This window comes from Streptomyces sp. NPDC058678, assembly GCF_042714835.1.
Classification (GTDB): domain Bacteria; phylum Actinomycetota; class Actinomycetes; order Streptomycetales; family Streptomycetaceae; genus Streptomyces.
Window position 1 is genome coordinate 56,052 of the sequence record NZ_JBHXSG010000010.1, and the last position, 112,451, is coordinate 168,502.

The window sequence follows — 112,451 nt, forward strand, 5'->3', positions numbered from 1 at the left end:
CCGTGTGTGCGGCAGTTGGGCCCCCTTGGAGGAACGTTCATGGTTGCTGCTCCGGTTCTGGAGGAGCTGCGCGAGGTCTGCCAGCCGCAGGCCAAGCTGGCGAGCCGCAACGGCGAGCACTGGGCGGGCCGGCTGTACATGCGGCGCCTCTCGCTGCGGTTCACCCGGCAGCTGGTGCGCACGCCGGTCACCCCCGACCAGCTGACCTGGACGATGGTGGTGTGCGGGGTCGCGTCCGGGGCCGCGCTGATGATCCCGGGCCTGACGGGAGCTGTCCTGGCCGTCATCCTGATGCAGTTGTTCCTGCTCTTCGACTGCGTGGACGGCGAAGTCGCCCGCTGGAAGGGCCAGAACAGCGCGTCCGGCATCTACGTCGACCGGCTCGGCGCCTACCTGGCCGACGCGGCCCTGCTGGCGGGCGCGGGCTACCGGGCCGCCGAGTCCGGTGTCGGCGGATGGCTGTCGATCGGCATCGCCACCGCCCTGGGCGTCGTGCTGCTGAAGGCCTCCACCGACCTCGTGGACGTGGCACGCGCCCGGCGCGGGCTGGGGGTCGTCGACGACGAGTCGACCCGGCCGCGCTCCCAGGGCGTGGCGACGGTGCGCCGCCTCGCCGCCGCCTTCAAGATCCACCGCGTGACCAACGGCATCGAGGCGTCTCTGGTCCTGCTCGTCGCGGCCGTCGCCGACCAGATGACCGGCGGTATCGAGCCGACCCGCTGGGCGCTGGGCGCGCTCGCCGTGATCACGTGGGTGATGGTTCCGGCCCACCTGCTGTCGATCCTGTCGTCGTCGCGGCTGCGCTGAGGCAGCCGTACCGGGGATTTCCGCGGGAACCGGTACGCGCAGGTCTTCGCGCCCTACCGTGAAAGGCATGGACGCAGAAGAGGACGAGCGCCTGGCCGCCATCACCCCGGAGATCTCCCGCCTCTCCATCGACCTCCTGCGCAGGGCGGCCGGCACCTACCCCGCGGAACGCCTCGCCAAAGAGGCCCTGGAGTACGCCGACGAGATCTTCGACCAGTACGGCACCGACGGCCTCCGCCTCCTCGTCATGAGCCTCACCGGCTGGGCGGCCGTCCAGCTGGAGGTCAACGCCCACGAGTCGGGGCGGTCTTTGCAGTCCCTCCTGGACGACATGATGCTCACCTGGCTGGAGACGGAGACGGAGACGGAGACGGAACCGCGGCCGGGGGCGGACGACGAGGATGAAGACGAGGATGAGGCGAAGTAGGAGGAGGGTGGGGCGCTCGTCCGGTTCGGCTCACGGGCGTTCGAACACCGCGTAGTCGGCGAAGCTCCTCCGGTAGCGGGTGTGCCGGGTCTCCTGGGTGTGCCTGCGTTGCCACTCCTCCACCTCGCCGGGGTCCTGGCGGGGCCCGGACGCCGCGCCGCAGTCGGTCTCGTCGCCCGAGACGCAGTGCGCCTCGTACTCCGGCTGCGCCGACGCGTCCTGCACGATCGTGTAGGGCACGTACCGGAAGAGCCGGCGCCCGGCCGTTGCCCCGCCGTGTTCACGGCGTCGGTGCTGCCGCAGCAGCACGTTCGCGTCCGTCTCCGCACTGCCGTCGAACGCGGCCCGAGCCTCCTCCCGCCGGGTCGCCAGCTCTTCGCACGTCGCGCAACCGGGGAGCGGGACGGGGGGCCGATCCACATCGGCCTCCAGCAGAGGCGTGGTCGCGAACCCCTCCCTGGAGCGGTCGTTGGCCGCCCGTACGCCCGCGCTCAGCCGTTCCTCCCTGGTCGCCGCCCGGATCCGCGCCGGGTCCGCCTGCCACTCCCGCCCGCCGCCGACCGGACGCAGCATCGCGTACGGGCCCGTCCTGTCCTGGTACTCGCCCACCTTGCGCGTCCGCGGGTCGTAGACGAGCGTTCCCGGTTCCCACCGCTCAGACATGTGCAACTCCCGACACCTTCCGTAACTCTGGGTGTATCGAGCGTCACTCAGGGGAACGGTCCGCATCAACGCCTGGCGCGTGCCAGTGGTCCACTGTCACGGAGGGGGAGGCAGCCGTGAGCCGACGCAACGCCGATGCGGGATCCGGGCTCAGCACGAGTACGGCCGCCGTGTTCGGCGAGGTCCTCAAGCACTTCCGCGAGGCGGCGCTGCTCACGCAGGAAGGGCTGGCCCGGGAGATCCCCTGCGACCGGTCGCATGTGGCGCGGGTCGAGGCGGGGACGCGGGTCCCGCAGGACACGTTCGCGAAGAAGTGCGACGAACTGCTGGGCACGGGCGGGGTGTTGCTGCGGTTGTGGGGGCGGATCGACTGGTATCCGCAGGTGGAGCATCCGGACTGGTTCCGGCGCCGGGCTGAGATGGATGCGGTGGCCATAGGGCTGAGGGAGTATCAAGAGCGCGTCGTTCCGGGCCTGTTGCAGACGGAGGACTACGCGCGGGCCCTGTTTCGCGCCTCGTGAGCGGCGAGGAGTTGGAGGAACGTGTCCGGGCCCGGCTGAGCCGTCAGCGGCGCTTCCTGGCCGACGGCGGGCCGTTCTACGCTGCCGTTCTCGATGAGAGTTGTCTGCGCAACGTGGTGGGCGGCGCGGCCATCATGCGGGACCAGTGCGCGCACCTGCTCGACGTCGGTCGGCATCCCAATATCCACATCCAGGTTGCTCCGGCCGACCGCATCGGGCTCTTCCGGCCCAGCGGCTCCATGTCACTGATCAGGCTGCCCGACGGGCACGAGTGGGTCTACTCGGAATCGCTGGATCGTGGCCATTTCAGCGACGATCCAGCCGTCTATGCGCGACACAGCCAGACCTATGATGTGCTCAGGGCGGACTCTCCGTCAGCCCTCGAGTCCACCGCTTTGATCAGCGACGTGATGGAGAGGTACCAGCATCATGAACAGCCACGATCTCAGCGCGGCGACCTGGGTGAAGAGCAGCCACAGCGACGCCAACGGCGGCAACTGCATCGAAGTAGCCCCCGAGTTCTCTACCGTCGTCCCCGTCCGCGACAGCAAGACCCCTGACGGCCCCGTCCTGCTCGTCAGCCACGCCGCCTGGTCCGCGTTCACGTCCGCTCTGCGCTGACCGGCGGGGCCGGTCGTCAGAGCCGGAATTTCATGCCGCGCCAGGTCCATCCGGCACCGAGGACCGCGTTCCGCAGGGGGGTCTTCATCTCCGAGGGGTCGAATCGGAAGACCTCCTTCCTGTGTCGTCGGCCGTCGGGGCCACGCTCGAACTCCCAGAACCGGGTCACCGCGGTCACCTGCCCGCGGCCGTACTCCCGTTCCCGCCTGTCCCACTTCTCGTCGATGCTCCGCACCTCGTGGTCGGCGTGGATCAGACGCATCCGGGTTCGCAGCGTCACGCGCAGCCTGGGGACCTCCCACACCGCCACCAGGTCGGCACGTTCGGAGGGGAGGGCCTTGCGGACGACGTACGGAACGTCCGGGCTGTCGACCGCGAGCAGCGCGGCCTCGACCTGCGGGCCGGGAAGGGGCCCGACCCCACTGTCGGGATGGTGGGCGGTGCTGGTCAGCTTGCCGAAGAGGCCCATCGGGTCAACCTAGGGGGGAGTACCGGCACCTACAAGCCGCATTCTCCTAGGCCCCGACCTTCAGCAGCAGCTTCCCCGTGCTGGCCCGCGTGCCCATCAGCCGGTGTGCCTCCGCCGCCTCCGCCAGCGCGAACTCCGCCGTCACCGGCAGGGACACCGTGCCGTCGGCCACCGTGGTGAAGGCACGTTCGGCCAGGGCCCGCAGCTGTGCCGGGGCCGTCTTCGCCAGCGTCAGGATGGAGAAGCCGCCCACCGAGACGCCGTACGGATACAGCTCCGGCTGGCCCACCTGCCACGGCTCGGCCGAGCTCGCGTTGCCGAAGGAGACCAGTCGGCCGAAGACGGCGAGGGAGGCCAGGCTGCCGTGGAACGTCTCGCCGCCCACCGGGTCCAGGGCCAGGTCGACGCCCCGGCCGCCGGTCGCCTCCCGTACCGCCTTCTCGAAGTCGCCGACGAAGACCTCGTCGTAGCCGTGGTCGCGGGCGTAGGCCGCCTTCGGCTCGGTCGACACCACGCCGTACACCGCCCCGGCGCCCGCCGCCTTCGCCAACTGTCCGACCACGGTGCCGATTCCGCCTGCCGCGCCCTGCACCAGGACGCTCTCGCCGGGCTGCAGCCGGCCCACCGTGTGGACGAGGGCGTACGCCGTCGGCAGCACCGTGGGGAGGGTCGCGGCCGTGCGCAGGTCCATGCCCTTCGGCAGTGGGAAGACCGTCGCCGCCTGCGCCACGGCCACTTCCGCGTAGGCGCCGCCGTCCGTCAGGGCGGTCACCTCCTGGCCCACGGAGAGCCCGGCGACTCCCTCGCCGAGCGACCGCACCCGCCCGGAGACCTCCAGGCCGGGGCGGAAGGGGAGGGCGGGCACCCGGTAGCCGTCCGAACGGGCCTTCAGGTCCGCGAAGTTCACCCCCGCGTACGCCACGTCGATGCTCACCCGGCCGGGGCCCGGCTCGGGCACCGCCGCCTCCACCGTCTTCAGGACCTCGGGGCCGCCGTACTCCTGGATCTCGATCGCGCGCATGCCGGACTCCCCGCTCGACTGTTCAATCAAAAGCGAACACTCGTGAGTGTATGGTTTCTATCGAACACTCGGCAAGCCGTCAGTCGTCAGCCAGGAGGCAGGGCAGCGTGGCCACCACCAGCCATCGGGCCGCCCCCGAACACACCCACCCGGACGACGTCCCGGTCCTCACCGCGCTGGCCGCGCTCGCCGATCCCGTACGCATCGCCCTGGTGAGGGAGCTGGCCGGGTCGGACGAGTGGTCGCGCAGTTGCGGCAGCTTCGACGTACCCGTCGGCAAGGCGGCCCTCAGCCATCACTTCTCGGTGCTGCGCGCGGCCGGGCTCGTGGAGCAGCGGGACGTGGGGCCCAGGCGGGTCAACAGGCTGCGGCGGGAGGAGTTCGAGGCCCGGTTCCCGGGGCTGCTGGAACTCGTCCTGCGCGATAACGCCTGAACCCGGCAACGGGCGCCGGTCAGCGCGCCGCCCGCCGCAGTACCGCGTACAGCCCCGCGCTCACCGCGAACCCGACCAGGCACGTGATGTCACCGAAGGACGGCCACCGCTCCGGCACCCACCCCACGTACTTCTCCTGGTTGGAGAAGACCGGCACCGACACCGCGATGCCGACCAACAGGGCGGTTATTCCCGGCCAGTTGGCGAAGGTCCGGTCGCCGAGCCGGGCCGACAGCCGCTCGACCGGCGTCCGCGCCTGCAGCCACCGCTCCACCAGCACGACCCCGAGCCACGGCCCCACCCAGTAGGCGATCACCAGCAGGAACGCCTCGTACGCGTGCCCCGCGTCCGCGAGTGACGCCCACGCCGCCGCCGTACCGGCGACACCGCACAGGACGACGATGGCGCTGCGGCCCAGCCACGGGGGGAGCTTGAGGCCCAGGGAGGTGATGGACATGGCGGAGGAGTAGACGTTCAGGGCGTTCGCGGAGACCGCGCCGAGGATGATGGCGAGCAGGGCGAGGTCGCCGAGCCAGCCCGGGAGGTGGCCCGTGAAGGCGGCCGTGGGGGTGGCGCCCTCGGAGGCGACGATCGTCGCCGACGCCGCGCCGATCACCGACACCACCGCGACCGAGACGAACAGGCCGACGGCCGGGTAGAGGGCGGTCTTGAAGCGGTTCGCCGTACGGGGGAGATAGCGGGAGTAGTCCGAGGCGCCCGGGTTCCAGCCGGCCGTGTAGCCCCAGGCCGCGCTGAAGGCGAGGAGGAAGCCGCCGATGCCGCCACCGGCGCTCGCGCCGCCCAGGTCGGCCTCCTTGAAGGTCCAGACGCCGGCGAGCAGGAACACCACCGCCAGTGCCGGGAAGGCGTACTTCTCGAAGGCGTGGACGAAGTTGTGGCCGATGAAGCCGATCACGATCTCGGCGACCACCACCAGCAACAGGGAGGGCAGCGGACGCAGGCCCGTCAGCGTGTTCAGCGCGAAAGCGGCGCTCACACTGTTCACGGCGAACCAACCGACGCCCGCGACAAGTGCGTTCACACCCGCCGGCAGCAGATTGCCCCGGAACCCGAAGGAGAAGCGGCCGACCGCCATCTGCGGGACGCCGAAGCGCGGGCCGTCCAGGGACAGGATCCCGTGGGTCAGCGACCCCAGCGCCGTGCCCAGCAGCAGCGCCGCCGTGGCCTGCCAGAAGTTCAGCCCGAAGAAGAGCACCGAGATCACGCCGATGTACACGGTCGCGAACTCGATGTTCGGGGACGCCCACGTCCACAGCAACTGGAGCGGGCTGCCGTGGCGTTCGGCGTCTGGGATCGGTTCCGAGCCCGCCGTCTCGACGGCGATGACCCTGTCACCGTATTCGGGGGTGAGCGCGGTGCCGGTGGAGTCGGCGGGAGCAGTCGTCATGCGAGGTAAGTGTCCGGCTCCCGCCTGCCGCCGCCCAGGGGCGCATTGTCCGCTTCGGGCGGCTCACCGGCGTACACCTTGTCAGGTGCCGGTGTCACGCGGTGGCGGCCCTGGTGGCGTCAGGCGGTGGGGTCGTCGCCGCCGTCCTTCTTGTCCTGGTCCTTCTTGTCCTCGTCGTCGGGGGACTTCTCGTCCTTGAGGGACTTGAGGAACTCGGGATTGTCGTCGGGCGCCACCCACTGCTGCCTGCCGCCCCGGCTCCACGGCGAACCGGCGGAGCCCGCGGAGCCGGCCGCGCCGGCCGGGTGCCGGTTCTTGCCCGCGATGAGCCACGAGATGGAGCCGGCGAGCGGGAACACCAGGACGAGGATGGCCCAGAGCGGCTTGGGCATGTAGCGGACGTCCTGGTCCTTCGTGCTGATGCAGTCGATGAACGCGTACACGCTCAGCGCCAGTGGCACGAGGAACATCAGTACCCGGAGCATGGGGGCCTTCCAGTGGAACAGTCGTCGGGGCCGCGGGGACGGACCCCAGGTACCGGGCCAGGGTAGCGGCTCGGGGATACTTGACCCCATGGCTTACGACGATCTTCGTTCCCTGCTCAGGGCCCTGGAGCGCGAGGGTGACCTCAAGCGCGTCAAGGTCGAGGTGGACCCGTATCTGGAGGTAGGGGAGATCGTCGACCGGGTGCAGAAGTCCGGCGGCCCGGCGCTGCTCTTCGAGAACGTGAAGGGCTCCGCGATGCCCCTCGCGATGAACGTCTTCGGGACCGACCGGCGGCTGCTGAAGGCCCTGGGGCTGAAGTCGTACGGCGAGATCTCGGAGAAGATCGGCGGGCTGCTGCGGCCCGAGCTGCCGCACGGCTTCGTGGGCGTGCGGGAGGCCTTCGGGAAGCTCGGCGCGATGACGCACGTACCGCCGAAGAAGGTGAAGTCGGGGGACGCGCCCGTCCAGGAGGTCGTGCTCCAGGGTGACGACGTCGACCTCGACCAGCTGCCCGCCCTCTTCACCTGGCCGCAGGACGGCGGCTCCTTCTTCAACCTGGGGCTCACCCACACCAGGGACCCGGAGAGCGGGATCCGGAACCTGGGCCTGTACCGGCTCCAGCGCCACGACAAGCGCACCATCGGCATGCACTGGCAGATCCACAAGGACAGCCGGAACCACTACCAGGTCGCGGCGCGGCGGGGCGAGCGGCTGCCGGTCGCGATCGCCTTCGGGTGTCCGCCCGCCGTGACGTACGCCTCCACCGCGCCCCTCCCCGGTGACATCGACGAGTACCTCTTCGCCGGGTTCATCGCGGGCAAGCGGATCGAGATGGTCGACTGCAAGACGGTGCCGCTCCAGGTGCCGGCGCAGGCGGAGGTCGTGATCGAGGGCTGGCTGGAGCCGGGGGAGATGCTCCCGGAGGGTCCCTTCGGCGACCACACCGGCTTCTACACCCCGCAGGAGCCCTTCCCCGCACTGAAGATCGACTGCGTGACGATGCGGAAGCGTCCGCTGTTGCAGTCGATCGTCGTAGGCCGGCCTCCGACGGAGGACGGACCCCTGGGCCGTGCGACGGAGCGGTTCTTCCTCCCGCTGCTGAAGATCATCGTGCCGGACATCGTGGACTACCACCTGCCCGAGGCCGGCGGCTTCCACAACTGCGCGATCGTGTCGATCGACAAGAAGTACCCGAAGCACGCGCAGAAGGTGATGCACGCCGTCTGGGGGGCACACATGATGTCCCTGACCAAGCTGATCGTGGTCGTCGACTCCGACTGCGACGTCCACGATCTGCACGAGGTCGCGTGGCGGGCCCTCGGCAACACGGACTACGCCCGCGACCTCTCGGTCGTCGAAGGCCCCGTCGACCATCTCGACCACGCCTCCTACCAGCAGTTCTGGGGCGGCAAGGCGGGCATCGACGCGACGAAGAAGTGGCCCGAGGAGGGCTACACGCGCGACGGCGGCTGGCCCGACATGGTGCTGTCCGACCCCGAGACGGCGGCGACCGTCGACCGTCGCTGGAAGGAGTACGGGCTGTGAGTTCAGCTTCCGCGGCGCTTCCACAGCCGGGGCGCACGAAGGCCTTCCTGCGCCTCGTCATGATCGAGCACTCCGTCTTCGCACTGCCCTTCGCCTACATCGCCGCCCTGACCGCGATGTTCCAGTTGGACAGGAACATCCACTGGGGCCGTCTCCTCCTCGTCACCGTCTGCATGGTGGGCCTGCGGACCTTCGCGATGGCCGTCAACCGGATCATCGACCGGGAGATCGACGCCCGTAACCCCCGGACCGCGCAGCGCGAGCTGGTCACGGGCGCGATGTCGGTGAAGCACGCCTGGACGGGTGCGCTGGTCGCACTGGTGGTCTTCCTCGGCTCGGCGGCCCTGCTGAACCCCCTGTGCCTGGCGCTGGCCCCCATCGCGGTGATCCCGATGGTCGTCTACCCCTACGGCAAGCGCTTCACGAACTTCCCGCAGGCCATCCTCGGTCTCGCCCAGGCGATGGGCCCGGTCGGCGGCTGGCTGGCGATCAGCGGCGAGTGGTCCTGGGACGCGGTGATCCTCGGTCTCGCCGTCGGCATCTGGATCGGCGGCTTCGACCTGATCTACGCCTGCCAGGACGTCGACACCGACCGCGAGATAGGCGTCATGTCCGTCCCGGCCCGCTTCGGCATCCCGGCCGCGGTGTGGGGCGCGCGGGTCTGCCACGCCGCCACGACGGCGTTGTTCGTCTGGTACGCCCTCGCGACCGACGCGGGTGCCTTCTTCTGGCTGGGCCTGATGATCGTCGCGAGCGCGTTCGTCTACGAGCACTCGATCGTGCGACCCCACGACCTGTCCCGTCTGAACAGGGCGTTCTTCAGCGTCAACGGGTTCATCGGGATTGCCCTCTTCGTGTGTGCGCTGATGGATCTGCTGGTGCGCGGGCTCACGGTGTAGGGGCGGCCTCACGGTGCAGAGGCGGCCTGACGTACGAGGGCCTCACGGACGAGGGCGGCCTCACAGTGTCAGTGGGGCTCATCGTGCAAGCGGGGCCTCACCGGGTCAGGACAGGGGCGGTCCCGGCCCGGCTGCGGAACACGAACGCCGCCGCCACGCCCGACACGAGCCCGATCAGGTGCCCCTGCCAGCTGACGCCGGTCTGCGTCGGGGCGAGGCCCGCGAGGATCGCGCCGCCCCAGACCGCGCCGACCAGCAGGCCGACCAGGACCCCGAGCGGCTGGCGCTCGACGAAGCCGCTGACCATCAGGAAGCCGAAGAGGCCGAAGATCAGCCCGGAGGCGCCCGCCGTGTTGCTGTGCGCCGGGGATATCAGCCACACGCCCAGGCCGTCCGCGACGATGACCAGCGCGCACACCGCCGCGAAGCGGCGCAGCCCGCCCAGCGCCGCCAGGAAGCCGAGGACCAGCAGCGGCACGCTGTTCGCGGCCACATGGGCGAAGCCGAAGTGCAGGAAGGCGGCGGGGACGATGTCGACCAGCTCGGCGGGAACGCGCGGGATGATCCCGAAGTCGTCCAGCGCATGCCCCGTGGCCACGTCCACCACTTCGAGGAGCCACAGCAGCGCGACCCAGCCCACCATCAGCTTGGCCGCTGCCTTCGCACGGTCGCCGCGCGACCACTCGAGTTCCGTACCGGACATGGCAACCCCCACAGCTCGCTCGTCCCTCATGGGGAACGCCCCGGCACCCTTGGCCGGTTCCCACCCTGCGACGCCGGATAGGCTCGGGGTTGTGAACCCAGTCAAGCCAGGAGAGACGCCGCGTACGCCTTGGATCGTAGGGGTGTCCGGCGCCTCCGGCACCCCTTATGCCGCTGCCGTGCTGCGCGCACTGCTCGCCGCCGGCGAGAGCGTCGACCTGGTCGTGTCACGGGCCTCCCGGCTGACCCTCCTCGACGAGACCGGGATCTCCTTCCGGGACGCCCACTGGCAGGACGACCTGCGGGAATGGCTGTGCAGGGGCGCCGACGGGAAGCCGGGGACCTTCGAGGCCGACATCGACGGCGTACGGCACTGGAGTGCCGGTGACCTGGCGGCGGGGCCGTCCTCGGGGTCGTACCCCTCGAAGGGGATGCTGATCGTGCCGGCCTCCACCGCGTGTGTCGCCGGAGTCGCGCTGGGCCTGTCCAAGGACCTGCTGCAGCGGGCCGCGAGCGTCACCCTCAAGGAGCGGCGGACGCTGGTCGTCGCCGTACGCGAGACCCCGCTGAACGGGCAGACCCTGCGCCACCTGGTCACGCTCGACGACGCGGGCGCGAGTGTCGTACCGGCCTCGCCCGCCTTCTACGCGGGCGCGACCCACATCCAGGATCTGGTGGACTTCGTCGCCGGACGGGTCCTCGACGCGGCGGGTGTCCGGCACGGGCTGTACCGCCGGTGGGCGGGCGAGTTGGGGAGCTCCCGGGCCGAACGGCCCGAACCGCCCGAGTAAGTACCCGCGGTAGCAGCGGTAGCAGTAGCAGCACGCACCACCAGCCCCAGGAACACTCCAGACCTCTCAGTCTCTTCATCGGAAGGCTTCAATCGCATGGACGCGGTGGACAGGCAGCTCATCCAGGCCCTGAGGGAGAACGGCCGGGCCTCCTACGCGGAGCTGGGACGCCTCGTCGGTCTGTCGGGACCCAGCGTCACCGACCGCATCAACCGGCTGGAGGCGGCCGGCGTCATCACCGGCTACCGGGCCACCGTGGACGCCGCCTCGCTCGGCCTCGGCGTCATCGCCCTGATCGGCATCTCGCTCTCCGACGCCGCCGACCACGAGGACGTGGCCCGCCGGCTGAAGGACCTCTCCGAGATCGAGGACTGCTGGTTCATCGCGGGCGACGACTCGTTCATGCTCAAGGTGCGGGCGACCGACGTCGACGGGCTGGAGAAGATCATCCGGCGGCTCAGCGGGACCAAGGGCGTGTCCCGCACCCGTACCACGATCGTGCTCTCCACCAAGTGGGAGAACCGGGTGGGTGAGCTGCCCGAGGAGGAGTGACCGGCTGGGCGTACGGTTGAGAAGGTTTGTCACCGAGGAGAGGCAGAAGCATGGACGTCGGGCTCAAGCGCGAGCTGGAGGACAAGGTCCGGGCCGGTGAGCGGCTGACCCGCGAGGACGGCGTCGCGCTCTACGAGTCGGACGACCTGGCCTGGCTGGGCGGTCTCGCGCACGAGGTGCGGACGCGGAAGAACGGCGATGTCGTCCACTTCAACGTCAACCGCCACCTCAACATGACCAACGTGTGCACGGCGTCCTGCGCCTACTGCTCCTTCCAGCGCAAGCCGGGCGAGAAGGACGCGTACACGATGCGCATCGAGGAGGCCGTCAAGCTCGCCAAGGCGATGGAGGGCGAGAACCTCACCGAGCTGCACATCGTCAACGGCCTGCACCCGAACCTCCCGTGGCGCTACTACCCGCGCTCCCTGCGCGAGCTGAAGGCCGCCCTTCCGCACGTGTCGCTCAAGGCCTTCACCGCCACCGAGATCCACCACTTCGAGACCATCTCGGGCCTGACCGCCTCCGAGATCCTCGACGAGCTCATCGACGCCGGACTGGAGTCCCTCACCGGCGGTGGCGCCGAGATCTTCGACTGGGAGGTCCGCCAGCACATCGTGGACCACCGGACGCACTGGGAGGACTGGTCGCGGATCCACCGGCTCGCGCACGAGAAGGGTCTCAAGACCCCGGCCACCATGCTCTACGGCCACATCGAGGAGCCCCGCCACCGCGTCGACCACGTGCTGCGCCTGCGTGAGCTGCAGGACGAGACCGGCGGCTTCCAGGTCTTCATCCCGCTGCGCTACCAGCACGACTTCGTGGACGTGAAGGACGGCAAGGTCCGTAACCGCCTCCAGGCGCGTACGCAGATGGCGACCGGCGCGGAGGCGCTGAAGACCTTCGCGGTCTCCCGGCTGCTCTTCGACAACGTTCCGCACGTCAAGGTCTTCTGGGTCATGCACGGCGTCCAGACCGCGCAGCTCGCGCTCCAGCACGGCGCCGACGACATGGACGGCTCGGTCGTCGAGTACAAGATCACGCACGACGCGGACAACTACGGCACGCCGAACAAGCTGACCCGCGAGGACCTGCTGGACCTCATCCGGGACGCCGGTTTCCGGCCCGTCGAGCGGAACACGCGGTACGAGATCATCCGCGAGTACGACGGCCCCGACCCGGCGCGTCGCGAGTCGCCGCAGCCGATGCGCGTGTGAGGCGTTCCGGGCGCGGTACTCGGCGGGCGTGAGTCCCCGTACGGCCGCGCCCGAAGACGCGTACACCGCCGAACCCTTCGTCCCGGACAGCGGCGGCCTCCCGGCCCTGCGCCGCGCCGCCGGCGAGTGCCGGGGCTGCCCCCTGCACCGGGACGCCACGCAGACCGTGTTCGGGGCGGGAGCGGCCGACGCGCGCGTGATGCTCGTGGGGGAGCAGCCCGGGGACCAGGAGGACCGGCAGGGGAAGCCCTTCGTCGGGCCGGCCGGGAAGCTGTTGGACCGTGCGTTGGCGGAGGCGGGCATCGATCCCGGCGAGGCGTACGTCACCAACGCCGTGAAGCACTTCAAGTTCACGCAGGCGGAACCCCGTAAGCGCCGGATCCACAAGGCGCCGTCCCTGCGGGAGATGACCGCGTGCGGGCCGTGGCTCGCCGCCGAGCTGGCGGTCGTGGAACCCGAGTTGATCGTGGTGCTCGGGGCCACCGCGGGCAAGGCACTGCTCGGCTCGTCGTTCCGGGTCACGCAGGTGCGCGGGACGGTCCTGGAGGAGGAGATCCACGGGCATGCCGAGCGGCTGGTGCCGACCGTGCACCCCTCGTCGGTGCTGCGGGCGGACGACCGGGAGGCCGCCTATCGAGGGCTGGTCTCCGACCTGCGGGTGGCGACCCACGCCCTCGGGTGAGCGCGCAGGTGAAGGCCCGCGCCCCGGAGACGGGCGCGCGACCGGCCGAACCTAAGCTCGTTGACCATGGAACTCACCTTCCGGCTCGACCCCGACCCCACCCCCGCGTTCCTCGACGAGCTGACCCGGCTGTGGACGGCCGTCAACAACGCGGGCGGAGCGGTCGGCTTCGTCGGCGAGACGGCGTACGAGGAGGTACGTCCAGAAATCGACCGGTACGCGGAGTCGCTCGCGGCCGGACGCCACCGCCTGGTCGCCGGGCTCGACCCCGACGGACGGCCGCGGGCCACCGCCTTCCTCGGCCTCAACGCGCACCGCCTGCAGGGTCACTACGGCTGGCTGACCACGGTCATGGTCGACCCCTCCCTCCAGCGCGGCGGTCACGGCCGCGCCCTGCTCGCGGCGGCAGAGGAACACGCCCGCGCCCTCGGCTTGGAGGCGCTCAAGCTGACCTGCCGGGGCGGAACGGGCCTGGAGGACTTCTACGCCTCCCTCGGCTACAAGGAGGTGGGCCGGGTGCCGGGAGGGCTACGGGTCGCCGCGGACGACTACCGGGACGACATCATGATGTGGCTGGTCCTGAACTGACGCCGTCCCGTCGTCGCAGGCCCCCTGCAAGATCGCGTCCCGGGCGTGCTTCACTGGATGGTGCCTTCGGGAAAGCCCTCAGAGGGGGGACCCCCAGTCGGAACGGAAGAGTGGATTGAGATGCTCCGCTACACACTGATGCGCCTCGGGATCCTGGTGGGCTGCCTCGTGGTCGTCTGGGGCCTGGTCTACTCCGGTGTCGTCCCGCGCGGCCTCGGCGAGTCCAACGGCATGTGGATCATCCTGCTCTCCCTCGTGCTCTCCGCCCCGATCAGCTTCGTCGTGCTGCGCAAGGAGCGGGACCGGGCCTCGCTCCAGGTCGTCCAGCGGGTGGACCGGATGAAGTCCAACCTGGAGGCGAACCGCAGCCAGGAGGACGTCGCCGACGACGCCGCGCGCACGCAGGGCAAGGCCTCCCAGGCGTCGTAGGGGGCTCTTCACGCCCGCACCCAATTAGTCTTTCCGGCATGGGTGCCGTGAAGAGCAAGCGGATGCCGCGTGCCGTCCGTGAGCAGCAGATGCTGGACGCCGCCGTGCGGACCTTCGGGCAGCGCGGGTACATGTCCGCCTCGATGGACGAGATCGCCGAACTCGCGGGCGTGTCCAAGCCGTTGGTCTACCTGTACCTGAACTCGAAGGAAGACCTCTTCGCCGCCTGCATCCGCCGCGAGGCCCAGGCCCTCACCGCGGCCGTCCGGGCCGGCGTCGATCCCGAATTGCCCGCCGACCGCCAACTCTGGGACGGTCTGCGGGCGTTCTTCACGCACACCGCGCGGCACCCGGACGCCTGGTCGGTCCTGCATCTCCAGGCCCGTACCCACGGGGAGCGGTTCGCCGCCGAGGTCGCCGCGATGCGCGAGGAGATCGTCGCCTTCGTGACCCACCTGATCGTCGTCGCCGCCCGCGAGGCCCACCGCGACCCCGATCTCCCCGAGCGCGAGGTGGCCGGCCTCGCCGAGGCCCTGGTCGGAGCGGCCGAGTCACTCGCAGCCTGGGCCAACGCCACGCCCGGTGTCAGCGCCAGACAGGCGGCGGCGACCCTGATGAACTTCGCGTGGGCGGGGCTGGGGAACCTGATGGCCGGGCAGCCGTGGTCACCGTCGGAGCCGGTTCACGAGGCGATCGGGTAGACCCCGCCGCTCACATGCACCCGGTCTCCGCCGCGCAGCTCGAACCGCTCGCCGTCGGCGGCGTACGTCACCGTGCCCGGCAGCAGCACCGGTGCCCTGAACTCCGCCCGGACCTGGGCCGCTTGCGATGCGCCGTGCGCGGCCAGGCAGCGGGCCACGGTCCACATGCCGTGCGCGATGGCCCGGGGGAAGCCGAAGAGACGGGCGGTGAGCGGGTGGAGATGGATGGGGTTGCGGTCGCCGGATGCGGCGCCGTACCGGCGTCCGATGTCCCCGGCCAGCCGCCACTCGGCGACAGCGGGAAGCGGCACGCGTGCCTGCTCGTCGGTCGCCCGTGTCTGCCCGCCGGTCGCCCGTGTCTGCCCACCGGTCGCCCGTGCCTGCCCGCCGGTCTCCGCGGTACGGCCGTCCGTGCGGTGCCGGGCGAGATACCTGCTCCTCGACTCCCACATGAGGTCCCCGTCCGCCCGTACCTCGGTGACGACGACCGCCTCCGTGCCGCGCCGGTGCGGCGCCAACCCCTCGACCCCCACGGTGAGTTCGTACTCTCCGGTGGCCGCGAGCGCCTTGTGCCGGGTGATCTCGATCGACGTGTGGACGAGCCCGAGCAGCGGCAGCGGGAAGTCCCGCCCGCTCATCAACTTCATCGCGAGCGGAAAGCCCAGCACGTGCGGATACGTCACCGGCAGCGCGTCGTCCCCGGTGGCGAAGCCGCACACCCGCTCGTACGCCGCCAGCCGCGCGAGGTCGACGCGCAGGCCGGGCAGGACCAGCCGGGTGCGGGAGAAGTCCGCGTCCGGGCGGGGGCGTTTGAAAGGGGAGAGCAGGGCGCCGCGGGTGAGGAGGGGCACGAGGGCGGGGGACCGGGTGAGGACGAGAGACATCACGCCCCCAGCAGGCTCTGGCCGCAGACCCGCACGACCTGTCCGTTGACCGCGCCGGAGGCGGGGTGGGCCAGCCAGGCGGTGGTCTCGGCGACGTCGGCGGGCGCTCCACCCTGGGCGAGGGAGTTCATCCGGCGGCCCGCCTCGCGGATGAACAGGGGGACGGCCGCGGTCATCTTCGTCTCGATGAACCCGGGCGCCACCGCGTTGACCGTCACCCCGTGTTCGGCGAGCGCGCGCGGCGCGAGGGACCGGACGAGCCCGACGATCCCCGCCTTGCTCGCGCCGTAGTTCGTCTGCCCCGCGTTGCCCGCGATGCCGGCGATCGATGCCGTCGCCACGATCCGGCCGCCCTGCTTCAGGGTCCCCGCCGCCAGCAGCGCGTCCGTCGTCCGCAGCACGCTCGCCAGGTTCACCTCCAGCACCGAACCCCAGCGCTCCGCAGGCATGTTGACCAGTCGCCGGTCGCGCGTGATGCCCGCGTTGTGGATGAGCACGTCCAGCCCGGCGGGCAGCGCTGCCGCGATCCGCTCGCCCGCGTCGGCGGCCGTGATGTCGAGGGCGAGGGCGGTGCCGCCGAGCCGTTCGGCGACCTTGTGAGCCTCTTCCTCCGCTGCCGGTACGTCGAGTACGACGACCCGCGCCCCGTCTCTCGCCAGCGTCTCGGCGACCGCCTCGCCGATCCCGCGCGCGCCGCCGGTGACCAGGGCGGTGCGCCCGGCGAGGGGGCGGTCCGGGTCGGCGGGGGCGGTGACCGGGCGGGCGTCGACCTCGATCACCTGGCCGCTGACGTAGGCCGACCCGGGGGAGAGGAGGAAGCGCAGGGTGGACTCGGCGGCGGCCGCGTCGGTCAGCCGTACGAGGTTGACGGTTCTGCCTCGGCCGATCTCCTTGCCGAGCGAGCGGGTGAGGCCCTCCAGGGCCTGCTGGGCGGCGGCCTGGTGATGGTCGGCGGGGGCCGGCGGGGCGCCGAGCACGACGACGCGCCCGCTGGCGGCGACCGACCGGACGACGGGGTGCAAGGCGGCGTGCACGTCGCCGAGCCCGGCGACATCGTGCACGCCGGTGGCGTCGAGGAGGACGGCGGCGGGACGATCCGAGGCATGGGTCGACGGGAGCCCCGTACCGGCGAGGTCGAGGTCGGACTTGCCGGCTGTGAGGTGGAGCAGGTCGCCTTCGAGGGAGGGGTGCCCGGGGGTCCAGCGACGGAGTGCGGCCGGTTGCGGCAGCCCCAGCCGACGGGTCAGGAAACGGCCGGGCGCGGTGCCGGTGAAGCTCAGGTAGCGGTCGGCCATGGCCGTCTCCCCACGCGAATCTTTGCTTACTCTGGAGTAAGGTTACCGAAGGTAAGCCTACGTCACGGGTGAGGAGCTGGTCGAGATGAGCCCCCTGAAGCCGCTGGTGGCCCGCCGCGTGGCGGTCGTCGCCGGCGCCCGCGTCCCCTTCGCCCGCTCCGACGGTCCCTACGCCACCGCCTCCAACCAGGAGATGCTGACGGCGGCGCTCGACGGTCTCGTGGAGCGGCACGAGTTGGAGGCGCCGGGCGCGGTGGGCGAGCTCGTCGCCGGGGCCGTCCTCAAGCACAGCCGCGACTTCAACCTCGCCCGCGAGACGGTCCTCGGCTCGGAACTGGACGCGCGGACACCGGCGTACGACATCCAGCAGGCATGCGGCACCGGCCTGCAGGCCGTCATCGCCGCCGCCAACAAGATCGCCCTCGGGCAGACGGAGTCGGCGATCGCGGGCGGCGCGGACACGGCGAGCGACGCACCGCTGGGCGTCAACGACGACCTGCGGCGACTGCTGCTGGCGGTGCGGCGGGCGAAGTCGCCCGGGAGCCGGGCGAAGGCGCTCGCGCGGCTGCGCCCCGGCCACCTGGTCCCCGAGATCCCGCGCAACGCCGAGCCGCGCACCGGCCTGTCGATGGGCGAGCACGCGGCCGTCACCGCCCGCGCCTGGGCCATCCCGCGCGATGCCCAGGACGAACTCGCGGCGACGAGCCACCAACGGCTCGCGGCGGCCTACGAAAGCGGCTTCTTCGAGGACCTGGTCGTCCCGTTCCGGGGCCTGTCCCGCGACCAGAACCTGCGCCCCGGCTCCACGGTGGAGAAACTGGCCTCCCTGAAGCCGGTGTTCGGCCTCGACGCCCCCGACCCGACGATGACGGCGGGCAACTCGACGCCCCTGACGGACGGCGCGGCGGTCGTCCTCCTGGCGAGCGAGGAGTGGGCCGAGGCGCGCGGCCTGGAACCGCTGGCGTATCTGACCGCGTACGAGACGGCGGCCGTGGACTTCGTGGCAGGGGACGTGGCGGGCGGCGAGGACGGCCTGCTGATGGCCCCCGCGTACGCCGTCCCACGCATGCTGGAGCGGGCTGGCCTGGGAATGGAGGACTTCGAACTCCTCGAAGTCCACGAGGCTTTCGCCTCCCAGGTACTGGCGACGCTGGCCGCGTGGGAGAAGCGCGGCCTGGCACCGGTGGACCGCGCCCGGCTGAACGTCGCCGGGTCGTCGCTCGCGACCGGGCACCCCTTCGCGGCGACGGGCGCGCGGATCGTGGCGACGCTGGCGAAACTGCTGGCCGAGCGGGGTGGGGACGGTGGATCGGGGCGGGGCCTGATCTCCGTGTGCGCGGCGGGCGGGCAGGGAGTGACGGCGGTGCTGGAGCGTACCTGAGGGTCACTCACATAACCTCCGAGGTTGCACATCCCCGGCTCCGGACCACCCCCGAACCCGCACGAACCTTCCACGCGCACGCCGTACGATCACCGTCTTAACCCGCGGTAACCCGTCAGCCGCGCACCGCTGGTGAACGCCCCGGTACGTCCCGTACGTACCACATGCAACAGAGCGGAACACTGTTGCACGCCCCTGGAGCTGCCCCATGTCCCTCGCCTACCCGTCCGGTCACGACTACGACGGTGCGCCCGTGCTCGTGGAACCGGAGATCCGGCGGCTGGACGGAGAGGTCCGGGAGGTGTCCGTCCCGCCGATCGTCCCGCCGGTCACGTACGGATCGCTCGCCGACCTGCCCTTCGACAACGCGAACGCGGCGCCGGAGGACCCGGTGCTCAGCCGCCGTACGGAGGAGGGCGGTTGGGCTGACCTGACGTCGGCCGAGTTCGCCGGGGAGGTCCTCGCCCTCGCGAAGGGGATGATCGCGGAAGGACTCGTGCCGGGCGACCGGGTCGCCATCATGGCGCGTACGACGTACGAGTGGACGCTCCTCGACTTCGCCGCCTGGGCCGCCGGCCTCGTCACCGTCCCGATCTACCCGACCTCCTCCGTCTTCCAGACCCGCTGGATCCTCCAGGACTCGGGCGCGGTGGCCCTGGTGACGGAGACGGTCGCGCAGGCCTCGGCACTGGGCCCCGAACTCAGTCACCTCCCCGACCTGCGCCACATGTGGATCCTGGAGAAGAGCCACCTGGAGCGCCTGGCCGAGCTCGGGCAGGAGGTCCCCGACCAGGAAATCGCCGTACGACGAGGGGTGTTGGGCCCCGACACGCTCGCCACCGTCGTCTACACCTCGGGCACCACCGGACGCCCCAAGGGCTGTGCCCTCACGCACGGCAACTTCCTGGCCGAGGTCGACAACGCCATCGAACTCCTGCACCCCGTCTTCAAGTCGAAGACGGCCGGCGAACTCTCCACGCTCCTCTTCCTGCCCATGTCGCACGTCTTCGGCCGCATGGTGGCCGTCGCCTGCGTCCGCGCCCGGGTCCGCCTCGGCCACGCGCCGAGCCTGAAGGCGGAGGACCTGCTCGCCGACCTCGGCAGCTTCAAACCGACGTTCCTGCTGGTCATCCCGTACATGCTGGAAAAGGTCTTCAACAACGCGCGCGCCAAGGCGGAGAGCGGCGGCCGGGTCACTCTCTTCGACCGCGCGACAAGCGTGGCCGGCCGCTACGCCGAGGCGGTCGAGGCCCGCAAGGCCGGTACCGGCAGCGGCCCCGGCCCCGCCCTCAAAGCGGCCCGCGCCTTCTACGACCCCCTCGTCTACCGCCGCATCCGCAACGCCATGGGCGGCCGCATCCGCCACATCATCTCCGGCGGCTCCCCCCTCGGCCGCCCCATCGCGGCCTTCTTCGCGGGCGCGGGCATGGAGATCTACGAGGGCTACGGCCTCACCGAGTCGACCGGCGCCGCCACCGTCACACCGCCCCTCAGACCCCGCCTCGGCACCGTCGGCTGGCCCCTGCCCGGCACCAAGGTCCGCATCGCCGCGGACGGTGAGATCCTCCTCAGCGGCGGCCAGGTCTTCCGCGGCTACTGGGACCCGCACGGCAGCGGCCTGATCCCCTCGTCCCCCGACGGCTGGTTCCCGACGGGCGACATCGGCCGCCTGGACGACGAGGGCTACCTGACGATCACCGGCCGGAAGAAGGAGATCCTGATCACGGCGGGAGGAAAGAACGTGGCCCCGGCGCCGCTCGAGAACTGGCTCCGTTCCCACCCCCTGATCTCCCAGTGCATGGTCCTCGGCGACACCCGGCCGTACATCTCCGCCCTCATCACCCTCGACATGGACGGCGTCAGCCACTGGCGCCGGATGAACGGCAAGCACTCCGTCCCGCCGGAACTCCTCGTGAACGACGACGAGTTGAGAACGGTCCTCCAGCGCGCGGTCGACGAGGCCAACAAGATGGTCTCCCGCCCGGAGTCGATCCGCCGTTTCACGATCCTGCCGAGGGACTTCTCGGAGCAGGCCGGCCACCTGACCCCGTCGATGAAACTGCGCAGGGAAGCGGTCATGAAGGACTTCGCGCAGGAGGTGGAGGGGCTGTACGAGCGGTGAGAGGGCGTCGCGCCCCAAGTCTGTTTCAGGACAAGGGAGTTGCTCCAGCCGCACACCTCTTGACTTCCCAAGGCCCTCGCGCGACATTCCCGTCCTCCCACCTCTTTCATTCGTTCCCGGCGGGCTGGAGTGGCCATGACCACGAGCGCGGACCCTGAGAGACGACACACGGGACCGACCGGACGCCCGTCCCGAAGACACCTGCTCGCAGGCGCCGCGGGTGCCGGCCTCGCCGTCGCGGCCGGGACCCGGCAGGGCGCCCGTGCGGCCGACCTGCCTCTCCTCGGTACGTACGACGTCGTCGTCATCGGGTCCGGCGCCGCCGGGATGACCGCCGCGCTCGCGGCCGCCAAGCGGGGGCTCAGCTGTGTGGTGGTCGAGAAGGCGGACACCTTCGGGGGCTCGGCCGCCCGCTCCGGTGCCGGGATCTGGATCCCCAACAACCCGGTGATCCTCGCCGCCGGCGTTCCCGACACCCCCGCCAAGGCCGCCGCCTACCTGGCCGCCGTCGTCGGGGCCGACGTCCCCGCCGAGCGGCAGCGCGCCTTCCTCGCCCACGGGCCCGCCATGCTCTCCTTCGTCATGGCCAACAGCCCGCTGCGGTTCCGCTGGATGGAGGGGTACAGCGACTACTACCCCGAGCTCCCCGGCGGCCTCCCGAACGGCCGCTCCATCGAGCCCGACCAGCTCGACGGCAACCTCCTCGGCGCCGAACTCGCCCGCCTCAACCCGCCGTACCTGCAGGTCCCGGCCGGCCTGGTGGTCTTCAGCGCCGACTACAAGTGGCTCGCCCTGACCGCGGTGAGCGCGAAGGGCGTCGCCGTCGCCGCCGAGTGCCTGGCCCGGGGCACGAAGGCCGCCGCACTGGGGCAGAAGCCGCTCACCATGGGCCAGTCGCTGGCGGCGGGGCTGCGCCTCGGACTCCGGACCGCCGGGGTGCCGGTCCGGCTCGGCACCCCGCTCACCGAGCTCCTCGTCGAGGGCGGGGCGGTGACCGGCGCCGTGGTCGCCCCGGGCGGCGTCCCGGGGTTGATCCGCGCCCGGCGCGGGGTCGTCGTCGGCTCCGGCGGGTTCGAGCACAACGCGGCGATGCGGGCGCAGTACCAGCAGCAGCCGATCGGCACGGACTGGACCGTCGGCGCCAAGGAGAACACCGGGGACGGAATCCGGGCGGGCCGGAACATAGGCGCCGACCTCGCGCTCATGGACGACGCCTGGTGGGGCCCGGCCATCCCGCTCCCCGGCCAGCCGTACTTCTGCCTCGCCGAACGCACCCTCCCCGGCGGCCTGATGGTCAACGCGGCCGGGCGTCGGTTCGTCAACGAGGCCGCGCCCTACAGCGACGTCGTCCACACCATGTACGAGCGGAACCCGACCGACCCCGACATCCCGGCCTGGCTGATCACCGACCAGAACTACCGCAACCGCTACCTCTTCAAGGACGTGGCGCCGACCTTCCCGTTCCCGGACGACTGGTACACCTCCGGCGCGGCCCACAAGGCCTGGACCCTGGACGCCCTCGCCACCGCCATCGGCGTCCCCGCGGCCGCCCTCCGCGCCACCGTCGACCGCTTCAACTCCCTCGCGGTGAAGGGCGACGACACCGACTTCGGGCGCGGCGACAGCGCCTACGACCACTACTACACGGACCCCGCCGTCCTCCCCGACTCCTGCCTCGCGCCCCTGTGGCTCCCCCCGTACCACGCCTTCCGGATCGTCCCCGGCGACCTCGGCACCAAGGGCGGCCTGCGCACCGACGCCCGGGCCCGCGTCCTGCGCCCCGACGGCTCGGTCATCCCCGGCCTGTACGCCGCCGGGAACGCCAGCGCCGCCGTGATGGGCCGCAGCTACGCGGGCGCGGGCTCGACGATCGGTCCGGCGATGACCTTCGGGTACGTCGCGGCACTGGACCTCGCGGGCGCGCTTTAGGGCCGGCCCGGCGGATCATGCCGCAGACGCGGGGCCCGGCGCCGCCCCGCGGTGTCGTCGCTCGACGCACCCGGCCCCGCTCACGTGCGTCGATGTGGAGCCGCCGATTTCCTGCGGCCTGATCCGCCGGCCGGCCTAGCCGGCGGCCCGCGGCGGCTTCCGGGCGATCAGGGACGCCTGCGGGGTCGGCTCCCCGAGCGCTTCGTCCGGCTCGCGCACCGTCCGCGAGACGAGGGCGAAGCCGGCCGCCGACAGCAGTTCGGCGATGGCCTCCGGCCGCCTGCGCTGGAAGCCCAGCGACACCCGGTGGCCGAAGGGACGGTCGTGGTGCCGGGTCTCGTCGCCGACCTGGAAGGCGACGAGCAGGTGGCCGCCGGGTGCCAGCACGCGGTGGAACTCGGCGAAGAGGCCGGGCAGCCGGTCCACCGGGGTGTGGATGGACGAGTACCAGGACACGACCCCCGCGAGCGCCCCGTCGGCGAGCCCCAGCTCGAGCATCGAGCCCTGCTCGAAACGCAGGCCGGGGTTCTCCCGGCGGGCGATCGCCAGCATCGACTCCGACAGGTCGAGCCCGAACACGGACAGGCCGAGCGAGGCGAGGTGCGCGGTCACGCCCCCGGGCCCGCATCCCAGGTCCGCCACCTCACCGCCGGGTCCGACGAGTTCGGCGAACCCGGCGAGCACGGCCCGGTCCAACGGCGTCTTCGCGAGCACGTCCCGGAAGCGGGTGTGGTAGTCCTCGGCCACGGTGTCGTAGAAGGTGCGGGTGGTGGTCAGGAAATCGGCGTCGGTCATGGGCGGAGACCCTAGTGGCGGCCACTGACAGTCGACTGGCTGTGATGCGGCACAGCTGAGCTGGGTGGGCAAAGGCAGGAGCCCCGTCGCCTTGCGGCGCGGGGCTCCTTGGGTACTGCTGTCGATTCCGGATCAGAGCTTTGGGCTCATGAACTCAGACAGGGGTGACGTTCTCCGCCTGCGGGCCCTTCGGGCCCTGGGTCACGTCGAAGGAAACCTGCTGGTTCTCCTCCAGCGAGCGGAAGCCGCTCGCGTTGATCGCGGAGTAGTGGACGAAGACGTCGGGGCCGCCGCCTTCTTGGGCGATGAAGCCAAAGCCCTTTTCGGCGTTGAACCACTTCACGGTTCCGGTAGCCATAAGCCCTCCTTGGGCCCAAAGGGTTGCCCTGCTCCAGAACCCTGCAAGTGTGAAAACAAAAATGCCGCACAACTGCATACGTCTGAAAACGACTAGAGCCCGCGGTCACATGCTCCGCAGGCTCTGTACTGCAAGGGAAACCAAACTGCAACTTGCGGCGAGCCTAGCATGCAGGCAGCCGAATGCAATAGAGGTCAAGATCACGTCACCCGGACGTTGGAAGGGTCCGTGTCGGGGTTGACAGGAAGGGGTGAAGTGGGGTGTAGGCCACGTCCGAGCCGCACCCGGGCCCTGCACGCTACCCCATGGGGTCTAGTCTCGCGATGTGGACATTTCTCGCACCCGGCCGCGCGTCGGCCACATCCAGTTCCTCAACTGCCTGCCCCTGTACTGGGGGCTCGCGAGAACCGGCACGCTCCTCGACTTCGAGCTGACCAAGGACACCCCGGAGAAGCTCAGCGAGCAGCTGGTGCGGGGAGACCTCGACATCGGGCCCATCACGCTGGTCGAGTTCCTGAAGAACGCGGACGACCTGGTCGCCTTCCCGGACATCGCGGTGGGCTGCGACGGGCCGGTGATGTCCTGCGTGATCGTCTCGAAGGTCCCGCTCGACGAGCTGGACGGCGCCCGGGTCGCGCTCGGCTCGACCTCGCGCACCTCCGTACGCCTGGCCCAGCTCCTCCTGTCGGACCGTTACGGCGTACGGCCCGACTACTACACCTGCCCGCCCGACCTCAGCCTGATGATGCAGGAGGCCGAGGCGGCCGTACTCATCGGAGACGCGGCACTGCGGGCGAACCTGCTCGACGGGCCGAAGTACGGGCTCGAGGTGCACGACCTCGGTGCGCTGTGGAAGGAGTGGACGGGGCTGCCGTTCGTCTTCGCGGTGTGGGCGGCCCGCCGGGACTACCTGGAGCGCGAGCCGGCCATCACCCGCAAGGTGCACCAGGCCTTCCTCGCCTCCCGCAACCTCTCCCTGGAGGAGGTCGGCAAGGTCGCCGAGCAGGCGGCCCGCTGGGAGTCCTTCGACGAAGAGGTCCTGGAGCGCTACTTCACGACCCTCGACTTCCGCTTCGGCGGCCCGCAGCTCTCGGCGGTCGCCGAGTTCGCCCGCCGGGTGGGGCCGACGACCGGTTTCCCCGCGGATGTGAGGGTCGCTCTGCTGCAGCCCTGAGCCCCGGCGGACTTCAGGACTACGCTGCTCAGGACGTGAGGCGTACGGGGGAGGAGTGACGCCATGCAGCCGCTCGGAGTCGACGAACCCACGGTCGTGGGGCCCTACCGGCTGCTCGGCCGGCTCGGCTCCGGCGGTATGGGCCGGGTCTACCTCGGCCGCAGCGCCGGGGGCCGCACGGTCGCGGTGAAGATCGTGCACCCGCACTTCGCCCTGGACGAGGAGTTCCGCGCCCGCTTCCGCCGCGAGGTCGACGCGGCGCGCCGGGTCGGCGGCGCCTGGACCGCGCCGGTCCTGGACGCGGACCCGCAGGCCGCGGTGCCGTGGGTGGCGACCGCCTACGCGGCGGGCCCGTCGTTGTCGGCGGCGGTCGCGGACGGGGGCGCGCTGCCCGCGCATTCGGTACGGGCGCTGGGAGCGGGGCTCGCGGAAGCGCTCACGGCGGTGCACGAACTGGGGCTGGTGCACCGCGACGTGAAGCCGTCGAACGTGCTGCTCACGCTGGACGGCCCACTGCTGATCGACTTCGGTATCGCGCGGGCCACGGACGGTACGGCCTCCCTGACGTCCAGCGGCGTCTCGATCGGCTCGCCCGGATACATGTCGCCCGAGCAGATCCTGGGCAACGGGGCGACCGGAGCGGCGGACGTCTTCTCGCTGGGCGCGGTGCTGGCGTACGCGGCGACCGGGGAGGCGCCCTTCCGCGGCGACTCCTCGGCGGCCCTGCTCTACCGGGTGGTCCACGAGCCGCCCGAACTCGACTCCCTCGACGGCGACCTGCGGCCGCTGGTGGAGGCCTGCCTGGCCAAGGAGCCGAAGGAGCGGCCGACCCCCGCGGAAGTGGCCCGGAAGCTGGCACCGGAGGGCGCTGCGCGACTGGTCGCGGGCGGGTGGCTGCCGGGGGCGCTGGTGGAGCAGGTCAGCCGGGGGGCCGTACGGCTGCTGAACCTGGAGACGGCACAGGAGGTGACGTCCGGGCCGGTGGAGTTCAGCAGGACCTCACAGGCGGCGCCGGTGCTCGGGGAGTTCGGGCCGCCACCGGTCATGAGTCCGGCTCCGGCTGCGGCTCCGGCTGCGGCTGCGGAGAGGACGCCCGCGTCCGTCCCCGGCCCCCGGGACTCGCGCGAGCCCGAGCCGCAGGACGCGGCACCCTCCGACCGTGGTCCCGGCAAGCTCTCCGTCTCCCTTTCCGCTACGGCGGCCCCGGTGGGCACCGGCCGAGGGCGCCGGCTCAGCTGCACGGTGGCTCTCGCTGTCGCGGGGGCGCTGGCGGCGGTGACCGTCGGATCGGTGCTGGTGTTCGACCTGTTGCCGGACAACAACAGCCCCAGTGCCGCGGGGGACTCCGACAGCGGCTCCCACTCCTCGGCGCCGAGCGCGAGCGCCGACAGCGACGAGGTGGCGGTGCCGGTCCGTTACGTCGGTACCTGGGAGGGGCAGGCCGCCGCACTCGACGGCGCGCTTCCCATGGGGACCTTCCGGCTGACCGTCGAGAAGGCCGACGTGGGCGAGAAGCTGGGCACCCTGCGGCACACCGATGTGCTCGGCGGTGTCTGCGACGACGTACTGACCCTGAAGAGGGTGACGAACAGGCAGATCGTGGCGACCGCCGTCGGTGCCGAGTCGAACCGGGGCGTGTGCAGCCAGGCCGCCCACACGGTCCGGATCTCGCCGGTCGGCGACGACCTGCGGTACGACTCGGACAGCGAGGAGTCGGGGCGGCCGCAGGCACGGTTGTCGAAGGTCGAGCGAGGATGACGGGTCTGTCCGGTCTGCCTGATCCGTCCCTTCTGTTGATCGCCTTCGCCGCCGTGTGGGGCGCGGTGACGGGAGCGCTGGTGCCCCGCGCCGCCTACCGGTTCTCGGTGCCCGCGGAGGAGCCCTGGCGGGAGCGGTGTCCCGGGGGGCATCCGATCCGGGGGTGGCTCGGGCGGGCGCGGTGCGGGGAGTGCGCGGGCGGGGCCGTGGCGGCGGGCGACGGGACGGTCGTGACGAAGAGGTCCGCGCAGGGCACGTACGGCCCCCGCGCCCCCGTCCTCGCTCTCGTCACCGCCCTCCTCTGTGCCGGCCTCGCCGCCGCCACCGACACCCGGCCCGAGCTCGCCGTCTGGCTGCTGCTCGCGCCCGTGGGGGTGCTGTTGGCCGTCGTCGACTTCCGGGTGCAGCGACTGCCCGACGTGCTGACGCTGCCGCTGGCCGGCGCGGCGCTGGTGCTGCTCGGGCTGGTCGCGCTGGTGCCCGAGCACGCCGGGAACTGGCCGCACGCCGCGCTGGGCGCGCTCGCGCTCGGCGCCGGTTACCTCGTGCTGTGGCTGGTCAACCCCGGTGGCATGGGCTTCGGCGATGTGAAGCTCGCGCTCGGAACGGGGGCCGTGCTCGGGTGGTACGGCTGGGGGACCGTGCTGCTCGGCACCTTCGCCGGGTTCCTGTCGGGGGCGCTGTACGGCGGTGCGCTCGTGGTGGCGCGGCGGGCCGGGCGCCGGACGGCCATCCCGTTCGGGCCGTTCCTGATCGCGGGCGCGTACCTCGGGCTGCTGATGGGTGCGTACGCGGCCTGAAGTCCCCGGCGGAAATGGGCTGGCGTAGGCTGGTTCGGACCGTCCTCACCCCTTACGAAAGGGACGCCCCCGGTGACCGAGAAGGCCGACCTTCAGTCCGTCCTCGACCGTGCCGCCGAAGGTGGGCGCATCACCCCCGAGGAGGCGCTCCTCCTCTACCGCGACGCCCCGCTGCACGCGCTGGGCGCCGCCGCCGACACCGTACGGCGGCGTAGGTACGCGGGGACCGAGCACATCGCGACGTACATCATCGAGCGCAACATCAACTACACGAACGTGTGCGTCACGGCGTGCAAGTTCTGCGCCTTCTACGCGGCCCCCAAGGACGCGGCCAAGGGCTGGACCCGCGACCTGGACGACATCCTGCGGCGGTGCGCGGAGACCGTCGAGCTCGGCGGGACGCAGATCATGTTCCAGGGCGGTCACCACCCGGACTACGGCGTCGAGTACTACGAGGAGCACTTCTCCGCCATCAAGCAGGCCTTCCCGCAGCTGGTCATCCACAGCCTGGGGGCGAGCGAGGTCGAGCACATGGCGCGGATCTCCAAGGTGAGTGTGGAGGAGGCCATCACGCGGATCCACGCGGCCGGTCTCGACTCCTTCGCCGGCGCCGGTGCCGAGCTGCTGCCCGAGCGTCCGCGCAAGGCGATCGCCCCGCTGAAGGAGTCAGGCGAGCGCTGGCTGGAGATCATGGAGACCGCGCACGGGCTGGGCGTGGAGTCCACCTCCACGATGCTGATGGGAACCGGCGAGACCAACGCCGAGCGCATCGAGCACCTGCGGATGATCCGTGACGTACAGGACCGGACGGGCGGCTTCCGCGCCTTCATCCCGTACACCTACCAGCCCGAGAACAACCACCTGAAGGGCCGCACGCAGGCCACGCTCTTCGAGTACCTGCGGATGATCGCCATCGCACGGCTGTTCATGGACAACATCGCCCACATCCAGGGCTCGTGGCTGACCACCGGCAAGGAGGTCGGCCAACTGTCGCTGCACTACGGGGCCGACGACCTCGGCTCGATCATGCTGGAGGAGAACGTCGTCTCCTCCGCCGGCGCCAAGCACCGCTCCAACCGGATGGAGATCATCGACCTGATCCGCAAGGCGGGGCGGGTCCCGGCCCAGCGGGCGACGACGTACGAGCACCTCGTCGTCCACGACGACCCGGCGAACGACCCCGTCGACGAGCGCGTGATGTCCCACATCTCCTCCACGGCGATCGCGGGCGGCACGGCTCATCCGGAGCTGAAGCTGCTGGCGTCCAACTAGGGCCCCAGTGCTGACGATCCACACCGCCGATCTCCTGGTCTTCGGGGACCGGCGGCCCTCCGTGCCGGACGGCGCGGTGCTGGTGGACGGCCGCGTGATCGCGGCCGTCGGCCCGTACGAGGAACTGGCCGCCGCTCGTCCGACCGCCCGGGTGCGGCGCTGGCCGGGGCTGCTCACGCCGGGACTGCTGAATCCGTACGGGCCCGAGCTGCTGGAGCTGGCCTACCATCCCGATCCGCGCGAGGCCGACGAGCTGGGCGTCGAGCCGCTGACCGGGGACGCGCTCGCGGCGCTCGTCGAGACCGGCGCCCTGACCGACGCCCGCCGTGGGGCGAGCGCGCGGCGCGGGGTGCAGCGCATGCTCGCGCACGGGACCGTCGCGGTGGCGGGGGACCTGTGGCGGCCCGCGGTGGTCGACGCCGTGCACCGGGCGGGGGTGAGCGTCGAGCAGCGCTTCGCGCCACCGGCGGGTCCGCCTTCGCTCGACCCGCTGGCCGGGCGGAAACTCGCCGAGGCGATCCTCACGCCGTTGTCACCGCTCGCCGGGGCGGACGCGACCTTCGCCGTCTTCGACGTCCCGGACGAGGCCGCGCTCACCGAACGCGGAGCCGTCACCTGCGTGGCGACGGTCGTCGGCGGACGCCTGGTGCACCGGCGCAGATAGCGCCCGCTCAGCCCGCTCGGCCCGCGAACGCCCTGGCGAACGCCCCCGAGCTCTGCTCCACCCCACTGCAGTCGGTCAACGCGTCGTTCCGCTCGGCGTTGTCGTCCTCGCACTGCTGGTCCCGGAACGTCGACCACATCGACACCCAGGCGATCTCCTTCTCCTCCGCGAACGACCGCACCTGGGCGGCGTCGGAGAGCGTGAACGTCTCGTTGGGCACGTCGTTGACGCCGATCATCGACGTCAGCGCCATGCCCTGCCAGGCGGCCGCGTCCGCGAGTCCGAACACGTCCTTGAGCTGGCCGTGGGCGGCCCTCGCGGAGGTGAGTGCGTAGTCGCCCATGTCACCCCCGTACGACTCGCCGTAGTTCATCGTCATGAGGTTGACGGTGGAGACCTGTACGTCGTGCTCGTTGGCCGACCGCAGGAGGGCGAGGCTGTCGTCGTCGAGGCCGGACGGCATGACCGGGAGCGTGAAGGAGACCTGGAGGTCGGTGCGTTCCTCCTGCAACGCCGCGATCGCCTCGGAGCGCAGGGCGACCGAGTCGGCGTCGGTGAGTTCGTCGCCCTCGATGTCGAAGTCGGCCTGGGCCGAGCCGGCCGCGTCCAGCGCCTTGCCGTACGCCTCGGCCAGTTCGGACGCGCTGTCGCAGGTCGCCGCCAGTTCCTTGCCGGAGGCGCCGCCGAACGAGACGCGGACCGTGGCGCCGTCCTTCTTGAGCTGCGATGTCCGGGACTTCACCGCCGCGTCGCCGATGGCGTCCGTCCCGTTCCACTTCGGCGTGCAGTCGCTGCCGCCGGAGATCACGAAGGCCAGGTTGTACGTCGCCGGGGAACCCACCGAGTCGTTGCCGGAGGCGGTCGTGGCGCTCACGTAGGGGGCGTACGCGGTGCTCGACCCGGCCTCCTCGGTGGCGGAGGCAGTGGGGGACGCGCCCGACCGTTCCGGTGCGGCGGGCGCCGCGTCCGAGGTGTCGTCGGATCCCGCGGAGCACCCCGCGGTGGCCAGGGCAAACAGGCAGGTGAGCCCGGCCGCCGGCTTCAGCAAACTCCGCATTGAGTGGGCTCCCGCTCTCGTGACTTCTGTCTCAGGACGGAAACAAGGCGCGTTTCCGGAGTGGAAATGTCTCACACGGAGCTGAGCTTCGGGCGGACACGGAACCGCACAGGCGCTTCACGGGCAGAGATGGTCAAAGGGTGCTTGACGGACACGTAATTCGGGCATTCAACTCCTTTCTTTCCGGTCTGAGTTGCGCAGCCGTTCCGGGAATCTCTCAGGGAAAGGACAGGTTTCCGGGTCTCTCATGGTTCTCTCACAAGCAAGTCCGAGTTTAGAACACATAAAGGCCTCCTAATGTCCGGGGAATGCATTCCGAGCCTGCCATCGATAACCGCGCCGCTGTCGCACCTGCCGCCGCTGTGCGCGGTCGCCGCCGCAAACGCGGCAACGGGTCCGAAGAGGGTCCCGTGTTCGTTGACAACTCCGGACGCCGGTCCAAGCTGCTGCGCCGGATCGGCCTCCTGGTCGGTGTCGTCTGCTTCGGGTACGCCGTCGTACTGGGCATGGCCTTCATGGGCATCGGCACCTCGATCAACCCGTCCTCGCTGGTGCCCTTCGGCGGAGGAGGCGGCGGCGCCGGGCCGGGCGGCCAGGGCGGCAACGGCCCCGCCGGTTACGCCCCGCAGGGCGGCCTCGGCAACGGCGTTCAGCCCGGCGGCACGCCGTCCGCGCCGCCCACGAGCACGGCCACCGCCACGGCCACCCCCACCACCACGAACTGACCGGGACGCAGCCATGACTTCGACGACGCCCTCACGCGGCCGCCGGCGTGCCCCCTCCCGCATCGAACGGGCGGCGGGCAAGGCCGCGGCGCTGCAGAAACCGCGGGTCATCCTCGCCCTGCTGCTCCTGCTCGCACTGACCAGCATCATGCTGCTCGACGGCTATCTGCGCGCCGAGGTCGGCGGCGACCAGCGCGTGCGCGACGGGGCCAGCGCCAGCAAGGTGCCGGACAAGATCCTCAACGGCGGGCCCATCGTCAGCTTCCGGGGTGGACAGGCCACCACGCTGTCCGTGCCGGACAAGACGATCGCGCTCACCTTCGACGACGGCCCGAACCCGGCGTACACGCCCCGGGTCCTGGAGATCCTGGAGAAGTACGACATCCCCGCCACGTTCTTCGTGGTCGGCTCGATGGTCTCGCGCTACCCCGGCATCGTGAAGGACATGGTCGAGCAGGGCAACGAGGTGGGGATCCACACCTTCACCCACGTCGACCTCTCCTACCAGAGCGACGCCCGCATCCGGCGCGAGATGGAGCAGACGCAGCTGGCGCTCGCGGGCGCGGCCGGCATCACGACCACGCTGTTCCGGGCGCCGTACTCCTCGGAGACGGACGCCATCGACAACTACAGCTGGCCCGTCTACAAGGCGCTCGGCGCGGACGGCTACACCAGCGTCTTCGTCGACACCGACAGCGACGACTGGAAGAAGCCGGGCGTCTCGAAGATCGTCAAGTGGGCCACGCCATCGGGGACGGACGGGGCGTCGGTGCTGATGCACGACGCGGGCGGCGAGCGCGAACAGACGATCAAGGCGCTGCCGACGTACATCGAGAAGATGCAGGCGAAGGGGTACACCTTCACCACCATCAGCGGTGTCATGGAACAGCAGAACGGGGGCGCCGCGGGGGCCGCCGGGACTCCGGCCGCGTCGAGGGCTTCGGAGGCTTCGGGGACTGCGGGCGCTTCGGAGGCGGCCGGTTCCGAGCAGCCCGGCGGGGTGCCGAACGGGCAGACGGAGGGCCAGGCCGGACCCCGGGGCTCGGCCGCGGACCGGCTCCAGGCCGCCCACCGCGAGGCCACCGGCGCGACCCTCTACGAGGGCAAGGCCCTCATCGTGGCGGTCGCCGTCGCCGAGTGGACCGTGCCGACGCTGTCCGTCGGACTGGTCGTCGTGGGCGTGGCCGTCATCGGCCGCTTCGGCATGATGCTGATCCTGGCCCGCAGCCACTACCGGCAGCGCAACAAACGCCGCTTCAGCTGGGGAGCGCCGGTCACCCGCCCGGTGAGCGTGATCGTCCCGGCGTACAACGAGAAGGAGTGCATCGCCAACACCCTCGAGTCGCTGGCGCAGAGCACCCATCCCATCGAGGTCATCGTCGTGGACGACGGCTCGACGGACGGCACCTCCGAGATCGCGCGCAGCGCGGCCGAGTCGCTCGGCATGAGCAACGTCCGGGTCATCCGCCAGGAGAACGCGGGCAAACCGGCCGCCCTCAACAACGGTGTGCGCAGCGCCAGTCACGACATCGTCGTGATGATGGACGGCGACACGGTCTTCGAGGCCGACACCGTACGACAGCTCGTGCAGCCGTTCGCCGACCCCGAGGTGGGCGCGGTCGCCGGCAACGCCAAGGTCGGCAACCGCGACACGGTCATCGGCGCCTGGCAGCACATCGAGTACGTGATGGGCTTCAACCTCGACCGCCGCATGTACGACCTGCTGCGCTGCATGCCGACCATCCCCGGCGCCATCGGCGCCTTCCGCCGCGAGGCGGTCCTCCAGGTCGGCGGCATGAGCGAGGACACCCTCGCCGAGGACACCGACATCACCATCGCCATGCACCGCGAGGGCTGGCGGGTCGTCTACCAGGAGCACGCACGCGCCTGGACCGAGGCACCGGGTTCCCTGAAGCAGCTGTGGTCGCAGCGCTACCGCTGGTCCTACGGCACGATGCAGGCGCTCTGGAAGCACCGCAAGTCCCTCACCGACAAGGGCCCCTCGGGCCGCTTCGGCCGGGTCGGCATGCCGCTGGTGGTCATCTTCCAGATCGTCACGCCGGTCTTCGCCCCGCTCATCGACGTGTTCACCGTCTACTCGATGATCTTCGTCGACTTCCAGGCGGCGCTGCTGGCCTGGTTCGCGGTGCTGGGCGTCCAGCTGTTCTGCGCGGGGTACGCCTTCCGCCTCGACCGCGAGAAGTGCCGCTACCTGCTGATGATGCCGCTGCAACAGCTGGCCTACCGCCAGATGATGTACCTCGTCCTCATCCACTCCTGCATCACCGCCCTCACCGGTGGCCGCCTGCGCTGGCAGAAGCTGAAGCGGACCGGTGAGGTCGGGACCCCGGCGGGGGCGAGCTGATGGGCGCGCACAGCAAGGGCGCGGTGCGGGCGGTTCCGGTCGCGGACACGGCCCCGCTGCCGCGGGTCGATTCCGCCGCCCGGCCGGGGGCGGCCGGCCGCGACCGCTACTTCGACACCCTGCGGGCCGTCGCCCTGATCCGCGTCGTCACCTACCACACCTTCGGATTGGCCTGGTGCGGTCTGGTCTTCCCCTCCATGGGGATCATGTTCGGTCTGGCCGGCACGCTGATGGCGAAGTCCCTGGAGCGCCCCGCGTTCCAGGTGGTGAGGAGCCGGCTGCGCCGCCTCCTGCCCCCGTTCTGGTTCTGGGGCCTCTTCGTGGTCGTCGCGATGCTGGTCCACGGCTGGATGCCGGGATGGCAGATCGTCTACTGGATCGTCCCGCTCGGCGACCCGCCGGGCAACGAGTGGGGTGTACAGGCCTGGGAGATCCTCTGGTACCTGCGCACGTACCTGTGGTTCGTCCTGCTCTCCCCGCTCCTGCTGAAGGTCTTCCGGCTCGCCCCCGTCCCGGTGCTGCTGCTGTCCCTGTGCCCGATCCTGGTCCTGACCTTCGGGTGGGCCGGTCCGGACAACCGGTTCGGCAGCGCGCTGTGGGACCTGTCGACGTACCTCTTCTGCTGGATCCTCGGCTTCGCCCACCGCGACGGCGTACTGCAGCGGATGAAGCCGGCCGTGGTCGTCGCCCTGTCGCTCGCCGCGCTGGGGTACGGCGGCTGGTACGCCCTCGGCCACCAGGCCGAGTTCGGCACGTACGACCTCGACGAGATCCCCCTCGCGCAGGCCTTCTGGTCGGCCGGTTTCGTGCTGCTCCTGATGTGGGCCAAGGCCCGCTTCCGGATCGACTTCGCCGGGCTGACCCGCCTCCGGCGGCTGGACAGGGTCGTGACCGTCTTCAACGCGCGCGCGGTGACGATCTATCTCTGGCACGAGATCGCGCTGATCCTGGCGGTCCCGCTGATCGACCAGTTCTGGAAGGTGCCGGCGTTCGAGACGTACCTGCCGCTGGAGAGCCAGTGGTTCATGTTCGGCGTCGGCTGGGTCCTGATCGCGGGGTTCGTCCTGTTGTGCGGATGGGTGGAGGACGTGGCGGCGAGGAAGAAGGCGCGACTGCTCCCCTGAGCGGGCGCGGGGGGACGTACTGCAACAATGGCCCCGTGACCCGCGCTTCCCTGAACAAGCAGCCGCACGAAGTCGCCTCGATGTTCGACGACGTGGCGGAACGGTACGACCTGACGAACGACGTGCTCTCGCTCGGCCAGGACCGGGTGTGGCGCAGAGAGGTCGCCAAGGCCGTCGACGCCCGGCCCGCGCAGAAGGTCCTGGACCTGGCCGCCGGCACGGCCACGTCCTCGCTGCCCTTCGCCCGCACGGGCGCGTACGTCGTCCCCTGCGACTTCTCCCTCGGCATGCTCCAGGTCGGCAAGCGCAAGCACACCTGGCTGCCGTTCACCGCGGGCGACGCGACGAAGCTGCCCTTCAAGGACGACACCTTCGACGCCGTCACCATCTCCTTCGGGCTGCGCAACGTGCAGGACACCGACTCGGCCCTGCGCGAGATGTACCGGGTGACCAAGCCCGGCGGCCGGGTCGTGATCTGCGAGTTCTCGCACCCGACCTGGGCGCCCTTCCGCACCGTGTACACCGAGTACCTGATGCGTGCCCTGCCGCCGGTCGCGCGCGCGGTGTCGTCCAACCCGGACGCCTACGTCTACCTCGCCGAGTCCATCCGCGCCTGGCCCGACCAGCCCGCGCTGGCCGAGCGCCTGCAGAAGGCCGGCTGGTCGAAGGTGGCCTGGCGGAACCTGAGCGGTGGGATCGTGGCGCTGCACCGGGGCTTCAAGGCGAGCGCTCAGTAGGGCGAGCTGAACCCGGCCACGGCGAAGGGATCTCCCGGCTCGTCCAGTTCGCGCTGCATACCGCCGCCGCCCGGGCGCGGTATGCGGGGCTCGTGCACGCCCGCGCCGCCGCCGCCCTCGCCCTCGCCGAAGTCGAACCACACGGTGACCACGGCCCCGCGCGGCACCGCGACGCCGGGTGGTGGGTATTGCCGTACGACGTACTCCACGACCGTGCGACGGAAGTCGGGCCGGTCGGGAGCGGCGAGGAGAACGCCGTCCGTCTCGGCCGCCTCGCGCGCGTCGACGGCCATCAGGCCGACCAGCTTCGGCACCCGCACCTCGGGCGAATTGGGTGTTATACGCACAGATGTCACCCCCAGCGGTACTGGCAGGGTAACCCGGCCGCGTACCGCCCGGAAGCGCGAAGTGGCATTCTGTGACAGTCGGTTACTGTCCGTTATCAGCGACCGTCTCCAGGTCGAGCCGGTAGCAGTGCCCTTCCCGCTCCGACGTCGGCGTCCGGAACACCTCGGCGAGGCGCATGCCCAGCCGCCGGGTGACCGCGACGGACCGGAGGTTGCGTGCGTCGACCATGGCGACCACGCTCGGCACTCCCGCCGCACGCAGCCGCTCCAGCGTCATCCGCGCGGCCGCGGTGGCGTATCCCCGGCCCCACTGCTCGCGCCCGAGCCGCCAGCCGATCTCGATCTCGCCCGTCGGCCCCCAGGTCCGCTCCCACGGCTGGGCGCCCGTGAAGCCGATGACCTGCCCGGACTCGTCGAGCATGGTCCACAGGCAGTACCCGCGCTCGGCGTCGTGCCGGCGCTGGCGGGCGGTGAGCTCCTCGTAGACGGACAGCTCCGCGGGCTTGCCGCCGTGGAACTCCATGACGTCCGGGTGGGCGAAGGTCCGGTGCCAGGCCACGGCGTCCTCGTCGGTGGGGACACGCAGCCGTACTACGGGGAGAGCTCGGTTCACTGGGCAGCCCTTCAGCCGGGTGATCAATTCTGCTGAATAGACTGCCCATGTCCAGTGCCCGTCGGCACGCAGATTCCGAACTTGGGGAGATCCCGCCGTGACCGAGCCCCTCTCCGAAAACACCGCCGATGTGATCGTCGTCGGCGCGGGGCCAGCCGGCTCCACCACCGCCTACCACCTCGCCAAGGCCGGGCTCGACGTACTCCTGCTGGAGAAGACCGAGTTCCCGCGCGAGAAGGTCTGCGGCGACGGACTCACCCCGCGCGCCACCAAGCAGCTCGTCGCCATGGGCATCGACATCTCGGAGGAGGCCGGCTGGCTGCGCAACAAGGGCCTGCGCATCATCGGCGGCGGCGTCCGCCTCCAGCTCGACTGGCCGGATCTCGCCTCCTTCCCGGACTACGGCCTCGTCCGCAAGCGCGACGACTTCGACGAGCAGCTCGCGCGCCAGGCGCAGAAGGCGGGCGCGCGGCTGTACGAACGCTGCAACGTGGGCGCGCCCATCCTCGACGACCGCACCGGCCGCATCACCGGCGTGCACGCCAAGCTCGGTGACACCGGGGAGAAGCGGGAGGTCACCTTCCATGCGCCGCTCGTCGTCGCCGCCGACGGCAACTCGACCCGGCTCTCGCTGGCGATGGGCCTGCACCGCCGCGAGGACCGCCCGATGGGCGTCGCGGTCCGTACGTACTTCACCTCGCCGCGCCACGAGGACGACTACCTGGAGTCCTGGCTGGAACTGTGGGACCGGCGCGGGGCCGAAGACCGGCTGCTGCCCGGCTACGGCTGGATCTTCGGCATGGGCGACGGCACCTCGAACGTCGGCCTCGGCGTCCTCAACACCTCGGAGTCCTTCAAGGAACTCGACTGGCGCGAGGTCCTGAAGGCCTGGTGCGCGTCGATGCCGGAGGACTGGGGCTACACGCCGGACAACATGACCGGCCCCATCCGCGGTGCCGCGCTCCCCATGGCCTTCAACCGCCAACCGCACTACACCAAGGGGCTGCTCCTGGTCGGCGACGCCGGCGGCCTGGTCAACCCCTTCAACGGCGAGGGCATCGCCTACGCCATGGAGTCCGGCCAGATCGCCGCCGACGTCATCGTCCAGGCGCAGGCCCGCTCGACTCCCGCGGGGCGCGAACTGGCCCTGCAGCGCTACCCGCGGATCCTCAAGGACACCTACGGCGGCTACTACACGCTGGGCCGCGCCTTCGTGAAGCTCATCGGCAACCCGAAGGTCATGAAGATCGCGGCCCAGCGCGGCCTGACGCACCCGCTGCTCATGAAGTTCACGCTGAAGATGCTCGCGAACCTCACCGACCCGACGGGCGGCGACGCCATGGACCGCATCATCAACGGTCTGAGCAAGGTGGCGCCGAAGGCGTGACGAGGGCGTGACGAGGGCCTGCCGAGGGTTTACCCGCCGGTGGGCAGAGCGCTGAGGCGGGGTGCGACTACCCGCCGAGCGCCTCGATGTTGGCGGCCCGGCGGGCGAAGACCTCGTCGCGCCGGTCCGCCACCTGCCGCAGCGCGTCCTTCCGCTCCCGCTCGGTCAGCCGGTCGAGATACACGTGCCCGTTCACATGGTCGGTCTCGTGCGCCAGGCAGCGGGCGAAGTACCCCGTGCCCTCGATGGCGAGCGGCTCGCCGCCCTTGTCGAGCCCGCGCACGACGGCCAGGTCCGGACGCGGTACGTCCATCACGGCGCCGGGCACCGACAGGCACCCCTCGTTCTCGTCGAGCAGCCGGCGTCCGGCCGGGTCGAGCGGCTCCAGCACCGGGTTGACGATGTGCCCGACATGCCGGACACCGTCGTCGTCCGGGCAGTCGTAGACGAACAGCCGCAGATCGACGCCGACCTGGTTCGCGGCAAGTCCCGCGCCGTCGGCGACGTACATCGTCAGGAACATGTCGGCGATGAGCGCGGCGAGATCGGGACCGAACTCGGTCACGTCCCGGCACGGCTTGTGCAGAACCTCCTCACCCACCTCGGTGATACGCCGGACCGACCCGCGCCGGGCCTCGGGAGAGAGCGGGGGGTACGAGTCGACGGGCTTCCCCTGGACGAAAACGCTGGGCATGACTGTGCTCCTGTCTTGTGCGGAAGCACATGACATCAGAACAGGCACAGCGGCCCCAGGAGCAGACCGGCCGGACCGGCCAGACCGGCTCGGCGTCGCCTTCGCGCTCGGAGGCACCTGAGACGCGTCGACGAGGTGGGCTTCGAGCCGGAAGGGGCCGCTGCCCCCGAGCGGCTGCGGCCCCTTCCGTACGGTCGTGCGTCAGAGCACCCGCACCGCTCCGGTGGGCGGGTCGTAGGACATCGGCTTCTCGGCGACGCCCGTGGACGGGTTCTGCGCGCCGACGAACATGCCGTCGCCGACGTAGACCGCCACGTGGTATGCGCTGCCCGCGCTGCCCCAGTACAGGATGTCGCCCGGCTGCAGGTTGTCGAGCGAGACCTGGGTGCCGGCGGTCGACTGGTCCTGCGAGACGCGCGGCAGGCTGACGCCGATCTGGTTGAAGGCGGCCTGGACGAGGCCGGAGCAGTCCCACGAGTTGGGGCCGGTGCCGCCGGAGACGTAGGCGTCGCCGACCTGCGCCTTGACGAAGGCGATGACCGCGGCGGCCGAACCGGTGGCCGTGGACGTGCTGGTGGACGTGCTGGCGCTCGCCGAGGCGGACAGGGTGGCCCGCTCGGTGGTGCGGGACGCGCGCTCGGCAGCGGCCTTGCGAGCGGCCTCCTCGGCGGCCTTCTTCTTGGCCTCGGCCTTCTTCTTCGCCTCCGCGAGGTCCGCCTTGGCCTGCTTCGCGGCCTTTGCGGCGGCCGCGTCACGCTCGGCCTGCAGCTGGTAGTTCGCCGCCGCCTGCTGCGTGGCGTCGGCGGACTCGGCGACCTGCGTGGCCAGGTCGGCCGTCAGGGTGGGCAGTTCGAGCGTCTGCGTCACCGGTTCGGCAGCGTTCGCCGAACCTGACGCCCCGGCCACTGCCAGGGTGCTGAGAACGCCACCGGCAACTCCGGCCCGCATCGCGATTTTCGACGCGCTGCGGCGGGGTTTCCGGTGGCTGCGTATGTGAGCGGTGTGGGACATGAGAACAACCGGTATCAGGGGCTCCTCCATACCTTCAAGAAACGTGTGGTGCGCCACAGTTGTTCAATCGACCCCCTGAACACCTGGCGTGGGGTTCTTTATTGACGCCGTAACGGACATTGCGGGCGTGGGTCATCAAGCCCGTGATCACGCTCTTTCGCTGTTACGTCCGAATTGCCCGCCACCTACCACTGGTTGGGACAGGTGGCCAACCCCGCTTCTCGGGTGCTTCTCATGGATGTGGTGGAGGTCACGCAACGGTTACGAGTGTGGGTGCGTCCGGTGTGCGGAATCCGTCGGCCCGGACTCGTGAATGTGTGCACGTGTCCACATCGCGCATCGCGGCTCCCCCTGATGTGTGAACGCGGTCCTCTACCAAGGTGCATCGTCCAGCACCAATTTGCATGCAAGGGAAGTCTCTTGATATTGAGACTCACCGTTCGACCTGCGCCGACGAGCGGAAATGTCACCTCTCGTGATCACTCGGACGCTTCTCGTACGAAGATCGACGCTCATCCGACTTCATGATCCTTCATCAGGTGGTGGAGATCACAAAGCTTGTGCAATACCCCGTGTCGCAGATCACAGAGCGGCAGGCATAGGATGCGAGGCAGTTGGGCTTGTGACCTGCTTCACATGTTCGCGATCTTCGCCGGGATGAGCGTGGCTCGTGGGACCTGTGGGGCACAGCGAGCCTGATGTGCCATCGCCAGCAGTCAGTGCCGACTGAGAGGAGCGAGGAGCGGTGAACGCGTATGCGCCCATCCTCGTACTGGGAGCCCTCGGGGCAGGCTTTGCGATCTTCTCCGTGGTCATGGCCACGCTGATCGGTCCGAAGCGGTACAACCGCGCCAAGCTCGAGGCCTACGAGTGCGGAATCGAGCCGACCCCCACGCCGGCCGGCGGCGGGCGCTTCCCCATCAAGTACTACCTGACGGCGATGCTCTTCATCGTCTTCGACATCGAGATCGTCTTCCTCTACCCCTGGGCCGTCACCTTCGACGCCCTGGGTGTTTTCGGGCTCGTGGAGATGCTGCTCTTCGTGCTCACCGTCTTTGTCGCGTACGCGTACGTATGGCGGCGCGGCGGCCTGGAATGGGACTGAGGGGCCTTTAGACATGGGACTCGAAGAAAAGCTGCCGAGCGGCTTCCTGCTGACCACCGTCGAGCAGGCCGCGGGCTGGGTGCGCAAGTCGTCCGTCTTCCCTGCCACCTTCGGCCTCGCCTGCTGTGCCATCGAGATGATGACCACCGGCGCCGGCCGTTACGACCTGGCGCGCTTCGGCATGGAGGTCTTCCGCGGCTCGCCGCGCCAGGCCGACCTGATGATCGTCGCCGGCCGGGTCAGCCAGAAGATGGCGCCGGTGCTCCGGCAGGTCTACGACCAGATGCCGAACCCGAAGTGGGTGATCTCCATGGGGGTCTGCGCCTCCTCGGGCGGCATGTTCAACAACTACGCCATCGTCCAGGGCGTCGACCACATCGTCCCGGTCGACATCTATCTGCCCGGCTGCCCGCCACGGCCCGAGATGCTGATGGACGCCATCCTCAAGCTCCACCAGAAGATCCAGTCCTCCAAGCTCGGCGTGAACGCCGAGGAGGCGGCCCGTGAGGCGGAGGAAGCGGCGCTCAAGGCCCTGCCGACGATCGAGATGAAGGGGCTGCTGCGGTGAGCGACGCGAACGGCACCAACGGGGCGTCGAACGGGGTGAACCCCGAAAAGGACCTCGGCGCCTCCAACCTCCCCGGTCGGCGCGGCGAGGGCGGCGAGGAGATCCGCGTCCAGCGCGGCATGTTCGGCGCCAACAACGGCGGCGACACCTCCGGCTACGGCGGCCTGGTCCGCTCGGTCCGGCTCCCGGGCCCGGCCGGCCGCCCCTACGGCGGCTGGTTCGACGAGGTCGCCGACGAACTCGAGGGCGCGCTGGAGGAGCAGGGTCTCCTCCCCGGCAACGCGATCGAGAAGACGGTCGTCGACCGCGGCGAACTCACCTTCCACATCGAACGCGAGCACCTGCTGCGTGTCGCCGGCACCCTGCGCGACGACCCGGCCCTTCGCTTCGAACTGTGCACCGGCGTGAGCGGGGTCCACTACCCGCACGACAAGGGCCGCGAGCTGCACGCCGTCTACCACCTGCGCTCGATCACCCACAACCGGCTGATCCGCCTCGAAGTCAGCGCTCCGGACACCGACCGGCACATCCCGTCACTGGTCTCCGTCTATCCGACCAACGACTGGCACGAGCGTGAGACCTACGACTTCTTCGGCATCGTCTTCGACGGTCACCCGGCCCTGACGCGGATCATGATGCCGGACGACTGGCAGGGCCACCCGCAGCGCAAGGACTACCCCCTCGGCGGCATCCCCGTCGAGTACAAGGGCGCCCAGATCCCGGCTCCGGACCAGCGGAGGTCGTACTCGTGAGCACTTCGCATGCCTCCCCCCGGGAGACCACCGAGGGCACCGTATACACGGTCACCGGCGGCGACTGGGACGAGGTCGTCCAGTCCGCGGCCCGCGCCGACGACGAGCGCATCGTCGTCAACATGGGCCCCCAGCACCCCTCCACGCACGGTGTGCTCCGCCTCATCCTGGAGATCGACGGCGAGACGGTCACCGAGGCCCGCTGCGGCATCGGCTACCTCCACACCGGCATCGAGAAGAACACCGAGTTCCGCACGTGGACGCAGGGCACCACGTTCGTGACGCGCATGGACTACCTGACGAGCTTCTTCAACGAGACCGCCTACTGTCTCGCCGTCGAGAGGCTCCTCGGCATCGAGGACCAGATCCCCGACCGCGCCACCCTCATCCGGGTGCTCCTGATGGAGCTGAACCGGCTGTCCTCGCACCTGGTGTGCATCGCCACCGGCGGCATGGAACTCGGCGCCACCACGATCATGATCTACGGATTCCGTGATCGTGAAATGATTCTCGACATCTACGAGCTCATCACGGGCCTCCGGATGAACCACGCGTACATCCGCCCCGGCGGACTCGCCCAGGACCTGCCGCCCGGCGCGGTGGACCACATCCGCGAGTTCGTGAAGAAGATGAAGAAGAACCTCCCGGAGTACGACAAGCTCGCCACCGGGAACCCCATCTTCAAGGCCCGTATGCAGGACGTCGGCTATCTCGACCTGGCCGGCTGCATGGCCCTCGGCGCCACCGGCCCGATCCTGCGCTCCACCGGCCTGCCGCACGACCTGCGCAAGGCGCAGCCGTACTGCGGTTACGAGACGTTCGACTTCGACATCCCCACCGCCGACACCTGCGACTCCTACGGCCGCTTCCTGATCCGGCTGGAGGAGATGCGCCAGTCCCTCAGGATCGTCGAGCAGTGCCTGGACCGGCTGCAGCCCGGCCCGGTCATGGTCGCCGACAAGAAGATCGCCTGGCCCGCCCAGCTCGCCCTGGGACCGGACGGCCTCGGCAACTCCCTCGACCACATCAAGAAGATCATGGGCACCTCCATGGAGGCCCTGATCCACCACTTCAAGCTGGTCACCGAGGGCTTCCGGGTCCCGCCGGGACAGGCGTACGCGGCCGTCGAGTCGCCCAAGGGCGAGCTCGGGGTGCACGCCGTTTCCGACGGAGGCACCCGCCCCTACCGGGTCCACTTCCGGGACCCGTCCTTCACCAACCTGCAGGCCATGGCGGCGATGTGCGAGGGCGGCCAGGTCGCCGACGTCATCGTCGCCGTCGCGTCCATCGACCCCGTGATGGGAGGCGTCGACCGGTGACCACCTCTTCTTCGGAGCGGGGCGTCAGCCTGGGCATGCCCGAGCTGCCCGCGCCCGCGTACCCGGACGACGTCCGAGCAAGGCTGGAGACGGACGCGCGCGAGATCATCGCCCGCTACCCGGACTCCCGGTCCGCTCTCCTGCCGTTGCTGCATCTCGTGCAGTCGGAGGAGGGCCATGTCACGCGCACCGGGATGAAGTTCTGCGCGGACGTGCTGAACCTGACCACGGCCGAGGTCACCGCGGTCGCGACCTTCTACAGCATGTACCGGCGCCGGCCGAGCGGTGACTACCAGGTCGGCGTCTGCACCAACACGCTGTGCGCGGTGATGGGCGGCGACGCGATCTTCGAGTCCCTCCAGGAGCACCTGGGCGTCGGCAACGGCGGGACCACCGAGGACGGCAAGGTCACCCTGGAGCACATCGAGTGCAACGCGGCCTGCGACTTCGCGCCCGTCGTGATGGTCAACTGGGAGTTCTTCGACAACCAGACCCCGGCGAGCGCCAAGCGCCTCGTCGACGACCTGATCGAGGGGCGACCGGTCGAGCCCACGCGCGGGGCGCCGCTGTGCACCTTCAAGGAGACCGCCCGGATCCTGGCCGGCTTCCCCGACGAGCGGCCCGGGGCCGTCGAGGCGAGCGGCGGAGCGGGACCCGCTTCGCTGGTGGGCCTTCGCCTGGCAAGGGGAGAGGCCGCACCCGCGCGCGTGGTCCATCCGCGCGACGGCGGACCGCACGACGAGCCGCAGGACAAGGCGGTGCACCAGCCGTCACCGACGGAGCACTTGAGCTCGCACGACGCGCCGCAGGACACGTCGGCCTCCGACCCGGCCCACCCGGCAGGGCCTACCGCCGAGGAGGGGGAGTGATGACCTTGGCACCCGAGATCAAAGACACCAGCCCCGAGAAGCTGCTCGCACCCGTGCTGTCGGCCTTCTGGGACGAGGACAAGTCCTGGTCGCTGGACGTCTACCGAAGGCACGATGGGTACGAGGGACTTCGCAAGGCGCTGGCCATGTCGCCGGACGACCTGATCGCGTACGTCAAGGACTCCGGTCTGCGCGGCCGCGGCGGTGCGGGATTCCCCACGGGAATGAAATGGCAGTTCATTCCCCAGGGAGATGGAAAGCCGCACTATCTAGTTGTCAACGCCGACGAGTCGGAGCCGGGAACCTGCAAGGACATCCCGCTCCTCTTCGCGAACCCGCACAGCCTCATCGAGGGCATTGTCATCGCGTGTTACGCCATCAGGTCTTCGCATGCCTTCATCTATCTGCGTGGTGAAGTCGTCCCTGTATTGCGGCGGTTGCACGAGGCCGTGCGTGAGGCCTACGCGGCGGGCTACCTGGGCGAGAACATCCTGGGCAGCGGGCTCGACCTCCAACTCACCGTGCACGCGGGCGCCGGCGCGTACATCTGCGGTGAGGAGACCGCACTGCTCGACTCGCTCGAAGGCCGCCGGGGTCAACCGCGGCTCCGTCCCCCTTTCCCTGCTGTCGCGGGCCTCTATGCGTGCCCGACTGTTGTGAACAACGTCGAGTCGATCGCCTCGGTTCCCGCGATTCTGAACAGGGGCAAGGAATGGTTCAGGTCGATGGGCAGCGAGAAGTCTCCGGGCTTCACGCTCTACTCGCTCAGCGGCCATGTCACCAGTCCCGGTCAGTACGAGGCCCCGCTCGGCATCACCCTCCGTCAGCTCCTCGAGATGAGCGGCGGCATGCGGGCCGGGCACCGGCTCAAGTTCTGGACGCCCGGCGGGTCCTCGACGCCGATGTTCACCGAGGAACACCTCGACGTCCCTCTTGACTACGAAGGAGTGGGCGCCGCGGGTTCCATGCTCGGCACAAAAGCCCTGCAGTGCTTCGACGAGACGACCTGCGTCGTGCGAGCCGTGACCCGCTGGACCGAGTTCTACGCCCACGAGTCCTGTGGCAAGTGCACGCCGTGCCGCGAAGGCACGTACTGGCTCGTGCAGTTGCTGCGTGACATCGAGGCCGGCAAGGGCGTCATGTCCGACCTCGACAAGCTGAACGACATCGCCGACAACATCAACGGCAAGTCCTTCTGCGCCCTCGGCGACGGCGCCGCCTCGCCGATCTTCTCCTCGCTCAAGTACTTCCGCGAGGAGTACGAGCAGCACATCACGGGCCGCGGCTGCCCCTTCGACCCGGCCAAGTCGACGGCCTGGGCCGACCGCACGGAGGTGAACGCATGACTGTGACCACCAACGCTCCCGCAGGTGGGGGAGAGGCGGCGGTCCCGCCGGAGGACCTCGTGTCGCTGACGATCGACGGCGTGGAGATCAGCGTGCCCAAGGGCACCCTGGTCATCCGGGCCGCCGAGCAGCTCGGCATCGAGATCCCCCGGTTCTGCGACCACCCGCTCCTCGACCCGGCCGGCGCCTGCCGCCAGTGCATCGTCGAGGTCGAGGGCCAGCGCAAGCCCATGGCGTCCTGCACCATCACCTGCACCGACGGGATGGTGGTGAAGACGCACCTCACCTCGCCGGTCGCGGAGAAGGCACAGCACGGTGTGATGGAGCTGCTCCTCATCAACCATCCGCTGGACTGCCCGGTCTGCGACAAGGGCGGCGAGTGCCCCCTGCAGAACCAGGCCATGTCGCACGGCCAGGCCGAGTCCCGCTTCGAGGGAAAGAAGCGGACCTACGAGAAGCCCGTGCCGATCTCCACCCAGGTGCTGCTCGACCGCGAGCGCTGCGTGCTGTGCGCCCGCTGCACCCGGTTCTCCAACCAGGTCGCGGGCGACCCGATGATCGAGCTGATCGAGCGCGGCGCGCTCCAGCAGGTCGGCACCGGTGAGGGCGACCCCTTCGAGTCCTACTTCTCCGGCAACACCATCCAGATCTGCCCCGTCGGCGCGCTGACCTCGGCGGCGTACCGATTCCGCTCCCGCCCCTTCGACCTCGTCTCCTCGCCGTCGGTCTGCGAGCACTGCTCCGGCGGCTGCGCGACACGCACCGACCACCGGCGCGGCAAGGTCATGAGGCGGCTCGCGGCCGACGACCCCGAGGTCAACGAGGAGTGGATCTGCGACAAGGGCCGGTTCGCGTTCCGGTACGCGCAGCAGCGGGACCGGCTCCAGCACCCGCTGGTGCGCAACGCCGAGGGTGACCTCGTCCCGGCCTCCTGGCCGGAGGCGCTGCAGATCGCCGCTCAGGGGCTGCTCGCCTCACGGGGCCGGACCGGTGTCCTGACCGGCGGCCGGCTCACCATCGAGGACGCCTACGCGTACAGCAAGTTCGCGCGCGTGGCGCTCGACACCAACGACATCGACTTCCGCGCGCGCGTGCACAGCGGCGAGGAGGCCGACTTCCTGGCCGCCCGGGTCGCCGGACGCGGACGGGACCTCGACGGTACGGGCGTCACCTACACCGCTCTGGAGAAGGCGCCCGCCGTTCTGCTGGTCGGGTTCGAGGCCGAGGAGGAGGCGCCCGGCGTCTTCCTCCGGCTGCGCAAGGCCTGGCGCAAGCACGGGCAGAAGGTGTTCTCCCTCGCCACGCACGCGACGCGCGGCCTGGAGAAGGCGGGCGGCACGCTGCTGCCCGCCGCTCCCGGCACCGAGACCGAGTGGCTGGACGCGCTCGCGAGCGGGGCCGGCCTGGAGGACGACGGTGCGAGGGCCTCGGAGGCGCTGCGCACCGAGGGCGCGGTGATCGCCGTGGGCGAGCGGCTGGCCGCCGTGGCGGGCGGACTGACCGCCGCCGTACGGGCCGCCTCCGCGACCGGTGCCCAGCTGGTGTGGATCCCGCGCCGGTCCGGCGAGCGCGGTGCCCTCGAGGCGGGCGCGCTGCCCACGCTGCTGCCGGGCGGGCGTCCGGCCACCGACCCGCGCGCGCGGGACGAGGTCGCCGCGGCCTGGGGCCTGGCCGAACTCCCGCACCGCTACGGGCGCGACACCGGCCAGATCGTCGAGGCCGCCGCGGGCGGTGAGCTCCAGGCGCTGGTGGTCGCGGGCGTCGAGGTCGCCGATCTGCCCGCCCCGGCCCGCGCGCGTGAGGCGCTGCGCGAGGTCGGCTTCCTGGTGTCGCTGGAACTGCGGCCCAGCGAGGTCACCGAACTCGCGGACGTGGTCCTGCCGGTGGCGGCGGTCGCCGAGAAGGCCGGCACGTTCCTCAACTGGGAGGGCCGGGTCCGTTTCTTCGAGGCCGCGCTCAAGCCCGACCACATGACCCGGCGCCTCGCGCCCACCGACGCGCGCGTGCTGCAGATGCTGGCCGACGCCATGGACGTACACCTGGGTCTGCCGGACCTGCGAACGGTGCGCGCGGAGCTGGACCGGCTCGGGGCCTGGGACGGCCCCCGGGCCACCGAACCCTTGGAGACCGCCGCGCAGTTGCCGCGGCCTGCCGCCGGGGAGGCCGTACTGGCCGGCCACCGGCTGCTGCTCGACCAGGGCGTCCTCCAGGAGGGCGACGAGGCGCTCGCCGGGACGCGGCACGCGGTCCACGCGCGTGTGTCGCCCGCCACGGCCGCCGAGGCGGGTGTGAAGGACGGCGATCTGCTCGCGGTGACCGGAACCGCCGGGACGGCCGCATTCCCGCTCCGCGTCGCCGAGATGCCCGACCGGGTGGTCTGGCTCCCGCTGAACTCCTCGGGCGGCGGCGTCGCCTCCGACACCGGGGCGCTGCCCGGCTCACTCGTCCGCATCGGTCCGGCGAAGCTCGCCGCCGAAGCCCCCCAGGAGGTGGAGGCATGAGCCCGTACCTCGCCGCTGAAGACCTCTCGATGTTCGGCACCGACCCCTGGTGGCTGGTCGTCGTCAAGGCGGTGTTCTGCTTCGCCTTCCTGATGCTGACCGTGCTGTTCTCCATCGTGTGGGAGCGCAAGGTCGTCGCCTGGATGCAGCTGCGCATCGGCCCCAACCGGCACGGCCCCTGGGGCATGCTCCAGTCGCTCGCCGACGGCATGAAGCTGATGCTCAAGGAAGACGTCATCGTCAAGCGCGCGGACAAGGTGGTCTACGTCCTCGCGCCGATCGTCGCGGCCATCCCGGCCTTCATGGCGATCGCGGTGATCCCCTTCGGCCCGGCCGGCAACGAGGTCTCGATCTTCGGGCACCGCACCGCGATGCAGCTCACCGACCTGCCGATCGCGATGCTCTACATCCTCGCGGTCGCCTCGGTCGGCATCTACGGCATCGTCCTCGCGGGCTGGAGCTCCGGATCCACCTACCCGCTCCTCGGCGGCCTGCGTTCCTGCGCGCAGATGATCTCGTACGAGATCGCCATGGGTGCCGCGTTCGCCTCGGTGTTCCTCTACTCGGGCTCGATGTCGACGTCGACGATCGTCGAGCAGCAGCAGGACCGCTGGTACATCGTCCTGCTGCCGGTCTCCTTCCTGATCTACATCGTGACGATGGTGGGCGAGACCAACCGCGCCCCCTTCGACATGCCGGAGTCCGAGGGCGACCTGGTGGGCGGCTTCAACACCGAGTACTCGTCGATCAAGTTCGCGATGTTCATGCTCGCCGAATACGTGAACATGGTGACGGTCTCGGCCGTGTCGGTGACGCTCTTCCTTGGCGGCTGGCGGGCCCCGTGGCCGGTCAGCACCTTCTGGGAGGGCGCGAACCACGGCTGGTGGCCGATGCTCTGGTTCGTGATCAAGGTGCAGTTGCTGCTGTTCTTCTTCATCTGGCTGCGCGGCACGCTCCCCCGCGTCCGCTACGACCAGCTGATGAAGCTCGGCTGGAAGGTCCTCATCCCGGTCTCGCTGGTCTGGCTGATGCTCGTGGCCACCGTGCGGACCCTCAGGAACGAGAACTACGACTTCGCCGACATCGCCCTCTACATCGGCGGCGGCGTCCTCGTCCTGCTGCTGCTCTCCTTCGTCGTCGACATGTTCCGCGAGAAGGCGAAGGAGGCCGAGCGGCAAGTCGAGGAACCCGTCGGCTTCGACCCGATGGCGGGCGGGTTCCCCGTACCTCCGCTGCCGGGGCAGGAACTTCTGCCGGTGCCGCGGCGCCGCTCGCACCGCGAGCGGGAGTTGATTGTCAGTGGTGGACCGGATACTGCGAGTGACGGATCTTCGGATGGAAAGGAGGCGTCCGATGGCTGAGGAGCCGAAGGAGACCAAACCCGGTTTCCAGAACCCCGTGGCCGGCTTCGGTGTGACCTTCAAGGCCATGTTCAAGAAGCGGCTGACCGAGCAGTACCCGGAGCAGCAGAAGACCACTGCCCCCCGGTTCCACGGACGGCACCAGCTCAACCGCCATCCGGACGGACTGGAGAAGTGCGTCGGCTGCGAACTGTGCGCCTGGGCCTGTCCCGCCGACGCCATCTATGTGGAGGGCGCCGACAACACGGACGAGGAGCGCTACTCGCCGGGCGAGCGGTACGGCCGCGTCTACCAGATCAACTACGCCCGCTGCATCCTGTGCGGTCTGTGCATCGAGGCGTGCCCCACGCGCGCGCTCACGATGACGAACGAGTTCGAGCTCGCCGACTCCAGCCGCGCCAACCTCATCTACACCAAGGAGCAGCTGCTCGCCGGCCTGGAAGAGGGCATGGTCGACAGCCCGCACTCCATCTTCCCGGGGACGGAGGAGCAGGACTACTACCGGGGATTGGTGACGGAGGCCGCGCCCGGCACGGTGCAGCAGGTCGCCGTCTCCAAGGGAGAGGTTCCGCAGGCCGCCGCGTCGACCGGCGAGGACGAGCCGACGTCGGAGAAGGTGATCGGCCGATGAGCGCGCAACTCGCCGCCTACTCCACCTCCACGGGTGAGGCCTTCCAGTTCTGGGTCCTCGGGACCGTCGCCGTGATCGGCGCCCTGTGCACCGTCTTCATGAAGCGGGCCGTGCACAGCGCGCTCTGTCTCGCCGGAACCATGATCATCCTGGCGGTGTTCTACCTCGCCAACGGGGCCTACTTCCTGGGCGTCGTGCAGATCGTCGTCTACACCGGCGCGATCATGATGCTGTTCCTGTTCGTGGTGATGCTCGTCGGCGTCACCGCGGCGGACTCCCTGAAGGAGACCATCAAGGGCCAGCGCTGGCTGGCCCTGATGTGCGGGCTCGGCTTCGGGGTCCTGCTGTTCGCGGGCATCGGGAACGCCTCTCTGAACGAGTTCAACGGCCTCGCGCAGGCGAACGCGGGCGGCAACGTGGAGGGCCTGGCGGCCCTCATCTTCACGAAGTACGTCTTCGCCTTCGAGATCACCGGCGCCCTGCTGATCACGGCCGCCGTCGGCGCCATGGTGCTCACCCACCGCGAGCGCACCGAACGGGCCAAGACCCAGCGCGAGCTGTCCGAGGAGCGCGTCCGCGAGGGCAAGCACCTGCCGCCGCTGCCGGCGCCCGGTGTGTACGCCCGGCACAACGCCGTGGACATCGCGGGCCTGCTGCCCGACGGCACCCCGTCCGACCTCACCGTCAGCAAGACGCTGCGGGAACGCGGGCAGATCCGTGACGTCTCGCAGGAGGCGCTGAACGACCTGCGGGCCCTGGAACAGCGCGCCGAGGAGCGCCTGGAGCGCACCGCGGTCGAGTCGGCCAACCGCAAGCGGGCCGAGGAGGCGTCCAAGTGAACCCCGTCAACTACCTCTATCTCGCCGCCCTGTTGTTCACGATCGGCGCCACCGGCGTGCTGATCAGGCGCAACGCGATCGTCGTCTTCATGTGCGTCGAGTTGATGCTCAACGCCTGCAACCTCGCGTTCGTCGCCTTCTCCCGGATGCACGGCAATCTCGACGGCCAGATCATCGCCTTCTTCACGATGGTCGTCGCCGCCGCGGAGGTCGTGGTCGGGCTCGCGATCATCGTGTCGCTGTTCCGTTCCCGCCACTCGGCCTCGGTCGACGACGCCAGCCTGATGAAGCTGTAAGGGGTCGCTGAATCGTGGAGAACCTGATTGCGCTGCTCATCGCGGCGCCCCTGCTCGGAGCGGCGGTCCTGCTGTGCGGCGGCCGGCGACTGGACGCCGTCGGTCACTGGATCGGCACGGCCCTGGCCGCCGCGTCCTTCGTGTTCGGTGCGATCCTCTTCGTCGACCTGCTCGGCAAGGACGCCGACCACCGGACACTGACCCAGCACCTGTTCAGCTGGGTGCCGGTCGAGGGTTTCCAGGCGGACGTCGCCTTCCAGCTCGACCAGTTGTCGATGACGTTCGTCCTGTTGATCACCGGTGTCGGCTCGCTGATCCACCTGTACTCGGTCGGGTACATGGAGCACGACGAGCGGCGCCGCCGCTTCTTCGGCTACCTGAACCTGTTCCTCGCGGCGATGCTGCTGCTCGTCCTCGCCGACAACTACCTCCTGCTGTACGTCGGCTGGGAGGGCGTCGGTCTGGCGTCGTACCTGCTGATCGGCTTCTGGCAGCACAAGCCCAGCGCCGCCACCGCCGCGAAGAAGGCATTCCTGGTCAACCGCGTCGGTGACGTGGGCCTGTCGATCGCGATCATGCTGATGTTCACGACCTTCGGGACCTTCGCCTTCGGCCCGGTGCTCGGTACCCACGAGGAGCCCGGGCTCGTCGGTGACACCTCCGAGGCCACGCTCACCGGCATCGCCCTGATGCTGCTGCTCGCCGCCTGCGGCAAGTCCGCCCAGGTGCCGCTGCAGTCCTGGCTCGGGGACGCCATGGAGGGCCCGACCCCGGTCTCGGCCCTCATCCACGCCGCGACGATGGTGACCGCCGGCGTCTACCTGATCGTCCGCTCCGGGGCCATCTTCAACGCGGCGCCCGACGCGCAGCTGGTGGTCACCATCGTCGGTGCCGTCACGCTCCTGTTCGGCGCGATCGTCGGTTGCGCGAAGGACGACATCAAGAAGGCGCTGGCCGGCTCGACCATGTCGCAGATCGGCTACATGATCCTCGCCGCGGGCCTCGGCCCGATCGGCTACGTCTTCGCGATCATGCACCTGGTGACGCACGGCTTCTTCAAGGCCGGGCTGTTCCTCGGCGCCGGTTCGGTCATGCACGGCATGAACGACGAGGTCGACATGAGGAAGTACGGCGGCCTCAGGAAGTACATGCCGGTCACCTTCGTCACGTTCGGCCTCGGCTACCTCGCCATCATCGGCTTCCCGGGCCTGTCCGGCTTCTTCTCCAAGGACAAGATCATCGAAGCGGCCTTCGCCAAGGGCGGCACCGAGGGCTGGATCCTCGGCGGTTGTGCCCTGCTGGGCGCGGCCATCACGGCGTACTACATGACGCGCGTGATGCTGATGACGTTCTTCGGAGAAGAACGCTGGCGTCACGGCAAGACGGCGTCCCCGGCCGAGCCGAGCGTGGAGCCCGCCGCCGAGCACCGCGGCGAGCACGCGGAACCGCACCCGCACGAGTCGCCCAGGTCCATGACGATCCCCATGATCGTGCTGGCCTTCGGATCGGTGTTCGCGGGTGGCTTCTTCAGCATCGGTGACCGCTTCCTGCACTGGCTGGAGCCCGTCACCGGCCACGACCACGGACACTCGCCGGTCAGCGCGCTGACGGTCACCCTCGCCACGATGGTGGTGCTGGTCGTCGGCGTGGCGATCGCCTGGGCCCAGTACGGGCGCCGCCCGGTCCCGGTCCTCGCCCCGCGCGGGTCGCTGCTCACCCGGGCCGCCCGGCGCGACCTGCTTCAGGACGACTTCAACCACGTGGTCCTCGTGCGCGGCGGCGAGCACCTCACGCGCTCCCTGGTGTACGTCGACCACACCATGGTCGACGGCGTCGTCAACGGCACGGCGGCCTCGGTCGGCGGCCTCTCCGGACGGATGCGCAAGCTCCAGAACGGCTTCGCGCGGTCGTACGCGGTCTCGATGTTCGGCGGTGCGGCGCTCCTCGTCGCCGCGACCCTGCTGATGAGGGCGGTCTGATACCGATGTCCTTTCCCCTGCTGACAGCGACGGCGCTGCTACCGGCGATCGGGGCGATCGCCACGGCCGCCGTGCCCGCCGCACGGCGCACCGCCGCCAAGTGGCTGGCACTGTTCGTCTCGCTCGCCACACTCGCCCTCGCGATCACGGTCCTGGTGCGCTTCGACCCGGACGGCGACCGCTACCAACTCACCGAGTCCCACGCCTGGATCGCGGACTTCGGGGTCAGATACGAGCTGGGCGTGGACGGCATCGCGGTGGCGCTGATCGCGCTGACGGCGCTGCTGATGCCGTTCATCATCCTCGCGGGCTGGCACGACGCCGACCCGCTGGAGACCGGCAACAAGCGGTGGCGGCCCACTCAGGGCTTCTTCGCCCTGATCCTGGCCGTCGAGGCGATGGTGATCATCTCCTTCGAGGCCACCGACGTCTTCCTCTTCTACATCTTCTTCGAAGCCATGCTGATCCCGATGTACTTCCTCATCGGTGGCTTCGGAGACCGTGCCCACGCCGGCTCCGACGAGCACGCGGCGACCCAACGCTCGTACGCCGCAGTGAAGTTCCTCCTCTACAACCTGGTCGGCGGTCTGATCATGCTGGCCGCGGTGATCGGCCTGTACGTGGTCGCCGGGAACTTCAGCCTCCAGGAGATCGCCGAGGCGCGCGCCAACGGCTCGCTGGACATGGCGACCAACACCGAACGCTGGCTGTTCCTGGGCTTCTTCTTCGCCTTCGCGGTGAAGGCGCCCCTGTGGCCGCTGCACACCTGGCTGCCCAACGCGATGGGGGAGGCCACCGCCCCGGTCGCCGTCCTCATCACCGCGGTCGTCGACAAGGTCGGCACCTTCGCGATGCTCCGCTTCTGCCTCCAGCTGTTCCCGGAGGCGTCGAAGTGGGCGACGCCCGTCATCCTCGTCCTCGCCGTGATCAGCATCATCTACGGGGCGCTGCTCGCCGTCGGCCAGCGGGACATCAAGCGGCTGGTGGCGTACGCGTCGATCTCGCACTTCGGCTTCATCATCATGGGCATCTTCGCGATGACCAGTCAGGGCCAGTCGGGCGCGACGCTCTACATGGTCAACCACGGCATCTCGACCGCCGCGCTGATGCTGGTGGCCGGCTTCCTGATCTCGCGGCGCGGCTCGCGGCTCATCGCCGACTACGGCGGGGTGCAGAAGGTCGCTCCGGTGCTCGCCGGCACCTTCCTGATCGGCGGCCTGGCGACCCTGTCACTGCCGGGGCTCGCGCCGTTCGTGAGTGAGTTCCTCGTCCTGGTCGGCACGTTCGCGCGCTACCCGGTGATCGGGATCATCGCCACCTTCGGCATCGTGCTCGCCGCGCTCTACACCCTCGTCCTCTACCAGAGGACGATGACGGGCCCGGTGAAGCCCGAGGTCGCGGCGATGCCGGACCTCAGGGTGCGGGAGCTCGTGGTGGTCGCCCCGCTGGTCGTACTGCTGATCTTCCTTGGCGTCTATCCGAAGCCCCTCACCGACATCGTGAACCCGGCGGTCAAGCAGACCATGTCCGACGTGGACAAGAAGGACCCCCAGCCCGAGGTGGAGGCGGCCAAGTGAGCGCAACAGCCGTCCACAGCCTGTGGACAACCGCGGCCGAACCGATCACCAAGATCGACGCGCCGACGTTCGAATACGGACAACTGTCGCCCACCCTGATCGTCGTCGGCGCGGCGATCGTCGGGGTGCTGGTCGAGGCCTTCGTCCCGCGCAAGTCCCGCTACTACGCCCAGATGTTCGTGTCCGTCGTCGCGCTGGTCGCCGCCTTCGCCGCGGTCGTCGCGCTCGCCGCCGACGGATACGGCACGACCAAGGCGCGCATCGCGGCCATGGGCGCGATCGCCGTCGACGGACCGGCCCTCTTCCTTCAGGGCACGATCCTGCTGGCGGCCCTGGTCGGCCTGTTCACCTTCGCCGAGCGGCGGCTCGATCCTGAGGCGCACGGCAACCGCGTCGACTCCTTCGCGGCGCAGGCCGCCTCGGTGCCGGGCAGCGACAGTGAGAAGGCCGCGGTGAAGGCCGGGTTCACCACCACCGAGGTGTTCCCGCTGCTGCTGTTCGCCGTCGCCGGCATGCTGATCTTCCCGTCGGCCAACGACCTGCTGACGCTCTTCGTGGCCCTGGAAGTCTTCTCGCTCCCGCTGTACCTGCTGTGTGCCCTGGCCCGCCGCAAGCGGCTCCTGTCGCAGGAAGCCGCGGTCAAGTACTTCCTGCTCGGCGCGTTCGCCTCCGCGTTCACGCTGTTCGGCATCGCGCTGCTGTACGGCTACGCGGGCTCGATGTCGTACGCCACGATCGCGCAGGTCGTCGACGGCCAGATCCAGACCGTCAACCCGGCGCTCGCGGACACCATGGGCAACGACGCGCTGCTGCTCATCGGCGCCGCGATGCTCGTCATGGGCCTGCTGTTCAAGGTCGGCGCGGTGCCGTTCCACATGTGGACGCCCGACGTCTACCAGGGCGCGCCCACGCCGGTGACCGGGTTCATGGCCGCGGCGACCAAGGTGGCGGCCTTCGGCGCGCTGCTCCGGGTCCTGTACGTCATCCTGCCCGGACTGCGCTGGGACTGGCGGCCGGTCATGTGGGGCGTCGCGATCGTCACCATGCTCGGCGGTGCGATCGTCGCGATCACGCAGACCGACATCAAGCGCCTGCTGGCCTACTCGTCCATCGCGCACGCCGGATTCATCCTCGCGGGTGTCATCGCGACCACGCCGGACGGGGTGTCCTCGGTCCTCTTCTACCTGGCCGCGTACTCGTTCGTGACGATCGGCGCGTTCGCGGTGGTCACCCTCGTGCGGGACGCGGGCGGAGAGGCGACCCACCTGTCCAAGTGGGCCGGGCTCGGGCGCAGGTCACCTCTGGTGGCGGCCGTGTTCGCGGTGTTCCTGCTGGCCTTCGCGGGCATCCCGCTCACCTCCGGGTTCGCCGGGAAGTTCGCCGTGTTCAAGGCGGCAGCGGAGGGCGGCGCGGCCCCGCTGGTCGTGGTCGGTGTGATCTCGTCCGCGATCGCGGCCTTCTTCTACATCCGCGTCATCGTGCTGATGTTCTTCAGCGAGCCGCAGCCCGACGGCCCGACCGTGGCGGTGCCGTCGCTGTTGACGACGACCACGATCGGGTTCGGCGTGGCGGTCACACTGGTGCTCGGTGTGGCCCCGCAGTACTTCCTGGACCTGGCGAACCAGGCGGGAGTGTTCGTGCGCTGACCGCGCCAGGTGCCCTGACCTGCGGTGTTCGGGCGGTGGGCCCCGGTTTCCCTCGTGGGAGCCGGGGCCTGTGCTCGTTCGGTGCGGTCAGGTGGCCGTGGAGAAGGAGGGCTTCCCCGTCCCGCCCGCGCAGCTTGTCCCGGCCGTCGTGGGCGCGGTGTGACGCAGGCCATTGGGCTGAGTACGGAGTGTTGCCGAACCGGCCTGTGGATAACTCCGGGGGTGTCAGTCCGGACCCCTATCGTGGAGGCAGTGGTCGAGGGACGACGTACGGGGGACACGGCTATGGGCGGGACGGGCGGGATCACCGAGATGGCAGGGACGATCGATAGCGAGGCGCTGGCCACGCTGCACCGTGTCTTCGGGTACGAGGCCTTCCGCGGCGAGCAGGAAGAGGTCATCGAGCACGTGGTGGCCGGCGGAGACGCCGTCGTCCTCATGCCGACCGGCGGCGGCAAGTCGCTGTGTTACCAGATCCCGGCGCTGGTCAGACCCGGTACGGGCATCGTGGTCTCGCCACTCATCGCGCTGATGCAGGACCAGGTGGACGCGCTGCGGGCGCTCGGCGTGCGCGCCGGGTTCATGAACTCCACGCAGGACTTCGACGAGCGGCGGGTGGTGGAGGCCGAGTACCTGGCAGGCGAGCTTGACCTGCTGTATCTGGCGCCGGAGCGGCTGCGACTGGAATCGACCCTGGACCTGCTCTCGCGTGGCAAGATCGCGGTCTTCGCCATCGACGAGGCGCACTGTGTGTCCCAATGGGGCCACGACTTCCGCCCCGACTATCTGTCCCTGTCACTGCTCGGCGAGCGCTGGCCGGACGTCCCGCGGATCGCGCTCACGGCGACAGCAACGGACGCGACGCACCAGGAGATCACCCAGCGGCTGGGCATGCCGACGGCCCGCCACTTCGTGGCGAGCTTCGACCGGCCCAACATCCAGTACCGGATCGTGCCCAAGGCCGACCCCAAGAAGCAGCTGCTGGGCTTCCTGCGCGAGGAGCACGCGGGTGACGCGGGCATCGTGTACTGCCTGTCGCGCCGGTCGGTGGACACGACGGCGGAGTTCCTGTCCCGCAACGGCATCGAGGCGGTGCCGTACCACGCCGGTCTGGACGCGGGCACCCGCGCCGCCCACCAGTCCCGCTTCCTCCGGGAGGACGGCCTGATCGTGGTCGCGACCATCGCCTTCGGCATGGGCATCGACAAGCCGGACGTCCGCTTCGTCGCCCACCTCGACCTGCCCAAGTCGGTCGAGGGCTACTACCAGGAGACGGGCCGCGCCGGCCGCGACGGACTGCCGTCCACGGCCTGGATGGCGTACGGCCTCAACGACGTCATACAGCAGCGCAAGATGATCCAGTCGAGCGAGGGCGACGAGGCGTTCCGGCGCCGGGCCGCCGCCCACCTGGACTCGATGCTGGCGCTGTGCGAGACGGCCCAGTGCCGGCGCGGGCAGCTCCTCGCCTACTTCGGCCAGGACCCCGCCCCGGTGGGGTGCGGCAACTGCGACACCTGCCTCACCCCGCCGGAGACCTGGGACGGCACGGTCGCGGCCCAGAAGGTGCTGTCCACCGTGGTGCGGCTGCAGCGCGAGCGTGGGCAGAAGTTCGGCGCGGTGCAGATCGTCGACATCCTGATGGGCAAGCGCTCGGCCAAGGTCATCCAGTTCGACCACGACCAGCTGTCCGTGTTCGGCATCGGCGAGGACCTCTCCGAGGCCGAATGGCGGGGCGTCGTACGGCAGTTGCTGGCGCAGGGGCTGCTCGCGGTCGAGGGGGACTACGGCACCTTGGTGCTGACCGAGGCGAGCGGGTCGGTGCTGCGGCGGGAGCGGGAGGTGCCGCTGCGGAAGGAGCCGAAGAAGGCGGTGACCGCGCGGTCGGCATCGGGCTCCGGGCGGGGAGAGCGCAAGGCCAAGGCCGCGGTGGCCGAGCTGCCCGAGGCACTGCTGCCGGCGTTCGAGGCGCTGCGGGCGTGGCGGGCCGAACAGGCCCGCGAGCAGGGAGTTCCGGCGTACGTCATCTTCCATGACGCGACGCTCCGAGAGATCGTGACGGTCTGGCCCACGTCCGTGGAACAGCTCGGCGGGGTCGGCGGGGTCGGCGAGAAGAAGCTCGTCACCTATGGGGAGGGCGTGATCGGGGTGCTCGCCGGCCTGGACGGGTCTCCCGCAGGCGCGGCGCCGGGCCCGGAGCAGGAGGCGGACCCGGGCGCGGACCACTGGCCCGAGATGGAAGCGGAGCCGGAACCGGACGACTGGATATAGACGGCTGGACATAGGGGACGGCTGGAGGCAGGGGGAGTCCGGCAGGGTCACAGGGCTCGTGCCGCGTACGCCCTGACGTCCGCGTCGGAGTCGGACGTCGCTGTGGACAGGGCCGCGCGGGCGTCCTCGGTGCCCGCATGCCGGGTCAGCGCCAGGACCGCCGCCTTGCGGACGTCGGCGTTGGGGTCCGCGAGGGCCTTGGCCAGGGTGGGGACGGCCACGTCGGGAGCCGCGGCGGACAGCGCGCCGGCCGCGCCCGCCCGGACCTGCCACGCGGGATCGGACAACGCGGCCGTGGCCCGCTCGGCCAGCGGTGCGGGGCAGCCGGTCGTGCCGAGCGCGCCGTAGGCAGCCGCGCGCACCAGGGCGTCGGGGTCGTCGACGAGGTCGGTGAGGGCGGTCTGGACGGGATCGGGTTCGGGACCGACGGAGGCCGGACCCGCCGGGGCCAGGCGTCCCGCGGACACCGTGGCCAGGCCCTTGGCGATCGTGACACGGACCTCGCGGGACGGGTCCGCGGTCGCGGCTCGGGCGAGTTCCTCCGCGGCGTCGACCGACACCAGCGCACGCACCGCCTCGATGCGGACGGCGACGTCGGAGTCCGTCAAGGAGCCCGCGAACAGTTCGGCGTCGCCCAGAAGCAGGGCACGCAGGACGTCCAGTGCAGCGGCGCGAACGACCGGGTCGGGTTCGGCCAGGGCCGCGACCAGGCCGTCGCGCAGGGCCGGTTCGGGAGGCAGGGTCTCGACCAGTTCGCGCATCGAGGCTGCCGCGGCGGCGCGCACCTGCGCGGCGGGGTCGCGGAGCGCTTCGGCGAGGGCGGGGCCCGTTCCCGGCGGCAGCGCCTCCGTCAGCACGGCGACGGCCTCGCGTCGGACGGCGGGCGCAGGGTCGGTCAAGTACCGGCGCAGGGCGTCGAGTTCGGGCTGCTCCTCGGCGAGGGTGACGAGCTCCACGAGGCGGGCCGAGGACTGCTCGTGGGCAGGGCGGGAGGTCGGGGCCTCCCGGACACTCCTCCCGGCCGGCTCGGCTCCTTCGGCCCCGGCCGCCACCGGCGCCACCTGTCGTGCCCCGGCGGTCGCCACCTGTTCGGGGTGGACCTCGCCGAGGTGGCGGGAGGGACCGCCGGTCGGGGTGAACTCCTCGATCGGCACCAGATAGGGAGCCACGGGACGAGCCGTGAACTCCATCGCACCAGAGGGGGACTTGTGCAGATCGAGGTGGTGGAACCAGGACGCGTCGTCGCGACGAGGGTGGTCGAGACGGTCGTGGTAGAGACCCCAGCGGGACTCCGTGCGCGCCAGGGAGGCGCGGGCGGCCATCTCCGCGCAGTCACGGATGAAGGTGACCTCGGCGCAACGCATCAGCTCGTGCGGGGTGCGGGCGCCCATCTCGGCGATGTCGGCGCGCATCCGCTCGAACGCCTCCAGGGCCAGGGAGAGCCGGGCGCCGGACTTCGGAGGGGCCACGTAGTCGTTCACGAAGCGGCGCAGCTTGTACTCGACCTGGGGCTGCGGCGGGCCGTCCGGATTGCGCAGCGGGCGGTAGACCAGCTCGTGGGCGTCGCGCAGTTGGTCGGCAGGCAGTTCGCCCTCGTACGGCCGGTGGCGGGCCGCGTCCGCGCCCGCCAGGTCACCGAATACGAACGCGCCGATCATGTAGTTGTGCGGGACGCAGGCCAGGTCGCCGGCGGCGTACAGGCGGGGGACGGTCGTACGGGCGTGGTCGTCGACGCGTACGCCGGAGGCCGAGTGGCCGCCGCACAGGCCGATCTCGGAGATGTGCATCTCGACGTCGTGGGTGCGGTAGTCGTGACCGCGGCCGGAGTGGAAGGTGCCGCGGGTCGGGCGCTCCGTCGAGTGGAGGATCGACTCCAGGGCCGCGACCGACTCCTCCGGGAGGTGGCTCAGCTTCAGGTACACCGGGCCCCGGTCGGAGGCGACCTCCGCCGCGAACTCCGCCATCATCTGGCCGGACCAGTAGTCGGAGTCGACGAAGCGTTCGCCGTGCCGGTTGACCTGGTAGCCGCCGAAGGGGTTGGCGACGTAGGCGCAGGCCGGGCCGTTGTAGTCCTTGATCAGCGGGTTGATCTGGAAGCACTCGATGCCGGTGAGCTCGGCGCCCGCGTGATACGCCATCGCGTAGCCGTCGCCCGCGTTGGTGGGGTTCTCGTACGTGCCGTACAGGTAGCCGGAGGCGGGCAGGCCGAGGCGGCCGCAGGGGCCGGTGGCGAGGATCACCGCGCCGGCGCGGACGGTGACGAACCGTCCGGTGCGGGTGTTGAAGCCGGCCGCGCCCACGGCGCGCCCCTCGGCCGTCAGTACGCGCACCGGCATCACCCGGTTCTCGATGCGGATCCTCTCCCGCATCTCACGCCGCCGCAGCTGCCGGTAGAGGACCTTCTTGACGTCCTTGCCCTCCGGCATCGGCAGCACATAGGAGCCGGAGCGGTGGACCTGGCGGACCGCGTAGTCGCCGTGCTCGTCCTTCTCGAACTTCACGCCGTACGACTCCAGGCGCTGGACCATGGCGAAACCGCGGGTGGCGGTCTGGCGGACGGTGGACTGGTCGACGATGCCGTCGTTGGCACGGGTGATCTCGGCGACGTAGTCGTCGGGTTCGGCGCGGCCGGGGACGACCGCGTTGTTGACGCCGTCCATGCCCATCGCGAGGGCACCGGAGTGACGGACGTGGGCCTTCTCCAGGAGCAGTACGTTCGCGCCGTGCTCGGCTGCGGTCAGGGCCGCCATGGTGCCGGCGGTGCCGCCGCCGATGACGAGGACGTCACAGGTCAGTTCGTCGGCGTCGCCGAGAGCGGGGATCGCCAGGGGGCCGGCGGCAGGGTTGCCGGCAGGGCTGTTCGTGGCTCCGGCCGTGGGGGTGTCCGGGGTGCCGTCCGGGGTGGTGTCCACGAGGGTGCCTTTCACGTACTGAGGGAGGTGAGGACGTCGCGCCGCAGCGCCCCGCGCGCCGGGTCGTCGTGCGCGGCGCGGTCGCGAGGGCGGGGTACGTCGCGTACGGCGGTCAGCCGGCCGGAGCCGAGGAGGGCGACGCGGTCGCCGAGGAACAGGGCCTCGTCCACGTCGTGGGTGACGAAGACGACGGTCGCGCCCGTGCCGCGCAGCACCTCCACCAGCAGGTCCTGCATGCCGGCGCGGGTCTGGGCGTCGAGGGCGCCGAAGGGTTCGTCCATGAGGACGGCACGCGGGCGTGCGGCCAGGGCGCGGGCCAGCTGCGCGCGTTGGCGTTGGCCTCCGGAGACGCGGTGCGGCAACTGGCGGGCCCGGTCGGCGAGTCCGACGCGGTCGAGCCAGGCGTCCGCCTGCTCCCCGCGCTGCCTGCGCGGCAACCCCTGGATGGCGAGGGGCAGTTCGACGTTGGCGCGCAGGGTGCGCCAGGGGAGGAGGGCGTCCTCCTGGAAGACCAGGGCGCGGTCGGCGGCGGGGCCCACCAGCGGGTGGTCGTCCTGGCTGATCTCCCCGGCGAGCGGGGGCAGCAGGCCGGCCAAGGTCCGCAGGAGCGTCGACTTGCCGCAGCCGGAGGGGCCGACGACGGTGAGGATCTCGCCGGGTGCGACCTCCAGGTCGACGTCGGCCAGCGCGGAGGCGTCGGGGCGACCGAGCGTGGCGCTCCGGAGGGTGAAGCGGATGCCGCGGACGGACGAGGGGGCGTCGACTTGCGCGCCGTGGGCGGGTGCGGCGACCCGCGTGCCGGTGGGCTGGGCGCGAGGCCCGACGGCGGTCGAGGGTGTGCTCGTCTCCTCGCTGGGCGAGGCTGTTCCCGGTGCGGTGCCTGTCGAGGGTGTGTCGGCTTCCGGGCCTGTCGAGGAGGCGCCGGACTGGGTACCGGTCCGAGGTGCGCTCGTCTCCTCACGGGGCGAGGGCCTACGAGGCTCCGTTACGGACGAGGACACGGCGGCCTTCGCCTCTGGCGAGGAGGCGTCGGTCTCCACGCCGGGCGGTGGCGCGCTCGTCTCAGGACCGGTGAGCAGGCGGTCGCGCGGGTGGGGCTTGGACGTCTCAGACGAGGTGCTCATCGCGCGCCTCCTCGGGGTCGGGCGCGGTGGGTGCGGTCAGCGCGGTCGGCGTGGTGGAGAGGCGGGTCCCGGGCCGGGGGCCGGGGACGTACGACGTGCGGGGCAGCCAGCGGGTGAGGCGGCGGCCGAGCAGCTCGACGGCGGTGGAGGTGAGCCAGCCGAGGATGCCGATGGTGGCCATGCCGACGAACACGCCCGGGTAGTCGACGACCGTGTAGTCCTGCCAGGTGCGGTAGCCGACGCCGTACTGGCCGGAGATCATCTCGGCGGAGATGACGCAGATCCACGAGACGCCGATGCCGACCGACAGGCCGCCGAAGATGCCGGGCAGCGCGCCCGGCAGCACGACCGAGCCGAGGATCCGCCACCGGCCGCCGCCCATGGTGAGCACCGCTTCCTCCCACACCGGGACCAGGGCGCGTACCGCGTGCCGGGTGGAGACCAGGACCGGGAAGAAGGCGGCGGTGCAGGTGATGAAGACGATGCCCTGTTCGTTGGAGGGGAAGAGGAGGATCGCGACGGGCACGAGGGCGATGGCCGGCACCGGGCGGATCACTTCCAGCACCGGGCCGAGCAGGTCCGCGGCGAGACGGGAGCGCGCCACGAGCACGCCCGCCGCCACGCCCAGGACGGCGGCGAGCAGGAAGCCGGTGAGGATGCGGGTGAGGCTGTCGGTGAGGTCGGTCCAGTAGTCGGGTCCGGACAGCCGGCCGGCGAAGGCGCGGGCCACGTCGGTGACGGTGGGGAACTGCGAGAAGCGCAGCCACAGGTCGATGTCCAGGCTGGTCAGCAGCTGCCAGAGACCGAGGGCGGCGGCCAGCGAGCCTATCCGCAGCGCGAGCCGGCCCGCCCGCCTCGGATAGCGGTAGGACGCGGTCCGAATCATGACGCCCGGGCCAGTGCGTCGGCGTACGGGATGACGCGGGCGCCGCCGTGGTCGGCGACGTACGCCTTCGCGGTCGCCGGTGCGACGAAGGGGAGGAGCTGGTCGCCGTCGGTCACCCAGACGGCCTGGTCGGCGAACCACAGGGTGCCGGTGGTGGCGTCGGGGACGTAGGCGGCGCGGATGTCGGCCTGGTGCTGGGCGACGTACCCCAGCAGCTCGGCGGGGGACTTGAAGGTCCGGGTCTGTGCCGAGTCCTTGGGCCAGACCTCGCTCGCGGCCGGGGCGGGGGTGGCGGCGAGGCGCTTCGCGTAGGCCGGGCCGAGGGCCTTCTTGACGTACTGGTCGTCGACGAAGGCGTCCACGTCCACGTCGCCGGTGAGTTTCGCCGACTTGAGGACCGAGACGTCCTGCTTGAGAGCGGAGACCAGTCGGGGCTTGATCGCCGGGTCGAAGGTGGCGATGCCGTGGGCGCCGTTGTAGAGGTAGACGACCTCGGCGGGCAGGCCGGTGGCCTTCGCGACCTTCTCGGCGGCGGCCACCGGATGGGCGTTCAGGTAGTCGGTGGCCTCCGCCTGGGCCTTGAGGAAGGCCTCCAGCACGGCCGGGCGCTTCCTGGCGAAGTCCTCGCGGGCGGTGACGCCGTGGAAGGTGGGGAGGTTCAGGAGGGCGCCGTCGTACAGGGCCTTCGCCTTGCCCTGGAAGGTCAGCAGGCCGGGCCAGGCGACGAACTGCGAGAGCGCGTCCGCGCTGCCGGCGGCGAGGGCCGAGGCGCCCACCGCGGGCTGCTGGTTGAGCTTCTCGATGCCCTGGTCGGGGTCGATGCCGGCGCGTTGCAGGGCGCGGACGAGGGTGCCGTCGGCGGCCGAGCCGATGCTGGTGGAGACCTTCTTGCCGCGGAGGTCTTCGAGGGAGGCGAGTTTCGCGTCCGGGGAGGTGACGATCGTGTTGAGGCCGCCACGGAGGTTGTAGCCGGTGACGGACACCAGGTGGGTGGGCTCGCCGAGCTGCTTGCCGCGGGCCGCGTTGATGAGGAGCGGGAAGTCGCCCATCGAGCCGATGTCGATCTTCCCGGCGGTCATCTGGGCGGTGATGGGGGCGCCGGTGGCGTAGTCCTGCCAGTTCACCTTGTAGGTGATGCCGTCACCGAGGGCGTTGAGCTGTTTCTCGAAGGAGCCGAGGGAGCGGAGGAGGGTGCCGGCCGTGACCGTGTTGATCGTCTTGGACTGGTAGCCGACGGTGACGGTGACCGTGGAGCCGTCGCCGGCCTCCGCACTGCCGCCGCAGGCGGTGAGGGGGAGGAGGAGTGTGACGGCAGCTGCGGCGGCGACTGCGGTGCGTTTCATGGGAGTTGGTGGCCTCTCACCGGAGCAGATAGGGCATGTTGACCGTGACGGCTCCGGTGGGACAGCGGGCCGCGCACGGGCCGCAGTACCAGCACTCGTCGACGTGCATGTAGGCCTTGCCGCTGCTCTCGTCGATGGCGAGGGAGTCCAGCGGGCACATGTCCACGCAGAGCGTGCAGCCGTCGATGCACTTCGACTCGTCGATGGTCACGGGCACGTCGGCCCGCTGGGGCGCCAAGGGCATGGCTGTCTCCAGGAAGGTGCGCAAGCAGGGATTTCGAGCGGAACCGGGGGGTTACAGCGACCGGTGCAGCAGGCCGCTCATCGTGATGCGGTCGCCGCGGAAGCGGATGAACTCCAGGTCGACCGGGCGGCCGTCGGCGAGGTGCGTGAGCCGTTCCAGCATGAGGACGGCCGCGCCGCGCGGGGCTTCCAGTACGGCGGCTGAGTGGGCGTCCGCGTTCACCGCCTCCAGGGTGATCTCGGCGTGGCCCAGGGGTTGGCCGGTGATGCCTTCCAGGAGGCGGAAGACGTCGGTGTTCTCCAGGTCGGCGCCGAGCAGGGCGGTGCCGAGGTCGAGGGGGACGTAGGTGAGGTCGAGGGAGAGGGGGAGGCCGTTGAGGCGGCGCAGGCGTTCGATGTAGAGGACGTCGGTGCCGGGGGCGACGTGGAGGCGTTCGGCGACGGGCACGGGAGCGGGGGCTGGGCCCATGGTGCGGACCTCGTTGGTGACCCGGCCGTGTTCGCGCAGGGTTTCCGCGAGGCCCATCAGGCGGTCGAGGCCGTGGGGGTACTTCTGGGCGACGACGACCGTGCCGACGCCGGGGAGGCGTTCCACCAGGCCTTCGGCGCGCAGCAGGTCCAGGGCTTGGCGGACCGTGTTGCGGGAGGCGCGGTAGTCGGTGGCGAGGGCGGACTCGTGGGGGAGGGTGCCGTCCGGGAAGCCGTCGGTGAGGAGTTGGTGGCGTAGGAGGTCGGCGAGTTGGCGGGCCTGGTCCGCGCGCAGCCGACGACGCGTGCGGTGGGCGGCGACGGTGGTCGCGCCTTGGCCGGCGTGGTCGCGGATGCGGTCGGAGAGGGGCATGTTTCGAACCATACCGAGGCGGTAGGGAAAGTCGTGTTGCGGGATTGTTGCGCCACCGGAGGCTCCGCCGGTGGGGTCGTTGACCTGGGGTTTCTCGTGGTCGTGGGGGAGATCTGCCACCGGGTGTGCGACGCGGCCGGGTGTGCGACGCGGCCGGGCTTGCGGCGCGGCTGGGGTGTGCGGCGCGGCTGGGGTGTGCAGCGCGGCCGGGGTGGGGCTGGGCGGGGGTGGGTCGCGCAGCCCGGCGCTGACGGGGTGCCGCCTGCGCCCACCCGTGCCGCCCCAGCGGCACGACTGCCCGCAGTCTGACGGTGTCGGGGTGCCGCCTGCGCCCACTCGTCCCAGCGGCACGACTGCCCGCAGCTGGGCGGTGCCGGGGGTGTCGCCTGTGCCCACCCGTGCCCAGGAGCGCGGCGGCTCGGTGGTGCGCGGCTGGGCCCCAGCGGCACGACTGCCCGCAGCTGGGCGGTGTCGACTGCCCTCAGACGGGGTGGGTCCTACGACAGTGCTGTCAGGCCCGGGGCGAAGGTGATCAGGAGGGGGAGCAGCGGGACCAGGGTCGCCACCGTCGTCGTCAGGGCTCGGTGGCGGGGGCCGAGGCGGGGCTGGGGTTCCAGGAGGCGGTCCACTCGTTCTCCGAGGAGGCGGTGGGTGGAGGCGCAGGAGAGGACGCCCCGGTGCTGGTTCAGCTCGATCAGGGCCAGGGCCGTGGTCAGGTGGCCGCAGCGGCGGGAGGCCGTGTCGTCGGCGGACAGTTCGACCAGGCGGTGGGTCTGGTCGCAGAAGTGGGCGAAGAGCGGGATACGGGGGAAGCCGGTGGCGAGGGCGGTGGAGAGGTGGAGCAGCCAGTCGTGGCGGGCGCGGGCGTGGCCGCGCTCGTGGGTGAGGACCGCGTCCAGCTGGTGGTCGGTGAGGCGGTGCAGGGCACCGGTGGTCACGATCAGCTGGGGCGGGCTGCCGGGCATCCACCAGGCGTCCGGGTACTCGTCCTCGAGGACGAGCAGGGGTCCGCGCGAGGCGGGCAGGCCGGCCGGCAGGTCGGGGGCGCGTTCGCGCAGGTGGGCGCGGGCCTGGCCGCGGTGTCGGCGGGCCTCGACGAGCTCGCGGGCGAGCATCGCGGTCGTCCAGGCGGCCCCGCCGGCCAGCAGCAGGGTGAGGGCGACGGCCCAGACCGGGGCGGCGGAGAGGTCGTACGCGGCGGTCACGGCCGGCGGTGCCGGCGCGAAGACGTGGTCGCGGACGGTGTGGAAGACGGCCGCGGTGCCCAGCACCAGGGCCGCCAGACAGCACAGCAGGACGGTGGCGACCAGGCACTGCCACACCCACAGCGCGACCACGGGGTCCCGCTCGGGCCACGCGGCCCGGGTCAGCGCGCGCGGAACCGGCACGGCGGCCGCCAGGGCGACGGCGCTCAGCAGGAGCAGGCAGACAGTCATGCCACGGGCTCCGGATCCTGTTCGGAAGAAACGGCTGCTATGGGTGCACAGTGCGCGAAGGGCAAGCACCGCACGGGCTGTACGAGGGGCGACGGCGTCGTCCGTCGTCCTCACAGGCCACGCCGCCCGTCGCCAGTATGACGGCGGCGGGCGGCGTACGGCAGGTGTCGGAAGTCGTTCAGTGGGGTGCGGTGTGAAGCGGGGACGGCACCACCCGGCCGGAGACCTCGCCCAGTCCCACCCGGACACCGTCCGGGCCGGGGGCCCAGGCCGACAGGGTCACCTGGTCGCCGTCCTCGAGGAACGTCCGCTTGCCGTCGGGGAGTTCGAGGGGATCGCGGCCGTTCCAGGTCAGTTCCAGCAGCGATCCCCGCTCCCGTTCGGAAGGTCCGCTCACCGTGCCGGAGCCGTACAGGTCGCCGGTGCGCAGGCAGGCGCCGTTGACGGTCATGTGGGCCAGTTGCTGGGCGGCCGTCCAGTACATGGTGGAGAAGGGCGGCTCGGAGACGACGTGGCCGTTGACGGCGACCGAGATGCGCAGGTCGTAGCCGCCGGGTTCGTCGTCCGTGTCGTCCAGGTACGGCAGCAGGGGGTGGGTCCGCTCCGGGGGCGTCACCCGTGCCGACTCCAGGGCGTCCAGCGGGGTGATCCACGCCGACACCGAGGTGGCGAAGGACTTGCCGAGGAACGGGCCGAGAGGGACGTACTCCCAGGCCTGGATGTCGCGCGCGGACCAGTCGTTCAGCAGGCACAGCCCGAAGACGTGCTCGCGGAAGTCGGTGAGGGCGACGGGCTCGCCCGCGCGCGAGGGGGCCCCGACCACGAAGCCGACCTCGGCCTCGATGTCCAGGCGGACGGAGGGGCCGAAGACGGGCGCCGGGTCGGAAGCAGCCTTCCGCTGCCCCGACGGGCGTACGACGTCCGTGCCGGACACCACGACCGTGCCGGAACGGCCGTGGTAGCCGATCGGCAGGTGCTTCCAGTTGGGGGTCAGGGAGTCGGCGGCGTCCGGGCGGAACATCTGGCCGACGTTCCGGGCGTGGTTCTCCGAGGCGTAGAAGTCGACGTAGTCCGCCACCTCGAAGGGGAGATGCAGGGTCACCGAGGACAGGGGGTGGAACAGCGGCTCGATGGTCTCGCGGTGCGACGGCACCGTCAGCCATGCCGTCAGCGCGCGCCGTACGTCCGACCAGGCGGTGCGGCCCGCGGCGAGCAGCGGGTTCAGGGAGGGCCGCGCGAGGAGGGAGACGTACGGGGAGCCGAGGGCGGCGGCGGCCGCGCCCGCGTCCAGGACGTGGTCGCCGAGGCGGACACCCACCCGGCGATCGTCGGATCCGGGGAGCGAGAACACGCCGTACGGGAGGTTGTGCGTGCCGAAGAGGTCACCCTCGGGGACATCGAAGGGGGGCATGGGTGCTGCCTCACTCTCGTGCGTACCGTGCGTTCGATGTGGTCGCGCCACACGTTGTCGGGCCACACGTTACGGCTGAGTTGCGTGGGCGGACACAGGCAACGGCCACGCGGCACCCGGCGGGCGTGGTGCCGCTGCCACGGTCCGCGGTCTGACGACGGGAAGGCCGTCAGCCTCGACCCTTCGGGCGACGGGCCGGGCGTCAGTGCCGCTTCGTCCGCCACGGGCCGGACGTCACGGCGCTTCGTCCGCGCGCTGCCAGGCGAGGAAGTCCTCGATCAGCTCCGGCGGATTGGCCGCCTCGGTGGCCTCGATCTCCCAGGGGACGAAAGGTTTCGCCACCTTGGTCGCGCTGTGGCGAACGGGGGCCCGGTCACGACGTGCAGACGTCCTTCAGCTTGTCGGCCGCCGCGTCGATCCTGCCGGTGTCCGGGTCGGTGTCGCCGTTCAGGACGGCCTTGTTGTAGTCCTTGACCGCCTGGTTCAGGTCGGCGGCCGCCTTGTCGACCTTGCTGTCGTCCGTGTCGTCGTTGATCTTGTCGAGGTTCCTCTCGATCGTGTCGATCGACTCGTCCGTGCGGGCGGGGTCCTTCGCCGCGTCCCAGCCGGCCTCGTGGATCGCCCTGAGGCTGTCGGAGATCGTGTCGGCGTTGGACACGCAGTCCAGCGAGTTGTCGAAGCCGTCGGGGTCGCAGGCGGTGGCGACCCCGGCGGTCAGGGCGACGGCGGCGACGGCGACGCCGATCCTGGTGATACGGAGGCGGCGCGGGCGGTTCGTGGACATGGGCTGTCCCTTCGTCGAGGAGAGGCGTACATCCGTGAGGATCTCTGTCGACCACGATCCCGTCGCCCGCCCGCCGCCACGAGGGAACGGCCACCCGTATCCGTGGTGTAGCCCACTACACCGTCCGGCGGCGACGGAGCTGTCGCCGCCGGTGAAGGGGCCCTACGGTCCTACGACCGGTAGCGCCCCAGCGTCCTCAGCCCCGGCAGCGCCCTGTCCTCGAAGTCGAACAGCGCGAGGTTCTCCCACGCGTTGCCGGAAGCCGGGTCCTCCGGGTTCCAGCCACTGCCGGCGCGGTAGGTCCACACGCCTTCCCAGTAGCAGTAGCCGAGCCCCTGCCCGCCGGGGACGGCGGCGGCGAGGTCGGCCACCGCACGCAGCCAGGCCGCCTGGCCCTCGGGCGTGGCGGGGAAGCCCTCGGTGAGCTGCGAGGGGTCGTTCATGATGTCGTTGACGTCGTCCTCGCTCTCCAGCGTGAACGGGTACGCCGTCTCGGCGATGACGCACGGTTTTCCGTAACGGGCCGTGATGTCGGCCATGTTGGCGGCGGCCTGCTCCACCGGGCCGTGCCAGAAGGGGTAGTACGAGAGGCCGATGATGTCGAAGTCGACCCCGTGGGAGACCGCGTTGTCGAACCACCACCGGTACAGCCCGTTGTCGCCGCCGTTGGCCAGGTGGAGGATCGTGCGGATGCGCGGGGTGGTGTCGCGGGCGGCGCTGAGGCCGGCCTTGAGGAAGGCGGCCAGGTTGTCCCAGTGCTCCCAGTTGCCGTCGGGCCAGAGCATGCCGCCGTTCAGCTCGTTGCCGATCTGCACCAGGCCGGCCGGGGTGCCCTGCCGCTTCAGCGCGCCGAGGACGTCGGCGGTGTGGTCGTAGACGGCCCGGGTCAGGCCCGCCACGTCCAGGTCGGTCCAGGCGGCAGGCTTGGTCTGGTGCGCCGGGTCCGCCCAGGTGTCGGAGTAGTGGAAGTCGACCCAGATGCCGATGCCGGCCCGCTTCAGGCGACGGGCCAGCGGGAGTATGTGGGCCTTGTTGTTGTAGCCGTCGGCCGGGTTGACCCACACCTTGAGGCGGGCGTGGGTGACGCCCGCGTCGGCGAGGATGCGGAGGGGGTCGTCGCGGCGGCCGTCGGCACGCCGGTAGACGGCACCCTTGTCCTCGTTCTTCGGCAGCGAGGAGATGTCCACCCCGCGGATCTGCAGGCGGCGACGATCTCCGGCCGGTGAGGCCACGGCGGGTGCCGCGCCCAGCACGGGAATCGCCAGCGCGGCGGCTCCGGCGGCGGTCAGAACACTGCGTCTGCGCATGTCAGGGTCCCTTCACGGTGAAAGTCACAGAGGAAGAAAAAAAGGTGGATACAGGACGGGAGGCTCAGCGCGGCTCGCGGAACACCTCGACTGCGCCCGCGGGCACCGCCGCCCGGCTCCCGTCCGGCAGCACCACCTTCACGTCGGCGCCGGTGTGGTTGACGGCGAACCGGAACACCCCCGACTCGCCCTCTCGGACGACGAGTTCGACGTCCCGGGGCAGGTCCAGGGGCATGACCCCGGCGTCCGCGAGGGCGAGGTCCACGACCGCCGCCAGATCCGCGCCGCTCAGCCGGGTGGCCAGATACCAGGCGGCTCCGTCACCGAGTGCGCGCCGGGTGAGCGCCGGGCGTCCGGCCGTACGGCCGTCGGCGAAGACGGCGACGGTCTCGCAGCCGTCGCCCGGGACGACGTACTCGGACCACAGGTCCGCCTCCCACGAGTCCCCGTGAGAGGTCCGTACGGCGATCCGCTCGCCCGGCAGCAACGGGTCGAACTCCTCGACCGTCAGCCCGAGCACGTCCCGAAGTGCCCCCGGGTACGCGCCGGGGTGCACGGTGTCGTGCTCGTCGACGATGCCGGAGAAGAAGGAGACCAGCAGCGTGCCGCCGCGCGAGACGTACCGCTCCAGGTCGGCGGCGACGGAGGCGGGCGCCGAGTACAGCTGGGGGACGACGAGCAGCGGGTACCGGGAGGGATCGATCTCTCCCAGCCCGGCCGGCGGGAAGAAGTCCACCGTCAGGTGCCGGTCGTACAGCGCCTCGTAGAAGGCGTCGAGCCGCTCCCGTGCGTCCAGGTCCTCGCTGGGCCGCCACTCCAGACCCTGCGCCCACCAGGAGTCCCACGACCAGACCATGGCCACGTCGGCCCGGGTGCGGGTGCCGCGCAGGTCGGCCAGGTCCGCGACCCGGCGGCCCAGGTCGGTGACCTCCCGCCACACACGCGTCCCCGTTCCTCCGTGCGGCAGCATCGACGAGTGGAACTTCTCGGCGCCGCTGCGGGACTGGCGCCACTGGAAGAACATCGCGCCCTCGGAGCCGCGGGCGACATGGCCGAGGGAGTTGCGGGCCATCTGGCCGGGTTCCTTGGCCGGGTTGTGGCGCTGCCAGTTGATGCCCGACGTGGAGTGTTCGAGCAGCAGCCAGGGGGCGCCGCCCGCGACGGAGCGGGTGAGGTCGGCGGCCAGGGCCAGGTTGACGTGGGTGCGGCGGCCGTCGGTGATCAGGTAGTGGTCGTTGGTGACCAGGTCGACCTCCTTGGCCCACTCCCAGTAGTCGATGCTCTGGCACTGGCTGGGCGCGACCATGAAGTTGGTGGTCACGGGCACGCCGGGGGACAGGCGGTGCAGGATGTCCCGCTCGGCGACGAAGTTGGCGCGGGCCTGACCGTCCGCGAACCGCTGGAAGTCCAGCTGGTGGGCCGGGTTGCCGACGGTCGGGGTGGCCCGGGGCACCCCGATCTCCTCCCAGTCGTCGTACAGCTGGCCCCAGAAGGCGGTGCCCCAGGCCTGGTTGAGGGCGCCGAGGGTGCCGTAGCGGTCCTGGAGCCAGGCCCGGAACGCCTGGGCGCAGGTGTCGCAGAAGCAGGTCAGGACCGGAGCGCCGTACTCGTTGTGGACGTGCCACATGACCACGGCGGGATGCCGTCCGTAGCGCTCGCCGATCCGCGACGTGATGTTCGCCGCGGCGGCCCGGTAGTCCGGGTCGGAGTGGCAGATCGCACCGCGTGAGCCGAACGCCAGCCGCACGCCCTCCCGGGTCACGGGCAGGGCTTCGGGGTGTGCGCGGTAGAACCAGGCGGGCGGTACGACGGTCGGTGTCGCGAGGTCCACGAGGATCCCGGCCTCGTGGAGCATCCCGATGATCAGGTCGAGCCACTCGAAGTCGTACTCGCCGGGCCGGGGTTCGATCCTGGACCACGCGAAGATGCCGAGCGAGACCATGGTGACCCCGGCTTCGCGCATCAGCCGTATGTCTTCCTCCCACACCTCCTGCGGCCACTGCTCGGGGTTGTAGTCGCCCCCGAAGGCGAGTGGCAGGCGGTCGTGCGGGGCGGCGGAGGGCATGCGGTGGCTCCCAGGATCGAGGACAGGGATCGGCAGAGGTGACGCCGGGTTTCTGTGATCGTGCACAGTACGGATGACGGCTGACATCGGTGAGCAACAAGTAGGTAACCCCAGGCACCCGCCATTGACAAGGGGCCGAAACAATTCTCTACTGTGCACGATCACAGAGCCGCGCGGCCCTCGCGCACAGCCCCTCGGTCACGTCCCGCAGAACCTCCCCCCACGGCGGTTGCCGCGTACGCGGGACGTTGACGAGGTCGGCTCGTCCAAGTCAGGGGAGATGAAGATGTCGATCCACCGCCACCAGATCAGCAGGCGCAACATCCTCGCCGGGGCCGCAGCCCTCGGCCTTACCAGCACCCTCGCCGCCTGCGGCGGTTCCGACGACGAAGACTCCGGGGAGAGCAGCGGGCCGGTCAAGCTGACCTACTGGTCGTGGGCGCCGAACATGGAGAAGGTCGCCGCGATCTGGAACAAGAAGAACCCGGACATCACGGTCACCGTGTCGAAGCAGGGCAGCGGCGCCGAGATCCTCACCAAGGTGATCACGGCGAAGAAGGCCGGCAACGCGCCCGACCTGATCCAGGCCGAGTACCAGTCGCTGCCGACCCTGGTCTCCAACGACGTCCTCGCCGACATCTCGAAGTACGTCGGTGACGCCAAGGGCGACTTCGCCGCGGGACTGTGGGACATGGTCACCCTCGGCACCGACGCGGTCTACGGCGTCCCGCAGGACTCCGGGCCGCTGATGTTCTTCTACCGCGAGGACCTCTTCAAGAAGCACGGCCTGTCCGTGCCGAAGACCTGGACGGAGTTCGCCGAGACCGCGCGCGCCGCCAGGAAGGCCCTCCCGGACGCCTACCTGACCACCTTCTCCTCCAACGACCCGGGTCTGTTCGCGGGCCTCACCCAGCAGGTCGGCGCCAAGTGGTGGACGGTCGACGCCAGCGGCAAGTGGACGGTCGGCATCGACGACGCCGCCAGCCGGAAGGTCGCCGAGTTCTGGGGTGGCCTGGTCCAGGAGGGCGTCATCGACAACCAGCCGATGTACACGCCGGCCTGGAACAACGCCCTGAACAAGGGCACCCACATCGGCTGGGTCTCCGCCGTGTGGGCGCCCGGTGTGCTGGTCTCCGCCGCCCCCAAGACCCAGGGCAAGTGGCGGATGGCCCCGTTGCCGCAGTGGAAGGCCGGCGACGACGTCACCGGCAGCTGGGGCGGTTCCTCCACCGGCGTCTCCACCGACTCCAAGCACGCCGAGGCCGCGGCGAAGTTCGCCCACTGGATCAACACCGACCCGGAGGCGCTGGCCGCCCTGGTCAAGGAGGTCGGCATCTACCCGGCGGCCACGCAGGGCCAGTCCGGCGACGTGCTCACCACCCCCGCCTTCTTCCCGAACCAGAAGGACTTCTACACCACGGCCGCGTCGATCGCCGCCACCACGGCCACCGCCGCCTGGGGCCCGAACGTCCAGACCGCCTACACCACCTTCATGGACAGCTTCGGCAAGGCCACCAAGGCGAAGAAGGAAACCCAGTTCGCCTCCGCCCTCAGCACCGTGCAGTCGAAGACCTTCGAGGACATGAAGAAGCAGGGCTTCGAGGTGGCCGAGGCATGACCAGCGCTCCGCTCAAGGGCTCCGACCGCATCGCGGTCGGGCCCTTGGCGGACGGCACCGGCACCGCCAAGTCCGTCCGCCCCAGCCGCCCTCGCCGCCGTGGTCGTGGCCGCAGCGCACCGTACTGGTTCCTGACGCCGACCCTGGTCCTGTTCGCCGCCTTCACCGTCGTCCCCATCGGGTACGCGATCTGGCTCAGCCTCCACAAGGTCAAGGTCAAGGGCATCGGACTCGGCAAGGGCGCCCGCGAACAGGTCTGGAACGGCTTCGGCAACTACACCGACGTCTTCCAGGACTCGGAGTTCGGCCACAGCGTGCTGCGCGCCTTCGGCTACGGCCTCATCGTCATCCCGACGATGCTCGGGCTGGCGCTGCTGTTCGCGCTGATGCTCGACACCCCGAAGGCACGCAGCGCGCCCTTCGCCCGGCTGATGATCTTCCTGCCGTACGCCGTGCCCGGCATCATCGCCGCCCTGATGTGGGGCTTCCTGTACCTCCCGGCCGTCAGCCCCTTCTACTACCTGCTGGACAAGTTCGGCCTGCCGCAGCCGGACCTGTTCGACGGCGGCAACCTGTACCTCTCCTTCGCGAACATCGCGGTCTGGGGCGGCACCGGCTTCAACATGATCGTCATCTACACCGCGCTCCGGGCGATCCCGCCGGACATCTACGAGGCGGCGCGGATCGACGGCGCGTCCAACCTCAAGATCGCGCTGAAGATCAAGATCCCGATCGTGATGCCCTCCCTGGTGCTCACCTTCTTCTTCTCGGTGATCGCCACCCTCCAGGTCTTCACCGAGCCGATGACGCTCAAGCCGCTGACCAACGGCCTCTCCACCACCTGGAGTCCGCTGATGGCCATCTACGACAGCGCCTTCCTGAAGTCCGACATCTACGGTGCCTCCGCCACCGCGGTGGTCCTGGCCCTGGCCACCTACCTCATCTCCTTCACCCTGCTGCGTGTCTCCGACCGCTACACCCGGGAGGACCGGGCATGACCCCCCTCACCCTCACCGCCGACACCGCGGGCAGACCCCCCGTCAAAAGCCGTGCGCGGCGCACGGCCTGGGTCCCCACCCTCGTGCTGATCCTCGGCGCGCTGTACTGCCTGGTCCCCATCGCCTGGGTGGTGATGGCGGCGACCAAGGACCGCGCGGAGCTGTTCTCCACCTTCACCTTCGCGCCCGGCACCGGCTTCCTCGACAACCTGAGCGAGCTGAACGCCTACCGGGACGGCATCTACTGGACGTGGATGGGCAACTCCGCCCTCTACGCGGGCTTCGGCGCCCTGCTGTCCGCCGCGGTCTCCGCCGGCGGCGGCTACGCGCTGGGCCGGTTCGCCTTCCGGGGGCGGGAGGTCATCTTCAAGCTCATCCTGGCCGGCGTCCTGGTACCGAGCATCGTGCTGACCGTCCCGCAGTACCTGCTGCTGTCGAAGATGGGCATGGCCGACTCGTACTGGTCGATGCTGCTGCCGTCCATCCTCTCCCCGTACGGCGTCTACCTGGTCCGCATCTACGCGGCCGCCGCGGTGCCCGCCGAACTCCTCGAAGCCGCCCGCATGGACGGCGCGAGCGAGTGGCGGATCTTCTCGCGGATCGCCGTACCGATGATGATGCCGGGCCTGATCACGGTGTTCCTCTTCCAGTTCGTCGCCATCTGGAACAACTTCCTGCTGCCGTACGTGATGCTGGCCGACGACACCAAGTTCCCGCTCACCCTCGGGCTCTACACGCTGCTCGCGCAGGGCGCCTCGCAGCCCGCCCTCTACACCCTGGTCATCACCGGATGTCTGCTGGCGATCATCCCGCTGATCGCGCTCTTCCTGGTGATCCAGCGGTTCTGGTCCCTGGACCTGCTGAGCGGCTCGGTCAAGGCCTGAGCCTTCCGCCGACTCCACCGTCACGAACGAGGAACATGACCACCAGCGCCAACGGACGCCGCCGACCGCCCACCATCCACGACGTGGCGCGGGAGGCCGGCGTGTCGCGGGGCACCGTCTCCCGCTTCCTGAACGGCGGCCACTACGTCTCCCCGGCCGCCCGCCGGGCGGTCGAGTCCGCCATCAGGAAGACCGGGTACGTGGTCAACCGGCACGCGCGCAGCCTCAGTACGGGACGTTCGGACTCGGTGGCCTACCTCCTGACCGAGCCGCAGGAGAAGTTCTTCGAGGACCCCAACTTCAACGTGCTGCTGCGGGGCTGCACCGAGCACCTGGCCCGGCACGACATCCCGCTGCTGCTGATGCTCGCCGCGACCGACGACGACCGCCGACGCGTGACCCGCTACATCACCTCGGGCCACGTCGACGGCGTCCTGCTGGTCTCCAGTCACAGCGGGGACCCGGTCGCCGCCGAACTGCGCGCCGCCGGGATGCCGTTGGTGGCCTGCGGCAAGCCGATGGGCCTCGGCTCCAGGGTGAGTTACGTGGCGGCCGACGACCGCGACGGGGCCCGGGAGATGGTCCGCCACCTCCTGGCCAGCGGCCGCCGCCGCATCGGCATGATCACCGGTCCGCTGGACACCCCCGGCGGCACGGACCGGCTGGCCGGCTACCGCGAGGTGCTCGCCGAGGCGGGGCTGCCCTACGACCCGGCACTGGTGACCGAGGGCGATTACCGCCGTACCGGCGGCGAGCAGGCGGCCCACCGGCTGCTCACCCAGGCACCCGACCTGGACGCGGTGTTCGTCGCCTCCGACCTCATGGCCCAGGGGGTCGTCAACGCCCTGCAGCAGAGCGGCCGTTCGGTCCCCGACGACATCGCTGTCGGAGGCTTCGACGACTCTCCCGCGGCCACCGCCATCACCCCCGCCCTCACCACCGTCCGCCAGCCCTTCGAGCGCATCAGCGCCGAGATGGTCCGCATGCTGCTCGCGCAGATCGCGGGGGAGGACACGTCGGGAGTGATACTCCCCACGGAACTGGTGGTACGGGACTCCGCGTGACCGCGCCAACTGCCGTAACCGGAGCAGGCGTCAACGCATGTGAAGGCTGTAGCCGTCCGGTTCGCGTCGAGTCGCCGGGGCGTTCCATCCGTATTCTCTGATCATGGCCGCACCCACCGCATATTCACTCATCGCCACCGACCTGGACGGAACGCTGCTCCGAGGCGACGACACCCTCTCCGACCGGTCGCTCGCCGCGCTCGCGCGGGTGGCGGCGGCAGGGGCCCGGCATCTGGTGGTGACCGGCCGCCCGGCGCCCAGAGTGCGGCCGCTCCTCGACGACCTGGGCAGCGAGGGGCTCGCGGTGTGCGGGCAGGGCGCGCAGGTGTACGACGCCGGCGCGGACCGTCTGCTGTGGTCGGTCACCCTGGACCGGGAGCTGGCCGAGACCGCGCTCGGCAAGATCGAGGCCGAGATCGGCCAGGTGTACGCGGCCGTGGACCAGGACGGCGTCCACGGGCTGACCCTCATCGAGCCGGGCTATCTGATGCCCCACCCGACCCTGCCCGCGGTACGGGTCGGGAGGCGCGACGACCTGTGGAGCGAGCCGATCAGCAAGGTGCTGCTGCGCCATCCCGACCTGTCCGACGACGAGTTGGCGGCGACGGCCCGCGGAGTGATCGGTTCCCTGGCGACGGTCACCATGTCGGGTCCCGGGACCGTCGAACTCCAGCCATGCGGCATCACCAAGGCGACGGGGCTCGCCCTGGCCGCCGACCATCTGGGCCTCGGGCCCGAACACACCATCGCCTTCGGGGACATGCCCAACGACATCCCCATGTTCGACTGGGCCGCCCGCGGCGTGGCCATGGCCAACGCCCACCCCGAACTGAAGTCCGTGGCCGACGAGATCACCTTGTCCAACGAGGACGACGGCATCGCCGTCGTCCTCGAGAGACTGTTTCCGCGCCGGTAGGGCTCAGTACGCCCCGAAGACGTTGTCGATCGAGCCGTACCGCGCGGCCGCGTAGTTGCAGGCCGCGGTGATGTTCGCGACCGGGTCGTACGGGTCCCACGACGTGCCGTCCACGTGATACGCCTGGAAGGTCGGGTCGATGGTCTGGAGCAGGCCCTTGGACGGAGTGCCGGCGGCGGCGTTGGAGTCCCAGTTGTTGATGGCCTGCGGGTTGCCGGACGACTCGCGCATGACGTTGCGGTAAATGCCGTCGTACGAGCCGGGAATCCCCTTTTGCGCCATGATGTCCAGCGCTTCGCGGATCCAGCCGTCGAGGTTGTTCGCGTACGTCTTGACCGAGGCCTGGGTGGCGGTGGCCACGGACTGGGTGGACTTCTTGGCGGGCGCGCTCGCCTTCTTGGTCGTCCTGACCTTCAGCTCGAGACCCGCGTGCATCAGCCGGGGGTTGTCGCCGACGGCCTTGCGGTTGTCCTTGTGGAGCTGCTGCCAGCCGCCGGGAGTGCCGTACTTGTCCGCGATGCCATAGAGCGTGTCGCCCTTGACCGTGGTGTACGTGACGGTCCTGACCTGCGCCGCGGCCGGCGCGGCGGCGGGGACCTTGGCCGGCTGTGCGGCGCTCGCGGTGGTCGTGCTCAGGAGCGGGAGGGCGAGGGCGGCGATGCCGGTTCCGGCTGTGACGACGCCTCGGGTGAGCGGGCTGGTTCGGGTGCGACGGTGCTTGCCTCGTGCGGCCATGGCGCTGTTCCTCTCCGGCGCCTACGAGGTGAGCTGTCGGGTTCGGGCGGGAGCTGCCCGGCCGCGCCGCCGTGAGGCGGCGCGACTTCACCCCTAGTCGTACCGGCGTGATTTCCGGTGCGGCGACTTACCTGGTTCCCCCGCTCCTGCCGTGCGGTGATGGTCGATGAGTGTCCTGTTGGGCGGCGGCAGGATTAGGCGTCCGCCCGACAGGCCCGGAACGTATGCGAGAGCACATGTCCGTAACAAGTGCCGGATTCACACATCGACCTGTTGACCTTGGTCTGAGGCATATGGGGCGCTTGATCCTTTGCGGTTGCCAAGACTCAACTCGCGCACCGTGCAAGGGGGAATGTGAGCCGGTGGCATCGAGGCCGAAATCGGGCGCGAGTGACCCAACTCACGCGCGTTCGCAAGGGTGTCAAATCGGGCAATGAGCCCAACTCGTAGTCAACCGGCCGTCCGTGGGATCCGCTTCTCCCACGTCCGGTGGAAGACCACCTCGTCGCTGTCCGTGCAGATCACCTCATTGGAGGCGAAAAAGTCCGTTTCGTCGCAGCTGAGCTCCGACCGGGTACGCACCGTCGCCTCCCAGGCGAGCTCGGGGCGGTGCAGTCGGACCGACCACTCCGACCGGGCACGGGCCGACAGTGGGTCCGACTCGTTGATCGTGAACGTCTCCAGCGCGTCCTCGGTGCACTCCAGACCGTCGGGATACACCCGGGTGCCGCCGGGGCGCGGGTCGACCTCCAGCCGCCACTCACCCTTGGCCACATCGCGTACGACCAGCCGCTCCGGTCGCGGTTCGTCCAGCGTGACCGGGGAGTTGACGCCGAGCGGCTCGGACTGCTCCGGTTCCTCGAAGGTGATGCCGGAGACGGATTCCCCTGCCCGCACCGGCAGTTCGAGGAAGCTGCCCTCCGGGTCCAGCGCGAAGCCGGCCGCCGAGTCGGGCTGCGGCCAGATCCACGGCCAGTACGTGGAGGAGACCGACAGGCGGATGCGGTGGCCGGGCGGGAAGGCGTGGCCGATGCCGTTCAGCTCGAACTCCACGTCCTCCGTGACACCCGGCTCCCACGGCACGACCTTGTCCCGTCCCTGCCGCGCCGACAGGTTCAGCACGCCCCGGGTGACCAGGGTCGAGGAGTCGTCCGGGGCCACGTCGCAGACCCGGGCGATCACCTGGCCGCGCGGCACCTCGGAGGTCAGCCTGAGCCGTACCCTCGGCCGCCCCAACACCCACAACTCCTCGGCGGCTTCGAACTCGAAGCACACCGACCTGCCGTCCTCCTCGCGCTGGTCGGGCGGCAGGTCGGCGTCGTTCCCGAGGGGGAGGAAGCGGCCGGCGTCGATGCCGGTGTGCTGCGGGGAGCGAACGAGGAAAGGGGCACCCTGAAGGCCGTACGAGATCGTCGTGACGTTGGGGGAGGGCCAGGCCGGCTCGCCGACCCAGCGGCCGGGCAGGGTGTCGTGGACCGTGGCCGGGGGGTGGGAGTCGCTGACGTAGGCACGCAGGAGGGGTTCGGACATCGCGCCCGTGTCCTTGCCCTTGAGCCAGTGGTCCCACCAGCGCAGGGTCTCCTGGAGGAAGCCGATCGCCGGGCCGGGCGGCAGGCCGCGGTCGGGGTACTGGTGGGACCAGGGGCCGATCAGGCCGCGGACCCGGTCGGCCGGGAGGTGCTCGACGAGGCGCAGGACCGTGTCGCGGTAGGGGTCGTGCCAGCCGCCGACCGCGAGGACGGCGGCGTCGATCGCGCCGTAGTCCTCGCAGACGCTGCCGTGGCGCCAGTAGCGGTCCCGGGTCTGGTGGTCGAGCCAGGTGTGGATGAGGGGATCGACCTCCTCCAGGCGCTTGAGCCACATGTCCCGCCAGGCCTCGCCGACGTACCGCGGGTCCGGCGGGCGGGAGACGACGGCGAGCATGGTGGCCGCCCACGCGTGCATGTCCACCGCGAGGACGGAACCTCCCCTGTAGTGCACGTCGTTGTCATAGCGGTCGTCGGTGGAGCAGACCGTGACGATCGCCTTGAGCGGCTCGGGAGCGAGGGCCGCGATCTGGAGGGAGTTGAAGCCGCCCCAGGCGATGCCGAACATGCCGACCCTGCCGTCGCACCAGGGTTGGGCAGCCAGCCAGTTGACTACTTCGACGCCGTCGGCCAGCTCCGTCGCCGAGTACTCGTCGCCGGGCATGCCCTCGCTGTTGCCGTGTCCGCGCAGGTCCACTCGTACGGAGGCGTAACCGTGGCCCGCGTACCAGGGATGGCGTTGCCAGTCGCGGGGCGCGGTCCAGTCGGTCAGGCGGTGCGGCAGGTATTCGAGGATCGCGGGTACTGGTTCGTCCGTGAGGGGACGCCACACGCGCGCGTAGAGGTGGGTCCTGTCCGGGAGCGGGATGCGGAGGTCCTCGTGGGTCGTCTCGTAGGGGAAGGACGTACGGATGTGCATGAGCGTGACCCCGTGACTTCAGTGGACCGGGTGCATGGTGCGCCGAGGCCACGGCGCCGCGGCCGTGGCCGCCAGACCGGTGGCCACCGCGATCGCGCCGTTGCCGCCGAAGCAGGCGGGCCTGGAGGCGTCGTCGTGGAGCCTCACCGTCCGGGCGTGGATGCCGTTCGCCCGGGCGAGGGACAGGAACCCGAGGGGCATGGTCCGGCTGCCCCCGGTGAGCCACCTGCCGGCGGCGAGGGCGAACTCGGCCGTGCGCTTGCGTCCGGCCAGGTGACGGCGGCCCCTCACGTAGGCGGCGGTTCCGGGCGACATGCCCATGCCGCCGTGGGTCACCGTGTCGGCGAGGCGGAGGGCGAGGATGGCCTGCGTGCCGAGGAGCGAGAAGCGCTCCCGGACCTCGAGGGCGGAGAGGGTGAGCAGGCTCTTGGGCCGGCCGAGGGAGGCGGTGTCGTCCTCGGGCGGCGGCCGACCGCCGGGCGCGGTGTCGAGGGTGGTTCGGGACACACTCCACTACTTCCATGTAAGTCGATAGATATCCGTTCTTTTCAAGTGATCAAAAACATACCCGTCGTGATCCGATACCGCCCGCGCTGGACGGGCGGGCGCTATCGGTGATCGAAACGTGACCGGATACGCTGACTTGAGTGATGGCAGCGACCTATCGACAAACCGTGTAATCGCCAGTAGACACCAGCAGACAGGAGACCCCTCGTGACCGTCGTCGGGCCGTTCGGGCTGAGCGTGCGGGACCAGGCTCTGGAAGCCGATGTCCAGGCCGGATTGGCGGCTGTCGAGGAGGGACTGCTCGAAGCCACCAAGAGTGAGGTCCCCTTCATCACGGAGGCGGCCCAGCACCTGGTGCGGGCGGGCGGAAAGCGGTTCCGGCCGCTGCTCGTGATGCTTGCCGCCCAGTTCGGGGACCCTTATGCGCCGGGGATCGTGCCGTCGGCGGTGGTGGTGGAACTGACCCACCTGGCGACGCTGTACCACGACGACGTGATGGACGAGGCCGAGGTGCGACGCGGGGTCGCCAGCGCCAACGCCCGCTGGGGCAACTCGGTCGCCGTCCTCACCGGCGACTTCCTGTTCGCGCGCGCCTCGCACATCCTGGCCGACCTCGGCCCCGAGGCGGTCCGGGTCCAGTCGGAGGCGTTCGAACGGCTGGTCACCGGCCAGATCCTGGAGACGGCCGGCCCGACGGACGGGCGCGACCCGGTCGAGCACTACCTCGACGTGCTGGGCGGCAAGACGGGCTCCCTGGTGGCCGTGGCGTGCCGGTTCGGCGCGATGATGTCGGGCGCCGACGAGACGGTCGTCGACGTGCTGACGCAGTACGGCGAGCGGCTGGGCGTCGCCTTCCAGCTCGCGGACGACGTCCTGGACATCGCGTCCGACTCCCACGAGTCCGGGAAGACGCCGGGCACGGATCTGCGCGAGGGCATCCGGACCCTTCCGGTACTGCGGCTGCGGGAGCGGGCGGAGCGCCTGGGGCTGGCCGAGGACATCGCGCTGTGCGAGCTGCTGGACTCCGACCTGACCGACGACGCGCGGCACGCGCAGGCGCTGGAGGCGCTGCGGGCGCACCCCGCGCTGGAGCAGGCGCGGCGGGACACCGTGCGCTACGCCGAGGACGCGCGCGCGGCACTGGCTCCGCTGCGGGAGTGCGACGCGAAGGCCGCGCTGATGGAGATGTGCGAAGCGGTGGTGCACCGGGCCGGCTGACGGCCGAGAAGTGACGCAAGTCACTCATGTGGGACTGATCCCGCGGGAGACCGCTCCCGTATGCATGCCCAGAAGCTGACGCAGGGTGTGTCGGCTGCGAAACGGGAAGAAAACTCCATCATGGGCATGAGCACGACGTTCGCGAAACGCCGTACCACCCTGCTCCTCACCGCCGCCGTCCTGACCACCGTCGGCGGTGTCGCAGCCACCACGGTTCCCGCCGTCGCCGCCGAAGACGGCGGCGGTGACGGCACCGTCCTCGCCGCGAGCCTCAGGGGCGCCAACGAGGTGCCCGCCGAGGGCGGCCCGGCCGTCGGCGACAAGGACGGCGCCGCGCTCCAGTTCGTCCGGGTCGAGGGCGACAAGGTCTCCGTCGCCGTCAAGTGGCGCGGCACCGACAAGCCGACCGTCCTCCACCTCCACCGGGGCGCCAAGGGCACCAACGGCGGCGTCGCAATCGACTTCACCAAGCTCCTGAAGAGCAACGGCAAGGGCCGTACCGTCACCGGAACCGTCAAGGTCGAGGACGCGGCACTGCTCGACGCCCTCAAGAGCGACCCCGGCTCCTTCTACGCCAACCTGCACACCGCCGCGTTCCCGGGCGGAGCCGTCCGCGGCCAGCTCCACAAGGTCACCGTCGCCGCCTTCGGCTTCCGCGACGCCCTCCACAACTTCCAGGCCTCCGTCCGCAAGGGCAAGCAGATCTACGAGTGCAAGCCGATCGAGGGCGGCGGACACGCCTTCGCCCAGCGGGACGTCAGCGCCGTGCTCGGCGGCGGCATCGCGCACTCCTTCGTGCAGCCCAACTCCGGTACGCCGCAGTGGATCGCGCCCGACCGCAGCGCGGTCACCGGGGCGGTCATCTCCAGGACCCCCAACGGGGCCGGCAACATCCCCGAGCTGGACCTCAAGGCCACCGGGTCCGGCAAGGACCACGGCCTGTTCGCCGGCGTCACGGAGATCCTGCGGCTGAACACCGTCGGCGGTGTCGCCCCGGCCGGCTCCTGCACGCCGGGCACGATCGTCGGCGTGCCCTACCAGGCCGATTACGTGTTCCTGCGCGGCTGAGTCACCGACCGCGGACGGCGGCGTCTGCACCCCGACCCCTACGGGTCGGGGGAGGCGCCGCCTCCCTGTGTCATACCGCAGGTGTACGCGGAGTTGAGTCCGGGGTCTGACGCTTCCTCCTGGCCGATTTGGTCAGATGGACACCACGGAAAACACCACTCCTCACCGATTCGGGTGAGAATGGCGGCTACGGGGTGGACGTAGGGGAGTTGGGCAGCCGCCGCCAACGACGGAGGTAAGGCACACATGGCACCGTTCGAAACCGACGACAGCACGACCGCCGCGGAAGCCGACGACCGGCACGCGGGGCGCCGCAAGGCCGCACGGTACGTCGTCCCGGTCGCGGTGGTGGGGGTGGCGGCGGCGACCATCGGGCTCGTCCCGGCGCTCGCCGACTCCGGCGACCCCGACCTGCCGAAGATCAGCGCACAGGCACTCATCGAGAAGATCGCCGCTTCGGACGTGGAGCAGCTGTCCGGCACAGTGAAGATCAGCACGGATCTCGGACTGCCCGACCTCGGCGGTCTGGAGAGCAGCCTGACCTCCGGCGCCATGGGCTCGGACGACGGCGGTTCCTCCGCCGACCCGTCCACCAAGCTCACCGAGCTCGCGTCCGGCACGCACACCCTGCGGGTCGCCGCCGACGGCCCCGACCGCCAGAAGCTCTCGCTGCTGGAGAGCGGCTCCGAGTACAGCGTGATCCACGACGGCAAGGACGTCTGGGGCTACGACAGCAAGTCCAACGAGGTCTACCACGCCACCGCGTCCGAGAGCGCGGCGGCCGAGAAGGAGAAGGACGTCCCGGCCACGCCCAAGGACCTCACCGAGGAGGCCCTGAAGGCGGTCGACGACACCACCTCCGTGACCGTCGACGGCACCGCGCAGGTCGCGGGCCGCGACGCCTACCGGCTCGTCGTCAAGCCCAAGGGATCCGGGTCCACAGTCGGCCAGATCACCGTGGCCGTCGACGCGAAGACCGGGCTGCCGCTCAAGTTCACGCTGACCCCGGCGAGCGGCGGCGCCGCCGTCATCGACGCCGGCTTCACCCAGGTCAGCTTCGCCAAGCCGGCCGCGTCCACGTTCGACTTCACGCCGCCCAAGGGCGCGAAGGTCACCGAGGGCGATGCCGTCGAGGGCGGCGGGCGCGGTGCGCACGACCCGCTCGGCACGCACGACGGGGCGGGCGCGAAGCCCGAGGAGGACCTCGGCAAGGGCCTCGACGGCCTCAAGGTCATAGGCGAGGGCTGGAACTCCGTCGCCACCTTCGACACCGGCGGCGAGGGCATGCCCACCGGCTCCGACGCCGGCGGCGACCTCGGCGGCTTCCTCGGCTCGCTCGGCGACAAGGTGACCGGCAAGTTCGGCTCGGGCACGGTCTTCTCGACCCGCCTGGTCAACGCGCTGATCACCGACGACGGAAAGGTCTACGTCGGCGCGGTCACCAAGGACGCCCTGGTGAAGGCCGCCAACGCCGGGTAGTAAGGCAGCCATGAGCGAAACGCCGGCCACGGAGCCGGAACCGGAGCAGCAGCGCGCGGGTGACGGCGTGATCGTCACCCGCGCGCTCACCAAGCGCTACCGGGGCGGGCAGCTCGCCGTCGACGGTCTCGACCTGACCGTCCCGGCGGGCAGCGTCTTCGGCTTCCTCGGTCCGAACGGCTCCGGCAAGACCACCACCATCCGTATGCTGATGGGCCTCATCGAGCCCACCTCCGGCTCGGCCCACGTGCTGGGCCGGCCCATGCCACGCTCGGCGCGCGCGGTGCTCCCGCACGTGGGGGCGCTCATCGAGGGACCCGCCCTGTACGGCTTCCTCTCCGGCCGGGACAACCTGCTGCGCCAAGACGCCGCCGACCCGACCGCCGACCCGCGCACCCGGCGCACCCGCGTCGCGGCGGCGCTGGACCGGGTCGGCCTCGCGGCGGCGGCCGGCAAGAAGGCGAAGGCGTACTCGCTCGGCATGAAGCAGCGGCTGGGCCTCGCCGCCGCGCTGCTCCAGCCGCGCAGGCTCCTCGTCCTGGACGAACCGACCAACGGGCTCGACCCGCAGGGCATGCGCGAGATCCGCTCCCTGATCCGGGAGCTGGCCTCGGACGGCACGACGGTCTTCCTCTCCTCCCACCTCCTCGACGAGATCGAGCAGGTCTGCACGCACGCGGCGGTGATGGCCCAGGGCCGCCTGATCACCCAGGGCCCGGTGGCCGACCTGGCGGCGGGCACCCGCGGCCGACTGGTCGTGACGACCCCCGACCCGGCGGACGCGGCCCGGACACTGAAGGAGCAGGGTGCGGCCGACGTGGTCATCGCCGAGGACCGGGTGAGCGCCGAGCCGCCCCAGGACCGCGACCTGGCCGAGGTGAACGCCGCGTTGGTGACGGCGGGCGTCCGCGTCCGCGGCTTCGGCGTCGAACGGGCCTCGCTGGAGGACGCCTTCGTGGCGCTGACGGGGGAGGGTTTCGATGTCGCAGGCTGAGGCGGTACGTACGCCGAGTGTGCTGTGGACCTTCGGGTTCCTCCGCAACGAGCTGTGGACCACCTTCCGGCGCTGGCGCACCCTTGCCCTGCTGGGCGTGCTGGCGGCCGTGCCGATCCTGGTCGGGATCGCCGTGAAGATCGAGACCGGCGACGGATCGGGGCCCGGCGGCGGAGGCGGCGGCGGGGGCCCGGCGTTCATCTCGCAGATCACCAACAACGGTCTGTTCCTGGTCTTCACCGCGCTCGCCGCGACGCTCCCCTTCTTCCTGCCGATGGCCATCGGCGTCATCGCCGGTGACTCGATCGCCGGCGAGGCCAACGCGGGCACCCTCCGCTACCTCCTGGTCGCCCCCGCCGGCCGCACCCGCCTGCTGCTCACCAAATACGCGACCGTGCTGGCCTTCTGTCTGCTCGCCACCCTGGTGGTCGCGGTGTCGGCCCTGACGGTCGGGGCGCTGCTCTTCCCCCTGGGTGACCTGACGACCATCTCCGGCACGCAGATCAGCTTCGCCGAGGGCCTGGGCAGGGCCTTGCTGATCGCCCTGGCCGTCGCCGCGTCACTGGTGGGCATGGCGGCCCTGGGCCTGTTCGTGTCGACGCTGACCAGCAGCGGCATCGCGGCGATGGCGACCACGGTCGGCCTGCTGATCACCATCCAGATCCTGGACCAGATCCCCCAACTGCACGCGATCCAGCCGTACTTCTTCTCCCACTACTGGCTGTCCTTCGCCGACCTCATGCGTGAGCCCGTCTACTGGGACGACCTGGTGAAGAACCTCGGCCTCCAGGCCCTGTACGCGGCGGTGTTCGGCTCGGCGGCGTGGGCGCGGTTCACGACGAAGGACATCGGCTCCTAGCGGTTACTCCGCTCGCAGCCGTCACTCCGTCTCGTACGGGAAGCGCGCGAGCGGCGCCTCTCGTGCGAAGAACGTCTTGGCGCGGGTCAGCGCCCCGGTGTCCTTCAGTACGTCACCGGGCTTGCTGCCGTTGCCGAGCAGCACCCCGCCGAAGCGCATCCCCATGTACGCGGCCGAGTTGTTGAGCGTGCCGACCAGCGGGTCGGCGACCTCCCCCTCCTCGTGCGCGAGTGCGGTGACGCCCCACAGCGTGCGTCCGGCCAGCGTGGCCTTGAAGTCCACGCCCGGGGTGCGCAGCCAGCCCGCCCAGAAGTCCAGGTAGCGCTTGACGGGGGCGGAGACCGAGTACCAGTACAGCGGGGACGCGATCACGATGTCCGTCGCCGTGAGCGTCGCGTCGAGCAGCAGTGCCACGTTGCCCTCCGTCGGACGGGTGTGGTCACTGTCGTGCCGCAGGTCCACGTAGTCGGGCAGCGGATGCTCGGCGAGGCTGATCCACTGCTGTTCGACGTCGGTGGGAAGTTGCTCGGCGGCCCTGCGGGCCAGCATCTCGGTGTTGCTCTCGGTGCGGCTGCTGCCCAGGACGAACAGGAAGCGGCGGGTCATGGGGTCCCCCAGTGGTCGGCGTACGACAACATCATGCGCCTGCATTATATGCGCACGCAAGCAATGCGGGCAATGTGCTCGACCGTCCGGAGCAGCAGGTCCTCCCGCCCGTGCGGTGCCACGAGCTGGAGCCCGACCGGACACCCGTCGGCGCCGAACCCCGCCGGGATGCTGACCCCCGGATGCCCGCTCAGGTTGAACGCCCAGGTCAGAGCGGTCGAGTAGCGGTCGCCCGGGCCTTCGTGGCCGTGCGGCGGGTTGGGGGTCGTCGGCGTCAGCAGCAGCTCCGTCCCGGCGAAGAGGACGGCCAGGCGGCGGTCGTTCTCCGCCCGGATGCAGTGGCCGGAGGCGGGATCCGCGGAGGCGGGGTCCGCGCCGGGGGAGCGGAGGGCGAGCCAGGCCGGGGCCGGGTCTTCGAGGCGGAGGGGCGCCGACGGTCGTACGAGCCGTAGGGCACCGGATTCCGTGAGGCGTACGGCCGCGGTGTGGGCGACCGCCACGATGTCCGGGTCGGGACCCGCGAAGCCGAGGTCGGGGGACCAGACGGCGATGGGAGCCGCTCGGCCGCCCGGGCTCGGAGCCTCCCCCGAGACCACCCGCCAGTACGCGGCAGCGTCCGAGGCGCAGCGGGTCAGTACGCCGGGCGCCGTGAGCCCCGTACGGTCGGCCGTCGGCAGCCGCCCGTTCGTGACCTTCAGCCCCAGCACACCGCACCACGCCGCCGGGATGCGCACCGACCCCGCCCCGTCGCTCCCGGTCGCGAGCGGCACCAGCCCGGCGGCCACCGCGGCGGCCGCCCCGGCCGAGGAGCCGCCCGGCGTTCGGTCGGCCCGCCAGGGATTGACGGTACGGCCACGGGCGCCAAGTCCCCAGGTCTGCCAAGGAGTTCCGGGTCCGGGTACGGCCGTCGCACCCACCGCCACACACCCGGCCGCCAGCAGCGGACCCGCCGTACGCAACCCGCGCCGGCCCTTCACCCCGACCGGCACCCCGGCCAGCGGCAGTTCCTCACCCGCCGCGACCCGCCCGTCCACCTCCCCCGCCCGCCGCAACGCCTCCTCGCCCCACACCTCGACGAACGCGCACAACTGCGGGTCCAGCCGACCGATCCGCTCCAGCGCCGCCGCGACCACGTCGACCGCACGCAGCGCTCGCGACCGTACGGCGGCGGCGGTCTCCTGCGCGGAGAGCGCGGCGAAGTCGGAGGGGAAGGAGCGGCTCGCGGACCCGGCGGCTGTCATACGGCGATTGTCGGCAATGCGGGTGAGCGGGGCGGGGCTTGGGCCGTGTGTGCGTGCGGGAGTGATTGGGGCGGGTGGGGTGGGGTGTGGCGGCAAGGCGCCCGGTCACCCGTCAGTGGGACCGCCCCGCCGCCCCCGTGAGGCGGGTCAGTGCCTCGGTCCCGCGCGGCGGCGCCCCGCTCAGGTCGCCAAGACGCCAGTCGGACACCCAGGGCACGCGGTGGACACCGATCGCCGACTCGATCTCCTTGATCTGCCCGGCGAGGGGGCGCGGCAGCCGGCCGGGCGCGTCGGCGACCAGTACGACGGCCTCGAGGCCGAGGCCGGGCGGAGTCTCGCGGCGCCGGAAGAGCTCCAGGGCGCGCAGAGCGGCGCTCAGCCCGGCCGCGTGCGTACGGGCGACGAGCAGGACCGACCTCGGGTCGGCGGGGCCCGGCCAGTCCCGTCCGCAGTCGTGGCCGCCGTAGACGGTGGCAAGGGTGGAGGTGCCGGCCCCGCCGTGCAGGCCGACGAAGGAGTGGCGCCGGGGTGTGGCGGAGGCGTGGGCGGGTTCCGGCGGCCCGTCCTGCCGTGCGGTCACCGGTCCGCGGAGCCAGATCTCGGGCCCTCGCCGCTTCTGGGTCTGTACGCCCGCCCCCACGTCCGTCCGCACGCCCGCGACCTCCCTCGTCAACCCGACACCCCCTCTGCTACCCGGCGACACGCAACGCATCCTGAACGTGTCCCGACGAGGCATGAGTTCCTGGAACGAGTCTGTGACGTCGCGGTGACGTGAGAACCGTGAGCGAGCGGAGAGACTCGACAGTACGTGTACCACCGGATCTTGCGCTGAGGGTGCGGAAGACCGGCGGCGGGAGGGAGCACCATGGAATCCGAACGCGTCGCCCGGCGACTCCCCGACGCATCCGAGTGAGGGAACCGATGGCTCGACTCAGCCGCGACAAGAAGCGGGACCAGCAGCGCGCTGCCGCCCCGGCCGCCCCCGCGGCACCGATCGACGTTCACGTCCCGGCGTCCGGTCCGGGCGCGGGCGCGGCGTGGGTCGGTGGCGTGCGGATCGTCGCGGCCCCCGGCGAGGAGGTCCAGCAGGCCGTCCTCACCCACCTCCACCACATCGCCGCCGGGACCGGCCACGCCGTCCTCGCCACGATCAACGACGAACGCATCGGCTACGTCGTCCCCCTCCAGGTCGACCCGGACGGCGCGAGCCGCTTCACCACAGACCCGACACCGCTGGCTCCGCCGGTGGAGCGGGGGTCTGCCGCGGGCGTCGATTCCGAGGGGACGGGGACGCGGCCTCCGGCATCGGGGGCAGGTGACTCGGCTCGACCCGGGGTGCCTGCGCCGCCGTCTGTGCCGCCGTCCGTGCCGGGGGAGCGCGGTCGGCCCCGGGGGGCTGCGTCGCCGTTCGTGCGGGGGGAGCCGGCGGGGCCCGAGGGGTCTGCGGTGCCGTCTGTGCAGGGGGAATCCCCCGGGTTCGGGGGGGCTGGGTCGACGTCCGTGCCGGGGGAGCCTGTCTGGCCTGACGTACCTGAGTCACCGCCTGCGTCAGAGGACTCGGCTCGGCCGACGGCGGCCGCGTCGCCGCCCGTGCCGAGGGAGACGGGTCAGACCGGTGGGCCCGGCGTGCCCGCGCCGCCGACCGGCCCTCTCATGACGTCCAGCCCGTCCAGCCCGTCCGGCATGCCCGACGACCCTGCGGCCGCTGGGGAGCCGCAGCCGCCCCGGCGTGATCTGCCCACGCACCTTCTACGGCCGGTCGACGAACCCGTGCGGGACGCGATCCCCACCTTCCGGATGCGAGCGGTTCCGGAGGCGGAGCCGGGCGACGCACCGGGCCCTGGCCTTCCACCGGAGGCGGCTGCCGAGCCTGAGCCGCCGGAGGTCACGGCCGCCCCGCCCACCTTCCCCCTCCGCGCGCTACCGGATCCGCCCACCGGTCACGCCCCCGGCACGGTCGTCCCGCCGACCGGCGAGTTCGGGCCGCCACCGGTGATGGACGCCAGGCCGGAGCCCGTGAGCCGCCTGGAACCGACCCCGCCCGCTCCGCCCGCGCAGCCCGTGAGCCCCGCGCAGGTATCCCCACCCGTACGACCCGCGCAGCCCTCCCCACCCGTACGACCCGCCGCGTCCGCCGCCCCCTTGCTCCCCGACCTCGGTCGCGAACCCGAACCCGAACCCAAGCCGACCCCGCCCCGCGGCTTCGACGCCGTCGCCGAAGCCGTGCTCGGGGACGATCCGATGGCCGCCCCCGGCGACGGCACCGCGCCCCCGCTGCTCGCCGAGCCGTTGGCGCGGATCAACGAGGCCGTGAAGGCGGGGCGGACGGACGCGGCGGCGGAGCTGGCGGACCGGACGCTGGCGCAGGCGTCGGGGACGCTGGGGCCGGAGCACCCCGAGGTGCTGCGTCTGCGCGAACTGGCCGCCTACATCGCCTACTTGGCGGGCGACCCGGTCCGTTCCTTCCAGCTCTCCCTGGATCTCGCCCAGGTCCGTCACCACACGCGGGACGCGGAGGCCGCGTACGGCAACATCCAGAGCGCGTTCACCGCCTGGCGTGCCGTACGCGATCCCCTGGTGGGCCTGGAGCTGGGCCGTGCGCTGATCGGCCTGTGGGCCGAGCTGACGGCCGAGGACGGCCCCGCGGCCGACGACATCGAGCAGTTGGACAAGGCCCGGGCCCGCATGGGCCGTCTCACCGAGCGTGCCCAGAACGCCCGTTGAGGGCATCGAGCCGGGACCGCCGGCGCCCTGAACCCCGCCTCGTGCACCTGCCGCAGCGGCCTACGCCGACAGCTCCCACACCGCGTACGCGAGCGCGTCGCTGTTCCGGTTCAGGGCGGTGTCGTTGATGTTGGCGGTCGTGTCGCAGGACGAGTGGTAGCAGCGGTCGAACGCCTGCCCCGCCGTACCGCCCCACTTGGCCGCCTGCGCCGCCGACTTGGTGTTGCTCGCGCCGGTGAAGAGGCCCCCGACCGGCACGCCCGCGCTCTTGAAGGGCGCGTGGTCGGAGCGGCCGTCTCCCTCGGTCTCGATCTCCGTCGGGACGCCGAGTCCGGCGAAGTAGTCCTTGAACGTCTTCTCGATCGCCGGATCGTCGTCGTAGACGAAGTAGCCGGGGTTCGGCGAGCCGATCATGTCGAAGTTCAGATAGCCGCTGATCCGGGCGCGGTTGGCGGTGGAAAGGTTGTTGACGTAGTAGCGGGAGCCGACCAGGCCCAGCTCCTCCGCGCCCCACCAGGCGAACCGCAGGTGCTTGGTGGGCCGGTAGTCCGCCCGTGCCACGGCGAGCGCGGTCTCCAGGACGGCCGCCGACCCGGACCCGTTGTCGTTGATGCCCGCGCCGGACGAGACGCTGTCGAGGTGCGAGCCTGCCATCACCACCTGGTTGGCATCGCCGCCGGGCCAGTCGGCGATCAGGTTGTAGCCGACGCGGCCGGAGGCGGTGAACTGCTGGATGGCGGTGGTGTAGCCGGCGGCGTCGAGCTTGGCCTTCACATGATCGAGTGAGGCCTTGTAACCGGCGCGGCCGTGCGCCCGGTTGCCGCCGTTGGCGGTGGCGATGGACTGCAACTGCGCCAGGTGCGCCTTGACGTTGGCCACGGGGATGTCGGGCGCGGCGGCCACCGCGGGCTCGGACGCGGCGGCCGCCGCGGGGTCCGGTGCGGGGGCCGCGCCGGCTATGGATCCGCCGGCCAACAGGGAAACGGCCGCGAAGACGGCGGTGGCCGTGACGCGGCCGGGAACCGAGAGCTTCATGTGGGGGGCTCCGAATTCCTTGGGAATCACAGGGATTCCACAGCGAATGGGGTGCCCGATGGTGAAGCTGAGGCTGACGCTCCGTCAAGAGCGCAATCCGGTCAACGCTGTTCACATAGCGGACAACCCGTGCTCACTGCACGCAGAACTCGTTGCCCTCCGGATCCGCCATCACCACCCACTCGCCCCCCGGCTCCTTCACCTCCCGCAGCACACTCGCCCCGAGTCCGGTCAGCCGCTCGACCTCGGCCGCGCGCCGCCCGTCGCCGGGGTGCAGGTCGAGATGGAGCCGGTTCTTGACCGTCTTCGCCTCCGGCACCCGCTGGAACAGCAGCCGCCGCCCCAGCCCGGTCCCGCTGTCCTCCTCGTACGGGTCGTCCGGATGCCGTACGGCGACCAGGTCCCGGAAGGCGAGGCGGGCGTGGTACTCGACGGTGGCCTCGCGCGGCAGGGCGCCGAGCTCCAGCAACCGCTGGATGAGCGCGTTGTTGTCCTCGGCCCGGTAGTTCAGCGCGGCCGCCCAGAAGTCGGCCTGGGCGTGCGGATCGGCGGCGTCGATGACGAGCTTCCAGTGCACGGGTGCGGGTGTCTGCGTCATGCCCACCAGTTATAGCCGCCGGGTCCGACAACGGGGCGTCGGCCCGCCCACCGGGTCACCTGAGGGAACCGGCCTCCGCTTCCCGCACGTCGTACGCGGCCCGCGCCACCGCGATCTCCTCCTGGTGCGCCTCGGTCCACTTCACCAGGGACTGGATCGTGGCGTGCAGGGTCCCGCCCAGCGGCGTCAGCTCGTAGTCGACGCGCGGCGGCACCACCGGATGCACCGTCCGCTTCACCAGCCCGTCCCGCTCCAGCGAGCGCAGCGTCACGGTCAGCATCCGCTGGCTGATCCCGTCGATCTCGCGGCGCAGCTCGGTGAACCTGAGCCGCCGGTTCTCCAGCAGTGCGATGACGAGCAGCGACCACTTGTCGGCGACCCGGTCGAGGATCTGCCGTACCTGGCAGTCCTCCCGGGTGTCCCACTGGAAGGGATCGGCCTCGCCGTAGTCCACGGTGCCCGCGCAGTTACTCGGTGACTTAGAAGTGCCCTCTTCCATGCCTGTCGATGCTGCCGCACGCTGAAGTCGGTTACAAGAGGGAACCGACCCTCACTCCCGTAACCGCCCCCCTACATGTGGAGTACTGCCATGGGCACGCGCGCGTGGGCGCTCTTACTCGTCCTGTGCGGAACGATCTTCCTGGAGGGCATCGACGTCGCGATGATGGCGGTCGCGATCCCCTCGATCAGATCCGACCTCGGCCTGACGACCGGCACCGCGGCCTGGGTGATGAGCGCCTATGTCCTCGGGTACGCCGGTTTCACCCTGCTCGGCGGCCGGGCCGCGGACCTGCTCGGCCGCCGCCGGATGTTCCTGACCTGGCTGACCGTCTTCCTGCTCTTCTCGGGGCTCGGCGGCTTCGCCACCGAAGGCTGGATGCTGGTCGTCGCCCGATTCGTGACCGGGGTGTCGGCCGCGTTCATGACGCCGGCGGCCATGTCCCTGATCACCACGTCGTACGAGCAGGGCCCGCGGCGCGACAAGGCCCTGCTGGTGTTCGCCGGCACCGCGGCCGGCGGCTTCTCCCTCGGCCTCGTGGTCGGCGGCCTGCTCACCCAACTCGGCTGGCGATGGGTGTTCTTCGCGCCGGTGCTGCTGGCGGGCGCGCTCCTGATCGCGGCCGTACGGCTGGTTCCGGCGCAGGACACTCCGCTCGGCGAGCGCCGGGGCTTCGACCTCCCGGGCGCGATCACCGCCGCCGGCGCCATGCTGCTGGCCGCCTACACCGTCGTCCGCCTGGAACACGGTGTGGACGGATGGCGCGCGACCGCGGCAGCGGCCCTCGCGGCACTGCTCCTGGCCGTCGTCTTCGTCGCCGCCGAGCGGCGCACGGCCGACCCACTGGTCCGGCTCGGCATCCTGCGGACGGGCTCGGTGGTGCGCGCGGACCTGGGCGCGCTGCTGTTCGTCGGGGCCTTCTTCGGCTTCCAGTTCGTGGTGACGCTGTACTTGCAGGAACTGCGCGGCTGGTCGTCCCTCCAGACGGCGATCGCCCTGGTGATCATGGGCTGCGACGCGGTGCTGGCGCCGACCCTCACCCCGAAGCTGGTGGCCCGGTTCGGCAACGCCCGGGTGATCGTCGGCGGCTTCGTGCTGGCGGTCGTCGCGTACGGGCTGTTCCTGCCGGTCGGCATGGACTGGTCGTACGCCGCGATGTTCCCGACGCTGATCATCGCGGGCACGGCCTTCGCGCTGGCGTACGGGCCGCTGTCGATCGCGGCGACGGACGGGGTCGACGGGTCCGAACAGGGGCTGGCGAGCGGGCTGCTGCACACCGCCACGCAGTTCGGCTCGGCGATCGGGATCTCGGCGGTGACGGCCGTCTACGGCTTGGCGTCCGCCGGGTCGGGGCCCGAGGCGACGCTCTCGGCCTTCCGGGTGGCCCTCACCGTGCCCGTCGGCATGGTGGCGCTGGGCCTGTTCGTCTCGGCCCTGAGCGTGCGGGCGGAGCGGCGTGCGGTGCGCAGGGCGTCCCAGGTGAGCAGCGTCAGCGCCAGCCAGACCAGCGCGAACCCGACCCAGCGCTCGGGCGGCATGGCCTCGTGGAAGTAGAGGATGCCGAGCAGGAACTGGAAGACCGGGGCCAGGTACTGCAGCAGACCCAGCGTGGACAGCGGCACACGGATCGCGGCCGCACCGAAGCAGACGAGGGGGATCGCGGTGACGATGCCGGTCGCGGCGAGCAGGGCCGCGTGGCCCGCGCCCTCGGTGGCGAAGGTGGAGTCGCCCCGGGCGCCGAGCCACAGCAGATAGCCGAGGGCGGGCAGGAACTGGATCGCGGTCTCCGCGGCCAGCGACTCGACGCCGCCCAGGTTGACCTTCTTCTTCACCAGGCCGTAGGTGGCGAACGAGAAGGCGAGGGTGAGGGAGATCCACGGCGGTTGGCCGTAGCCCAGGGTGAGCACGAGGACGGCGGCGAGACAGACGCCGACCGCCGTCCACTGCACGGGCCGCAGCCGCTCCTTCAGGAGCAGGACGCCCATGGCGATGGTGACCAGGGGGTTGATGAAGTAGCCGAGCGAGGCCTCGACGACGTGACCGGAGTTCACGGCCCAGATGTAGACGCCCCAGTTCACGGTGATGACGGCCGCGGCCACGGTGATCAGCGCGAGCCTGCGCGGCTGCCGCAGCAGTTCACCGGCCCAGGCCCAACGCCGGACGACGACGAGCGCGACGGCCACGAAGGCCAGGGACCACACCATCCGGTGGGCGAGGATCTCGGCCGCTCCGGCGGGCTTCAGCAGCGGCCAGAAAAGGGGAACCAGCCCCCACATCCCGTAAGCCGCGAAGCCGTTCAGCAGCCCTATGTGCCGCTCACCTTTCGGCTTCCCGCTCACGGGCCCCTCCTTCTCGCGCGCTGCCTGCCTGCAAGAAGGTAACGCCGAGCACCCCCGTGTGTCATGTCCGTATCGCTACACGGTCATGACGGACGGGGGTGCCGGTACGCCTGTGCCGACTCGGGTCAGCCCTTGAGCGCGGCGGCGATCGCCTCGGCGAGCGGGGTGGTGCGACGCCCGGCCAGGCGGGACAGGTCACCGCTGGAGACCACCAGCTCGCCCTTCTCGATCGACGCGTCCACGCCGGCCAGGATCTCGGCGAACGGACCCGGCAGGCCGGCACCGGTCAGGATGCCGACGAAGGCGTCGGTGGAGACGGGGGAGTAGACGATCTCCTTGCCGGTCTGCCGGCTCAGCTCGGCCGCGTACTCGGCGAAGCTCCACGCCTCGTCGCCGCCCAGCTCGTACGTCTTGTTCTCGTGCCCCTCGCCGGTCAGTACGGCGACCGCGGCGGCCGCGTAGTCGGCCCGCGAGGCGGAGGAGACCCGGCCCTCGCCGGCGGCGGCCACGACCGCGCCGTGCTCCAGCACCGGGGCGAGCTGCTCGGTGTAGTTCTCGTGGTACCAGCCGTTGCGCAGCAGGGCGTACGGCACGCCGGAGGCGATCACGGCCTCCTCGGTGCCCCGGTGGTCGTCGGCCAGCGCGGCGCTCAGGCTGCCGGGGGCGCTGGTGTAGGCGAGCAGAGCCACACCGGCCTGCTTGGCGGCGTCGAGGACGACCTTGTGCTGGCCGACCCGGCCCTTGTCGAACTCGCTGCCGGAGATCAGCAGCACCTTGTCGCCGGCGGAGAACAGGCCGTCGAAGGAGGCGGGGGCGTTGTAGTCGGCGAGCGCGATCTTCACCCCGCGGGCCGCGAAGTCGGCGGCCTTGTCCGCGCTGCGGACGACGGCGGTGATCTGCCCGGCCGGAACCTTCTCCAGCAGCTGTTCCACGACGTGGCGGCCAAGGTTTCCGGTGGCTCCGGTGACAACGATGCTCATGATCTGCGATCTCCTTGTGGGGTGCGGTTCTGTCACTAACCCTAGGGGATGCGCTAACTCTGGGAAAGTACCCACTTTGAAGTAAGGTACTGGCATGGCCGTAAGTGACAAGGTAGTAAGCGCACCTCTGGTGGCGGGCGAGGCGATGTGCCCGCATCGCCTGATCCTGGAACACGTCACCAGCCGCTGGGGCGTGCTCGTGCTGATCGCACTCCTCGACCGCCCCCACCGCTTCAGCGAACTGCGCCGCGCCATCGGCCGCGTCAGCGAGAAGATGCTCACCCAGACCCTCCAGACCCTGGAACGCGACGGCCTCGTCCATCGCGACGCCAAGCCGGTCATCCCCCCGAGGGTCGACTACTCCCTCACCGACCTCGGCCGCGAGGCGGCGGAACAGGTGCGGGGGCTGGCGATGTGGACCGAGGAGCGGATGGCGGAGGTGCTGAAGGCGCGGGAGGTGTACGACGCGCACAGAAGGGCCCCTGAGCAGGGGTGACGCGTTCTGCGGTGGTCGTACGAACGAATGCGGGCGGCGCCCGCGGGGCACACGTGGGGCAGGGCGCCGGTCGATGTGAGCCTCACGTCCTCCCATGCGCCCTCCCTCCGCCTCCCACGCCGACTTGAACCGCAGGGCACGCTGGAACGCGGAGTGCCACGCCCACTGTGCACCGGCCTGCGATGCCACCGATCGGCGCACGGTGACCGGATCCAGGGGGACGCCTTGACATGGGCACACAGAATTTGGCCGCGTTGAGGATCGGCTCCGCCGTGGTGGCGGGGCTGGGCAGGATGTGGCCTCCCTTCGCGCGCGGGGGCCGCCGGCGACGACACGAGGAGCTTCTGCTCGAACTCGTCCGCCAGCTCGCCGGGACGACCGCGCAACTCGCCGGGATGACCGCGGAGCTGCATCGCGCGAACCTGCTCCGGCATCACCGTCTGATGATGGACCAGTGGGACCGCGCGATCGACGACCCCTCGTTCGCCGCCGTCCTGAGCACCCTCGAGGGGATCTCCGAGGAGAAGCGCCGCCAGATGCTCTTCGCCAACCGCGCCTACCAGACGGTCCTGCTGGCCCACCGGGTCGGCATCGTCGACCAGGACGAACTGCTGGGCCACCTGCGCATGCTGTGCCGCGGCGAGCTCTTCCAGGAGTTCTGGTCACGCACGGTCGAGCATCGGCGCAGTCTGAAGTCCGACTCGTTGGAGAAACGTATCGGCGAGGCCGTGGACGTCCTGCTGGACGAGCTGGCCGACGATCCCGAGGAGTGGTGGATCGTGGGACCCGGGCCCGTCGCGCCGGACGCGCCGTGCGACTGAGGATGGGCCGTGCGGCTGACTCGTGCGCCCGAGTGGTCGGACAAGTGACGGCGCACGGGTGTACTTGGGCGTGGCGGGCAGGCTGCCCGGTTAGGGCTTGACGGTGCGTAATGAGCCTTCGTCTGCCCGAATCGTCCGTCGCCTCGGCGCCTCCCCCCGGCAGAGGGGAAGCCTGTCAGGTGAGTCCTGTCCCGACCTCTTCGAACTGACGGACGGTAACTTCGCGGTCATCGGCACCGAGGCCACCGCCGCGCTGGAACCCCACCTCCCCGCGGACGCAGCCCGCGCCGACTACGAGCGCATCGTCGTCATCACCCGCGAGACGCTGATCCGCGCCAAGAAGGACATCCCCGACGCATGACGTCACAGGGCACGGTGCCGTGGTGAACGGCACCGGGCGCCCGCGTGCGTCGGTCGCGGGGCGCCCGCGTGCGTCGGTCGCTGGTCGGCCCACGGCCGTCCGGCCGCCGGTCAGCCCACGACCGTCCAGGTGTCCCCGCCCGCCAGCAGCGCCCCCAGGTCGCCCTTGCCGTTCTGCTCGATGGCCCTGTCGAGCTGGTCGGTCATCTGCGTGTCGTAGACGGGGCGGTCCACGGAGCGGAGGACACCGATGGGCGTGTGGTGGAGGGTGTCCGGGTCGGCCAGCCGGGACAGCGCGAAGGCGGTCGTGGGGGACGTCGCGTGGGCGTCGTGGACCAGGACGTCCGTCTCGTTGTCGGGTGTCACCGTGATCACCTTCAGGTCGCCGGTCGCCGGGTCGCGTACGACGCCGCGTGAGCCGTCCGTGCCGAAGCGGATCGGCTGCCCGTGCTCCAGGCGGATCACGGCCTCCTGGGCCTGTTGCTTGTCCTTGAGGGCGTCGAAGGCGCCGTCGTTGAAGATGTTGCAGTTCTGGTAGATCTCGATGAGCGCGGTGCCGGGGTGTGCGGCGGCCTGGCGCAGCACCTCGGTGAGGTGCTTGCGGTCGGAGTCGATCGTGCGGGCCACGAAGGAGGCTTCGGCGCCGATCGCCAGGGAGACCGGGTTGAAGGGCGCGTCCAGCGACCCCATCGGCGTCGACTTGGTGATCTTGCCGACCTCGGAGGTGGGGGAGTACTGGCCCTTGGTGAGCCCGTAGATCCGGTTGTTGAAGAGCAGGATCTTGAGGTTCACGTTCCGGCGCAGGGCGTGGATGAGGTGGTTGCCGCCGATCGACAGCGCGTCCCCGTCGCCGGTGACGACCCACACGCTCAGGTCGCGCCGCGAGGCCGCCAGCCCCGTGGCGATCGCGGGTGCCCGGCCGTGGATGGAGTGCATGCCGTACGTGTTCATGTAGTACGGGAAGCGGGAGGAGCAGCCGATGCCGGAGACGAAGACGATGTTCTCCTTGGCCAGGCCCAGCTCCGGCATGAAGCCCTGCACCGCGGCGAGGATCGCGTAGTCACCGCAGCCGGGGCACCAGCGCACTTCCTGATCGGACTTGAAGTCCTTCATGGACTGGCGGGCCTCGGCCTTGGGGACGAGCGAGAGCGCCTCGATCGTGCCCGTGCCTTCCGTGGACGTCTCAGTCATCGATGGCCTCCTTCAGAGCCTTGGCGAGCTGTTCCGCCTTGAACGGCATGCCGTTGACCTGGTTGTAGGAGTGGGCGTCGACGAGGTACTTCGCCCGGACGAGGGTGGCGAGCTGGCCGAGGTTCATCTCGGGGATCACCACCTTGTCGTAGCCCTTCAGAACGGTGCCGAGGTTGCTGGGGAAGGGGTTGAGGTGGCGCAGGTGGGCCTGCGCGATGGACTCGCCGGCCGTGCGCAGCCGCCGTACCGCTGCCGTGATGGGTCCGTAGGTCGAGCCCCAGCCGAGTACCAGGGTGCGGGCGCCGTGCGGGTCGTCGACCTCGATGTCGGGGACGTCAATGCCGTCGATCTTGGCCTGGCGGGTGCGGACCATGAACTCGTGGTTGGCGGGGTCGTAGGAGATGTTGCCGGTGCCGTCCTGCTTCTCGATGCCGCCGATCCGGTGCTCCAGACCCGGCGTGCCGGGGATCGCCCACGGACGCGCCAGGGTCTGCGGGTCACGTTTGTAGGGCCAGAAGACCTCGGTGCCGTCGTCCAGGGTGTGGTTCGGGCCCAGCGTGAACTGCACGCGCAGGTCGGGCAGTTCGTCCAGGTCGGGGATGCGCCAGGGTTCGGATCCGTTGGCCAGGTAGCCGTCTGAGAGCAGGAAGACGGGCGTGCGGTAGGTCAGCGCGATGCGTGCCGCTTCCAGGGCGGCGTCGAAGCAGTCGGCCGGGGTGCGCGGGGCGACGATCGGGACCGGGGCCTCGCCGTTGCGGCCGTACATCGCCTGCAGCAGGTCCGCCTGCTCGGTCTTGGTCGGCAGACCGGTCGACGGGCCGCCGCGCTGGATGTCGATGATGAGGAGCGGCAGTTCCAGGGAGACGGCCAGCCCGATCGTCTCGCTCTTGAGCGCCACGCCCGGGCCGGAGGTCGTGGTCACGGCCAGGGAGCCGCCGAAGGCCGCGCCCAGCGCCGCGCCGATGCCGGCGATCTCGTCCTCGGCCTGGAAGGTGCGGACGCCGAAGTTCTTGTGCTTGCTCAGCTCGTGCAGGATGTCCGAGGCCGGGGTGATCGGGTAGGAGCCCAGGAAGAGGGGCAGGTCCGCCTGGCGGGACGCGGCGACCAGTCCGTAGGACAGGGCCAGGTTCCCGGAGATGTTTCTGTAGGTGCCGGTCGGGAACGCCGTCGTCGCCGGGGCGATCTCGTAGGAGACGGCGAAGTCCTCGGTCGTCTCGCCGAAGTTCCAGCCCGCGCGGAAGGCGGCGATGTTCGCGGCCGCGATGTCGGGCTTCTTGGCGAACTTCGACTTCAGGAACCTCTCGGTGCCCTCGGTCGGCCGGTGGTACATCCACGACAAGAGGCCGAGCGCGAACATGTTCTTGCTGCGCTCGGCCTCCTTGCGGGTGAGGTCGAAATCCTTGAGGGCTTCCACCGTCAGTGTGGTCAGGGGGACCGGATGGAGGTGGTAGCCGTCGAGTGAACCGTCCTCGAGGGGCGAGGTGCCGTACCCGACCTTCTGCATCGCCCGTTTGGTGAACTCGTCGGTGTTGACGATGATCTCCGCGCCGCGAGGCACGTCGGCGATGTTCGCTTTGAGGGCCGCCGGATTCATGGCGACCAGCACATTCGGCGCATCACCCGGCGTGAGGATGTCGTGGTCGGCGAAGTGGAGCTGGAAGGAGGACACGCCGGGCAGGGTGCCGGCGGGGGCGCGGATCTCGGCCGGGAAGTTCGGCAAGGTCGACAGGTCGTTGCCGAAGGACGCCGTCTCCGAGGTGAAACGGTCACCGGTGAGCTGCATTCCGTCACCCGAGTCACCCGCGAAACGAATGATCACCCGGTCGAGACGGCGGACATCCTTCACGCCTGCCGCTTTGCGCTGCTCTCCCACGACGGTTCCGTCGGCCTGCTCCGCTGGACTACTGACCTGCGTCACTGAACTGGACCTCCCTCGAGGCGGCTGTCTGGGAGTGACCTTCCCGCAGGCCCTCCCAAAATCAACCCTACGACCGTAAGGGTCGCCTTCCCTGGGTCATTCGCATGATGGACACGCCCTTGAGACGGTTTCGAGAACCGACTTTTCATGATTTGGCCGCCCCCCGGCGCTTCCCTCGAAGACGCTCCCCGTCACGCTTCGGTTCCTACCGCTCCGCCTCCACCGCTGGAGTAGGGCATGAGCGGGACATAGGGCATGAATGGGACATGAAGTCGGACATGGAATCGGGCAGTCATGAGTTCAGGTAGGTGAGGACCGCGAGGACACGCCGGTGGTCGCCGTCGCTGGGGGACAGCCCGAGCTTCAAAAAGATGTTGCTGACGTGCTTCTCGACGGCTCCGTCGCTCACGACCAGCTGCCGGGCGATCGCGGAGTTGGTCCGGCCCTCGGCCATCAGCCCCAGAACCTCACGCTCCCTCGGGGTGAGTCCCGCGAGCACGTCCTGCTTGCGGCTGCGACCCAGCAGCTGCGCGACGACCTCGGGGTCCAGGGCCGTACCTCCCTGGGCGACCCGCACCACCGCGTCCACGAACTCACGCACTTCGGCTACCCGGTCCTTCAGCAGATAGCCGACGCCGTGGCTGGAACCCGCCAGCAGTTCCGTGGCGTAGCGCTCCTCCACGTACTGCGACAGCACGAGAACGCCGAGACCGGGATGAGCCTTGCGCAGCTGTACGGCGGCTCGCACCCCCTCGTCGGTGTGCGTCGGCGGCATCCGTACGTCCGCGACCACGACGTCCGGCAGCGCACCCTCCGCGTCCAGTTCGGTGATGGTCTTGATCAGCGCTTCCCCGTCACCCACCCCGGCGACGACGTCGTGCCCACGGTCGGTCAGCAGCCGGGTCAGTCCCTCCCTGAGCAGCACCGAATCCTCGGCGATGACCACACGCACTCTGTCCTCCACGATCACGATCCTCGGCCCCCCACAGCCCCGACTCCCCGCCCGCCCGGACGACAAAGTCCAGCATTCCAGCATTCGGACCCGGGCGGGCCCGGGCGAGGGGATTCAGCAGGAATACGCGCACGGTACGGCGGGTTCCGGCCTCCGGCACGGCGTGCGGCCGGTCAGCGGACGGGTCCGACGAACCCAGCCGGCCGGCGGGCCACGCCCGACGCTTGAGGAGGAGGCCGCTCAGGCCGAACGGGCGCGCCGGGGGAGCGTGGCACCCCGCCTCTCGGCACCCCGCCCCTCGGCGGCCCAGGACTCCGGCGGCCTACGACTCCGGCGGGCCGGGGGCCCGGCGCTGCGGGCCGGCCCGGCACCGGGGGTCCGGGGGTCCGGTATCCCCGGGGGTCCGGTACCCCGCCCCCCGGCGGCCGGGTATCCCCGGGGGTCCGGTACCCCGCCCCCGGCACCTTGCCCCCGCCGGGCCCCTGGCACGCCGGGGGCCCGGGGTCCGACGCTCCACCATCCCGCCCTCCCGGCGGGGTCGAAGGGGCGGAGCCCCTGGGGATGGGAACGGGTAGGGCGGCGGGGGCGAAACAACACCCCCGCCGCCCTGCCGCGTGGCTCGGTCCGCCGTCGAGCCCCGCCGCCCTGCCGCGTCGCCCAGTCCCACTGCCGTGCCGCGCAGCTCAGCCATGTCGGTCAGCCGCGCAGCCCAGCCCGGCAGCTCAGCCCGGCAGCCCAGCCCCGCAGCCCAGCCCAGCCCCACACTCACCGCATCGCCGGCTCCGCCCGCCAAGGCAGCTCCGCGGTCACCCGGGTAGGCCCTCCCGCCGGCGAGTCCACCACCAGAATCCCGTCCACCGCGTCCAACCGCTCCGCGAGCCCGGCCAGCCCGGATCCACCGGACGTGTCCGCCCCGCCCACCCCGTTGTCCACGACCTGGAGCATCAGCCGGTTCTCCACCCGCCACACATCCACCGCCGCCCACGTCGCCCGAGCGTGCTTGCTGATGTTCTGCAGCAGCTCCGACACCGTGAAGTACGCGATCCCCTCGATCGCCGCCGCCGGCCGCGCCGGCAGATCCACCTCCACCTGCACCGGCACGGCGCACCGCGAAGCCACCGCCGACAGCGCCGCATCCAGCCCCCGGTCCGTCAGGACCGCCGGATGGATCCCGCGCGCCAGGTCCCTCAGCTCCTGAAGCGCCGTCTTCACCTCACCGTGCGCGTCGTCCACCATCCGCGCCGCTGCCTGCGGATCCTCGGTGAGCTTCTCCTTCGCCAACCCCAGATCCATGGCCAAGGCCACCAGCCTCGCCTGCGCCCCGTCATGCAGGTCCCGCTCGATACGCCGCAGGTCCGCCGCGGCGGTGTCGACGACGACCCCCCGGTCCGACTCCAGCTCCACCACCCGCGCCGACAGCCGGGTCGGCCCGAGCAGCCCGTGCACCATCACCCGGTCCACCATCGTCAGGGCCCGCACGATCCACGGCGTGGCCAGGGTGAACAACAGCCCCACCAGTGCCGTGACGGTGATCTCGAAGGGGTTGTCGAGGTAGATGTGGTGGCCTTCGTCGCCGTACAGCTGAAGCCCGTCCTGCCCGCCGTACATCGGGAAGAGCCAGAACCACAGCGGGTACGTCATCAGCGACCACCCGATCAACCAGAAGTTCACCGCGACGACGAACGAGAAGACCGCCCACGGCAGGTACAGCAGCGCGTACAGCAGGGTGCGCCAGGACGTGCCGCTCTTGAGGACGGCCCCCATCCAGGCCGGCACGCCCCGCTTACGCATCCGCAGCGGCTCCGGGTCGTCCACCTCGAGACCCAGCAGCCCGCGCGCCCGGGCCCGCTCCACCGCGCCGAAGCCCCGGCAGCCGGCCAGCCCCGCCGCCAGCACCGGGATCCCGAGGAACGTCACGAGCAGGCCCGCGCCCACCGAGACCATCGTGACGGCGTACGTGAACAGCAGCACGCTGATCGGCAGGCCCAGCAGCACATAGCCGAGCTCGCGCAGACTGCGTGCCTCGAACGGCGCCCGCAGCGCGGCGGGCAGCCGATGCTCGCGGGTACTTTCCGCGAACCCGAGCCCGCTGTCGTGGCCGAAGCCCTGTCCGTAGTCCGAGTCGGTGGCCATCGGCGTAGTCCTTCTCCCTCGTTCCGCGACTGTCCGGTCGTACGTCGTGTCGTACCTCCACCCTGCTCGGCCGCAGGTCCGCGGACCATGGAGTCCGTCGGCGTCTTGGACGGGGGGTTTTCCCTACCTCCGGGACTTCCTGGGCTCCACGGCCCCCCGGGGCTCCCGCGCGTCGAGTGACCGGTCCCGCCACGGCAGTTCGGCGGTGACCACGGTCGGCCCGCCCGGCGGCGAGTCGATGACGAACAGGCCGTCGACGGCACCCAGCCGGTCGGCGAGGCCGCGCATACCGGTACCGCCGTCCAGGCGTGCGCCGCCGTGGCCGTCGTCCCACACCTGGATGAGCAGCCGGTCGTCGGCCCGCCACACGTCGACGGACGCGGTCCTCGCCCCACTGTGCTTGCTGATGTTCTGCAGCAGCTCCGAGACGGTGAAATAGGCGATGCCCTCGATGGCCGCCGCCGGTCTGGCGGGCAGGTCGGCCGTCACCTTCACCGGCACCGTGCAGCGCGAGGCGACGGAGGACAGGGCGGCGTCCAGGCCGCGGTCCGTCAGTACGGCGGGATGGATGCCCCGGGCCAGATCCCGCAGCTCCTGCAACGCGAGCTTGACCTCGCCGTGCGCCTCCGCGACCATCGCCGCCGCCGTGTCGGGGTCCTCCAGCAGCTTCTCCTTGGCCAGGCCGAGCCCCATGGCCAGGTTGACCAGCCGGGCCTGCGCCCCGTCGTGGAGATCGCGTTCGATACGCCGCAGATCGGCGGCGGCCGTGTCGACCACGACCCCCCGGTCCGACTCCAGCTCGGCGATCCGCCGCTCCAGTTCGTCGGACGGCGACAGCAGGCCGCGCACCATCGCCCGGTCCACGTTGGTCAGACCCCGCGCGATGAACGGCAGCACCGGCCACAGCACGAACAACGAGGTCAGCGTGATCGTGAAGGTGAGGACACCCCAGGGCAGCCGGACGAAGTCGTACAGCACCGTGCGCCAGCCGACCGGGTCCTTGATCCCCATCCACAACTGTGTGAGGAAACCGCTCTTGCGGCTGCGCAGCGGAAGAGGGCTCGGCTCGTCGATCCGCACTCCGAGCAGGGCCCTGGCCCGCGCCCGCTCCAGCTTGCCCAGCTGCCGGGCGCCCATCAGGCCGGCCGCGAGCAGCGGGAAGCCGATCACCGTGACGGTCAGCCAGAAGCCGGTGAGCAGCACCGTCATGACATAGGTGAATCCGAGAAGTGCCACCGGAAGGTTCGCAAGGAGGTGCGCGATCTCCTTCCAGGTGTGCCGGTCGAAGGCGAAACGGACAGGCGGCAGGCGGTCGCTGCCCGCCTCTCCGCTGGGTCTCGAGGACGGGAGACGTTCGGTCATACGGGTTAGCGTGCCGCGCGGCGGGCCGCCGCGCCATGAGGCGGGCCGCCGCGATCGCCTGGGGATAACCCCACCCCGGCGACCTGTGGTTTCTGCCAAGGCGTGACGGGCTGCTTACGCTCTCTTTAGCAGGGCCTAGACTCCCGTGCGTACAGATCGTCTAACAGAGTCGTAGTCCAGATTCCGCACTTCGGAGTCCGTACTTCGGAGTCTGTGGTGCAGAAGTCACCAGTGCAGAAGTCCAGAGTCCAGAGTCCAAGGTCAGGGAGCGAGGGGCTGACGTGCCGGAACCGACCGTCGTCGTCGCGGCGGGGTATTTCCAGTCGTACTCGGTCGTCGGGCTGCTCGCCGCCGTCGGCGTGCTGTTCGTGGCCGTCGCCTTCGGCGCCGGGCGCCTGCTGCGACCCGTCGTCCCCACTCCCGAGAAGCTTCTGACGTACGAGTGCGGCGTCGACCCCGTCGGCGAGGGCTGGGCTCACACCCAGGTCCGCTACTACGTCTACGCGTTCCTGTACGTCATCTTCGCCGTCGACTCGATCTTCCTGTTCCCGTGGGCCACGGTCTTCGCCGCTCCCGGCTACGGCGCGACCACCCTCGTGGAAATGTTCATCTTCCTCGGCTTCCTGGCCGTGGGCCTGCTCTACGCGTACAAGAAGGGGGTCCTGACATGGACGTGACCCCGACTCCTTCCGAGCCCGTGCTCCTTCCCGAGCCGCAGCGCCTCGGCGCCCTCGCGCGCCTCGCGCCCGAGCCGATGAAGGTGGTCCTCAACTGGGGCCGCCGCTACTCGCTCTGGGTCTTCAACTTCGGCCTCGCCTGCTGCGCCATCGAGTTCATCGCCGCGTCGATGGCCCGCCACGACTTCATCCGCCTCGGCGTGATCCCCTTCGCGCCCGGCCCACGCCAGGCCGACCTGATGGTCGTCTCCGGCACGGTCACGGACAAGATGGCGCCGGCCGTGAAACGCCTCTACGAGCAGATGCCCGAGCCGAAATACGTCATCTCCTTCGGCGCGTGCTCCAACTGCGGCGGGCCGTACTGGGACTCCTACTCCGTCACCAAGGGCGTCGACCAGATCATCCCGGTCGACGTCTACGTCCCCGGCTGCCCGCCCCGGCCCGAGGCGCTGCTCCAGGGCATCCTCAAACTCCAGGAGAAGATCGCCCGGGAGTCCCTCGCGGAGCGGTACGGGACGGCCCGTCCGTCGGCCGCGGCCCTGCAGAGCGGGCTGGTCCGACCGCCGGATCCTGCCCCGGCCTCGGGGGAGGAACGATGACCGAGGTCGGCTGGCTGCCCGCCCCCGCCGAGGAACTGTTCGGCGCGGAGGCCACCGCGGAGGAGTCGTACGAAGTCCTGACGGTGGACGTGCCGCCGGCCTCCTGGATCCCTGCGCTGGAAGCCGCACGCGACCGCCTCGGCTGCACCTACTTCGACTGGCTCAGCGCGGTCGACGAACCGGGCACGGGCTTCCGCGTCTCGGCCCACGTCGTCGCCCTCTCCCCGGTACGCCGCCTCCTCGTCCGTACGACCGTCCCGCACGAGGCCCCCGCCCTGCCGACCGCCGTCGACGTCTACGCGGGCGCGGCCTGGCACGAGCGCGAGACCCACGAGATGTTCGGCGTCACCTTCGAAGGCCACCCGTCCCTGGACCACCTCCTGCTCCCGGAGGGCTTCGAAGGCCACCCCCTCCGCAAGGACTTCGTCCTCGCGGCCCGCGTCGCCAAGGCCTGGCCGGGCGCCAAGGAACCCGGCGAGTCCGAACACGGCGGCCCCAAGCGCCGCCAAATGCTCCCCCCAGGCGTCCCCGACCCCAACGAATGGGGCCCCCTGAAAGGCCAACTCCCCCCGGCCCCGACCCGCCCCGCCCGCGGCGCGGGCCGCGCCGCCCCGGGCGAACGCCCCGCCCGGGCAGCAGGCGAACGCCCTGCCCGCGCAGCGGGCGAACGGCCCGTACGCCGCGCCCGTACGGCGGCGGAGGGTTCAGCGAGTCAGACGGCGGCGCCTTCGGAGGAAGGTGCGGCGAGTCAGACGTCGGTGCCTTCGGCGGAGGGGTCGGCGGATCGAGCGTCGGTGTCTCCGGCGGAGAGGACGGCGGATCGGGCGCCGGTGTCTCCGGTGGAGTCGTCGGGGTCTGCGGGCGCTGCGGCCGCTCCCGCTGGGTCGAGGCGTACTCGTACGGCATCCGAGGGTTCGGTGAGCCAGACGGATGCGTCTCCGGCAGAGGACGCGGCGGGTCAGTCGGAGGCGTCGGGGTCCGCGGATGCGCCCGCTGAGCTGAGCCGCTCCCGCGCGGCGGCGGAGAGTCCCGCGAGCCAGACCCAGAAACCCCAGACCCAGAAACCCCAGGCCACGGAAACGCCGGCCACGGAGATCCCGGCCAAGGATGCCCAGGCCGAGGATGCCCACGCCACGGATGTCCCGGCCACCGAGGCACCGGTCGCGCGGCGTCGGGCGCGCTCCGCTTCGGAAGGGTCGGCGAGTCAGCGGGCCACGCCCGGCACGGCAACGTCGGCCGGCGAAGCCGAGGGCACGCCCCCGAAGGCTCCCGCCGCCCCGCGCAGCCCGGACGCCCCCTGGCACCACGCCCGCCCGGCCTTCGACGAACCGAAGCCTGATCGAGGCGCCGAGCCTCAGCCCATCGCCGAGCCCGAGCCCACCGCCGAGCCCGCTCAGGCATCCGAAGCCGAACGCGAAACCGAACCCGAAGTCAGGCCCCAACCCGAGGCGGAAACCGGGCAGGCACCCACCCCGAAGCCCGACACACAGCCCACTCTCAGGCCCGACCCGAAGCCCGGAACACAGCCCACCCCCAGGCCCGACCCGAAGCCCGGAACGCAGCCCGACCCCAAGCCCGACACCCCCGAAGACCCCGCAGGAGGCCCGCAGTGAACGACGCTCTCGACGTCGCCCTGCGACTCCTGATCATCTTTGTCGTCTTCCTCACCTTCCCCTTGATCGTGGGGCAGACCGAGCACAAGGTCATGGCCCACATGCAGGGCCGCCTCGGCCCGATGTACGCCGGTGGCTTCCACGGCTGGGCCCAACTCGTCGCCGATGGCGTGAAGTTCGCGCAGAAGGAAGACGTCGTACCCGCGGGCGCGGACCGCCGTATCTTCCAACTCGCCCCCGCCGTAGCCCTCCTCCCGTACCTCCTGGTGCTCCTCGCCATCCCCATCGGCCCCGGCGAGGGAGCCGTGGGCGAGGTCATCGACGCGGGCGTCTTCTTCGTCCTCGCCGTCATGGGCGTAGGCGTCCTCGGCTCGCTCATGGCCGGCTGGGCCTCCGCCAACAAGTTCTCCCTCCTCGGCGGCCTCCGCACCGCCGCCCAACTCCTCGCCTACGAACTCCCGATGCTGCTCACCGCCGCCTCGGTGGCGATGGCGGCCGGCACCGTCTCGATCCCCGGCATCCTCGACGCCTTCGAGTGGTGGTGGCTGCCCTGGCAGATCGTCGGCGCGATCGTCTTCTTCGTCGCCGGACTCGCCGAACTCCAGCGCCCGCCCTTCGACATGCCGGTCGCCGACTCGGAGATCATCTTCGGCGCCTACACCGAGTACACCGGCCTCCGCTTCGCTCTGTTCCTCCTCGCCGAGTACGCCGGAATCGTCGTCCTGTGCGGTCTGACCACCGTCCTCTTCCTGGGCGGCTGGCACGGCCCCTGGGGCGCCGACGGCCTCGGCTGGGTCTGGACACTCCTGAAGGCGGCCGTGCTGGCCTTCGTCGTCATCTGGCTCCGCGTCACCTATCCCCGCCTGCGCGAGGACCAGCTCCAGAAGCTCTCCTGGACCCTTCTCGTCCCCCTCTCCCTCGCCCAGATCGCCCTCACCGGCATCGTCAAGGTGGTGATCCAGTAACCATGGCTGCGTCTCTTCCACCCACCCGGTCCCGCATCCCCGGCTCCGGCCTCGCCAAGGGCCTGGCCGTCACCCTCCGCACGATGACGAAGAAGACCGTCACCGAGCAGTACCCGGACGTCCAGCCCGACCTCCCGCCCCGCACCCGTGGCGTCATCGGCCTCTTCGAGGAGAACTGCACGGTCTGCATGCTGTGCGCCCGCGAGTGCCCGGACTGGTGCATCTACATCGACTCCCACAAGGAGACGGTCCCGGCGGCGGCCCCCGGCGGCCGCGAGCGCAGCCGCAACGTTCTCGACCGCTTCGCCATCGACTTCTCCCTGTGCATGTACTGCGGTATCTGCATCGAGGTCTGCCCTTTCGACGCCCTGTTCTGGTCCCCGGAGTTCGAGTACGCCGAGACCGACATCCGCGACCTCACCCACGAGCGGGACAAGCTCCGCGAGTGGATGTGGACCGTCCCGGCCCCACCCGCTCTCGACCCCGCCGCGGAGGAGCCGAAGGAGATCGCCGCCGCCCGCAAGACGGCGGAGAAGCTCGCGGCCCAACAGACGGCCGAGCAGACGGCCGAGCCACCCAGCGAACCGCACGCGGACGAGCAGGCCCGCGCGGCCGAGCAGCCCACCCGGCCGATGGGCGAGTCCAAGCAGCAGACGGACCAGCCCCGCCAGGAGGGAGACGCATGACCCTCGCAGCAGCCGCCGGCTCCCTCGCGGCCGACACCAGCCACGGCTTCCTCTCCCCGACGGGCGTGGAGATCGCCTTCCTCCTCGTCGGCCTGGTCACCTTCGGCGCCGCGCTGGTCACCGTCACCACCAAGCAACTGGTGCACGCCGCCCTGTGGCTGGTGGTGAGCCTCGGCGGCCTCGCCGTCGAGTACCTCCTGCTCACCGCCGAGTTCATCGCCTGGGTGCAGGTCCTCATCTACGTCGGTTCCGTCGTCGTCCTCCTCCTGTTCGGTCTGATGCTCACCAGGGCCCCCATCGGCCGCTCCCCGGACGCCGACTCCGGCAACCGCTGGGCCGCCCTCACCGTGGCCGTCGCCGCCGCGGCCGCCCTGGTCTGGGTCGTCGTCGACGCCTTCCGCACCACCTGGATCGACCTTGACGGCCCGGCAGCCGGCTCCACCGAGGCCACCGGCGCCAGCCTCTTCCAGAACTGGGTCCTCCCCTTCGAGGCCCTCTCCGTCCTCCTCCTCGCCGCCCTGGTCGGCGCGATCGTCCTGTCCCGCAAGACCAAGGCGGACGCGGCGAGGACCGGTCCGCGTGTCCCCGGCGCCCGCGACACCCGGGGCGACACGGAAGGGGCCCGCTGATGCACCTCGCCTATCCCGCCGTCCTCTCCGCCCTCCTCTTCTGCACCGGCCTGTACGGCGTCCTCGCCCGCCGCAACGCGATCCTGGTCCTGATGTCGGTCGAGCTGATGCTCAACGCCGTCAACCTCAACCTCGTCGCCTTCGACGTCTGGCTCAGCCGGACCGCCGAGGAGACCCTGCACTCCGGTCAGGCCCTGACCCTGTTCACCATCGCCATCGCCGCCGCCGAGATCGGCATCGGCCTGGCGATCGTCCTCGCCGTCCACCGCAACCGCGGCACCGCGGACATCGACAAGCTCCGCGACACCGCCGAGGGCCACGAGAGCCACCCGGCCGACGGCTCCGACGGCTCCGACAGCTCCGACAGTGACGCCCTCACGG

103 protein-coding genes, 3 pseudogenes and 1 riboswitch (1 of these 107 only partly in view) are annotated in these 112,451 nt (G+C 70.8%); of the genes and pseudogenes, 64 read left to right on the forward strand and 42 right to left on the reverse strand.

Annotation, left to right across the window (positions count from 1 at the left end):
• Positions 1–39 precede the first annotated feature (39 nt).
• A complete protein-coding gene (locus tag ACFWWR_RS12465) occupies positions 40–807 on the forward strand; it encodes a CDP-alcohol phosphatidyltransferase family protein (protein ID WP_383867773.1) in 768 nt (255 codons plus the stop codon).
• Between the two features lie 67 nt (positions 808–874).
• Positions 875–1,234, forward strand: coding sequence for a hypothetical protein (locus tag ACFWWR_RS12470; RefSeq protein ID WP_383867771.1), 360 nt, complete (start codon positions 875–877; stop codon positions 1,232–1,234).
• Between the two features lie 30 nt (positions 1,235–1,264).
• Here ACFWWR_RS12470 and ACFWWR_RS12475 read toward each other — a convergent pair whose 3' ends face one another.
• Positions 1,265–1,897, reverse strand: coding sequence for a hypothetical protein (locus ACFWWR_RS12475; RefSeq protein ID WP_384303141.1), 633 nt, complete (start codon positions 1,895–1,897; stop codon positions 1,265–1,267).
• A 116-nt stretch (positions 1,898–2,013) separates the two neighbouring features.
• Between ACFWWR_RS12475 and ACFWWR_RS12480 the strand changes: the two are divergent.
• Positions 2,014–2,972, forward strand: a pseudogene (locus ACFWWR_RS12480) (Scr1 family TA system antitoxin-like transcriptional regulator); the annotation flags it as partial.
• On the forward strand, positions 2,920–3,039 hold the full coding sequence (locus ACFWWR_RS12485) for a DUF397 domain-containing protein (protein WP_384303217.1): 120 nt from the start codon (positions 2,920–2,922) through the stop codon (positions 3,037–3,039). The pseudogene ACFWWR_RS12480 and the gene ACFWWR_RS12485, both read left to right, overlap by 53 nt.
• Positions 3,040–3,055: 16 nt before the next feature.
• Here the strand turns inward: ACFWWR_RS12485 and ACFWWR_RS12490 are convergent, their stop codons facing one another.
• The gene (locus tag ACFWWR_RS12490; protein WP_383867763.1) at positions 3,056–3,508 is read right to left on the reverse strand and encodes a hypothetical protein; all 453 of its coding nucleotides are present in this window, start codon (positions 3,506–3,508) and stop codon (positions 3,056–3,058) included.
• A 46-nt stretch (positions 3,509–3,554) separates the two neighbouring features.
• Positions 3,555–4,529 (reverse strand): zinc-binding alcohol dehydrogenase family protein, encoded by a 975-nt coding sequence (locus tag ACFWWR_RS12495; protein ID WP_384303143.1) that lies wholly within the window; start codon positions 4,527–4,529, stop codon positions 3,555–3,557.
• 107 nt (positions 4,530–4,636) lie between these two features.
• Between ACFWWR_RS12495 and ACFWWR_RS12500 the strand changes: the two genes are divergently transcribed.
• On the forward strand, positions 4,637–4,963 hold the full coding sequence (locus tag ACFWWR_RS12500) for an ArsR/SmtB family transcription factor (protein ID WP_383867759.1): 327 nt from the start codon (positions 4,637–4,639) through the stop codon (positions 4,961–4,963).
• A gap of 19 nt (positions 4,964–4,982) precedes the next feature.
• Here ACFWWR_RS12500 and ACFWWR_RS12505 read toward each other — a convergent pair whose 3' ends face one another.
• Together ACFWWR_RS12505 and ACFWWR_RS12510 are read right to left on the reverse strand one after the other, a co-directional pair.
• Entirely contained in the window at positions 4,983–6,371 is a 1,389-nt protein-coding gene (locus ACFWWR_RS12505; RefSeq protein WP_384303145.1) for a purine-cytosine permease family protein, read from the reverse strand.
• Between the two features lie 119 nt (positions 6,372–6,490).
• Entirely contained in the window at positions 6,491–6,856 is a 366-nt protein-coding gene (locus ACFWWR_RS12510) for a PLD nuclease N-terminal domain-containing protein (RefSeq protein ID WP_383867756.1), read from the reverse strand.
• Between the two features lie 88 nt (positions 6,857–6,944).
• Here ACFWWR_RS12510 and ACFWWR_RS12515 point away from each other — a divergent pair, with 88 nt between their 5' ends.
• Together ACFWWR_RS12515 and mqnP are read left to right on the forward strand one after the other, a co-directional pair.
• The gene (locus tag ACFWWR_RS12515; protein WP_383867754.1) at positions 6,945–8,402 is read left to right on the forward strand and encodes a menaquinone biosynthesis decarboxylase; all 1,458 of its coding nucleotides are present in this window, start codon (positions 6,945–6,947) and stop codon (positions 8,400–8,402) included.
• Positions 8,399–9,301, forward strand: a complete 903-nt coding sequence (mqnP, locus tag ACFWWR_RS12520) for a menaquinone biosynthesis prenyltransferase MqnP (protein ID WP_383867752.1) — start codon at positions 8,399–8,401, stop codon at positions 9,299–9,301. The genes ACFWWR_RS12515 and mqnP overlap by 4 nt, the downstream gene beginning before the upstream one ends.
• Before the next feature lie 97 nt (positions 9,302–9,398).
• On the opposite strand, the gene ACFWWR_RS12525 is transcribed toward mqnP, so the two are convergent.
• Positions 9,399–10,004, reverse strand: coding sequence for a rhomboid family intramembrane serine protease (locus tag ACFWWR_RS12525; RefSeq protein ID WP_384303147.1), 606 nt, complete (start codon positions 10,002–10,004; stop codon positions 9,399–9,401).
• A 28-nt stretch (positions 10,005–10,032) separates the two neighbouring features.
• Between ACFWWR_RS12525 and ACFWWR_RS12530 the strand changes: the two genes are divergently transcribed.
• The 7 genes from ACFWWR_RS12530 (at position 10,033) to ACFWWR_RS12560 (ending at position 14,960) form a co-directional block, all read left to right on the forward strand.
• On the forward strand, positions 10,033–10,794 hold the full coding sequence (locus ACFWWR_RS12530; RefSeq protein ID WP_383867797.1) for a UbiX family flavin prenyltransferase: 762 nt from the start codon (positions 10,033–10,035) through the stop codon (positions 10,792–10,794).
• 96 nt (positions 10,795–10,890) lie between these two features.
• Positions 10,891–11,346 carry an Lrp/AsnC family transcriptional regulator gene (locus ACFWWR_RS12535; RefSeq protein ID WP_383867748.1) on the forward strand — a complete coding sequence of 152 codons (456 nt, stop codon included), beginning with the start codon at positions 10,891–10,893 and terminating at the stop codon, positions 11,344–11,346.
• 50 nt (positions 11,347–11,396) lie between these two features.
• On the forward strand, positions 11,397–12,560 hold the full coding sequence (gene mqnE, locus ACFWWR_RS12540; protein ID WP_384303149.1) for an aminofutalosine synthase MqnE: 1,164 nt from the start codon (positions 11,397–11,399) through the stop codon (positions 12,558–12,560).
• A 28-nt stretch (positions 12,561–12,588) separates the two neighbouring features.
• On the forward strand, positions 12,589–13,242 hold the full coding sequence (locus tag ACFWWR_RS12545) for a UdgX family uracil-DNA binding protein (protein WP_384303151.1): 654 nt from the start codon (positions 12,589–12,591) through the stop codon (positions 13,240–13,242).
• A 66-nt stretch (positions 13,243–13,308) separates the two neighbouring features.
• On the forward strand, positions 13,309–13,830 hold the full coding sequence (locus ACFWWR_RS12550; RefSeq protein WP_383867743.1) for a GNAT family N-acetyltransferase: 522 nt from the start codon (positions 13,309–13,311) through the stop codon (positions 13,828–13,830).
• Positions 13,831–13,950: 120 nt separating this feature from the next.
• Entirely contained in the window at positions 13,951–14,259 is a 309-nt protein-coding gene (locus ACFWWR_RS12555) for a DUF4229 domain-containing protein (protein ID WP_383867741.1), read from the forward strand.
• 38 nt (positions 14,260–14,297) lie between these two features.
• Positions 14,298–14,960 carry a TetR/AcrR family transcriptional regulator gene (locus ACFWWR_RS12560; protein WP_383867739.1) on the forward strand — a complete coding sequence of 221 codons (663 nt, stop codon included), beginning with the start codon at positions 14,298–14,300 and terminating at the stop codon, positions 14,958–14,960.
• Here the strand turns inward: ACFWWR_RS12560 and ACFWWR_RS12565 are convergent.
• A complete protein-coding gene (locus ACFWWR_RS12565) occupies positions 14,942–15,844 on the reverse strand; it encodes a MaoC family dehydratase (protein ID WP_383867737.1) in 903 nt (300 codons plus the stop codon). The genes ACFWWR_RS12560 and ACFWWR_RS12565 overlap by 19 nt on opposite strands.
• On the reverse strand, positions 15,844–17,139 hold the full coding sequence (locus ACFWWR_RS12570; protein WP_384303153.1) for a 3-oxoacyl-ACP reductase: 1,296 nt from the start codon (positions 17,137–17,139) through the stop codon (positions 15,844–15,846). Before ACFWWR_RS12570 ends, ACFWWR_RS12565 begins: the two co-directional genes overlap by 1 nt.
• Before the next feature lie 85 nt (positions 17,140–17,224).
• On the opposite strand from ACFWWR_RS12570, the gene ACFWWR_RS12575 reads away from it, so the two are divergent.
• The 3 genes from ACFWWR_RS12575 (at position 17,225) to kstD (ending at position 22,571) form a co-directional block, all read left to right on the forward strand.
• Positions 17,225–18,520 carry an acetyl-CoA C-acetyltransferase gene (locus ACFWWR_RS12575; protein WP_384303155.1) on the forward strand — a complete coding sequence of 432 codons (1,296 nt, stop codon included), beginning with the start codon at positions 17,225–17,227 and terminating at the stop codon, positions 18,518–18,520.
• Between the two features lie 208 nt (positions 18,521–18,728).
• The gene (locus ACFWWR_RS12580; protein WP_383867732.1) at positions 18,729–20,642 is read left to right on the forward strand and encodes an AMP-dependent synthetase/ligase; all 1,914 of its coding nucleotides are present in this window, start codon (positions 18,729–18,731) and stop codon (positions 20,640–20,642) included.
• 135 nt (positions 20,643–20,777) lie between these two features.
• Positions 20,778–22,571 carry a 3-oxosteroid 1-dehydrogenase gene (gene kstD, locus ACFWWR_RS12585; protein WP_383867730.1) on the forward strand — a complete coding sequence of 598 codons (1,794 nt, stop codon included), beginning with the start codon at positions 20,778–20,780 and terminating at the stop codon, positions 22,569–22,571.
• A gap of 135 nt (positions 22,572–22,706) precedes the next feature.
• Here the strand turns inward: kstD and ACFWWR_RS12590 are convergent, their stop codons facing one another.
• Together ACFWWR_RS12590 and ACFWWR_RS12595 are read right to left on the reverse strand one after the other, a co-directional pair.
• Positions 22,707–23,366 carry a methyltransferase domain-containing protein gene (locus tag ACFWWR_RS12590; RefSeq protein WP_383867728.1) on the reverse strand — a complete coding sequence of 220 codons (660 nt, stop codon included), beginning with the start codon at positions 23,364–23,366 and terminating at the stop codon, positions 22,707–22,709.
• A 154-nt stretch (positions 23,367–23,520) separates the two neighbouring features.
• Entirely contained in the window at positions 23,521–23,724 is a 204-nt protein-coding gene (locus ACFWWR_RS12595; protein ID WP_003992177.1) for a cold-shock protein, read from the reverse strand.
• 325 nt (positions 23,725–24,049) lie between these two features.
• Between ACFWWR_RS12595 and ACFWWR_RS12600 the strand changes: the two genes are divergently transcribed.
• From ACFWWR_RS12600 to ACFWWR_RS12620, 5 genes are all read left to right on the forward strand, one after another.
• Positions 24,050–24,898 carry a menaquinone biosynthetic enzyme MqnA/MqnD family protein gene (locus ACFWWR_RS12600; RefSeq protein WP_383867726.1) on the forward strand — a complete coding sequence of 283 codons (849 nt, stop codon included), beginning with the start codon at positions 24,050–24,052 and terminating at the stop codon, positions 24,896–24,898.
• 63 nt (positions 24,899–24,961) lie between these two features.
• The gene (locus ACFWWR_RS12605) at positions 24,962–26,656 is read left to right on the forward strand and encodes a serine/threonine-protein kinase (protein WP_383867724.1); all 1,695 of its coding nucleotides are present in this window, start codon (positions 24,962–24,964) and stop codon (positions 26,654–26,656) included.
• On the forward strand, positions 26,653–27,456 hold the full coding sequence (locus tag ACFWWR_RS12610) for a prepilin peptidase (protein WP_383867722.1): 804 nt from the start codon (positions 26,653–26,655) through the stop codon (positions 27,454–27,456). The genes ACFWWR_RS12605 and ACFWWR_RS12610 overlap by 4 nt, the downstream gene beginning before the upstream one ends.
• A 72-nt stretch (positions 27,457–27,528) precedes the next feature.
• On the forward strand, positions 27,529–28,728 hold the full coding sequence (mqnC, locus tag ACFWWR_RS12615) for a cyclic dehypoxanthinyl futalosine synthase (RefSeq protein ID WP_383867721.1): 1,200 nt from the start codon (positions 27,529–27,531) through the stop codon (positions 28,726–28,728).
• 7 nt (positions 28,729–28,735) lie between these two features.
• On the forward strand, positions 28,736–29,392 hold the full coding sequence (locus tag ACFWWR_RS12620) for a hypothetical protein (protein ID WP_383867719.1): 657 nt from the start codon (positions 28,736–28,738) through the stop codon (positions 29,390–29,392).
• Between the two features lie 7 nt (positions 29,393–29,399).
• On the opposite strand, the gene ACFWWR_RS12625 is transcribed toward ACFWWR_RS12620, so the two are convergent.
• Positions 29,400–30,449: a chitinase gene (locus tag ACFWWR_RS12625; protein WP_384303157.1), complete on the reverse strand. Its 1,050-nt coding sequence runs from the start codon at positions 30,447–30,449 to the stop codon at positions 29,400–29,402.
• Positions 30,450–30,859: 410 nt separating this feature from the next.
• On the opposite strand from ACFWWR_RS12625, the gene ACFWWR_RS12630 reads away from it, so the two are divergent.
• Genes ACFWWR_RS12630 through ACFWWR_RS12645 form a run of 4 tightly spaced genes read left to right on the forward strand, consistent with a single transcriptional unit; the run spans position 30,860 to position 35,400 of the window.
• Complete coding sequence (locus ACFWWR_RS12630) at positions 30,860–31,174, forward strand: hypothetical protein (protein WP_383867715.1); 315 nt, start codon at positions 30,860–30,862, stop codon at positions 31,172–31,174.
• A gap of 13 nt (positions 31,175–31,187) precedes the next feature.
• Positions 31,188–33,539, forward strand: a complete 2,352-nt coding sequence (locus tag ACFWWR_RS12635; protein WP_383867713.1) for a bifunctional polysaccharide deacetylase/glycosyltransferase family 2 protein — start codon at positions 31,188–31,190, stop codon at positions 33,537–33,539.
• The gene (locus ACFWWR_RS12640; RefSeq protein WP_384303159.1) at positions 33,539–34,663 is read left to right on the forward strand and encodes an acyltransferase; all 1,125 of its coding nucleotides are present in this window, start codon (positions 33,539–33,541) and stop codon (positions 34,661–34,663) included. The genes ACFWWR_RS12635 and ACFWWR_RS12640 overlap by 1 nt, the downstream gene beginning before the upstream one ends.
• 35 nt (positions 34,664–34,698) lie before the next feature.
• Positions 34,699–35,400 (forward strand): demethylmenaquinone methyltransferase, encoded by a 702-nt coding sequence (locus tag ACFWWR_RS12645; RefSeq protein WP_384303161.1) that lies wholly within the window; start codon positions 34,699–34,701, stop codon positions 35,398–35,400.
• On the opposite strand, the gene ACFWWR_RS12650 is transcribed toward ACFWWR_RS12645, so the two are convergent.
• The gene (locus tag ACFWWR_RS12650) at positions 35,394–35,747 is read right to left on the reverse strand and encodes a PASTA domain-containing protein (protein ID WP_383867708.1); all 354 of its coding nucleotides are present in this window, start codon (positions 35,745–35,747) and stop codon (positions 35,394–35,396) included. The two genes, ACFWWR_RS12645 and ACFWWR_RS12650, sit on opposite strands and share 7 nt — an antisense overlap.
• An 82-nt stretch (positions 35,748–35,829) precedes the next feature.
• Positions 35,830–36,387, reverse strand: coding sequence for a GNAT family N-acetyltransferase (locus tag ACFWWR_RS12655; protein ID WP_383867706.1), 558 nt, complete (start codon positions 36,385–36,387; stop codon positions 35,830–35,832).
• A 70-nt stretch (positions 36,388–36,457) separates the two neighbouring features.
• Here ACFWWR_RS12655 and ACFWWR_RS12660 point away from each other — a divergent pair, with 70 nt between their 5' ends.
• On the forward strand, positions 36,458–37,747 hold the full coding sequence (locus ACFWWR_RS12660; RefSeq protein ID WP_383867704.1) for a geranylgeranyl reductase family protein: 1,290 nt from the start codon (positions 36,458–36,460) through the stop codon (positions 37,745–37,747).
• A 67-nt stretch (positions 37,748–37,814) separates the two neighbouring features.
• Here ACFWWR_RS12660 and def read toward each other — a convergent pair whose 3' ends face one another.
• Positions 37,815–38,441 carry a peptide deformylase gene (gene def, locus ACFWWR_RS12665; RefSeq protein WP_384303163.1) on the reverse strand — a complete coding sequence of 209 codons (627 nt, stop codon included), beginning with the start codon at positions 38,439–38,441 and terminating at the stop codon, positions 37,815–37,817.
• A 201-nt stretch (positions 38,442–38,642) separates the two neighbouring features.
• Positions 38,643–39,452: a C40 family peptidase gene (locus ACFWWR_RS12670; RefSeq protein ID WP_383867700.1), complete on the reverse strand. Its 810-nt coding sequence runs from the start codon at positions 39,450–39,452 to the stop codon at positions 38,643–38,645.
• Positions 39,453–40,197: 745 nt separating this feature from the next.
• Here ACFWWR_RS12670 and ACFWWR_RS12675 point away from each other — a divergent pair.
• The 15 genes from ACFWWR_RS12675 to recQ all read left to right on the forward strand — a co-directional run bounded on the left by ACFWWR_RS12675 (position 40,198) and on the right by recQ (position 58,509).
• Positions 40,198–40,557 carry an NADH-quinone oxidoreductase subunit A gene (locus ACFWWR_RS12675; RefSeq protein WP_007383963.1) on the forward strand — a complete coding sequence of 120 codons (360 nt, stop codon included), beginning with the start codon at positions 40,198–40,200 and terminating at the stop codon, positions 40,555–40,557.
• Between the two features lie 13 nt (positions 40,558–40,570).
• A complete protein-coding gene (locus tag ACFWWR_RS12680; protein ID WP_018528252.1) occupies positions 40,571–41,125 on the forward strand; it encodes an NADH-quinone oxidoreductase subunit B family protein in 555 nt (184 codons plus the stop codon).
• Positions 41,122–41,877 carry an NADH-quinone oxidoreductase subunit C gene (locus ACFWWR_RS12685; protein WP_383867697.1) on the forward strand — a complete coding sequence of 252 codons (756 nt, stop codon included), beginning with the start codon at positions 41,122–41,124 and terminating at the stop codon, positions 41,875–41,877. Before ACFWWR_RS12680 ends, ACFWWR_RS12685 begins: the two co-directional genes overlap by 4 nt.
• Positions 41,874–43,196 carry an NADH-quinone oxidoreductase subunit D gene (locus ACFWWR_RS12690; RefSeq protein WP_383867695.1) on the forward strand — a complete coding sequence of 441 codons (1,323 nt, stop codon included), beginning with the start codon at positions 41,874–41,876 and terminating at the stop codon, positions 43,194–43,196. The genes ACFWWR_RS12685 and ACFWWR_RS12690 overlap by 4 nt, the downstream gene beginning before the upstream one ends.
• Positions 43,193–44,065, forward strand: a complete 873-nt coding sequence (nuoE, locus tag ACFWWR_RS12695) for an NADH-quinone oxidoreductase subunit NuoE (protein ID WP_383867693.1) — start codon at positions 43,193–43,195, stop codon at positions 44,063–44,065. Before ACFWWR_RS12690 ends, nuoE begins: the two co-directional genes overlap by 4 nt.
• Positions 44,062–45,411 (forward strand): NADH-quinone oxidoreductase subunit NuoF, encoded by a 1,350-nt coding sequence (nuoF, locus tag ACFWWR_RS12700; protein WP_383867691.1) that lies wholly within the window; start codon positions 44,062–44,064, stop codon positions 45,409–45,411. The genes nuoE and nuoF overlap by 4 nt, the downstream gene beginning before the upstream one ends.
• Entirely contained in the window at positions 45,408–47,912 is a 2,505-nt protein-coding gene (locus ACFWWR_RS12705) for an NADH-quinone oxidoreductase subunit G (RefSeq protein ID WP_383867689.1), read from the forward strand. The genes nuoF and ACFWWR_RS12705 overlap by 4 nt, the downstream gene beginning before the upstream one ends.
• Positions 47,909–49,273: an NADH-quinone oxidoreductase subunit NuoH gene (nuoH, locus tag ACFWWR_RS12710; RefSeq protein ID WP_383867687.1), complete on the forward strand. Its 1,365-nt coding sequence runs from the start codon at positions 47,909–47,911 to the stop codon at positions 49,271–49,273. Before ACFWWR_RS12705 ends, nuoH begins: the two co-directional genes overlap by 4 nt.
• Positions 49,266–49,904, forward strand: a complete 639-nt coding sequence (gene nuoI / locus ACFWWR_RS12715) for an NADH-quinone oxidoreductase subunit NuoI (protein ID WP_384303165.1) — start codon at positions 49,266–49,268, stop codon at positions 49,902–49,904. Before nuoH ends, nuoI begins: the two co-directional genes overlap by 8 nt.
• Positions 49,901–50,743 carry an NADH-quinone oxidoreductase subunit J gene (locus tag ACFWWR_RS12720; protein ID WP_384303167.1) on the forward strand — a complete coding sequence of 281 codons (843 nt, stop codon included), beginning with the start codon at positions 49,901–49,903 and terminating at the stop codon, positions 50,741–50,743. The genes nuoI and ACFWWR_RS12720 overlap by 4 nt, the downstream gene beginning before the upstream one ends.
• Positions 50,740–51,039, forward strand: a complete 300-nt coding sequence (gene nuoK, locus ACFWWR_RS12725) for an NADH-quinone oxidoreductase subunit NuoK (RefSeq protein WP_004927567.1) — start codon at positions 50,740–50,742, stop codon at positions 51,037–51,039. Before ACFWWR_RS12720 ends, nuoK (ACFWWR_RS12725) begins: the two co-directional genes overlap by 4 nt.
• 14 nt (positions 51,040–51,053) lie before the next feature.
• Entirely contained in the window at positions 51,054–53,018 is a 1,965-nt protein-coding gene (gene nuoL / locus ACFWWR_RS12730) for an NADH-quinone oxidoreductase subunit L (RefSeq protein ID WP_384303169.1), read from the forward strand.
• 5 nt (positions 53,019–53,023) lie between these two features.
• Positions 53,024–54,595, forward strand: a complete 1,572-nt coding sequence (locus tag ACFWWR_RS12735; RefSeq protein ID WP_384303171.1) for an NADH-quinone oxidoreductase subunit M — start codon at positions 53,024–53,026, stop codon at positions 54,593–54,595.
• Positions 54,592–56,241, forward strand: coding sequence for an NADH-quinone oxidoreductase subunit NuoN (gene nuoN / locus ACFWWR_RS12740; RefSeq protein WP_383867676.1), 1,650 nt, complete (start codon positions 54,592–54,594; stop codon positions 56,239–56,241). The genes ACFWWR_RS12735 and nuoN overlap by 4 nt, the downstream gene beginning before the upstream one ends.
• Before the next feature lie 285 nt (positions 56,242–56,526).
• Positions 56,527–58,509: a DNA helicase RecQ gene (gene recQ / locus ACFWWR_RS12745; RefSeq protein ID WP_383867796.1), complete on the forward strand. Its 1,983-nt coding sequence runs from the start codon at positions 56,527–56,529 to the stop codon at positions 58,507–58,509.
• Between the two features lie 47 nt (positions 58,510–58,556).
• Here recQ and ACFWWR_RS12750 read toward each other — a convergent pair whose 3' ends face one another.
• The 11 genes from ACFWWR_RS12750 to ACFWWR_RS12800 all read right to left on the reverse strand — a co-directional run bounded on the left by ACFWWR_RS12750 (position 58,557) and on the right by ACFWWR_RS12800 (position 72,861).
• Entirely contained in the window at positions 58,557–61,337 is a 2,781-nt protein-coding gene (locus ACFWWR_RS12750; RefSeq protein ID WP_383867794.1) for a fumarate reductase/succinate dehydrogenase flavoprotein subunit, read from the reverse strand.
• 95 nt (positions 61,338–61,432) lie between these two features.
• The gene (locus tag ACFWWR_RS12755) at positions 61,433–62,158 is read right to left on the reverse strand and encodes an ABC transporter ATP-binding protein (protein WP_384303219.1); all 726 of its coding nucleotides are present in this window, start codon (positions 62,156–62,158) and stop codon (positions 61,433–61,435) included.
• 370 nt (positions 62,159–62,528) lie between these two features.
• Positions 62,529–63,431 carry an ABC transporter permease gene (locus tag ACFWWR_RS12760; protein WP_383867674.1) on the reverse strand — a complete coding sequence of 301 codons (903 nt, stop codon included), beginning with the start codon at positions 63,429–63,431 and terminating at the stop codon, positions 62,529–62,531.
• Positions 63,428–64,774, reverse strand: a complete 1,347-nt coding sequence (locus tag ACFWWR_RS12765; protein ID WP_384303174.1) for an ABC transporter substrate-binding protein — start codon at positions 64,772–64,774, stop codon at positions 63,428–63,430. Before ACFWWR_RS12765 ends, ACFWWR_RS12760 begins: the two co-directional genes overlap by 4 nt.
• 16 nt (positions 64,775–64,790) lie before the next feature.
• Positions 64,791–65,018, reverse strand: coding sequence for a ferredoxin family protein (locus tag ACFWWR_RS12770; RefSeq protein WP_030347217.1), 228 nt, complete (start codon positions 65,016–65,018; stop codon positions 64,791–64,793).
• A gap of 51 nt (positions 65,019–65,069) precedes the next feature.
• Positions 65,070–65,858 (reverse strand): GntR family transcriptional regulator, encoded by a 789-nt coding sequence (locus ACFWWR_RS12775; protein WP_383867669.1) that lies wholly within the window; start codon positions 65,856–65,858, stop codon positions 65,070–65,072.
• Positions 65,859–66,355: 497 nt separating this feature from the next.
• Positions 66,356–67,294 carry a M56 family metallopeptidase gene (locus tag ACFWWR_RS12780; RefSeq protein ID WP_384303176.1) on the reverse strand — a complete coding sequence of 313 codons (939 nt, stop codon included), beginning with the start codon at positions 67,292–67,294 and terminating at the stop codon, positions 66,356–66,358.
• 178 nt (positions 67,295–67,472) lie between these two features.
• On the reverse strand, positions 67,473–68,705 hold the full coding sequence (gene fahA / locus ACFWWR_RS12785; protein WP_384303178.1) for a fumarylacetoacetase: 1,233 nt from the start codon (positions 68,703–68,705) through the stop codon (positions 67,473–67,475).
• Positions 68,706–69,078: 373 nt separating this feature from the next.
• A complete protein-coding gene (locus ACFWWR_RS12790) occupies positions 69,079–69,489 on the reverse strand; it encodes a hypothetical protein (protein WP_384303180.1) in 411 nt (136 codons plus the stop codon).
• Positions 69,490–69,659: 170 nt separating this feature from the next.
• The gene (locus tag ACFWWR_RS12795; RefSeq protein ID WP_384303182.1) at positions 69,660–70,796 is read right to left on the reverse strand and encodes an arabinogalactan endo-beta-1,4-galactanase; all 1,137 of its coding nucleotides are present in this window, start codon (positions 70,794–70,796) and stop codon (positions 69,660–69,662) included.
• A 64-nt stretch (positions 70,797–70,860) separates the two neighbouring features.
• The gene (locus ACFWWR_RS12800; RefSeq protein WP_384303184.1) at positions 70,861–72,861 is read right to left on the reverse strand and encodes a beta-galactosidase; all 2,001 of its coding nucleotides are present in this window, start codon (positions 72,859–72,861) and stop codon (positions 70,861–70,863) included.
• Positions 72,862–73,141: 280 nt separating this feature from the next.
• On the opposite strand from ACFWWR_RS12800, the gene ACFWWR_RS12805 reads away from it, so the two are divergent.
• The 5 genes from ACFWWR_RS12805 (at position 73,142) to ACFWWR_RS12825 (ending at position 78,341) form a co-directional block, all read left to right on the forward strand.
• The gene (locus ACFWWR_RS12805) at positions 73,142–74,479 is read left to right on the forward strand and encodes an ABC transporter substrate-binding protein (protein ID WP_383867657.1); all 1,338 of its coding nucleotides are present in this window, start codon (positions 73,142–73,144) and stop codon (positions 74,477–74,479) included.
• The gene (locus tag ACFWWR_RS12810; RefSeq protein ID WP_383867655.1) at positions 74,476–75,477 is read left to right on the forward strand and encodes a carbohydrate ABC transporter permease; all 1,002 of its coding nucleotides are present in this window, start codon (positions 74,476–74,478) and stop codon (positions 75,475–75,477) included. Before ACFWWR_RS12805 ends, ACFWWR_RS12810 begins: the two co-directional genes overlap by 4 nt.
• Positions 75,474–76,361, forward strand: a complete 888-nt coding sequence (locus ACFWWR_RS12815; protein ID WP_383867653.1) for a carbohydrate ABC transporter permease — start codon at positions 75,474–75,476, stop codon at positions 76,359–76,361. Before ACFWWR_RS12810 ends, ACFWWR_RS12815 begins: the two co-directional genes overlap by 4 nt.
• Before the next feature lie 35 nt (positions 76,362–76,396).
• Positions 76,397–77,425: a LacI family DNA-binding transcriptional regulator gene (locus ACFWWR_RS12820; RefSeq protein ID WP_383867651.1), complete on the forward strand. Its 1,029-nt coding sequence runs from the start codon at positions 76,397–76,399 to the stop codon at positions 77,423–77,425.
• 103 nt (positions 77,426–77,528) lie between these two features.
• Entirely contained in the window at positions 77,529–78,341 is an 813-nt protein-coding gene (locus ACFWWR_RS12825) for an HAD family hydrolase (RefSeq protein ID WP_383867649.1), read from the forward strand.
• 3 nt (positions 78,342–78,344) lie between these two features.
• Here the strand turns inward: ACFWWR_RS12825 and ACFWWR_RS12830 are convergent, their stop codons facing one another.
• The 3 genes and pseudogenes from ACFWWR_RS12830 to ACFWWR_RS12840 form a co-directional block, all read right to left on the reverse strand.
• The gene (locus ACFWWR_RS12830; protein ID WP_384303186.1) at positions 78,345–79,076 is read right to left on the reverse strand and encodes a transglycosylase SLT domain-containing protein; all 732 of its coding nucleotides are present in this window, start codon (positions 79,074–79,076) and stop codon (positions 78,345–78,347) included.
• Between the two features lie 5 nt (positions 79,077–79,081).
• Positions 79,082–79,245, reverse strand: a riboswitch (cyclic di-AMP (ydaO/yuaA leader).
• 281 nt (positions 79,246–79,526) lie between these two features.
• Positions 79,527–81,521 carry a CocE/NonD family hydrolase gene (locus tag ACFWWR_RS12835; RefSeq protein WP_384303188.1) on the reverse strand — a complete coding sequence of 665 codons (1,995 nt, stop codon included), beginning with the start codon at positions 81,519–81,521 and terminating at the stop codon, positions 79,527–79,529.
• Between the two features lie 18 nt (positions 81,522–81,539).
• Positions 81,540–81,731 (reverse strand): annotated as a pseudogene (locus ACFWWR_RS12840) (MFS transporter); the annotation flags it as partial.
• Positions 81,732–82,235: 504 nt separating this feature from the next.
• On the opposite strand from ACFWWR_RS12840, the gene ACFWWR_RS12845 reads away from it, so the two are divergent.
• The 5 genes from ACFWWR_RS12845 to ACFWWR_RS12865 all read left to right on the forward strand — a co-directional run bounded on the left by ACFWWR_RS12845 (position 82,236) and on the right by ACFWWR_RS12865 (position 87,646).
• The gene (locus ACFWWR_RS12845) at positions 82,236–83,246 is read left to right on the forward strand and encodes a polyprenyl synthetase family protein (RefSeq protein ID WP_383867643.1); all 1,011 of its coding nucleotides are present in this window, start codon (positions 82,236–82,238) and stop codon (positions 83,244–83,246) included.
• A 126-nt stretch (positions 83,247–83,372) separates the two neighbouring features.
• Positions 83,373–84,314: a CHRD domain-containing protein gene (locus tag ACFWWR_RS12850; protein ID WP_384303190.1), complete on the forward strand. Its 942-nt coding sequence runs from the start codon at positions 83,373–83,375 to the stop codon at positions 84,312–84,314.
• A gap of 246 nt (positions 84,315–84,560) precedes the next feature.
• Entirely contained in the window at positions 84,561–85,793 is a 1,233-nt protein-coding gene (locus ACFWWR_RS12855) for an outer membrane lipoprotein carrier protein LolA (RefSeq protein WP_383867639.1), read from the forward strand.
• Positions 85,794–85,803: 10 nt separating this feature from the next.
• On the forward strand, positions 85,804–86,787 hold the full coding sequence (locus ACFWWR_RS12860) for an ABC transporter ATP-binding protein (protein ID WP_384303192.1): 984 nt from the start codon (positions 85,804–85,806) through the stop codon (positions 86,785–86,787).
• Positions 86,774–87,646, forward strand: a complete 873-nt coding sequence (locus tag ACFWWR_RS12865; RefSeq protein WP_383867635.1) for an ABC transporter permease — start codon at positions 86,774–86,776, stop codon at positions 87,644–87,646. The genes ACFWWR_RS12860 and ACFWWR_RS12865 overlap by 14 nt, the downstream gene beginning before the upstream one ends.
• Positions 87,647–87,667: 21 nt before the next feature.
• On the opposite strand, the gene ACFWWR_RS12870 is transcribed toward ACFWWR_RS12865, so the two are convergent.
• The 3 genes from ACFWWR_RS12870 to ACFWWR_RS12880 all read right to left on the reverse strand — a co-directional run bounded on the left by ACFWWR_RS12870 (position 87,668) and on the right by ACFWWR_RS12880 (position 90,145).
• A complete protein-coding gene (locus ACFWWR_RS12870; RefSeq protein ID WP_383867633.1) occupies positions 87,668–88,252 on the reverse strand; it encodes a flavodoxin family protein in 585 nt (194 codons plus the stop codon).
• A 44-nt stretch (positions 88,253–88,296) separates the two neighbouring features.
• Positions 88,297–89,493 carry an amidase gene (locus tag ACFWWR_RS12875; protein ID WP_384303194.1) on the reverse strand — a complete coding sequence of 399 codons (1,197 nt, stop codon included), beginning with the start codon at positions 89,491–89,493 and terminating at the stop codon, positions 88,297–88,299.
• A gap of 112 nt (positions 89,494–89,605) precedes the next feature.
• Positions 89,606–90,145 carry a hypothetical protein gene (locus ACFWWR_RS12880; RefSeq protein WP_384303196.1) on the reverse strand — a complete coding sequence of 180 codons (540 nt, stop codon included), beginning with the start codon at positions 90,143–90,145 and terminating at the stop codon, positions 89,606–89,608.
• Between the two features lie 1,031 nt (positions 90,146–91,176).
• On the opposite strand from ACFWWR_RS12880, the gene ACFWWR_RS12885 reads away from it, so the two are divergent.
• Positions 91,177–92,217, forward strand: coding sequence for a tetratricopeptide repeat protein (locus tag ACFWWR_RS12885; protein WP_384303198.1), 1,041 nt, complete (start codon positions 91,177–91,179; stop codon positions 92,215–92,217).
• A 60-nt stretch (positions 92,218–92,277) separates the two neighbouring features.
• Here ACFWWR_RS12885 and ACFWWR_RS12890 read toward each other — a convergent pair whose 3' ends face one another.
• The 3 genes from ACFWWR_RS12890 to ACFWWR_RS12900 form a co-directional block, all read right to left on the reverse strand.
• Entirely contained in the window at positions 92,278–93,252 is a 975-nt protein-coding gene (locus tag ACFWWR_RS12890; RefSeq protein WP_383867625.1) for a M28 family metallopeptidase, read from the reverse strand.
• Between the two features lie 133 nt (positions 93,253–93,385).
• A complete protein-coding gene (locus ACFWWR_RS12895) occupies positions 93,386–93,850 on the reverse strand; it encodes a VOC family protein (RefSeq protein WP_383867623.1) in 465 nt (154 codons plus the stop codon).
• Positions 93,851–93,905: 55 nt separating this feature from the next.
• The gene (locus tag ACFWWR_RS12900) at positions 93,906–94,349 is read right to left on the reverse strand and encodes a winged helix-turn-helix transcriptional regulator (protein WP_383867621.1); all 444 of its coding nucleotides are present in this window, start codon (positions 94,347–94,349) and stop codon (positions 93,906–93,908) included.
• A gap of 165 nt (positions 94,350–94,514) precedes the next feature.
• Here ACFWWR_RS12900 and ACFWWR_RS12905 point away from each other — a divergent pair.
• Positions 94,515–95,594 (forward strand): annotated as a pseudogene (locus ACFWWR_RS12905) (MFS transporter); the annotation flags it as partial.
• An 80-nt stretch (positions 95,595–95,674) separates the two neighbouring features.
• Here the strand turns inward: ACFWWR_RS12905 and rarD are convergent.
• Entirely contained in the window at positions 95,675–96,625 is a 951-nt protein-coding gene (gene rarD, locus ACFWWR_RS12910; protein ID WP_383867790.1) for an EamA family transporter RarD, read from the reverse strand.
• A 188-nt stretch (positions 96,626–96,813) separates the two neighbouring features.
• Positions 96,814–97,668 carry an SDR family oxidoreductase gene (locus ACFWWR_RS12915; protein WP_384303200.1) on the reverse strand — a complete coding sequence of 285 codons (855 nt, stop codon included), beginning with the start codon at positions 97,666–97,668 and terminating at the stop codon, positions 96,814–96,816.
• A 94-nt stretch (positions 97,669–97,762) separates the two neighbouring features.
• On the opposite strand from ACFWWR_RS12915, the gene ACFWWR_RS12920 reads away from it, so the two are divergent.
• The 3 genes from ACFWWR_RS12920 to ACFWWR_RS12930 all read left to right on the forward strand — a co-directional run bounded on the left by ACFWWR_RS12920 (position 97,763) and on the right by ACFWWR_RS12930 (position 99,346).
• Positions 97,763–98,164, forward strand: coding sequence for a winged helix-turn-helix transcriptional regulator (locus ACFWWR_RS12920; RefSeq protein ID WP_383867617.1), 402 nt, complete (start codon positions 97,763–97,765; stop codon positions 98,162–98,164).
• 230 nt (positions 98,165–98,394) lie between these two features.
• Positions 98,395–98,985: a DUF6082 family protein gene (locus tag ACFWWR_RS12925; RefSeq protein ID WP_383867615.1), complete on the forward strand. Its 591-nt coding sequence runs from the start codon at positions 98,395–98,397 to the stop codon at positions 98,983–98,985.
• A 103-nt stretch (positions 98,986–99,088) separates the two neighbouring features.
• On the forward strand, positions 99,089–99,346 hold the full coding sequence (locus tag ACFWWR_RS12930) for a hypothetical protein (RefSeq protein ID WP_384303202.1): 258 nt from the start codon (positions 99,089–99,091) through the stop codon (positions 99,344–99,346).
• Positions 99,347–99,456: 110 nt separating this feature from the next.
• Here the strand turns inward: ACFWWR_RS12930 and ACFWWR_RS12935 are convergent, their stop codons facing one another.
• The 5 genes from ACFWWR_RS12935 to ACFWWR_RS12955 all read right to left on the reverse strand — a co-directional run bounded on the left by ACFWWR_RS12935 (position 99,457) and on the right by ACFWWR_RS12955 (position 106,901).
• Positions 99,457–100,536, reverse strand: coding sequence for a 2-oxoacid:ferredoxin oxidoreductase subunit beta (locus ACFWWR_RS12935; RefSeq protein WP_383867611.1), 1,080 nt, complete (start codon positions 100,534–100,536; stop codon positions 99,457–99,459).
• Complete coding sequence (locus tag ACFWWR_RS12940; RefSeq protein ID WP_383867609.1) at positions 100,529–102,454, reverse strand: 2-oxoacid:acceptor oxidoreductase subunit alpha; 1,926 nt, start codon at positions 102,452–102,454, stop codon at positions 100,529–100,531. The genes ACFWWR_RS12935 and ACFWWR_RS12940 overlap by 8 nt, the downstream gene beginning before the upstream one ends.
• A 292-nt stretch (positions 102,455–102,746) precedes the next feature.
• On the reverse strand, positions 102,747–103,406 hold the full coding sequence (locus ACFWWR_RS12945) for a LuxR C-terminal-related transcriptional regulator (RefSeq protein WP_383867788.1): 660 nt from the start codon (positions 103,404–103,406) through the stop codon (positions 102,747–102,749).
• Between the two features lie 765 nt (positions 103,407–104,171).
• Positions 104,172–105,539: a sensor histidine kinase gene (locus ACFWWR_RS12950; protein ID WP_383876464.1), complete on the reverse strand. Its 1,368-nt coding sequence runs from the start codon at positions 105,537–105,539 to the stop codon at positions 104,172–104,174.
• 123 nt (positions 105,540–105,662) lie between these two features.
• On the reverse strand, positions 105,663–106,901 hold the full coding sequence (locus ACFWWR_RS12955) for a sensor histidine kinase (RefSeq protein WP_383876466.1): 1,239 nt from the start codon (positions 106,899–106,901) through the stop codon (positions 105,663–105,665).
• 281 nt (positions 106,902–107,182) lie between these two features.
• Here ACFWWR_RS12955 and ACFWWR_RS12960 point away from each other — a divergent pair, with 281 nt between their 5' ends.
• The 7 genes in view from ACFWWR_RS12960 to nuoK (ACFWWR_RS12990) are tightly spaced (at most 2 nt apart) and all read left to right on the forward strand, a layout consistent with a single transcriptional unit that may run on beyond the window.
• On the forward strand, positions 107,183–107,578 hold the full coding sequence (locus tag ACFWWR_RS12960) for an NADH-quinone oxidoreductase subunit A (RefSeq protein WP_383876469.1): 396 nt from the start codon (positions 107,183–107,185) through the stop codon (positions 107,576–107,578).
• Complete coding sequence (locus ACFWWR_RS12965; RefSeq protein WP_383876471.1) at positions 107,569–108,177, forward strand: NADH-quinone oxidoreductase subunit B; 609 nt, start codon at positions 107,569–107,571, stop codon at positions 108,175–108,177. The genes ACFWWR_RS12960 and ACFWWR_RS12965 overlap by 10 nt, the downstream gene beginning before the upstream one ends.
• Positions 108,174–109,790, forward strand: coding sequence for an NADH-quinone oxidoreductase subunit C (locus tag ACFWWR_RS12970; protein WP_384303204.1), 1,617 nt, complete (start codon positions 108,174–108,176; stop codon positions 109,788–109,790). The genes ACFWWR_RS12965 and ACFWWR_RS12970 overlap by 4 nt, the downstream gene beginning before the upstream one ends.
• A complete protein-coding gene (locus ACFWWR_RS12975; RefSeq protein ID WP_383876475.1) occupies positions 109,787–110,755 on the forward strand; it encodes an NADH-quinone oxidoreductase subunit H in 969 nt (322 codons plus the stop codon). Before ACFWWR_RS12970 ends, ACFWWR_RS12975 begins: the two co-directional genes overlap by 4 nt.
• Positions 110,756–110,757: 2 nt before the next feature.
• Complete coding sequence (locus ACFWWR_RS12980) at positions 110,758–111,441, forward strand: NuoI/complex I 23 kDa subunit family protein (RefSeq protein ID WP_383876477.1); 684 nt, start codon at positions 110,758–110,760, stop codon at positions 111,439–111,441.
• Entirely contained in the window at positions 111,438–112,070 is a 633-nt protein-coding gene (locus ACFWWR_RS12985; protein WP_383876480.1) for an NADH-quinone oxidoreductase subunit J, read from the forward strand. Before ACFWWR_RS12980 ends, ACFWWR_RS12985 begins: the two co-directional genes overlap by 4 nt.
• Positions 112,070–112,451: the 5' portion of an NADH-quinone oxidoreductase subunit NuoK gene (gene nuoK / locus ACFWWR_RS12990; RefSeq protein ID WP_383876482.1), read on the forward strand. 44 nt of this gene lie beyond the right edge of the window; the window shows 382 of its 426 coding nt (coding positions 1–382); its start codon is at positions 112,070–112,072; its stop codon lies beyond the right edge, outside the window. Before ACFWWR_RS12985 ends, nuoK (ACFWWR_RS12990) begins: the two co-directional genes overlap by 1 nt.

Bases quoted from the DNA above. Each gene is read 5' to 3' on its own strand.
- ACFWWR_RS12575 (WP_384303155.1), top strand. From the start codon at position 17,225: ATGAGCCCCCTGAAGCCGCTGGTGGCCCGCCGCGTGGCGGTCGTCGCC.
- nuoI (WP_384303165.1), top strand. From the start codon at position 49,266: ATGGCTGAGGAGCCGAAGGAGACCAAACCCGGTTTCCAGAACCCCGTG.
- kstD (WP_383867730.1), top strand. From the start codon at position 20,778: ATGACCACGAGCGCGGACCCTGAGAGACGACACACGGGACCGACCGGA.
- ACFWWR_RS12915 (WP_384303200.1), bottom strand. From the start codon at position 97,668: ATGAGCATCGTTGTCACCGGAGCCACCGGAAACCTTGGCCGCCACGTC.
- ACFWWR_RS12490 (WP_383867763.1), bottom strand. From the start codon at position 3,508: ATGGGCCTCTTCGGCAAGCTGACCAGCACCGCCCACCATCCCGACAGT.
- ACFWWR_RS12765 (WP_384303174.1), bottom strand. From the start codon at position 64,774: ATGAAACGCACCGCAGTCGCCGCCGCAGCTGCCGTCACACTCCTCCTC.
- ACFWWR_RS12810 (WP_383867655.1), top strand. From the start codon at position 74,476: ATGACCAGCGCTCCGCTCAAGGGCTCCGACCGCATCGCGGTCGGGCCC.
- mqnE (WP_384303149.1), top strand. From the start codon at position 11,397: ATGGACGTCGGGCTCAAGCGCGAGCTGGAGGACAAGGTCCGGGCCGGT.
- ACFWWR_RS12550 (WP_383867743.1), top strand. From the start codon at position 13,309: ATGGAACTCACCTTCCGGCTCGACCCCGACCCCACCCCCGCGTTCCTC.
- ACFWWR_RS12780 (WP_384303176.1), bottom strand. From the start codon at position 67,294: ATGACTGTCTGCCTGCTCCTGCTGAGCGCCGTCGCCCTGGCGGCCGCC.
- ACFWWR_RS12970 (WP_384303204.1), top strand. From the start codon at position 108,174: ATGACCGAGGTCGGCTGGCTGCCCGCCCCCGCCGAGGAACTGTTCGGC.
- ACFWWR_RS12465 (WP_383867773.1), top strand. From the start codon at position 40: ATGGTTGCTGCTCCGGTTCTGGAGGAGCTGCGCGAGGTCTGCCAGCCG.
- ACFWWR_RS12885 (WP_384303198.1), top strand. From the start codon at position 91,177: ATGCCCGACGACCCTGCGGCCGCTGGGGAGCCGCAGCCGCCCCGGCGT.
- ACFWWR_RS12800 (WP_384303184.1), bottom strand. From the start codon at position 72,861: ATGCCCTCCGCCGCCCCGCACGACCGCCTGCCACTCGCCTTCGGGGGC.
- ACFWWR_RS12475 (WP_384303141.1), bottom strand. From the start codon at position 1,897: ATGTCTGAGCGGTGGGAACCGGGAACGCTCGTCTACGACCCGCGGACG.
- ACFWWR_RS12980 (WP_383876477.1), top strand. From the start codon at position 110,758: ATGGCTGCGTCTCTTCCACCCACCCGGTCCCGCATCCCCGGCTCCGGC.
- ACFWWR_RS12820 (WP_383867651.1), top strand. From the start codon at position 76,397: ATGACCACCAGCGCCAACGGACGCCGCCGACCGCCCACCATCCACGAC.
- ACFWWR_RS12825 (WP_383867649.1), top strand. From the start codon at position 77,529: ATGGCCGCACCCACCGCATATTCACTCATCGCCACCGACCTGGACGGA.
- ACFWWR_RS12535 (WP_383867748.1), top strand. From the start codon at position 10,891: ATGGACGCGGTGGACAGGCAGCTCATCCAGGCCCTGAGGGAGAACGGC.
- ACFWWR_RS12610 (WP_383867722.1), top strand. From the start codon at position 26,653: ATGACGGGTCTGTCCGGTCTGCCTGATCCGTCCCTTCTGTTGATCGCC.
- ACFWWR_RS12870 (WP_383867633.1), bottom strand. From the start codon at position 88,252: ATGACCCGCCGCTTCCTGTTCGTCCTGGGCAGCAGCCGCACCGAGAGC.
- ACFWWR_RS12515 (WP_383867754.1), top strand. From the start codon at position 6,945: ATGGCTTACGACGATCTTCGTTCCCTGCTCAGGGCCCTGGAGCGCGAG.
- fahA (WP_384303178.1), bottom strand. From the start codon at position 68,705: ATGCCCCCCTTCGATGTCCCCGAGGGTGACCTCTTCGGCACGCACAAC.
- ACFWWR_RS12890 (WP_383867625.1), bottom strand. From the start codon at position 93,252: ATGAAGCTCTCGGTTCCCGGCCGCGTCACGGCCACCGCCGTCTTCGCG.
- ACFWWR_RS12580 (WP_383867732.1), top strand. From the start codon at position 18,729: ATGTCCCTCGCCTACCCGTCCGGTCACGACTACGACGGTGCGCCCGTG.
- ACFWWR_RS12680 (WP_018528252.1), top strand. From the start codon at position 40,571: ATGGGACTCGAAGAAAAGCTGCCGAGCGGCTTCCTGCTGACCACCGTC.
- ACFWWR_RS12830 (WP_384303186.1), bottom strand. From the start codon at position 79,076: ATGGCCGCACGAGGCAAGCACCGTCGCACCCGAACCAGCCCGCTCACC.
- ACFWWR_RS12590 (WP_383867728.1), bottom strand. From the start codon at position 23,366: ATGACCGACGCCGATTTCCTGACCACCACCCGCACCTTCTACGACACC.
- def (WP_384303163.1), bottom strand. From the start codon at position 38,441: ATGCCCAGCGTTTTCGTCCAGGGGAAGCCCGTCGACTCGTACCCCCCG.
- recQ (WP_383867796.1), top strand. From the start codon at position 56,527: ATGGGCGGGACGGGCGGGATCACCGAGATGGCAGGGACGATCGATAGC.
- ACFWWR_RS12525 (WP_384303147.1), bottom strand. From the start codon at position 10,004: ATGTCCGGTACGGAACTCGAGTGGTCGCGCGGCGACCGTGCGAAGGCA.
- rarD (WP_383867790.1), bottom strand. From the start codon at position 96,625: ATGTGGGGGCTGGTTCCCCTTTTCTGGCCGCTGCTGAAGCCCGCCGGA.
- ACFWWR_RS12760 (WP_383867674.1), bottom strand. From the start codon at position 63,431: ATGATTCGGACCGCGTCCTACCGCTATCCGAGGCGGGCGGGCCGGCTC.
- ACFWWR_RS12705 (WP_383867689.1), top strand. From the start codon at position 45,408: ATGACTGTGACCACCAACGCTCCCGCAGGTGGGGGAGAGGCGGCGGTC.
- ACFWWR_RS12815 (WP_383867653.1), top strand. From the start codon at position 75,474: ATGACCCCCCTCACCCTCACCGCCGACACCGCGGGCAGACCCCCCGTC.
- ACFWWR_RS12770 (WP_030347217.1), bottom strand. From the start codon at position 65,018: ATGCCCTTGGCGCCCCAGCGGGCCGACGTGCCCGTGACCATCGACGAG.
- ACFWWR_RS12595 (WP_003992177.1), bottom strand. From the start codon at position 23,724: ATGGCTACCGGAACCGTGAAGTGGTTCAACGCCGAAAAGGGCTTTGGC.
- ACFWWR_RS12790 (WP_384303180.1), bottom strand. From the start codon at position 69,489: ATGTCCACGAACCGCCCGCGCCGCCTCCGTATCACCAGGATCGGCGTC.
- ACFWWR_RS12560 (WP_383867739.1), top strand. From the start codon at position 14,298: ATGGGTGCCGTGAAGAGCAAGCGGATGCCGCGTGCCGTCCGTGAGCAG.
- ACFWWR_RS12495 (WP_384303143.1), bottom strand. From the start codon at position 4,529: ATGCGCGCGATCGAGATCCAGGAGTACGGCGGCCCCGAGGTCCTGAAG.
- ACFWWR_RS12850 (WP_384303190.1), top strand. From the start codon at position 83,373: ATGAGCACGACGTTCGCGAAACGCCGTACCACCCTGCTCCTCACCGCC.
- ACFWWR_RS12795 (WP_384303182.1), bottom strand. From the start codon at position 70,796: ATGCGCAGACGCAGTGTTCTGACCGCCGCCGGAGCCGCCGCGCTGGCG.
- ACFWWR_RS12855 (WP_383867639.1), top strand. From the start codon at position 84,561: ATGGCACCGTTCGAAACCGACGACAGCACGACCGCCGCGGAAGCCGAC.
- ACFWWR_RS12775 (WP_383867669.1), bottom strand. From the start codon at position 65,858: ATGCCCCTCTCCGACCGCATCCGCGACCACGCCGGCCAAGGCGCGACC.
- ACFWWR_RS12735 (WP_384303171.1), top strand. From the start codon at position 53,024: ATGTCCTTTCCCCTGCTGACAGCGACGGCGCTGCTACCGGCGATCGGG.
- ACFWWR_RS12895 (WP_383867623.1), bottom strand. From the start codon at position 93,850: ATGACGCAGACACCCGCACCCGTGCACTGGAAGCTCGTCATCGACGCC.
- ACFWWR_RS12900 (WP_383867621.1), bottom strand. From the start codon at position 94,349: ATGGAAGAGGGCACTTCTAAGTCACCGAGTAACTGCGCGGGCACCGTG.
- ACFWWR_RS12955 (WP_383876466.1), bottom strand. From the start codon at position 106,901: ATGACCGAACGTCTCCCGTCCTCGAGACCCAGCGGAGAGGCGGGCAGC.
- ACFWWR_RS12470 (WP_383867771.1), top strand. From the start codon at position 875: ATGGACGCAGAAGAGGACGAGCGCCTGGCCGCCATCACCCCGGAGATC.
- ACFWWR_RS12950 (WP_383876464.1), bottom strand. From the start codon at position 105,539: ATGGCCACCGACTCGGACTACGGACAGGGCTTCGGCCACGACAGCGGG.
- ACFWWR_RS12985 (WP_383876480.1), top strand. From the start codon at position 111,438: ATGACCCTCGCAGCAGCCGCCGGCTCCCTCGCGGCCGACACCAGCCAC.
- ACFWWR_RS12935 (WP_383867611.1), bottom strand. From the start codon at position 100,536: ATGACTGAGACGTCCACGGAAGGCACGGGCACGATCGAGGCGCTCTCG.
- ACFWWR_RS12565 (WP_383867737.1), bottom strand. From the start codon at position 15,844: ATGTCTCTCGTCCTCACCCGGTCCCCCGCCCTCGTGCCCCTCCTCACC.
- ACFWWR_RS12505 (WP_384303145.1), bottom strand. From the start codon at position 6,371: ATGACGACTGCTCCCGCCGACTCCACCGGCACCGCGCTCACCCCCGAA.
- ACFWWR_RS12570 (WP_384303153.1), bottom strand. From the start codon at position 17,139: ATGGCCGACCGCTACCTGAGCTTCACCGGCACCGCGCCCGGCCGTTTC.
- ACFWWR_RS12860 (WP_384303192.1), top strand. From the start codon at position 85,804: ATGAGCGAAACGCCGGCCACGGAGCCGGAACCGGAGCAGCAGCGCGCG.
- ACFWWR_RS12640 (WP_384303159.1), top strand. From the start codon at position 33,539: ATGGGCGCGCACAGCAAGGGCGCGGTGCGGGCGGTTCCGGTCGCGGAC.
- ACFWWR_RS12555 (WP_383867741.1), top strand. From the start codon at position 13,951: ATGCTCCGCTACACACTGATGCGCCTCGGGATCCTGGTGGGCTGCCTC.
- ACFWWR_RS12865 (WP_383867635.1), top strand. From the start codon at position 86,774: ATGTCGCAGGCTGAGGCGGTACGTACGCCGAGTGTGCTGTGGACCTTC.
- ACFWWR_RS12835 (WP_384303188.1), bottom strand. From the start codon at position 81,521: ATGCACATCCGTACGTCCTTCCCCTACGAGACGACCCACGAGGACCTC.
- ACFWWR_RS12805 (WP_383867657.1), top strand. From the start codon at position 73,142: ATGAAGATGTCGATCCACCGCCACCAGATCAGCAGGCGCAACATCCTC.
- ACFWWR_RS12925 (WP_383867615.1), top strand. From the start codon at position 98,395: ATGGGCACACAGAATTTGGCCGCGTTGAGGATCGGCTCCGCCGTGGTG.
- ACFWWR_RS12965 (WP_383876471.1), top strand. From the start codon at position 107,569: ATGGACGTGACCCCGACTCCTTCCGAGCCCGTGCTCCTTCCCGAGCCG.
- nuoH (WP_383867687.1), top strand. From the start codon at position 47,909: ATGAGCCCGTACCTCGCCGCTGAAGACCTCTCGATGTTCGGCACCGAC.
- ACFWWR_RS12510 (WP_383867756.1), bottom strand. From the start codon at position 6,856: ATGCTCCGGGTACTGATGTTCCTCGTGCCACTGGCGCTGAGCGTGTAC.
- ACFWWR_RS12625 (WP_384303157.1), bottom strand. From the start codon at position 30,449: ATGCGGAGTTTGCTGAAGCCGGCGGCCGGGCTCACCTGCCTGTTTGCC.
- ACFWWR_RS12605 (WP_383867724.1), top strand. From the start codon at position 24,962: ATGCAGCCGCTCGGAGTCGACGAACCCACGGTCGTGGGGCCCTACCGG.
- ACFWWR_RS12920 (WP_383867617.1), top strand. From the start codon at position 97,763: ATGGCCGTAAGTGACAAGGTAGTAAGCGCACCTCTGGTGGCGGGCGAG.
- ACFWWR_RS12670 (WP_383867700.1), bottom strand. From the start codon at position 39,452: ATGTCCCACACCGCTCACATACGCAGCCACCGGAAACCCCGCCGCAGC.
- ACFWWR_RS12635 (WP_383867713.1), top strand. From the start codon at position 31,188: ATGACTTCGACGACGCCCTCACGCGGCCGCCGGCGTGCCCCCTCCCGC.
- ACFWWR_RS12530 (WP_383867797.1), top strand. From the start codon at position 10,033: ATGGGGAACGCCCCGGCACCCTTGGCCGGTTCCCACCCTGCGACGCCG.
- ACFWWR_RS12875 (WP_384303194.1), bottom strand. From the start codon at position 89,493: ATGACAGCCGCCGGGTCCGCGAGCCGCTCCTTCCCCTCCGACTTCGCC.
- ACFWWR_RS12720 (WP_384303167.1), top strand. From the start codon at position 49,901: ATGAGCGCGCAACTCGCCGCCTACTCCACCTCCACGGGTGAGGCCTTC.